This is a genomic window from Saccharospirillum alexandrii, assembly GCF_004000275.1.
Taxonomy (GTDB): Bacteria; Pseudomonadota; Gammaproteobacteria; order Pseudomonadales; family Natronospirillaceae; genus Saccharospirillum; species Saccharospirillum alexandrii.
Genome location: NZ_RCIP01000005.1, coordinates 1 through 113,240 on the forward strand (window position 1 = coordinate 1; position 113,240 = coordinate 113,240).

The window sequence follows — 113,240 nt, forward strand, 5'->3', positions numbered from 1 at the left end:
GCGGCATCGTCAAGTCTGGTGAAGAAGTGGAAATCATTGGTATCCACGACACCACCAAGACCGTTGTTACCGGTGTTGAAATGTTCCGCAAGCTGCTCGACGAAGGTCGTGCTGGTGAGAACATCGGTGCGCTGCTGCGTGGTACTAAGCGTGATGACGTTGAGCGTGGTCAGGTACTGGCCAAGCCGGGTTCAATCACCCCGCACACCAAGTTCGAAGCTGAAGTGTATGTCCTGAGCAAAGACGAAGGTGGCCGTCACACGCCGTTCTTCAAGGGCTACCGTCCGCAGTTCTACTTCCGCACCACCGACGTAACCGGTGCCTGTGAACTGCCGGAAGGCGTAGAAATGGTCATGCCGGGCGATAACGTCAAGATGGACGTTACCCTGATCGCCCCGATCGCGATGGACGAAGGTCTGCGTTTCGCGATTCGTGAAGNGCACACCAAGTTCGAAGCGGAAGTGTATGTCCTGAGCAAAGACGAAGGTGGCCGTCACACGCCGTTCTTCAAGGGCTACCGTCCGCAGTTCTACTTCCGCACCACCGACGTAACCGGTGCCTGTGAACTGCCGGAAGGCGTAGAAATGGTCATGCCGGGCGATAACGTCAAGATGGACGTTACCCTGATCGCCCCGATCGCGATGGACGAAGGTCTGCGTTTCGCGATTCGTGAAGGCGGCCGTACTGTTGGTGCGGGCGTTGTAGCGAAGATCATTGAGTAAAGGTCAGCTTTGAGCTGAGAGCTGCGAGCTGTTAGTAAGTGCTCGCAGCGCGAAGCTCGCAGCTAACAGCTCAAAAAAAAGAGGCGCCTAAGGGCGCCTCTTTTGCTTTAACCCCCTGATTTTTAACTGAAAACCCCGCCTACAACTCCTTTCCGAATCGCCGTTGACAGCCCTGCTCAAGATACATACAATACGCCTCCCCTGATTTTCCGGGGGTATATTGCTGTTTAACAATCTTGGAGCTTTGGTCACATGCAGAACCAAAAGATCAGAATACGCTTGAAAGCGTTCGATCATCGCCTGATCGATGCTTCGACTCAGGAGATCGTCGATACGGCTAAGCGTACTGGTGCACAGGTGCGGGGCCCGATCCCGTTGCCGACTCGCAGAGAACGCTACACCGTGCTGGTCTCTCCGCACGTGAACAAGGATGCGCGCGATCAGTACGAAATCCGTACTCACAAGCGCATGCTGGATATCGTTGAGCCAACTGAAAAGACCGTAGACGCGTTGATGAAGTTGGACTTGGCGGCAGGTGTGGACGTACAGATTAGCCTCGGCTAATCGCTGAGTCTCTAATGTAACAGCCCAAGCTGCAGTTGTTCCAAACATGGTTTCAGGCGCAGTAACTGGGCGGCCATAGCGGGTTTTAGCCCCGTACATAGAGGAAAGAAAGAAATGTCAATTGGTCTGATTGGTCGTAAGACTGGCATGACTCGCGTCTTCACAGAAGACGGCGTTTCCATTCCAGTGACCGTCGTAGAAGTCGAGCCCAACCGGGTCTCGCAAGTAAAGAGCGTGGAAACCGATGGCTACTATGCAGTCCAGCTTACCGCTGGTACTCGTCGTGCCAATCGCGTCACCAAGTCTCAGGCAGGACACTTCGCGAAAGCCAGTGTTGAAGCCGGTGTGTTCACTCGTGAATTCACTCTGAAAGAAGCAGCCGAATTGAAGGCTGGCGAAGAATTGACCGTTGTCCTGTTCGAAGCAGGTCAGCGTGTGGATGTGACCGGAACCTCCAAGGGTAAAGGCTTCGCTGGTGCGATCAAGCGCCACAACTTCAGCATGCAAGACGCAACTCACGGTAACTCACTGTCTCACCGCGCACCCGGCTCTATCGGCCAGTGCCAGACGCCAGGTCGTGTGTGGAAAGGCAAGAAGATGTCTGGCCACATGGGTGCTGAGCGCTCTACTGTGCAGTCACTTGAGATCGTTCGCGTCGACGCAGAGCGTAACTTGTTGTTGATCAAGGGCGCATTGCCCGGTGCAACAGGTTCTCACGTTGTTGTTCAACCCGCGGTTAAAGGCTAAGAGGTAAGCAATGGATATTAATATTGCAGGACAAGCCAGCGCCAAGGTTGAAGTTTCCGACGCGACGTTCGGCAAAGAATTCAATGAAGCTCTGGTTCATCAGGTCGTTAACGCCTTCCTGGCCGGTGGCCGTCAAGGCAGCCGCGCTCAGAAGAGCCGCTCTGATGTAGCCGGTGGCGGTAAAAAACCCTGGCGTCAAAAAGGCACAGGCCGTGCTCGTGCCGGTACCATTCGTTCACCCATCTGGGTTGGCGGCGGTAAAACCTTTGCAGCTCGTCCGCAGGACTGGTCACAAAAAGTTAACCGTAAAATGTACCGTGGTGCGATGAAATCAATCCTGTCAGAACTGGTTCGTCAGGACCGTCTGGTTGTGGTTGAAGGTCTGGGCATTGAACAGCCAAAGACCAAAGCATTTTTGTCCAAAATGAAAGAACTGGACGTTAGCAATGCTTTGATCGTGTCTGACGACGTTGATTCAAACCTGTACTTGTCTGCTCGCAACGTGCCGCACGTTGAAGTCAGTGATGTTGCTGGCATCAACCCGGTAAGCCTGGTGGCCTACGAAAAAGTGGTCATTACTGTTGCCGCGCTCAAGAAGCTTGAGGAGGTTTTGGCATGAACCAGGAACGCATCTATCAGGTCGTTTACGGTCCGCACATCTCCGAGAAAGCGACCATCGTAGCGGAAGGCACTGGCCAATACGTATTTCGTGTGGCCAAGGATGCAACTAAGCCGGAAATCAAGAAGGCCGTTGAGCAACTGTTCGAAGTTAAAGTTCAGTCTGTTCACACTCTGATCCAGAAGGGCAAGGTTAAGCGCACTCAGCGCGGCGTTGGTAAGCGTAACGACGTTAAGAAAGCCTATGTTCGTCTGGCTGAAGGCCAAGAAATTGATTTCCTGGCGGCAGAATAAGGTAGGGGTTGCGAACAATGGCTATTGTTAAAGCAAAGCCGACGTCAGCTGGACGTCGTCACGTTATCAAGACTTACAACGCCGAACTGCACACCGGTGCGCCTTATGCGCCTCTGGTTGAAAAGCAGTCCAAGAGCGGTGGCCGTAACAACATGGGTCGCATTACCACGCGTCACATTGGTGGTGGTCACAAGTCGCATTACCGCAAGGTGGATTTCAAGCGCAACAAAGATGGCATCAATGCCAAAGTTGAGCGTCTGGAATACGATCCGAACCGGACTGCGAACATCGCCCTGGTTCTGTACGCAGACGGTGAACGTCGTTACATCCTGGCGCCGGCCGGTTTGACGGCAGGTGATCAGATCGTATCCGGGGAGCACGCGCCAATTAAAGTGGGCAACACCATGCCACTGCGCAGCATTCCTCTGGGTTCGACGATTCACAACATTGAGATGAAGCCCGGCAAGGGTGGCCAGATGGTCCGCTCTGCAGGTAACTCAGCTCAGCTGGTCGCGCGCGAAGGCACTTATGCCACCTTGCGTTTGCGGTCCGGTGAAATGCGTAAAGTTCTGTCAGATTGCCGCGCCACCCTGGGTGAAGTGAGCAACTCTGAACATAGCCTGCGTGTATTGGGTAAAGCCGGTGCTACTCGCTGGCGTGGTGTCCGTCCAACGGTTCGTGGTGTTGTCATGAACCCGGTCGATCACCCGCATGGTGGTGGTGAAGGTAAAACCTCGGGTGGACGTCATCCGGTCACGCCTTGGGGTGTTCCCACCAAGGGATACAAAACTCGTAAGAACAAGCGCACGGACAAGTACATCGTTCGTCGTCGTTCTTCGAAGTAACTGAAATAAGAGGAAAAGGCTGTGCCACGTTCACTTAAGAAGGGTCCATTCGTCGACCTGCACTTGATGAAGAAGGTAGAGGCTGCACTGGAAAACGGTGACAAACGGCCCCTGAAAACCTGGTCGCGTCGCTCCACAATCTTCCCGGAATTCGTCGGGTTGACCTTTGCAGTCCATAATGGCCGTCAACATGTACCTGTTTATGTCACAGAGGACATGGTGGGTCATAAGTTGGGTGAATTCGCGCTGACTCGTACCTATAAGGGTCATGTAGCGGACAAGAAGGCTAAGCGGTAATAGAGGGTAGACATGATGGAAACACAAGCTGTATTACGCGGTGCTCGCTTGTCTGCTCAGAAAGGTCGTCTTGTAGCAGACATGATTCGAGGCAAGTCAGTGGCGGAAGCCCTGGATCTGCTGACATTCAGCCCTCAAAAAGGTGCTGCAATCGTCAAGAAGGTTCTGGAATCGGCCATTGCGAATGCAGAACACAATGACGGTGCAGACGTAGATGAGCTTTCAGTCGCCTCCATCTTTGTAGATGAAGGTATGACCATGAAGCGTATCCGTCCGCGTGCTAAAGGCCGTGCTGATCGTATCTTTAAGCGTACGAGCCACATTACGGTCAAGGTTGCCGAGAAATAAGGGGAGAATGACAGATGGGCCAGAAAGTACATCCCACCGGGATCCGGCTCGGCATCACTAAAGACCATAGTTCGGTCTGGTATGCCGACTCCAAGGACTACTCCAAGAAGCTGTTGAACGACATTCAGGTTCGCAGCTACCTGGAGAAGAAACTGGAAAAAGCGTCAGTAAGTAAAATCGTGATCGAGCGTCCTGCACAGAACGCCAAGATCACCATCCACACCGCTCGCCCTGGCATTGTCATCGGCAAGAAAGGTGAAGATGTAGAAGTGCTGCGCCAGGAAGTATCCGCCATGATGGGGATTCCGGTGCACATTAACATCGAAGAGATCCGCAAGCCTGATCTGGACTCCAAACTGGTTGCCCAGTCTGTAGCTGGCCAGCTCGAGCGTCGTGTCATGTTCCGCCGCGCCATGAAGCGTGTGATGCAGAACGCGATGCGCAATGGCGCAAAAGGTGTTCGGATTCAGGTCAGTGGCCGTTTGGGTGGTGCTGAGATTGCGCGGACCGAGTGGTATCTCGAAGGTCGCGTTCCCTTGCACACGCTGCGTGCTGACATCGACTACGCTACGGCCGAAGCACACACCACTTACGGTGTGATCGGTATCAAAGTGTGGATTTTCAAAGGCGAAATCCTGGGTGGTATCGAGCAAGTTCGTGCTCAAGCCAAGGCGCCCAAGAAAAAGGCTTCACGGTAAGGAGTACGTAGATGCTGCAACCTAAACGTACAAAGTTCCGCAAAATGCAAAAAGGCCGTAACCGCGGCCTGGCACTGCGCGGTAGCAAAGTGAGCTTCGGCGAGTACGCGCTGAAGGCAACAGGGCGCGGACGCATTACAGCTCGTCAAATCGAAGCTGCACGTCGCGCGATGACACGTCACATTAAACGTGGCGGCAAGATCTGGATCCGCGTTTTCCCGGACAAGCCCATTTCCAAGAAGCCCTTGGAAGTTCGGATGGGTAAAGGTAAGGGTAACGTAGAATACTGGGTAGCTCAGATTCAGCCCGGTAAAGTCTTGTACGAAATGGAAGGTGTTGGTGAAGACGTAGCTCTGGAGGCGTTCCGCCTTGCAGCTGCCAAATTGCCGATATCAACCGTTGTTGTTAAACGGCAGGTGATGTAATGAACGCTAGTGATCTTCGTGAAAAGTCCGTAGACGAGCTGAATAACACCCTGTTGGAGTTGCTTCGCGATCAGTTCAAATATCGCATGCAAAAAGCGACGGGTCAGTTGACTCAGACGCATCTGCTGAAGCAAGTCCGCAAGGACATCGCTCGTGTCAAAACAGTATTGACTCAGAAAGCAGGTGCTTGATATGTCTGAACAAACAGCCCGTACCGTGACCGGTCAGGTCGTCAGCAACAAGGCTGAAAAGACCGTTACCGTTAAGATAGAGCGTACGGTTACTCACCCGATTTACGGGAAAATCGTAAAGCGTTCTACCAAGATGCATGCGCACGATGAAAACAATGAGTGCCAGATCGGCGACTTCGTCACTATCGAAGAATGCCGTCCTTTGTCCAAGTCCAAGACTTGGCGTCTGGTTCGCGTTGAAGAACGTGCGACTACCGTTTAACAGCGCCTGGGAGTTTGAGAGATGATTCAAACAGAAACCGTTTTAGACGTTGCGGATAACAGCGGTGCCAAGCGCGTCCAGTGCATCAAGGTGTTGGGCGGTTCTCACCGTCGTTACGCCGGCATTGGTGACTTGATCAAGGTCTCCGTGAAGGAAGCAATTCCTCGCGGCAAGGTCAAAAAAGGTCAAGTGATGAACGCTGTTGTTGTGCGCACGCGTAAGGGTGTACGTCGCCCTGACGGATCCGTGATCCGTTTTGACACCAACTCTGCGGTGTTACTTAACACTCAGCACGCCCCGATCGGCACCCGGATCTTTGGCCCGGTGACCCGTGAACTGCGTACCGAGAAATTTATGAAAATCATTTCCCTGGCGCCGGAAGTACTGTAAGCCCTTTGGGCTTACGTTACTGGACGGTAGCAGGAAGTGGAGTAGCGAATGAACAAGTTTAAAAGTGGCGACGACGTTGTCGTAATTGCCGGGAAAGATAAAGGCAAGCGCGGCAAGATCACCAAGGTGATCAACGACGCCAAGAAAGGCCCGCGTTTTGTGGTATCTGGTGTGAATCTGATGAAGAAACACCAGAAGCCGAACCCGAACCTGGGAGTCCAGGGCGGGATCGTCGAGAAAGAGGCTCCGATTGCGGCCTCCAACGTAGCGATCTTCAATTCAGAAACCAACAAGGGCGACCGTGTTGGCTTTTTGATCAAAGAAGACGGTACCAAGGTCCGCATCTTCAAGTCCACGAAGAAAGAAATTGGTGTATAAGGGCGGGATACGACATGTCTAGACTCAAAGAGCTCTACAAAACTGACGCTGTCCCTGCACTCCAAGAAGAGTTCGGGTACAAGAACGTCATGGAAATCCCGCGCGTCACCAAGATCACCTTGAACATGGGCGTGGGCGAAGCTATCGGCGACAAAAAGCAGATGGATAACGCTGTTGCAAACCTTGAAGCGATCGCTGGCCAGAAGGTCATGGTCACCAAGGCACGCAAATCCATCGCGGGTTTTAAAGTTCGTGAAGACTGGCCGATTGGTTGTAAAGTCACACTGCGCGGTGAGCGTATGTGGGAATTTATGGATCGTCTGATCGACATTTCACTGCCGCGTATGCGTGACTTCCGGGGCATCAACCCCAAGTCATTCGACGGCCGTGGCAACTACAGCATGGGTGTGAAAGAGCAGATTATCTTCCCTGAAATCGAGTACGATAAGGTCGATAAGCTGCGTGGTCTGGACATTACAGTGACCACGACCGCTCGCACCAATGACGAAGGTCGCGCACTGCTGAAGGCGCTGGCCTTCCCATTCAAAGGTTAAGGGGAAAGGTCATGGCTAAAGTAAGTATGAAGGCGCGTGAAGCCAAGCGCATCAAGACCATCGCCAAGTATGCTGAGAAGCGTGCCAAACTCAAAGCGATCATCAAGGACTCCGGTAGTACTGATGAGCAGGTTTGGGAAGCACAGCAATCGCTGCAAAAGCTGCCAAGAGACGCAAGTCCTGTTAGACTGCAGCGCCGCTGTCAGTTGACCGGCCGTCCACATGCGGTTTACCGCAAGTTCGGTCTGTCACGTATCAAGCTGCGTGAACAAGCCATGTTGGGCAATGTTCCGGGTTTGAAAAAGTCAAGTTGGTAAGCAAAGTGGTCCGGACCGGGGCATGTCGCCCCGGTTACCGCACTCGCTGTACACTTAGAGGTAATATTGAATGAGCATGCAAGACACACTTGCGGATATGTTCACACGTATCCGTAATGCTCAGCAGTCCAGTCACGCCATTGTTACCCTGCCGTCTTCAAAGCAAAAGATCGCCGTTGCGACCGTGCTGAAGAACGAAGGGTTTGTCGATGACTTTTCTGTTGAGGGCGAAGGCAAAAAGGTAATGCACATCACCTTGCGTTACTTTGAAGGCAAGCCGGTGATTGAATCGATCAAGCGCGTTTCACGTCCAGGTCTGCGTCAATACCGCGCCTGCGACGAGCTGCCCAAGGTATCGGGTGGGCTGGGTATCGCCATCGTTTCAACATCCAAAGGCGTTATGACCGACCGCGCGGCCCGTGCTGCGGGTGTGGGCGGCGAAATCATCTGCGAAGTCTTCTAAAGGAGTTGAACGATGTCTCGAATAGCTAACGCTCCTATTACGGTTCCGGCAGGTGTGGAAGTCAAGCTCGCTAGCGACAAGATTTCTGTTAAGGGCGCCAATGCGGCTCTTGAAACCAATCTGCACGGTTCTGTAGAAATTAAGCAGGACGGCAATACGCTGACCTTTGCCCCCCGTGATGGAGGCAAGATCGCGCACGCCATGTCAGGCACCATGCGTGCTCTGGTTAATAACATGGTCGTCGGTGTCACCACCGGTTTTGAAAAGCGCCTGCAACTGAACGGTGTCGGGTATCGTGCGAAAGCATCCGGCAGTTCCGTCAATTTGACACTGGGCTTCTCCCATCCGATCGATTACACCCTGCCAGCAGGTGTGTCGGCCGAGACCCCAAGCAACACTGAGATCGTGCTGAAAAGCGCCGATAAGCAGCAGCTGGGTCAGGTCGCCGCAGAGATTCGCGCGTTCCGTCCGCCGGAACCGTACAAAGGCAAAGGTGTTCGGTACGCGGATGAATACGTCCGTCGTAAAGAAGCCAAGAAAAAATAAGGGCATAGGTCATGAACGAAAAGAAAGTATCCCGTTTACGCCGTGCTCGCCGCAGCCGCATCAAGATCCGCGAATTGGGCGTGCACCGTCTGTGTGTAAACCGGTCGAACCAGCATATTTACGCGCAAGTCATCGCTCCCAATGGCAGCGTTGTGGTTGCATCAGCGTCTACGCTGGACGAATCGCTGCGTAAAGACGCGACGAGTAACGTAGATGCCGCCGTCAAGGTTGGCGCTCTGATCGCAGAGCGGGCCAAGGCAGCCGGTATCGAACAGGTGGCTTTTGACCGGTCTGGTTTTAAATACCATGGCCGTGTGAAGGCTTTGGCAGACGCTGCCCGTGAAGGTGGCCTGAAATTCTAAGGTGCGAATGATGGCAAATAACGATCAAGCTCAAGCTGGCGGCGATCTGCAGGAAAAATTGGTCCAGGTAAACCGAGTCGCCAAGGTGGTGAAAGGTGGCCGGATCTTCGGTTTTACTGCACTGACAGTTGTTGGCGATGGCAATGGCAAAGTCGGCTTCGGCCGCGGCAAGGCGCGTGAAGTGCCTGTTGCGATCCAGAAGGCGATGGATGCGGCCCGCCGCAACATGATCCAGGTCCAGCTGACTGAAGGCACGTTGCAATACCCGGTAAACGCCCGTCATGGTGCGTCCAAGGTGTATATGCAGCCTGCTTCAGACGGTACTGGTGTGATTGCAGGCGGCGCGATGCGTGCTGTTCTGGAAGTCGCCGGTGTACAAAACGTACTGGCCAAGTGCTACGGCTCAACCAATCCGGTTAACGTCGTACGTGCAACCGTTAATGGTTTGGCCAAGATGCGTTCTCCTGAAGATGTGGCTGCCAAGCGTGGCAAGTCCGTCGAATACATTACGGAGTAACGGACATGGCTAAAGCAAAAACAGTAAAGGTTCAGCTGTTCCGCAGCCCCATCGCAACTCAGCCCAAGCACAAGTTGTGTGTACAGGGCCTGGGTTTGAAGAAGGTGGGCCAGGTCCGCGAACTGGAAGATACTCCTTCCGTTCGTGGCATGATCAACAAAGTGAACTATATGGTTCGCGTGGTTGAGGGTGAGTAACATGTTTCTGAATACATTGAGCCCCGCTGAGGGTTCTACCACCGCTCCCAAGCGGGTTGGCCGTGGTATCGGCTCTGGTCTGGGTAAGACCGGCGGTCGTGGTCACAAGGGTCAGAAGTCCCGTTCAGGCGGTTCCGTCAAGCCAGGTTTCGAAGGCGGTCAGATGCCTTTGCAGCGTCGCTTGCCGAAATTTGGTTTTACCTCCCGTCAGGCGCCTTTTGTCGCTGAGATTCGCCTGCACGAACTGGTCAAGGCCGGTGTCGAGGTTGTGGATCTCGCTGCGTTGAAAAAAGCCGATATCATCGGTGAAAAAATCAAGCGGGCGCGTGTCATCCTGTCCGGTGAAATCAGCCAGGCCGTTACGGTCAAGGGTCTGAAAGTCACCAAGGGTGCAAAGGCAGCCATTGAAGCTGCGGGCGGAAAGGTAGAGGAATAATTCTCCATGACCAGACAAGGACTACCGGCCGGGTCGCAAGGAGGGCTGGGCGAGCTTTGGACTCGCCTTCGCTTCCTCCTGTTAGCGCTCCTGGTCTACCGTATCGGTGCACACATTCCAGTTCCGGGTATTAACCCGGACAGCCTGTCTGCATTGTTCGAGCGTAACCGTGACACCATCCTGAGCATGTTCAACATGTTCTCCGGTGGTGCACTGGAACGTATGAGTATCTTCGCGCTCGGCATCATGCCGTACATTTCCGCGTCGATCATCATGCAGCTCCTGACGGTCGTGAGTCCCCATCTGGAACAGCTCAAGAAGGAAGGTGAAGCTGGCCGTCGCAAGATGAGCCAGTACACCCGGTACGGCACGCTGGTGCTGGCTATCATCCAGTCTTTCGCCCTATCGGCGGGTCTGGCCAGCCAGAACATAGCGTTCGACACTGGTCCGTCATTTTACTTTGTTGCTGTGGTCACACTGACTTGCGGCACCATGTTCATGATGTGGCTGGGTGAGCAGATCACCGAACGCGGTATTGGTAATGGTATCTCCATGCTGATTTTCGCGGGTATTGTAGCGGGCTTGCCCGGTGCAATCGGACAGAGCTTCGAGAGTGCCCGTCAGGGTGAGCTCAGCATTATCGCTCTGTTGTTGATCGGTCTGGTAGCGGTGGCTGTGGTGGCGTTCATTGTCTTTATTGAACGCGGCCAGCGTCGGATCACCATTAATTACGCCAAGCGTCAGCAAGGTCGTAAGGTGTTTCAGGCACAAAGCAGTCACTTGCCGCTGAAGATCAACATGGCCGGTGTGATTCCGCCCATCTTTGCGTCCAGTCTCTTGCTGTTCCCGGCTTCGCTGGGTAACTGGTTTGGCAGTGGTGATGGTATGGGTTGGATGCAGGACATTGCTCTGCTGCTCAGCCCGGGCCAGCCGCTGTACATTCTGCTGTTCGCATTCGCAGTCGTCTTCTTCTGCTATTTCTACACGGCAGTAACCTTCAATCCGAAGGATGTGGCTGAAAACCTGAAGCGTTCCGGTGCCTTTATACCGGGGATTCGCCCAGGTGAGCAGACGTCCCGTTATATCGACGGTGTCTCTGCGCGGCTGACCTTCTTTGGTGCGATGTACATTACCGCTGTGTCCTTGCTGCCCCAGGCCCTGGTGATAGCCGCCAACGTTCCGTTTTACTTTGGTGGCACCTCGCTGTTGATCGTGGTGGTGGTTGTGATGGACTTTATGGCTCAGGTGCAAAGTCACTTGATGTCCCACCAGTACTCGTCAGTGATGAAAAAGGCCAATCTGAAGTCGATTGGCAACAACTGAAGAGACTGAGTGATTACCAGTTATTGGAGTGAAGCATGAAAGTACGTGCGTCAGTCAAGAAAATCTGCCGTAACTGCAAGATTATCCGCCGTAACGGTGCTGTTCGTGTGATCTGCACGGATCCCAAGCACAAGCAGCGTCAGGGTTAATTGCAGTCGGTTGGTTAGTGCCCGGGCATTACGGGTTGATTTTGTAAAGCCCAGGCGCTATCATCTCGCGCCCCTTAAATAGGGGGTTCATTAATAGAGCCACAACGGCTCTATTAAACGTTTGATAACGGAGTAAGTTGAATGGCCCGTATAGCAGGCGTCAATATTCCTGACAACAAGCATGCGGTGATCTCGCTGACCTATATCTATGGTATTGGTCGCACCACTGCTTATGCCATCTGTACATCGGTTGGGGTTGAACCTACGGCTAAAGTGAAGGATTTGTCCGACGAGAAGCTGGACGAGATCCGTAATGAAGTCGGCAAGTACACTGTAGAAGGTGACTTGCGTCGTGAAATTCAGATGAACATCAAGCGGTTGATGGATCTGGGTTGCTACCGTGGTATCCGCCACCGTCGTAACCTGCCTTTGCGTGGCCAGCGTACGAAGACGAACGCCCGCACCCGTAAAGGTCCGAAGAAGCCGATCAAACGCTAACACCGTTTGAAGGTCGCTTGAATCAGGTCGTTTGACCAAAGTATTGATAACAGTTTTTGCATAGGAAATCGAAGATGGCAAAGCCAGGTACGAACCGGTCGCGCAAAAAGGTGAAAAAGCAGGTCGCTGATGGCATCGCGCACATCCATGCGTCCTTTAACAACACCATTGTGACCATTACGGACCGCCAAGGAAACGCCCTGAGCTGGGCAACTTCCGGTGGCTCCGGTTTCCGTGGATCTCGTAAGAGCACTCCTTTTGCAGCCCAGGTCGCCGCTGAGCGAGCCGGTGTTGCAGCCCAGGAATATGGTCTGAAGAATTTGGACGTCGAGGTGAAAGGCCCCGGTCCAGGTCGCGAATCTGCGGTACGAGCATTGAACGCGTGTGGCTATCGAATCAGCAACATTACCGATGTGACACCCATCCCTCACAACGGTTGCCGCCCGCCCAAGAAGCGCCGCGTGTAATAAAGGAGACAGAGTTTAATGGCACGTTATATTGGTCCTAAGTGTAAGCTGTCTCGTCGTGAAGGCACAGATCTGTTTCTGAAGAGCGGAGTTCGTTCACTCGACTCCAAATGTAAAGCAGAAACCGTTCCTGGTGTACACGGTGCACGCCGCGGTCGTTTGTCAGATTATGGCGTACAGCTGCGCGAGAAGCAGAAAGTCCGTCGCATGTACGGTGTACTCGAAAAGCAGTTCCGTAACTACTACAAAGCTGCTGCCCGTTTGAAGGGTGCAACCGGTGAAAACCTGCTGCAACTTCTGGAAACCCGTCTGGATAACGTTGTATACCGCATGGGCTTTGGTGCTACCCGCTCCGAGTCTCGTCAGCTGGTTGCACACAAAGCCATTCTGGTGAACGGCGAAACCGTCAACATTGCGTCCTACCAGGTACAACCGGGTGACGTCGTGGCGATCCGCGAAAAGAGCAAGACTCAGCTGCGTATTCAAAGCGCGCTGGATATCTCTGCTCAGCGTTCGCCTGTCTCCTGGGTTGAAGTTGATGCCAAGAAGATGGAAGGCAAGTTCGTGTCCAAACCCGAGCGTGCTGACCTGAGTCAGGAAATCAACGAAAACCTGATCGTGGAATTGTACTCCAAGTAATCTCACTGCAAATAGGGGCATCTATGCAGCGTTCAGCCAACGACTTTTTGACGCCACGTCATATCGATGTGCAGGAAATCAGCGCCAACCGGGCCAAGATCACGCTCGAGCCGCTTGAGCGCGGTTTCGGTCACACTCTGGGCAACGCGCTGCGTCGTATCCTGCTGTCGTCCATGCCTGGCGCCGCAATCACCGACGTTGAAATCGACGGTGTATTGCATGAGTACAGCACCATCGAAGGTGTGCAGGAAGACGTACAGGAAATCCTGCTTAACCTGAAAGACGTCGCCGTCAAACTGTTCGACCGCGAGGAAGTGACCCTGACGCTGAAGAAGAAAGGCGCAGGTAATCTGACCGCGGGCGATATCCAGTTGGATCATGGCGTTGAAGTCGCCAATCCGGATCACATTATTGCCCACCTGGGCAGCAATGCGGATGTCAGCATGACGCTGCGTGTGACCACTGGCCGTGGTTATGTCCCTGCGGAATCCCGCAGCAGTGGTGAAGACGAGAGTAAACCCATCGGTAGACTGCAGTTGGATGCTACCTACAGCCCGGTCGTTCGGGTTGCCTACAACGTCGATGCGGCGCGTGTAGAGCAACGTACAGACCTGGATAAGCTGGTGATTGAGCTGGAAACGAAGGGCACTCTGGATCCTGAAGAAGCGATTCGTCGTGCAGCCACCATCCTGCAACAGCAGGTTGCGGCCTTTGTAGACCTCGATCACCACGCTGAAAGCGAGCCGGAGAAGGAAGAAGACAAGATCGATCCTATCCTGCTGCGTCCGGTCGACGATCTGGAACTGACAGTGCGTTCGGCCAACTGTCTGAAAGCAGAAAACATCTACTACATTGGTGACCTGATCCAGCGCACCGAAGTAGAACTGCTGAAGACACCGAACCTCGGCAAGAAGTCTTTGACTGAAATCAAAGACGTTCTGGCATCCAAGGGTCTTTCTCTGGGCATGGTCCTCGAGAACTGGCCACCTGCAAGTTTGAAGAATGACGATAAGGTTCTTTCGTAACCTTATGTCCGGCTGGTAAGGAATGTAACAATGCGTCATCGTAAAATTGGTCGTCACTTTAACCGTACCAGTGCTCACCGCAAGGCCATGTTCCAAAACATGTGCAATTCGTTGTTTGAGCACGAAGTGATTAAAACGACCTTGCCGAAGGCAAAAGAGCTGCGTCGTTTCGCAGAGCCCCTGATTACACTGGCCAAGGAAGACTCCGTGGCCAACCGTCGTCTGGCGTTCGATCGTACTCGCTCTCCGGTAGCTGTAGGTAAGTTGTTTAATGAATTGGGTCCTCGCTACAAGGCTCGCCCGGGTGGTTACCTTCGTGTGCTGAAGTGTGGCTTCCGTGCCGGTGACAACGCCCCTATGGCGATTGTTGAACTGGTAGACCGTCCTGTAGACGGTGAAGTGGTCGACGAGGCTTCCTAAGCCTCGCTGTAAACCACGGAAAGACCCCAAAAACCGCCTTCGGGCGGTTTTTTTGTGGGTGCTGTAAAAGCAGAGTGGAAGCCCAGCAGAACAGTGCGTCGAACCAATCTGTGATCCGGGTTCATTGCCAAAGATGATAAAAGCAGTAGGCTCGACTCTTATAAAAACAACAGACTGAGCCATGCTATGACAGTGCTATTTACGCCTTCGGCCGAACAAAAAGTCAAATCCCAAATGGGTGCCTTTGCCGGTCAGTTAAAACACAAATACGCGATAGAGTTTGAAAACTACCAGGCGTTGCAACAGTGGTCGGTACAGAACCTGCCCACGTTCTGGCGCGAGCTGTGGGATTTTGCCGGGGTGCAGGGAACTCCAGGAGATACCGTACTCGACCAGCCGAACATGCCTGGCGCGCGCTGGTTTCCCGAGGCCCGTCTGAATTTCAGCACTAACCTGCTACAGTCTGGTCGCGATGCGGATACCGCTCTGGTAGCGGTTTCCGAGACCCGCCCGGAGCAGCGTTATAGTTATGCCGATTTACGCCAGGCAGTGGCTCGGCTGGCCGGTTTTCTGCAGCACGAATGTGGCGTTGAACCCGGTGACCGGGTGGCGGCTTACCTCGGTAATACGCCAGAGGCGATCATTGGAATGCTGGCAGCAAGCCGCATTGGGGCCGTCTGGACCTCGGCGTCGCCCGACTTCGGCTACGAGGGCGTACTGGACCGCTTTGGCCAGGTCGAACCCAAGGTGGTGATCGCCGGCAACGGGTATGGCTATGGCGGCAAGGCCATTGAGCGTACCTCTGTCGTAAAAAGCCTGCAGGCAGCGCTGCCAAGGGTGCGGCAGTGGGTACAGGTCGATGCGTTGCCCAGTGCCGACGTGATCGACGGTGCCTGGCAATGGGTCAACGTGGTCGGTCGCGACTGGCCTGAGGCTCCGGCACTAGAGCTGCCGTTCGATCACCCACTTTATATTCTGTATTCCTCTGGTACCACCGGTAAGCCCAAGTGCATCGTGCACGGGGCCGGGGGCACGCTGTTGCAGCATGCCAAAGAGCTGCGACTGCATGGCGATATCTCTCAGGACTCAGTGTTCTTCTACTTCACCACCACCGGCTGGATGATGTGGAACTGGCTGGCTTCGGGTCTGATGACCGGTGCGACGCTGGTTCTGTTCGACGGTAACCCCATGTACCCCCGGTCTGATGTGCTGTGGCAGCTGGCGGACAAGTTGGGCATCACCCACTTCGGCACCAGCGCGAAGTACCTCTCTGCCTGTCGCAAGCAGGACCTTAAGCCCGGCAAAACCTTCGACCTGAGTACATTGACCACGGTTTTTTCGACGGGTTCGCCATTGGCGCCAGAAGACTACGACTGGGTGTATTCAGCGTTGAAACCCGACGTGATGTTGCAGTCCATCTCGGGCGGTACCGATATCGTGTCCTGCTTTGTTGGCGGTAACCCCTGGTCGCCGGTCGTGCGCGGTAAGATTCAGGGCGCCAACCTGGGCATGGACGTGCAGGCCTGGAATGAGGCCGGTGAGAAGGTTGTTAACCAGCGCGGCGAGCTGGTGTGCACACAGCCCGCGCCATGTATGCCGATCGGTTTCTGGAATGACCCCAACGACGAGCGTTACCGGGCAGCCTACTTTGAACGTTTTGACGGCGTCTGGGCCCATGGAGACTTCATTGAGTTCGACGAAGCAGGCCAGGCGGTAATTCACGGTCGCAGTGACACCACCCTGAACCCCGGCGGCGTTCGTATAGGCACCGCGGAGATCTATCGTCAGGTAGAGACACTAACGGAGATTACAGACTCCCTGGTAGTAGGGCAGGCCGTCGAGGCTGACGTGAAGGTCATTCTGTTCGTGCAGCTGCCTGAAGGACAGCAGCTGGACAAGGCACTGACTGGCCGCATTCGCCAGCGCATCCGCGACAACACCACGCCAAGGCACGTCCCGGCCGACATTGTTCAGGTGCCCGCCATTCCCTACACCCGCTCAGGCAAGAAAGTCGAGCTCGCCGTCACCCAGATTCTACGTGGTGAAGAACCCGCAAACCTGACCGCGCTGGCTAATCCTGAATCCTTGCAGGCCTATCGGGATTACGTCACTGACTAATAGTCTCTAATTCATCCAAGTATTGGGACTGGATCAGAGTATGTTGTTCATTAGGCTGTAAGTAAGTATTCCAGCATGGCAGCCAAAATTAGTGTTGGCTGCCGGGTGAGCCTATCCAGGGTAGTCCGCAACATGGATGTTGCGGTCTAGGCCCCATGGACGGGTTCACGCCGACCCTGGATAGGCTCACTCGGTAGCCGGCACGGATTTCTGCCACTGTCGTTGCCCTAACGGCGAACTTTAAGTGGCCACCGCCTATAGCATCTGCCTCGATTAAACCCCCAATCGTCGCACTATACGACACCCTCAGTAGCATGAACCGCTACTTTGAACGTCGCGCTTTTCCTGCCCGTTATTCCGCTTATAGTGGCTTCCGTCAGCCGATGTAAGGCTGTTTAAGAAGTACAACAACAGCAAGACGACAATGCAGGGAGGGATTCACTGTGACTCAATCAGCCATTTCCACTGTTTTTGAATATATTAATACGCATCCGGGATATCGCGCGACCATGGGGGTCATTGTCTCGCACCAGGCCCAGCAAACCGTTTTGTGCTGGGGCGCGGTCAGTGACGACGATACCAGCTACGTACCCGACCTGACGTATTACCGGATTCGCTGGCCCGATGCTGACTGGATGCCCTTGTCTGAGCAGCAAGCGCAATTATTCGACCAGGCTTACGATCGACGTGATCACGACGCCTCGTCCCGGCCAACCGCCGGAACCTCTCGCTCCTGGGTGCAGTAACCCGCCGTACCAGGGGCATTCCCCGCAGTCCTCTCGCCGGTGGAGGTCATCACCGGTTAGCTATTCGACTGCTCGATGGGTCGGATGGCGGAGAACCCGTCTGGTTCTCTGAGTACTCCTCGACATTTGGCCCCGAAAGGGGCCCTTTTTTATTCCGTGTAGGGGTCGCATCGGCTCAGGAGCACCAGCGAGTGAGGCTTCAGCTCATAATCGCGACGAATGCGTTCTGTTTGTTCCGGTCTCATCCCTTCATTGCGCGCGGTATCGAACTCCACCTGCCAGCCCGAGTGCGGATTGGCCGGCAGCGTGAAGGTGCAATCGTGACCACCGCTGTTCAGCATCAGCAGATAATATTCCTCACACCGATGCAAATTGATGGCCGGGTTGCGGATGTCGGTAGACAGTAAAATGCCCAGGCAACGGGTATGTGGGTTTTGCCAGTCGCGGATTTCCATGGCGTAGCCGTCGTTGCGATACCAGTGCACGGCATCCGTCGTTACGGGTGCATTAGAATGCGCTGGCGCATCAAACACCAGGTTGCGAAACAGCGTGCTGGACTGGCGAATGCCAATGCACTGGGCAATAAAACGCTGGAAAGGTCCGTCTTTCTGGTCCCAGTGAACCCAACTGATCTCGTTGTCCTGGCAGTAGGCGTTGTTGTTGCCTTGCTGGGTGCGATTGAGCTCGTCACCGCCGAGCAGATGCACAGCCCCTTGTGACAACAACAAGGTAGCCAGCATGTTGCGCTTGATCTGCTGACGATGCGCCAGAATGTTGCCATCACCGGTGTCACCTTCGGTTCCCCAGTTAAAGCTCAGGTTGTTCCCATGACCATCGAGGTTGCGTTCCTGGTTGGCGGCGTTGTGCCGGTCGTTGTAGGACACCAGGTCGTGGAGGGTAAAACCGTCGTGATAGGTCACATAGTTCAGGCTGGTCGAGCTTGAATGCGCGCTCTTGTTGAGTACATCCCGCGAGCCCATCAGCACATTGGCCAGCTCTGGCATAACACCCATGTCAGCCCGCCAGAAGCGGCGCAGGGTATCGCGAAAGCGATCGTTGCATTCGTACCAGGTGGCGGGGAATTTGCCCAGTTGGTAGCCGCCCCGGCCGATGTCCCAGGGCTCGGCGATCAGTTTTGAATGGCGAATCACCGGGTCCTGGTTGCAGGCCATGAAAAAAGCGGCCCGGCTGGAAAAATCCCATTCCTCGCGGCCCAGTGCCGCGGCCAGATCAAAACGGAAACCATCGACCCGGTAGGTGTGCAACCAGTGGCGCAGGCTGTCCATCACCAGTTGCAACGTCACTTCCTCGTGCAGGTTCACGCTGTTGCCGCAGCCGGTATTGTCGATAAAGTGGCTGAAGTCGTCGTGCTGATGTCGGTAAAACCAGGGCCCGTGCAGGCCTTTCTGGCTGACGCAGGGGCCAAGCAAATCGGATTCGGCGGTGTGGTTGTAGACCACGTCCATGATGACTTCGATGCCAGCCTGGTGGAGGGCACGCACCAGCGTTTTGAACTCGGTAACCGCATCGTCGACGGCATAGCGCGGGTCAGGGGCAAAAAAAGACACCGGGTTGTAGCCCCAGTAATTGGTCAGCCCCAGGTTTGACAGTCGTGGTTCGCTCATGAAGGCGAAGCAGGGCATCAGCTGCACAGCGGTGACACCCAGCGATTGTAGATGGGCGACACTCGCCTCATGGGCAAAGCCGAGGTAAGTGCCGCGCAGGTGCTCAGGCACCGCCGGGTTCAACTGGCTGAAGCCTTTGACATGCGCTTCGTAGATGACGGTATCGGGCCAGGGTGTTTTCGGTGCCCGGCTGTTCTGCCAGTCAAAGTCGTCCGGTGCCGGGGTCAGGCCTTTCGGGACCTGGGCGGCGCTGTCCATGGGACAGGGTTTCAGGCATGTCAGGTCGCTGGCATCGTGGGCATAGAGGCTGCGATCGGGTTCAAACGGGCCTGACAGCGCCACTGCATAGGGGTCGAGCAGTAACTTGTTCGGGTTGAACAGGGCTCCCTGCCCTGGCTTGAACTCGCCTTCAGCACGATAGCCATAGCGTGTTTGGGGCGCTAGATCGGGAACACGGCCGTGCCAGATGTCTCCGGTGCGGTGTAATGGCAATGGCTCGCCCCGGGGTTGATCCTGATCATCAAAAAAGCACAGCAGCACCCGAGTTGCCTGGGGGCTGAAGACCGCAAAATTACAGCCGGTCTCTCCCGGGTGGGCGCCTAGTGGGAAGGGGTGCCCGGGTTCAAGCCGCAATTCGGCTGCGGATGTTGAGCTCGACATGAAAAACCTCGTTGTGAAGCGGACGTCTGCGGAACCGGGGCGTCAGTGGCGGCGACTACTCGGCCCTCCACGCTTCAGGCTTTTTCAGCCCGACGCACGCCCGCGAGAAAACAATGCCAGAGTATGCGCCAAACCACTCTGGACTGACATGATTAGCCTGGTGCGCAGGCCTGCCGTCACTCCGGCATCAGTTTCAGATACAGTGCACCCAGAGGCGGTAGGGTGAGCCGCAGATGCTGCGCCTGACCATCGGCCGGACCGGGCTCGGTCGACAAGCGGGTCGCTGTCGGGAAATTGCTACCACCGTAGTATTCCGAATCGCTGTTCAGCACCACCTCGTACCGGCCTGGCACCAGAGTGCCCAGTACATAGTCTTCGCGCGGCATGGGGGTGAAGTTGACGACAATCAGCATCAGGTCCTTGCCATCCAGCGACCGCCGGAACAGGCTGAGCACGCTGGCCTCGGCATCGCCAGCATTGATCCAGCCAAAGCCTTCGGCCTCGCAGTCGGTTTCATACAGCGCTGGCTCAGAGCGGTAGAGGTTGTTCAGGTCCCGGAACAGCGCCTGGATGCCGCGGTGACGCGGGTATTGCAGCAGGCCCCAGTCGAGCTGGGCCCGGTAATTCCACTCCAGCGTCTGGCCGAATTCATTGCCCATGAAGTTCAGTTTCTTGCCGGGGTGGGCAAACATATAGCTGTAATAGGCGCGCAGATTGGCGGCCTGTTGCCATTCATCGCCTGGCATTCGGGTCATTACCGTGCCTTTGCCGTGCACCACTTCATCGTGCGACAGCGGCAGTACGAAGTTTTCGTTGAAGGCATACACGCCCGAGAAGGTTAGGGCGTCGTGGTGGTATTTGCGGTACACCGGGTCCTGTTTCATGTAGCCGAGGGTGTCGTGCATCCAGCCCATGTTCCACTTGAACCCGAAGCCCAGGCCGCCGGCGAAGACCGGGCGGGAAACGCCATCGAAAGCCGTGGATTCCTCGGCAATGGTGTAGCAATTCGGAAAGCGGCCATAGACGGTTTCGTTGAAGCGGCGCACGAAGGCAATGGCTTCGTAGTTGTGATTGCCGCCGTCGACGTTGGGGGTCCATTCGCCTTCTTCGCGTGAATAGTCGAGATACAGCATGGAGGCGACGGCATCGACCCGCAGGCCGTCGATGTGAAACTCCTCGAGCCAGATCAGCGCCGACGACACCAGAAAATCACAGACGGTGTAGCGGCCAAAATCGTAGATGTAGGAATTCCAGTCCGGGTGCCAGCCGCGTTGGGGGTCGGCGTACTCATACAGAGGCGTCCCGTCAAATCGGGCCAAACCGTGTTCATCGGCCGGGAAGTGGGCTGGCACCCAGTCCACGATGACCGCAATGCCGTTCTGGTGGCATTTATCAACCAGGTATTTGAACTCATCCGGAGTACCAAAACGGCTGGTCGGCGCAAACAACCCGATTGGCTGGTAACCCCAACTGCCGTCGTAGGGGTATTCGGACACCGGCATCAGTTCGAGGTGGGTGAACTTCATGTCGAGCAGGTAGGGAATCAGTTCATCGGCCAACTCGTGGTAGTTGAGCGGCTGTCCATCCCGGGTTTTCCAGGAGCCGGCATGCAGCTCATAGATGCTCATCGGCTCGTGCCGTGGATCACTGGAGGAGCGTTTCTGCCAGGCCTGATCCTGCCATTCATAGGCGCGATGATCGATGACGATGGAATTGAAATCCGGGTACTGGGTGATGCCGAAGGCGTAGGGGTCGCACTTGTGCGGCAGCAGATGCTCGCGCGCGTCTTTAAGCTCGAATTTGTAGGCATCGCCAGCCTGAAGGTGGGGTACGAACAAGCGCCAGATGCCATCATGGTGGCTGGTCATCGGGTGTCGCCGGCCGTCCCAGTTGTTGAAATCCCCGATCACGCTGACGCTGCGTGCATTGGGTGCATAGACGGCAAAGCGAACCCCGGTCACCTCAATGCCATTCAGCTTGGTTGTACACAGCTGGGCGCCCATAGACTTGTACAGCGTCGATGAATCGCAGGGCATGTCTTCAAAGGTGCGTTCAACGCACTGATAGGCGTCGATGGCATCCCACTCGTGGCCACCCTTGCCCTGAACGTGTAACTGATAGGCAGGGCGTTTCTTTTGCTTGAGGGTCAGTTCAAAGACATCGCTGTTCGGCCAGCGACTGAAACGACCGAGGGATTTACCCGTTTTCAGATCACGGGCTTCGAGTTGCTCGGCATCGGGCTGATATACCCGGATCAGCCAGCCGGCGTCGGTTTCAAAGACGCCCAGATGATCAAAGGGGCGGGCTTCCAGTACATGCTGTAAACGGTCGACGAGTTCCCGGTCGGGTTGATTCATATTGGTTACACTGCCTTGTCGGTCTGGTCGAGTGGCCTGTCTGGTCGGCCTGTTCTGGCTGAAACAGGCGACCTCTGTTGTTATTGGGTCCGTACCTGATTCCCAGTGTAGACCGAAGCGATCTGCTTTGCAGCGCTAGCCACCCAGCGTTAGGCTCAGGGTGGGTACCCAGTCGCCTTGTTCTGGCCGGTAATACACCGATGCGGTTGGCACCAGTCGTAACCGGCTGTTGCGAAGTACATTGGACGGTGCGCTCAGTTGAACCCCATAGGCGCTGCGTTGTTCTTCACCACGGTATTGCACCCTGGCGTCGAACGCCAGGGTCAGGCTGCGCAGATAGAGCCATCGGCCAAGGGCGGCATCCACAGGCCCGAGACTGAACTGGTAATTGGCCCGGCTGGTGGCCATATCGCGTGTTATCGGGGCGGATTCGAATACCGGGGAGGTTGCTATGCGACTGCTGCCGGTAAAGTCCGGCTCACGCCGTTGCCATTGGCCCGAGATGCTGAAGTGATGGTTATCGGCGAGACCGGGAATGTGCACGGTGTTGCTCAGGGCGAGCTGGAAGCCGCCGGTGTCCAGTTGGGTGTCGAGCTGAACGGCCGGGGCGATGGCGATCGGAGCCTGGAGGTCGCGCGGTGCGGCCTGGTGTGCCCAATAGCCGGAGAGCCCGGCCTCAATGAAGCTGGCTTCGGCGGAGGCGTTCGAATCGATGGCGGTGGCGCTCAGGTGGGTGATGCCCAGGCTTGGCTCCAGGCCCACCCGGGCAACGCCCCGGGTTTGTTGCAGTGGTAAAGAGAGCGCCAGTCGGGTTTCGGTGTCGATCCGGTTCAAATCGGTACCGGGTTGCTGTTCCACGGAGAAAGAAACGACTGGCCAGTAACGACGCCAGTCAAGGGTCAGGGAACCGGTCGGGGTGTCTGCTTCCCAGTTGTAACCCAGGCTGATGGCGGTGCTCAGGGTGTTCATCAGATTGGTGTTATAGAGGTTTAGGGTGGCGGCCTGGTTATCGGCGCTCAGCAGCCAGCTGTTGGGCAGCCAGTCGCCGGGAGCGTAGTGAAACCGTTCGGCCGGGCCTGCGTTTACCTGTACCGGCTCGACCGGTTGGGCCAGCGGGGCGATGTAGGGCTCCTGGGGCGCGAAGTCTGCTTCGGCCACCCAGTGCGCTTGCGGCCCGGGCGCTGCCTGCCAGGGGTGTTCGACCAGGGCATGGCCATTGGCCTGGTAATCGGTGCTGAGCAGGCGCTGTTGCTCCTCATCCCAAACAATAAAGTAGTTACCGAAGGGCCGCTGACTGATGCGATAGCGCGCGCCGCTGGCAGGGTCCAGCGCCCAGAGACTGTCGATGCCGCCACGATCGCTCGTGTAAAGCACCCAGTCGCTGGCCTGCACCGGGGAGCGCCAGGTTTCGCCTTGCACGGGCCCGGCCAGGGTGCGCAGTTGGCCGGTATGGCTGGACCAGTGCATCAACTGAGTGCCCGCCTCGGTGAGCAGGGCAAATACCCAGTCACCCTCGTCGTTGGCCGACATATCAAAGGCCAGGCTCCGCTTCGGCAGCGGGATCTGGCGCAGGCTCTGGCCTTCCGGGCTGAGCAGGTCCAGTTGGCTGTTGCGGTCCATGCTGAAACGGTGGGCCAGCAGGTGCCCGGTTTTGGCCTGGCCAGCCGAGGTAACATCACCCAGCTCGGTCAAGCGGTACCGCTCTGCGTTTTGGATATCAAAGCAATACAGATCGCGGGTTACTTCGCGATTAAAGCGCGGGTGTTCCCGGCCTTCGGCCCAGCAGAAGCGGTCATTGGCGTAACTGACGGTTTTTTGCTTCGCGGTTCCGGTGTAGCCCGCAGCGACGGCCGCAGGCAAGGTGGCAACCCGGTATGTTTCATCCTGAGACAGAATAACCAGGTGGCTGCCCGTTTTTACATCCATTTCCACCGCCAGCACCCAGTCTTCGTCAATCGAGACCGGATAGAGGCTTCGCCAGTGGTCCGATGCAGGTTTCCAGAGCGGTGTGACCGGGGTGATCTCCAGGTCATCAACCGTAGCTTGCCAGCGCTGATGCAGGTCATCCCAGGCGGCGTGGTAGGCCTGGCTCAGGTTCTTGCCAGTCAGGGCGCGAATGCGACCGTCGAACGTGAAGCCAGCACCGGGTTCGGCCACGCCCGCGAGTGCCTGGTCCAAAATTAACGAACCGTGCTCGCGCCGCAGGTAGCTCGTCATCAGATACCCGAAATCGTAGGGGCTGACCCGGGGGTACTGTTCAAAGCCGGTGCCGAGCATCGCCCGGTCGTAGGAATAGCGTTGCCCGCTCAGTTCGTGAGTACGCAGCCACAAGTCAAACGAGGCCACTCGCCCGCGTCCCCCCTGAGTGAGCCGGGTCTCTTCGGCGACGGCATCGCCTTCGAGCAGCCAATTGGGGTAAAACAGCAGCACGATGGCCATGGTGCCGTTCTCGCCGGCCAGTACCCGGGCTACACGTCCGGTGGTGGTATCCAGCGGCTGGGCAAACTGCACCAGATGACGACCCTCATGCACAGTCAGCAGGTCGAGCCATTCCAGCCCGCCCAGTGGGGAAGGCTGATTGAAAAACACGGATTGAATGGGGTCGCTGCGTACAAAGCCGTTGGATGTCAGCGTAGCGGCGGACAGTACAATGGGAATGCGCCGGGGTGGGCGTTGAACGGGCATCGATTCGGTCAGTGCCGGCCAGTAAGTACCCAACCGGTTGGCGACATAGCGGGCCTCGGCTTCAAGACCTTCGGGGTAGACAATGTCGAAACCGGGCATCGCTATCTGATGCCAGACACGACCGGGTCGATTCTGGTCGTTGGCATAAACCGGCAATGTCAGATAGGCCAGCAGGGTGGTTACGGCCAGTGCAGCAGCACGAAAAGTCACGGCGGATTCCTTTCATAGAGCCCGGTTGGGTCAGAAAGGCGCAGTGTAAAAGATTATTGGGGAGGATGCCCGGGCTCTCGACACCATCCACGATCGGGGGGGGCGAGTGCCCGGGGTGATCAAGTTTCGAAGTCTGCCCAGTAGCCGCTGCGGTTCAAGACTTATCAGGCTGCCTGACGCAAGGCCGCGATGCGGTCATCCAGGCTGGGGTGGGAAGCAAACAGCTCCTTGCGTTTGCCTTTGATGCCAAAGGCGACCAGTTGGCCATCCAGCTGCGAGTCCTGCCCGGTTTTTAACCGTTCCAGCGCTGCTATCATCTTGGGCGCGCCGACCAGTGACGCCGAACCGGCATCGGCCCGGTATTCACGCTGGCGTGAGAACCACATGGCAATGATGCTGGCGAGCACGCCAAAGACCATTTCCATCACCATCACCACCGCCAGGTAGCTGAAGAAACCCAGGCCCTGGCCATTGTCGTTACCCCGTGCGACAGCGTTGTTGATGATTTGCGCCACAATGCGCGCGAAGAAAATTACAAAGGTGTTCAACACGCCCTGAACCAGCGCCATAGTCACCATGTCGCCGTTGGCAATGTGTGAAATCTCGTGCGCAAGTACGGCTTCGGCTTCGTCGCGGTTCATGGTGCGCATCAAACCGACCGATACGGCGACCAGTGAGTTGTTCTTGCTGGCGCCCGTGGCAAAGGCGTTGGCTTCCGGTGCCGGAAACACCGCCACTTCAGGCATGCCAATGTTGGCCTGCTTGGCCAGACGCGCAACGGTTTGCATCAGCCACTGTTCTTCGGCGTTGCGCGGTTTTTCAATCACTTGAGCTCCGGTCGCGCGTTTGGCCATCCATTTGGAGAGCATCAGCGATATAAAGCTGCCGCCCATACCAAAGGCAAAGGCCAGCACCAGATAGCCGCCGGTATTGCCCAGCTGAACCCCGAAAGCGGGCAGAATAACGTTCATAAAGACACCCAGCACCAGAATGATAGCCAGGTTCGTCCCGAGGAAAAGCATGATGCGCTGCATAACAACACCTATAAGAAATGGGTCTCGCTATTATGGGGCCACCAGCGCGGCTGGCAAGTAGGCCAAAGGTCAGCTTTGTATAAATCGAAGAGGTGTTGACCAGGCTCCCTAGCTGCTTAGCCCATGCTTCTTAATCAACTTGTGCACATCGGTCCGGTTGCGCCCGGCCAGTGCGGCGGCCTGGGTGACGTTGCCTTCGGTCATGCTCAGGGCGCGGATCAGGTATTGGCGTTCGAAGGCATCGCGGGCTTCGCTCAGGGTGGGCCAGTGGGGTTGCTGATCGGCCAGGGCCTGGCGCACCAGCGCTTCGTGAACCACCGTGCTGGGGCAGAGCGCCACGCATTGTTCGATGACATTGACCAGTTGGCGCACGTTGCCCGGCCAGGGCGCCGTCATCAGCAGGTGCATGGCCCTGTCTTCAATGCGGGTGACGCGGCTGTTGTGTTGCTCCGCTGCGCGGCGCAGTAAATACCGCGCCAGCAACGGGATGTCTTCGGCGCGTTCGCGCAGGCTGGGCAGCGTCAGGTTGACGACATTCAGCCGGTAATAAAGGTCTTCCCGGAATTCGCCTTGTTCCATGGCCCGGCTGAGATCACGGTGGGTGGCGGAGACGATGCGCACGTCGATTGGCAGGGTTTCGCTGCTGCCTACTGGGCGCACCTGACGCTCCTGCAGCACGCGCAGCAATTTCACTTGAAGCGGGGTGGGCATATCGCCGATCTCATCCAGAAACAAAGTGCCGCCCTCGGCGGCCCGGAACAGGCCGGCCTGTTCCCGAATGGCGCCGGTGAAAGCACCCTTCGCATGGCCGAACAGTTCCGATTCCAGCAAGTGCTCGGGCATGGCGCCACAGTTGAGTGCCACAAACGGACCCTTGGCGCGCGGGCTGGCGCGGTGAATCGCCTGGGCGAACAATTCCTTGCCGGTGCCACTGGCGCCGCTGATCAGCACACTGACGTCGCTGCGGGCGACCTGGCGTGTCTGGTCGAGCAGGCGGGTCATGGCCGGGCTGCGGGCGATGATGTCGCGGTCCCAGTCGTCGGCGCACTGCGGACCGCCCCGGTCCATCACCTGGTTCATCAGGTCGCGCAGTTTGTCATGATCCAGCGGTTTGGTTAGAAAACCGAGCACACCTCTTTGGGTTGCCTGCACTGCCTCGGGGATCGAGCCGTGCGCGGTCATCAGAATAACCGCCAGATCCGGATACCGCTCGGTGATGCGTTCAAACAGCTTCATGCCGTCCAGCCCCGGCATACGCAGATCGCTGATCACCAGGTTGACAGTGTGGCGTTCCAGGTACGCCAGCGCTGCGGCTCCATCGCTCACGGCTTCAACCTGCCAGCCATCGCTGACCAGGCGCAGCGATAAGAGGCGCAGCAGGCTGGCATCGTCATCGACCAGTAGCAACGCGGGTTTGGATGCAGTCTGCGTCATGGGGTGTCCTCCTGTGCGGGTCCGTTCTCGCGGGTATTCAACTGGGATTCGATGGCCGTCAGCGCATCGATTTGTGCCTGTTTTTGTTCCAGTGCCTGTTGCAGTGATGTGATTTGGCTTTCCAGTGCCTGGCGTTGCCGATCGCGTTGACGGTAGTCGAACAGCAGTGCGCGGGCCGCGCTTTGGTGCAGCTCGATCAGCGGTTGCAAGCTGGCGGGCAGGTTGGGTTTGAGCTGCTGCAATTGTCCGATGCCCAATTGCAGCAGAACCGGGTTCTGGCCGGGTTGGCTGAAGTACAGTGCCCAGGCAAACGCCAGGTCGTGGTCCGCCGGGTGTGCGGGCAAGGCGGCCCAATCGAGCAGAGTTGTCGTCTGGCTGAAGTCCAGCCAGTGCCAGGCACTGGATTCGGCATCGAACACATCGGGCAGCAAGGGGCGTTCGCATTGCCCTTGCAGCGTGCCTCGAGTGGTTGGCTCCGGTGGTTTGGGCGATAGCCCGGCGCAGCCGGATAGCAGGAACAGTAAAACCACTAGGATAACCGGGAGTAGGCGGCTTGCGGTTTGGTGCATCATGCGTTTGCCCCTCTTACCGGTAATTGAATGCGCACACAGACATCAAACCCGTTGCGCTCGGCCAGTCCGGCGCGGCCTTCGAGCAGCCGGGCACAGTCGGTCACGATAGACAGGCCGAGGCCGGAGCTTTGCAGGCTGTCCTGCCGGGGCGCGTCGCCGCGCTGAAAGGGTTCGAAAATACTCTGGTGCAGGTGAGCGGGGATGGCGGGCCCGGTGTTGGCTACTTCAAGAACGACCCAGGGTGACTGGTGTTCCAGCCGGATCTGAATCTGACCGGCGTCAGCCCCATAGGCCAGGGCATTGGTGATCAGGTTGTCGAGCATGCGCTGGAACAGAGTCGGGTCGGTGTGCAGGCGATCGACTGTGCACACAACCTGAACGTTCATGCCCCGCTGGTGCAAGGCCAGTTGGTGTTGACGGAGGGTATCGTTGATCAAAGCCGACGGGTTCAGGGTTTGTCGCCTGACCTCGGTTTGCTGCAACCACTGGTTGTAGTCGAGCAATTGCTCGGTCAGTTGCGCCAGGCGGTCGGTGCTGCCGCTGAGCAGGGCGACTACTTCGCGTTGTGGTCCGGTCAGTGGCCCGGTGATACCGTCTTCCAGCAAAGAGCAGCCCTCTTTAATGCTGGCCAGTGGCGTTTTTAATTCATGGGCAGCGTGGCGCAGCAGGGCCAGGCGCAATGCTTCGAGTTGTTGCAGCCGACCTGAAAGCCAGGTCAGCCGCTCACCCAGCTCGTTCAATTCGCGTGGCCCTTGAATGCCTTTGTGGTTGGGCGTGGCACCAGGTTGGCCAAGCGAGCGGATCATCCGGTCGAGCCGTTGTATCGGGGCCGCAATGCGCCGGCTTGAGCCGACGACCATGACAGCAGTCAGCAACACCAGGGTGAGCGTCTGCCAATACAGAGCTTGCTGCTCCTGTTGAATGATATCACCCTGCGCTTCCAGCCGCTGGTTCAACTGACGCCAGATAAGTTCAGTCAACTCGCTTTGGCGTTTTCTGAGCTGGGGTAAATCTGAGGTCAGGGTATTTGGGTTGGACGCTTCGTTTGAGGTGCCGAGTGCTGCTAATTGAGCGTCGATTAGTTGAAGGTGGCTGCCGCAGTGCGATGCGGTTTCGCCGCCCATAGTCAGGCACGCAGCGCTCACTGCCTGCCGGTAATCCTGCAAGGCTTGTTGCGATTGGGTAAGGGTGTTGTCGCTGGTTACCACGGCATGCTGGCGCAAGGCGCGTTCACTGTCGACGGCAAGCCGGTCGAGGTTTTCAACCTGGCGCGCTTCGCGCATGGCAGCCTGTGCCTCTGTTTGTGCCATAACGGTAATGCGCTGAAAAACGGTATGGCCCTGCCACAACAAAACGGCCAGTGGAATGAGTGCGATGGCAAAACTGACGATCAGGCGCTGTTGCAGAGACAACTGCTGCAACGATAGATGTTTAAGGGAAAAGTGTCGCCGTGAAGCGGTAGGCAAAGTCAAAGACGATGCATGTGACGTAGATTTCATGAAGTTGAGTCCGCAGACAGAGTAAAGGGGTGGCGCTGCGAACTTGTCACGGAAAAAGGGCTAACTCCTTTAGCCCATCAAAACGGTCATCGATGTCGATCTGAAAACGGGATTTCAGTCCGGCTTATTTGCCTTCAGTAGTCTCGCTTTCAGTGTAGAACGTTTCAAATTCTTCCATGCTCAGGTCACCAGAACCGTCGGCGTCCAGCATTTCAAATTGCTCGGCCAGCAACAGATCAACATTGGCTTCGTCCTGAGTCAGAACGCCATCGCCATTGGCATCGAGCTGGTTAAACGCATCTTCAGCGCCCATAGTTTCCGCAGCAGCACCCATTGAGGCAGAGGCTAACACCAGGGCAGTTAGAGTCAGTGCAGTTTTCATATTCCTTACTCCTGTTCTTGATGGATCTAACATTTACGTGAGTGATATCGCTGTGTGACACAGCGGCTTACTGCATGCGTTTATCAGCGAGGCTGATCAACGCGTTCACAGGAGGTATTGCAGTGGCTGTGCCAGGTTAAAAAAATTCTTTAAAAACAAAGAGTTAGGTTGTCTTTTAGGGTTTTTCCGAGAAAATGACGAGTTGAACTGTCTCCAATAGAAGACAGCTCTGAAGGTGTGATATAAAAAGTCTTTAGAATCAGGTAGTTAGAGTGTCTTTAAACACAGACAGGTTGAGGGCGTCTGTCTCTGGTCTGGCTATAAGCCAGCCAGGTGATGTTCAAGCCAGAGTGATAGCGCAGGCTCTACCGGGTGCAATGATTTGTAGTCACGTTCATCGGCAGAGAGCGCGGCCAGTGCGTTGTATAAATCGTTCAGCCAGGCCGGATTATCCAGAAAATCAGTGAAGGGTTTTATGTGCACTCGAATCGAAAATACCACCGCACCGGTCTGCGGCAGTCGTCTTAGTGTTTGACGTTCAGTACGAATGAAACAAAGCCGTGGTATATCGGCCGGGCGGGTAATCGGAACGGATTCCTCATCACCCGGTTGGTACAAACGGTCGCTGGTCACCACCGACCAGTTTCCACGCCAGACCGGCCGGTCGACTTTAATGTGCTGAAAAAAACGGTTGATCTTGCGACTGAGTTTTTCACCATAACCGGGAACCGGGGCATGAATACGGTCGAGTGGCTGGCCGATTTTTTCTAGCAAGCGCCAGTAGCTTGGGGCGCACAAGCTGGCGGCCGTCAGGCGGTAGTGGTCATCCTGTGGCTGCAGCAGGCAGAGGTCTTCCTGCACGCACCAGGAGGCTTTCAGTAAGGCGATATCCGGGTCGTCCCATTGGTAGGTCGTGTCATTGAAACGGCAAACCAGTCCGTCGGAGCAGGGCGCATACAGATCGGGGTAGTGTTCTGGCAGGTACTCGCCAAGCGCCCGAGCGACCTCCAGCTGGGCAGCGCGCGACTCGGGTAGCTGACTGTATACCCGTTCGCCAAGTTCCGACCAGAGCGATTGTTTAAGCGCCGTCTGCCCGGCCAGTTTTTCGTCCGGCAATAGCCATTCATCCGGCTTCAGACTGTGCAGCCCCATAGCCAGCAGATTCTTGTGTTCCTGAAACGCGTAATACGCCAGTGACATAATGATGTTTTTTACCTTTCCCAGAGGCAACGCGAACCGTGAATCGCAATCCGAAAGCCGGATTCAGAGCGGCCACACCCAAAGAATAACCGGAACTGAGATGGCAATAACCAAAATCGACATTGGCAACCCCAGCCGCCAATAATCACCGAATTTGTAACCACCGGGTTCCATAACCAGCGTATTCGACTGATGACCGATGGGCGTTAAAAAAGCACAGGAAGCAGAAATAGCCACAGCCATCAGCATCGGGTCGGGTGATACGTCCATTCCTGCAGCCAGCTTGATGGCAACCGGCGCCGCCAATACGGCTGCGGCCGCGTTGTTAATAATATTGGAGAGCAGCATGACTGACAGCATTAACACCAGCAGCGTGGCTGCAGGCGGGATCGACTGGCCCAGCGCGAGCAGACCGTCGGCGATTAACTGGGAACCGCCCGTAGTATCGAGTGCTTCCCCGATCGGAATCATCGCCGCCAGTAAAACAATGACGGGCAGGTCAACGCTGTCGTAAATCTCCCCGGGTGGTACCAGCCGGATGAGCACCATGACCAGCGCGGCGGTTACCAGGGCAACCGAGGCAGGCAGAATTTCAAAGGCAATGAGCGCCAGTGCAACGGCGAACAAACCACTGGCCATCCAGACTTTATCGGGCGTGAACAAACGCAAGCCGCGTGAGGCCAGCGGCAAACACCCCAGGTCATTCAGCGCGGGTTGTATGCGGTCTTTGTGGGCTTGTACCAGCAGAATATCACCACCGGCAAAGCGAATCTCGCCCAGGCGCTGGTTCAGTCGTTGACCTTGCCGGGCAACGGCCAGAATGTTCACGCTGTAGCGCTCACGCAAACCGAGCGCAGACGCCGAGCGATTGATCAGTGGTGACCGCTGGGTGACGATGGCTTCAGTGAGCGACAGGTCTTTATGTTTGTCTGAATGATCCGGCGGTCTCTCTTCAGTGTCGGATGCGGATGCCTCATCACTGGATGGGATGTTCTCGGTGTCTTGCTCGTTGTCGTCTGGCTCCTGAGCCAGGCTAAGCCCGGTGGCTTTGACCAGAGTTTTCAGGCTGTCTGAATCCGCCTCGACCAGCAGAATGTCATCAGCACGCAGCACTTTGTAGATGGATGGCATTTCAGTCAGTTCGTCGTCGCGAACCAGGCCAACAACCAGTACGTCGGCTTCATCCCGTACCGAATCGACCAGGTCATGCAGTGACCGGCCCACATAGTCGGTGCCTTCCGGCAAGGTCAGTTCGGTGAGGTAGGCACTGACTTCGAACAGCTCATCGGCACTGGAATTTTCTCGCTTGGGGGTAAATCGCCAGCCAATCAGGGCAATGAACAACACACCAATGACCGTGATGGACAGCCCGACGGGCAGAAAATCAAACATGCCAAAGGCATTGCCATCGATCTCCCGGCGATAGGTAGCGATGATGATATTGGGTGGCGTGCCGATCATGGTGAGTGTGCCGCCCAACAGTGAACCAAAGGCCAGCGGCATTAACAAATAGGAAGGCGACCGCTCACTCTGACGAGCCATCCAGATGGCCACCGGCATAAACAACGCCAGGGCGCCCACGTTATTCATGAACCCGGAGCACAACGCCACGATGCCCGTCAGCGTGGCCACCTGCACCCAGGGTTTGTCACCCACCTGCGTCAGCTTGCGGGCAATGGCATCCACCACGCCAGCGTTCAACAACCCCCGGCTGATCACCAGCACCGCTGCCACAGTGACCACCGCCGGATGCCCGAGCCCGGTGAACGCCGTCTCGGCGGGTATCAACCCGGACAGGGTTACCGTTAACAAAGCCGCCAGCGCCACCAGGTCATAACGCCAGCGGTTCCAGATAAAGAGGCCCAGGGTGGCAAACAGAACGGCAAAGATGATGCCTTGGTCCAGAGTCATTGACTGACCTTATTTAAGTAGGGCATTAACGGGCGATGCTGCCGTTTTTTAACGCTGGCGTCGATACAGCAGCATCGTCACTGGCCCGAAAATGGCCAGCAAAATGGCCGGTGCAATCAGCGCGATGGCGATTACCGGCAGTGTCGCACTGCCTTCCAGCACAGCACGCAAGGCCGTCACCAGATGCGCCACCGGGTTTACGCTGATCACAGATTGCAACCAGCCAGGCATGGTAGCCGGGTCGACAAAAATATTGGAGGCGAACGTAACGGGCATCAGAAACAGCCAGCTCAGTGTCATCACTGCGCCGGGGGTACGCATCAGCAAACCAATGGTGGTGAACACCCAACTGATGCCGAAGGCAAAGAGGTTCAGCAACAATACAGCCTGGATGATGCCGAACAGCCCGGCTTCGCTACGGTAACCCATGATCATGCCAATGAAGAACACGATGACCGCTGAGGCCGTGTAGCGAATCACGTCTCCGGCCATGGCGCCGACCAGAGGCGAAGGGTGCCAGACCGGCATCGATTTGAAGCGGTCGTATATGCCTTTGTGAATGTCGGTGTTCAGTGTCATGCCGGTATAAATGGTGGTGAACACGACCGTCTGCGCCAGAATGCCAGGTAGCAGAAAGTTCAGGTAGGCATCGGTTGAGCCTGCCAGTGCTCCACCAAAGAGGTAGGTGAACATGACGGTGAACATAATGGGCGTCACCAGCACATCGAATAGTTGCTCGGGCACGTGCTTTATCTTCAGCAGCGCCCGCCAGCCAAACGTCAGAATGTTTGACATCGGGCCGGGTAGGGTGGGCCGGGCACGATCAGCCATCAATTTGGCCAACGCATCACGTTGACGGTTGCCTGGTGTGGTGGCACTGCCCGGAGTTGGACTGGTATTCAGCGCGTCGGTCATGGGGTCAGCGCCTCCTCGGCGGGTTCGGTGTGGTGGCCGGTCAGCGCCAGGAAGACTTCATCCAGGCTCGGCTGGTCCATGGAGAAGCTGGCCAGGGCAATGCCGAGATTGCTCAGGCCGGAGAGTAGGCTGGCGGCGCGGCCGGTATCCGACAATTGTATCGACAGGCTGGTTGGTTCGGCTTCCAGCGTAACGGAGCTGCCCAGTTGTTGCTCCAGCCACTGATGAGCGGCCGGGCGATCGTCCGGGGTGACCAGGCGCAGGCGCAACACGCCGGAACCGACCGATCGTTTTAACTCAGCAGGCGTGCCTTCGGCAATGACTCTACCGTGGTCGATAACCGCGATGCGTTCTGCCAGTTGGTCGGCCTCTTCCAGATACTGGGTGGTCAGCAACACCGTGGTGCCTGCCTGGGCGAGGCTGCGCACAATGTCCCACACCTGATTGCGCGAGCGCGGGTCGAGGCCGGTGGTCGGTTCATCCAGAAACAGCAGTTCCGGTGGAACAATGAGCGATGAGGCAATGTCCAGACGCCGGCGCATGCCACCGGAGTAATCCTTCACTTGCTTGTCGGCGGCGTCGCTGAGGTCGAATGCATCGAGCAATTGCTGGGCGCGGGCTTTGCCCGAGCGACCATGAAAACCCAACAGCCGAGCCAGCAAACGCAAATTCTCACGCCCGGTCAGGTCTTCATCGACCGAGGCGAACTGGCCGGTCAGGCTGATGCGCTGGCGCACCTCGGCGGCCTGGGTAGCAACATCAAGCCCGAGCACATGGGCATTGCCGCTATCCGGCGGGATCAGCGTGGCGAGCATGCGCACCGTGGTGGTTTTACCGGCACCATTGGGGCCGAGCAGTCCGTAAACACTGCCCGCCCGAACGCGCAGATCAATGCCGTTCACCGCACGGGTTTTACCGAAATGTTTGGCCAGGCCGGTTACTTCTATGGCCAGTTGAGGGGCGTCCATCGTAATGCTGTTTCCCTGCAAGGCTGGAAATGCCCATCATACACTCACTGTGAGGTTGGAAAAGTATCCGGTCGTCACATAAACACGATGGTTATACCAGCACGCCGTACAGCATGCGCACCGCCGTGATAAACAGGAACACGGCAAACAGCTGGCGCAGCAAACGGGCGTTAATGGCGTGCGCTATTCGCGCGCCAATGGGGGCGGTCCATAGCGTCATTGGGACGATCAGCGCAAAACCGATCAGGTTCACATAGCCGAGAGAGAACGGTGGCCTCTCCGGCACGCCCCAGCCATTAATCAGAAACCCCAGCGCACCGGGTACACTGATGAAAATACCAATGGCGGCTGCTGTGCCGACGGCCCGGTGCATGGGCACTTGGCAGCGAGTGAGCACGGGCACACTGAGCGTGCCACCGCCAATTCCCATCAGTGTCGAGAACCCGCCGATGCCGGTTCCAATGCTGTGGCGAACCATGCCCTGAGGCAGGGTATCCGCTAGCGCAGAAGGTTCTTTGCTGATGGCCATATTGGCCGCGACCAGCAACCCGATAACCCCAAACACTAGCGAGAGCACCTGGCCTGACACCAGGCCACTGACCAGGGTACCTACCAGAACGCCGAACAGTAACGAGGGTGCCAATGACTTCAGCAGGGCTGAGTCCAGATTCCCTTTGTTGGCATGCGCCCGCGCCGAACGTAACGAGGTGGGAATAATCGTCGCCAGCGACGTGCCCACCGCCACATGCATCTTCACTGATTCATCAATGCCCAGCAGGGTAAACAGGTGATACAGCACCGGCACAATGACAATGCCACCCCCCACACCGAGCAAACCCGCCATTAACCCGGCAATCACCCCGGTAACCGACAACGCCACGACCAGCCCGATGATCCAGCTCAGGCTGTATTGATCCAGTAATTCCAATGGAAGTTCCTTGTATTAACAGTCAGTATTGCAGCCGGCTAAAACAGCCGGGCGGCACTCCGGGCGTTTATAGCAAGACTGGAACCAATTGGCGACTTTGGCTGAATGAAGGGTCACTTTGGCGTCATTTGTGACTGAATTCGCACCAGGGTTGTGCAGTTCGAACCATTTTGGTGCTGTTATTCGCGCGTGGTAAAGGCGCTTTCTACGGTCAGTGGACGCCCGCATTGCCAACCCAGCGAACGCTAACGATTGGCGAGATAGGGTGTAGTCAGGTAGATTGGTCAGCCTAGCGCCCGGCTCCGGCTGTAGGGGAGCCAACCCGCACCATACCCACTGCATTGCAGCCCTGATACCGCGTGTTGGTCATGATCAACGTGATGACCGCGAGCGCATACAGAAAATGGAAACCCTTATGAACACACCTCGAACGCTATGGACGCTGCTGATTACCCTTATGTTGACAGGGTGTGCTTCTCAGGGCTTTAACCAGCGGTATATTAACAACGAACTTGCCGTGGCCGGGCTGGAGCAGACCGAAGCGGATATTCAGCGCATCCTGGATCTGGAACCGGCGCTGGGGCGACCCTTTACGTTGGGTATCTATTTCGAAGATTACTATGGCATTCATGCCAAGAAGGCCAAAGGCATTGTGCTCGATGACCTTTCCCCGATGCTGCAGCAACTTAAGAGCGCTGGCATCATCGATGACTTTTTTGTGATCAACAACAGTACGGTCCGGGAAAACACGATTCAGGATGTGCGCATAGCGGCCGCGCGTCATCATGCCGACGCCGTGTTGATGATTGATAACTACCGGGGCTCAGACCGCTACATTAATCCGCTCGGGATTACGTATCTGACCGTTATTGCTGCCTACATTCTGCCAGGCACTGAGGTGGAAGCCATTGGCGCGGTATCCGCTACCCTGTGGGATACCCGCAACGAGTATCTTTACGCCACCTCCTACAACGATGAGCTGTACCACACACGAGGCGCCGCGTTTTTATTGAATGACGAAGAAATTGAATTGATGGCGCTGGAGAAGGCTACGCCCGGATTTGTGGCGGATCTGGGCTCCCGGCTTGTTGCCATGTTTAGTGAGCCGGGCAGTGCCCTTGAGCTGGACCTGAGCTATTTGGAAACACGGTCGGATACCAATAACTAAGGAAATCGTCAGCGATGCACTTGCGTCTTGCCATTGTGACCCGCGAACATAAATCCAACTACCCAAACCCGGTTTCATTTGAACCGGGCGACCGGTTAGACGTTGGCGCAGAAGATACCGAGTTTCCTGGCTGGGTACGTATCATCGATACAACCGGGAATGAGGGCTGGGCGCCCCTGGCATACATTCAGCTATCTGAACCTCATTCAACAGGCGTGGCGTTGAAAGCCTATTCGGCTAAAGAGTTGGATGTAAAGCCAGGTGATCGACTCATTGTTTACGACGAGCATTGCCAGTGGTGCTGGGTAGCGCATGCAGACAAAGGAGCGGGCTGGGTGCCGGAAGATTGTTTGAAGGCTGTAGATTGACCTTGAAGATTTGTATGAAATACCGGAAGACTGTTGAAGTACAAGAATAGGGTTGAGGGAGATCGAACCAGGGTGAATATCGACGTCAGGAAGGCAAAGGTGGGTGATGAAGTCCGCATGGCAGAGATCCTGGTTGCGGCCTGGCGGCACGCCTACTCGGGCATAATGTCGCCCGCACTGCTGGATGCACTCGACATAAACCAGAAGACGGCTATGTGGCGCACTGCGCTGGAGCGCGCCGGCAAAGGGTCCTACCTTGTTGCCGAGGTAAATGGTCGTGTGGAAGGCTTTGCTGTGTTCGGCCCGGCTCGTGACAAGGATCTTGATGGATCCGAGTCTGCTGAAATCGTTTCGATCAATATCGATCCGGATAAATGGGGAAGCGGATTGGGTCGTTCCCTGTTGAATTCTATGATCGAACGACTCAGCACCGATGGATTTGGATCCATATACCTTTGGGTTGTGGAACAAAATGAACGAGCCATGCGGCTTTATCAGCGGAATGGCTTTATCTGCGAAGGTCGTATCAAAACCGACCCCAAACACTCCGGCGTTCAAGAGCTCAGGCTGGTTAGAATCCTTGCCTAGGTGCCAGGCACTGGGCCTTTAGGGGCCGTTATCGAATGGCTCAACACACCCATGAAACCGATCCTACTATCTTGGATTCAGTACAAACGTAAAATTCGCTGGCTGACCGGCATCCGTGTTAGCCGTGTTGTGGCAGCCCAGGCAGGTGCCCTGTGGCTTGTCCTGAATAAAGCTTTCCAGCGTCACGTTTGACAGGTATCTGGGTACTTCACCAGTACCAAAGGGCGCTCCCCCAATGTTACCAACCCACTGTGTTCCGACCAGGCGGTAGTGTGCCAGGGCTGATCCCTGCAATGCCTGTTGCCACTGGCCATTGGTCGCTCGCGTGCCTTCAAAGATATCCCAGCAGCGCACGATGCGAGACGCCTGAATGGGCAAGCCGGAGCTATCACGAGCATAAGGGGCGCGGTCTCCCCAGAGCGCCTGGGCGTGGCCCGTATTAACCCTAGTGTCACTTTGAACATCAAAGAACAAGTGCGCGCGGCCAGCGGTGTCGGTTGGCGCCTGACATCCATCGGGGAACAATTCGGCAACCATGATGCTGTTGGGGCCTCTGGCATTCGTCGCCAGCGGGGCCGTATCAGTGTGCTCGAATGTGGACCATACCCATCGGTCACCATTGCCACTCGGGACGCGTTGAACCAAGTGCATACCCACCAGCCCAACCGTAACGCTCAAACATTTGGGCTGGCCGGTATGCGCATGCCTGGCGGCTACGGAAATGTGTGCTTCCTGCACCAGGAAGTCAGACGGATTATCCGCATCAGTCATTACTTTCCAGGCGAATTTCAGCATCTGAGCGCCGGGTCCGCCTGTGCTTTGCAACGGAAATTGAATCTCCTGGCCAGAATCAGAGTAACGTTTTCGCTCTTCCGTTGTCACCAGTCGCTGTTGGCGAATAAATGCCTCACTGGCCGGGTTAAGCCGGGTTTCGTAGAGAACAAAATTCCCGGCCGAATCCACCAGTGCCTCCCCGCTGGATTGACGAAATTGGCTGAGCAGTAAACCGGTCTGATTTGAGCAGGCTGTTTCCTGGTCGCTGGTGGCCAGCATGTCGTGCTGGTTGGTGTATGTTTTCCAGCGAGGTGTGCCATTGTTGGGGTTTAGAAAACCGTTGGAAATGGGCGTACCGGTTTCATCCAATGGCCACTGTGATGCGATAAACGCCTGCCAGGAAAACCGGTCGAAGGGCGCTTGCACGGAAGGTGCGATGAAGCGATAGTCGAAGCTGGAACTGAATTCTGGGATGTCTGTGGGTGTGACCGGGCAAAAGCTGGTTTGATCGTCTGAAAAACAAAAGTCGGGAGTGTCGGCTCTGACTGACGGCTGTGTAATAAGCAAGCCCAGTAGTAGAACGATGGTCTGGAGCGTTTGCCTTGGAAAAATGTCGTTGGAGGTCATCATGGATACCTCATCAGTAGGGTTATCCGTGGATCGGATTAGCTATCACGTCCGTTTGCGTCACCCGGACGCTCGACATTTTTTTGTCAGTATAGACAAGGAGTCCGTTTAAAAAAGGCAGGCTCTTTTTTGAAATGGCCTGCTCGGGTACGGGGCGTGCTTCGTGGCAGGGCCCTGTTATTCGGACAGGTGAAGCAGCCCCTGGTGTTCATCGACAGTGACTCGCATCGGATTGGTTATTTTTCCGATGAATTCACCGGTTGGGGAGTCGTGCATAAAGGCCATGAAAACGAGTTCATTGTTGTGGAGGGCGATCTTACCGGCATAACGGATTATCGGGTTATTACCGTCAAGGAAAGGGCCGGGCGCCACTCTCCAGGGGCCCCGAGGATGGCTGGCGATAAGGTAGTGAGTGCCACCGACCGGTTGCTGAGCGGTTGAGTCGGTGTACCGCTGTGACCAGTGCTCACGAGCCGTGCTGAACAGACAGTACCAGCGCTCGCGGTATTCAAAGACCTGGGGCACTTCCAATTGGCCGAAATACCCGGTGAACACGGGAGGCTGCAGTTGCCAGTGAGTGAGGTCATCCGACGTGGCGAGCCCGATGGCCCCGCCTTCGTTGGCTTCGCAGCGATCGGGCACCCTTGCCGTAAAATACATCAGCCACCCCTTGCCTTCGGGGTCTTTGATGACCCAGGGGTCACGCAGCGCCCGGTCATGCCAGTGTCCGGGAATATGCTCTTCATACACGGCCGGGTCCAGGTCCAGCGCGAGGCCCGTTCCGACCCGTTGCCAGTGATGTCCATCATGGCTGGTTGCGTGACCGATGCGCTGTTTGAGCCCTTGCTCGGTGTTGCTTGTTCCTGTGTAAAACAGATGCCAGAGACCGTCTTCGTCCCGCACGACCGAGCCAGTCCAGGTGGTGTTGTCATCCCAGGCCGGACTGGCAGCCGGCCGCAGGCAAGTACCCTTTATGTCCCATTGGCGCAGATCGGTGGAGGTGGCGTGTCCCTGGCTCACGTGCCAGTGGCGCAAGTCGGAGTCTCCGAGGTTTTTGTCGGCCTGCAAATAGTAGATGTGCCAGGTGTCATTGTCCCGGTATAGCCAGAAATCCCAGAGCCATTTGTCGTTGAGTGCGAGCATCGGGTTTACTCTGTGTATAAGGGTCAAGAACGGGCCTTGCCCGGTGCGCGGTTATGCTGTGAGTGTGTCTGCCATGTCTATGCCAAACTGCTGTATCCAGGTTGCCCACTCGTCTTTTTCCAGCAAGTCGAAGGCGTCGCCGACATTGATCTCACAGTGGAGTGCATCGTCATCAGTGCGGTATGGCGGTGGAATCAGGGCGATGTTGTGTTGCTGCATCCAGCGCTCGCCTTTGACCAGAAATGCCTCTGGCTGGCAGCGAATGCGCAGCCGAAACATGTTGGTGTGCGGAATTTTTGGCCAGGTGGAAACGCCGGGCAGCTGATTCAGGTGTTCGGCCAGCCAGCGCGCTTGCTGACGACGTTCCGGCAGTGCCTGCAGATGCCTGGCCAGGCCCTCGCGCGCGGCGATCACATATGGGTACAGCGCATACAGGGTGCCACCTACCCGGCGTTGCCAGACCTTGGCGCGGGCGATGAAGTCCGCATCGCCTACCAGCATGGCACCGGCAATGCCGCCCAGGTCTTTGTAGAAACTGACATAGACGGAATCGAACAGGGCGGCGATCTCTGCCAGCGATTTATCGTACGCCGCCGGGCATTGCCACAGGCGGGCGCCATCCATGTGCAGCTTGATGCCCTGTTCGCGAGCCCAATCGCTCTGGCGCACCAGCTCATCCCACTGCGGCAATTGGCCGCCGATTTCGCGCATGGGCAGTTCCAGAAGCACCGCGGCCAGTGGGTCGCGAGCGACGGCTTTCAGATCTTCCAGCAAGGGAACCCGATGTAATTCACCCAACTCGCAACCCTTCAACTGCCACAGAACCTGATAGCTGTTGTATTCGTGCAAGGCAACGTGGCTAGTGGCGTGCAAGGCCACGTAATCAGTGCGGGCAAGGTCGGCCCAGATGCGCAGCGCAATCGGCTGCGCCATGGTGCCGCTGGGCATGAAGAGGGCGGCCTCCTTGCCCAGTAAGGCAGCGACCTCTCGCTCGAACGATTCGATCAGCTCGCCACTGCCGTAGTTGTCGATCTGTTCATCGTCGCCAGTGGCATCCGCCAGCCGTTGCAAGGTGGTTTTGATCGACTCGGGTTTGTGGCGGCTGGCATTGATCGCACACGCCCGAAAGGTGGTTCTATAGTGGTCAACAGACATGCAGAGGTACCCAGTGTCATTAAAGACAGAAGTTTAGCGCTTTTGGGGTCATTGTTCAGGCCCGGAAATGTTCGGTAGTGGATGTTCCGGGCCTTTCACCATGGAACGCCATTTGCCGGGATAAAGTTGACGCTCAGGTTGATCTGGATCAAGCGAGTGGCAAAGCGTAAACGCAGGTCTGCCCAGAGTGAACTATAGTGCAGCGTCGGCTTGAGTGGTTCGGGTGGTTTCCGGGTGCAACGCCCAGCTCAGGCAATGAACATCAACAAGGAGCGCTCAGTCTACAATGATTCCAACCTGGCCAGAAATAATGACCAAAATTCCCCGGCTCGATGCAACGGACTGGGGTGCCATGGGGTTGGCAAAACGCTGGTTTGTGGCCACCCGTGCGGCCGTGTTTGTGATGACCCTGTTTTCCGCCGGCATCGGCATGTTACTGGCCATTCCGGCCGGTCAGTTTGATCTGGTCAATGCTGCGCTCGTGTGTTTGGGGCTGGTGCTGGCTCACGCCACCAACAACCTGCTGAACGACTGGACCGATTCGAAAAAGGGGGTGGATAAAGACAATTACTTTCGAACCCAATACGGTCCGCAGCCGCTGGAAAATGGTCTGCTGAGCGAGCGACAAATGATGGGCTACATCGGGCTCACCGGTGCCACGGCTCTGGCCATTGGCGCCGCATTGGTGGTGCGGACCGATCTCACTACGCTGTATTTCATGCTGGCGGGTGCCTTCTTTGTGCTGTTTTATACCTGGCCGCTGAAATACATCGGTCTGGGCGAGCCAGCGGTCTGGCTGGTATGGGGGCCGCTGATGGTGCTGGGTACAGTCTATGTGGTTTCCGCAGAACTGACGTTGTTCCAGTTTTGGATCGCGCTGGTTTATGGTCTTGGCCCAACCTCGGTGTTGCTGGGCAAACATACCGACAAACTGAATCAGGATCGTGCCAAAGGGGTGCACACGCTTCCGGTGATTCTAGGAGAGACCGGTAGCCGGAATTTAACGCTCGGGCTTTGGGTCGTGCAGTATCTGGTGCTGACGCTGGGCGTGCTGACTGGGGTACTGAGTATCTGGTTCTTACTGGTCTGGCTGGCTTTGCCTCGCTTTATCATCACCTTTAAACGGTTTCGCCAGCCCCGTCCGCTGGAGCGACCGGAGACAATACCGGAGGATGTATGGCCACTCTATCTGGTCGCCTTTGCATTCGACTACAACAAAGTGTTCAGCGCCATGCTGGTGCTGGCTATTGTGCTCAGTCTGCTGTTTGGCTGAGCCTCACCATCTGTGACAAAGGATATGGATCATGATTGGAATCTGGCTCCGGGAAGCGAGCATTGCTTCCTACCTCTTGACCGTGGCCCGAGTCTGGCTCGGTTATCAATGGCTGATGGCAGGCTGGCATAAAGTGGCCGGCGAGTTCAGCGCTGCTGGCTTTCTGCGCGGTGCCATTGCCAACGCTCAGGGCGAGCGCCCCCTGGTGCAAGCCTGGTGGGCATCGTTTCTGGAAAACTTTGCGCTGCCCAACGCGGCGCTGTTCGAGTTCATGGTCGCCTGGGGCGAAGTCCTGGTCGGGATTGGACTGATTGTCGGGGCCTTTAGCTTGGTTGCCATATTCTTTGGCATGGTCATGAACTTCTCATTTCTCTTGTCGGGCGCGATCAGTGTGAACCCGCAAATGATACTGGTTAGTTTTATTCTGTTGTCCGGAAGCCGAAACTCTGGGTTAATTGGCCTGGACCGGTGGATCATGCCGTACCTGAGGGCCCGCTTCACTGGGCGACATTAAGGTAAAAGAGAGCAGGCCAACGGCGTTCCCCAGCCCCCTTGTTGCTTACCCTAGTGAATATACTTACACTTTAATTAGTGTAATCACATCTGGGTGAACTCATGCGAATTAGCAAGAAACTACAACAGGCCGATGTCCTGGCTGAAGACTGCCCGTCGCGTGTGGTGCTTCAGCATATGACCAGTCGCTGGGGCATATTGGTGTTGATTGCACTGGAGTCCGGAACGCATCGTTTCAGCCAATTGCGGCGCAAAATTGGCGGTGTCAGCGAACGCATGCTGGCGCAAACACTGCAGAGTCTTGAAGGGGACGGCTTGGTGAATCGTGTTGCCTACGACGTGGTGCCTCCTCATGTTGAATACAGCCTTACACCACTGGGCGTCGAAGCGGCAGAGAAAGTACGCCACCTGACGGACTGGATCGAACAAAGCCTTCCGCGAATACTGAAAGTACAGCAGACCCGGCAGCGCAAGTCTGTACGGACCAAGGCAGCACTGGATTAGCAGCGACTCTCCTCGCTGGCGACCGTTATGCCCATTCAGCGAGGCCGTTCAAACAGGCGGATACGGGTCAGTCGACGGAGCATCAGCCCCCCACTTCATCTCTCGGACGTCATGAACCGTGGCGGGTACATTCCCGGTTTCGATTTACGATCAGCCCTGCTGTTTTCAGTTCGGGTCAACAGTCTGTTTTCTGTAATTCCCATACTTACCTTTTTGTAGGTACTTGTTATAAGTAAGTGATGTCATTAAATTCCTCTCGTGACTGGCGCCAAGCGCTGATGTCCTGAATTCATCTTAACCTGAACGAGAGAGCTTTCTTATGAGAAACCTGGTTTATTCACTATTGATCGCCAGCTTCACGCTGGTACCAGCCATGGCCGAAACGCCCGCCAATTATACCCCCGTCGTTGCAACGCCCAACGCCGATGCATTGTTCACCAGCGACGACCCCCAGTTGCATGAAAACAAACAGGTGGTGTATCACATCCTCAAAGACTTGTTGGAAGCTAACCAGTGGCATCTGGCCGATCAGTACATCGCTGACGATTACATTCAGCACAACCCGAACGCAGCCAATGGCCTGGAAAGCCTGGTCTATTTCTTTACGGACGTATTGCAGGTAGAGCCATCACCGATACCCGAGAAGCTCGGTACACCTGTTTCCGAAGTTATGGCTGAAGGTGATCTGGTTACCGTGATTTACCCGCGCCGGGTAGAAGGCCCTAACGGTTCGTACACAACGGCCTGGTTTGATACCTGGCGCATCGAGGATGGCAAGGCGACCGAGCACTGGGATCCTGCGTTATTGAATGAAGCCCCGGAACTGTCTGAATAATGTCGTAAAAGTAATTCCGGTCGTTAGATGGCGACCGGAATTCGCTCAGACATTCTGGCATCGAGACGTGATGGCCGACCTCCAGACATGGACTACTGGAAGAGAGACCGCCAACCACTAAGCGGCGGCAAGATCAGTTGATACTGGCATTGACGCCAAGGTGCTCCTGATACACCTGATCGATGAACCCGCTGGCTTTCAGTTCTTCAATGACACGATCGTATTGCGACATGAGCCGCGGCATATCGGGGTGAGTAGAGTTCTTCAGGAAGACGTTATAGTAAGGCCGGGTCGACAAGGGCTTGTCGAGAAACGTCAGGCGGCCTTCAACCTGGCGGTTTCGAATGAGATAGAGTGTTTCTGCAGCACTCATGGGCGCCATATCAATACGGCCTGATAACAGCATGTCAATCAACAGTCGGTGATCGGTCACCACCATTCGGTTCAGCGGCGCTGCCCAGAATTCCGGTGTATAGGCCCATGACTGCACGGCGCCAATGCGCCAGGTTTTCAGGTCATCCAGACTGGAGTAAGTAATGGTCCCGACGTCTTCTGTGCGAATGAAGAAGCGCCAGCTGAGCTGTTTGTACGAAGCGTTTGGGTAGTGCAAGGATTCAGCCCGCTCCTCACTGTAAGAAAGGCTCATGATGACGTCGATGTGCCCTGCCTCGGCCTCCCGTAACATCCGGCTGCCTGAATCGAGCAAGTGGAGCTCGTAGTCTATTTCAAGTGTCTCTAGCACCCGCCCCATGATCTGGGCATCTATTCCTATAACGCGATGTCCTTCGTACATTTTGAAGGGTGGCTCGGCGGTGCCTGCCACCACCAGAGGAGCGCTCTGCGCTGCCATGCTGAGCACGGTCAGAATCAGCAGTGTCATTCTCCGCAAAATCGGTTGAATCATAGGGGCCAGGTTGTCAGTGGTGGTGCCCAATAATATCTTCAAACGCAAGCGGCTGCGACAGCAAGGTGGCAGGACTGCAGCCCCTGGCCGTCTTGGTTTTGAACGTCAGCGGCGGCGTTATCCGAGCCAAATGCGAACGGGCAAACGGTAATTGGCTTGTAGGCTGAGGCAGAAGCCGCATGGGCCTTGTTGTGATATTGCAGTATCGTGGTCAAAGGAGCAATCTAGTGCGCTGGTGTATGACCGGTTTACGACCCTGGTGAATAGCGCCAGCAACATACCTGGGGGAGTCGTTCAGAGGCTCCCTGGATTAACGACAAGGAGATGACCATGAGTAAAGGTACAGGGCTGCCGTTGAAGGCGATCGGCATCGCATTACTGGTGCTGGGAGCGGGCCTGGCATTCTGGGGTTTCCAGCTGTCGGAATCGGTCGGCTCGCAAGTGACTGAGCTCGTTACCGGCTCGGAGACCGACCGAGTCATGATGTTCTACATAGGCGGTGCCGTAAGTTTTGCTGTCGGCCTCTATCTGTTTCTAAAAAAGTAGTCGAAAAGCGGTGTTGAGATTCATCGGTTAAATCACCGCAACTCTGACCGCATGGTCAACCTCTAAGGGTCCCGTAAACGTTCACGGGAACCCTGTTACTCACTTAACCTCTTGATTTGAAATGGTTGATTCAGCCCTGGCTGTTGACACCCAGTCACTCGCTCAGACTCCCCTGGCAATCCCACTTTCCATCCGCTAAAAGACGCGATTAAAAATATTTGCATTCGTATGCAAAAAGTCTATTGTAGCTCTATGTTCAGGTGTTTTGAGCCCTCTCAAGCCCGTGCCAATCCACAATTGCAGCCTCAGGAGCCGCCGCCATGACCAGCCCCAAAGCCGACAGCAACGACAGTCGATCTACTAAGTCGGAAGCCCGGAAAACCAGCACACCAACGCAACAGGATGCCGCTGTCCTGCAGTGCGAGCGTCTGGATTTTGTTGACCTGGTTCCCGAAGACCGCCCGCGTGTGCAGTCGATGAAAGGCTTTGATGATTGCTACACCGACATTGTCGATTACATCGTGCGCTGCACCCACAAGATATGGGATGAGCGGGATGTCGGGCTGATCTACACCCATTACACCCACAATTGCGTGCTCTACGGAACCATGGGCACGATGTACAACCGGGAAGACGTGGTGCGCGACACCATTCAGCGCCTGGTCAGTTTCCCCGAGCGTCGTGGTATGGCGACTCACGTTATCTGGAATGGCAACGACACCGATGGTTTCTACACCTCGCATCTGGTGACTGGTTCTGGAAGGCACAGCCAGAACGGGCATCTGGGTCCGGCGACTGGCCGGGTCTTTCATTCCCGTACCATTGCTGACTGCATGGTTTACGAAAACAAGATTTACCGTGAATGGGTTGTCGCAGACCAGATGGCCATTTTCAAACAGCTGGGTCTGGATCCTCATGCGTTTGCTGAAAAAATTGCCAGAGGCAAACTAGCCCAGGGTCTGACCAACCTGGATATTGGCGAAAACCGCCTAATGATTGGCCAGTACCCGCCCGCAGAAACAGCCGATCTCAGCATCGCCAATAACGCCCTGGAAGAGCGGACACTGCAATGGCTGCACGATGTCTGGAACCGGAAAATGTTTGGCACCATCAAAGATGTGTACGCGCCGACGGTCATGTACCACGGCCCGTTGATGAAAGAACTCTACGGTGTCGCCGCGGTTATGCACCAGGTCATCGGCCTGGTCGGTTCAATGCCCGATGCCGTTTTCCAACCGCAACACGTCAGTTCAGTCGAGTGTGTAGAAGGTGGCACCAAAGTGGCCGTTCGCTGGGTTCTTGAAGGGCATCACCTTGGTTACGGGGGCCTGGAATCGCTGGGCGATCCGACTGGAAAACGTCTGCAAGTCATGGGCATCTCTCACTTCCACTACAAGCACGACAAAATCGTCGATGAGTGGTGCGTGTACGATGAACTCTCGGTGCTGATGCAATTGAAAATGGCCCAGTTACAAGACCTTCAACCTAATGCGGAACCGACAGACGACTAACCGATAAACCCGAATTAACGCCCGGGAGAAAGCGTATTTTTCTCCCTTTCCAAAACAGAACGTCCAATAAAAGCAACTGTACGGAGAGTGTCATGAAGAAAGCTACAATCACAACGCTGGTCGGTGCGACACTGACCCTGTTCGCAGGCAGTGCCATTGCTGAGTGTAATATCAGCTCAGGCTCCGTCCGCATCCTGGGTAACGATTTTGATTCGATACGCACGGTGACGGATCAGGCCAGTGCCTGTGCCTCGTCAGGAACAACCGTTCGTGTGAACCTGACCACCGAGCACAAAAACATCCAGGTTCCCGCACTGACGATCACCCCGGCGGAGTACACCGTCGCGTTGATTGCCAACAACTCAATCAGCCCGCTGTTGTCTGCGGATCTGGTTCGCCCGTTGAACGACCTGGTCGAAAAATACGGACAAGACCTGTTGCCAAACCAGCTGATCCGAACTGGCGACGACATCGTTGCCATTGCGTTCATGGGTAACGCCCAGCACTTGTTTATGCGCGGCGATATTCTGGATGACCTTGGTGTGGAACCACCGGCAACCTATGAAGAGATTATTGACGTCGCGGAAATGATTCGCAGTGAAGGCATCATGGAATACCCGCTTGCCGCCACCTACGAGGCCGGCTGGTACCTGGCTGCCGAGTTCGTCAACATGCATCTGGGTATGGGTGGCCAGTTTTTTGAAGCCGGGTCGGCACAGCCAGCACTGAACAACGAGGCGGGGGTCCGTACGCTGGAAATGATGAAAACGCTGACCGAGTACATGTCACCCGAATACCTGACCGTGACCGCCGATGAAATGAAGCAAATGTACCTGGCAGGCGAAGTGGCGATCATGAACCAGTGGGGTTCCATGGTCGCAGGTCATTTGGGCGAAGACAGTGGTAATCAGCAAATTTCCGAGGCCACTATTCTCGCACCGGCACCTACCGCACACGGTAACAATACACCGGCTGCGGCGCTCTGGTGGGATGGCTTTACCATTGCCAAGAACATCAGTGACGAAGACGCTGAGGCATCCTTCCAGGCCATGATGTACGGCATTCGTCCTGACATGGCGCAGCAGAACCCCAACGCTGCTACCTGGCTGATCAAAGATTTTGATGCGCCAGACACGGCTCAGGGCGTACTGCAAACCGCCCGTCTGGGTGCCCGAGGCTATCCAATGAGTCCGTTCATGGGGTACATGCACGCAGCCCTGGGTACTGAATTGTCTGATTTCATGCAAGGCCGTGAAAGTGCCGAACAGGCACTGATGGATGTAGAAGCAAGTTACCTTGCCTCGGTCAGAGAGGCCGGTCTGGCTAATTGATCAGAGCATGGGAGCTGCCACTGTAAATGGCAGCACCCACTTCCAGGCGCATGGAGCTCCAACATGACTCATAAAACATTCTTTGCGTTCATCTTCCCCTCTCTGCTTGCGATGATCCTGTTCATCGCCTTACCCATAGGGTCGATCGTTGTGCAATCGTTGCACGTAGAGCACCCCAGGGTTCTGGTGGAGGTTGAAAATTGCGGTCCATTTGGCTGTGAACGTGAAACCCGGGTAGATACCGCCGCCACTCAGGCCCTGCAGGAAGCGCAGCCTATGGGGCAGTTCAACGGGTTGGGAACCTATTTTGACCGCCGGCACCTGGCCACAGAAGAAGTCAGTCGCATATTCAGTGACAATGAGGGCGTGGCGGATATAGCCCGGCAAATGTATAACCTCCCTTTCTACAAGGCGTTGTCGTTTACCCTGGTCTACACCTTTATTGTTACTCCGCTGGGAATGGCACTGGGTTTCTCGATCGCGCTTGCGGTCAACTCCATTCCGAGATTTCTTAAAGGCCCCATCATCTTCTTCTCGTTGTTACCGATGATTGTGACGCCACTGGTAGGGTCGCTGATCTTATTCTGGATGATCAACACCCAGGGTGTTATCGGGTCGAATTTGCAATTGTTGTTTGACGATCCGGACCTGTCTTTGCGCGCCTCCCCGTTACTGACCTGGGTGACGCTGATTGTCTACGGGGTCTGGAGCATGGCGCCGTTCTCGTTTGTGGTGTTCTATGCCGGGTTGCAAACCGTACCGTCGGATACGCTGGAGTCAGCAAAAATCGACGGCGCCAGCCGGTGGGAGCGTATCCGTTATGTGGTCATTCCCCATCTGATTCCTCTGGCTACCTTCGTTGCGCTGGTTCAACTGATGGATAATTTCCGGGTGTTTGAACCCATCGTTGGTTTCAGTGCTGAAGCCAACGCTACGTCTTTATCCTGGAACATATTCAACGACCTGCGCGGGCAAGTCGATCAGCAATACAGTTCAGCCGCTGCTACTTCAGTGCTTACCGTATTCGGTGTTGTTGTACTGCTGATGCCTGTGCTGGTCCGGCTCTGGCGTGACTTTAATCGCAAGGCGTAGAGAGGTTTTCGATATGGAACAAACAACCGTTAATCGTCGGCCGCTGCTGCTGTCGACCACCTCGAGCCTGTTTCTGGTGTTGTGGTTAATCGTAGCGGCCTTCCCGTTTCTCTGGACGGTCTGGGGTTCGTTCAAGGTCGAGGCCGATTTCTTTTCCCGCGAGAACTGGCAATTGGCCATCACCGGCCTGAACACCATCGGGCAAACAGGCAGTGCGTTCACCGGTGACGGCTATCAGGGTGCCTGGATAGAGCGTGATTTCTGGAAGGCAGCCTGGAATACCGTCATTGTCACGGTATCGGTTACTGCCATTTCTCTGGTGCTGGGAACACTCGGCGGTTATGCACTCGCCCGGTCAGCCCGGCGCTATACGCTGTGGATTCTGATCACGGCTCTGGTATTTCGCGCCATGCCTCACATTACGCTGGTGTCTGGCTACATGCTGCCGTTTTTCGAATGGAACGTCTGGGGCGCTTTACCGACGGCCATCATTGTTCTGGTCGCGATCAACCAGCCGTTTGCCTTGTGGATGCTGCACAGTTTTTTCCTGTCCATTCCCAAAGACCTGGACGAAAGCGCCATGGTCGATGGCTGTACCCGCTTTCAGGCGTTTCGCCAGGTGGTTATTCCGGTCATGTGGCCAGGGGTGATCACCACCGGGTTGTTCAGCTTTTTGCTGGCCTATAACGACTTCGCGGTAACCGCCATGCTGTTGAATCAGGATAACCAGACCATGGTCCCCAAAATTGCAAGTTTCCTCGGCACCGTGCAAACGGAAGGTGCTGTGATGTATGCCGTCGCAGCGGTGGTGTCGGCAACCGTGCCGCTGTTTATGTTGGTGATGTTTTTTCAAAGACAGATCGTCAGCGGTCTGACCGCTGGCGCAGTGAAGGGGTAACAAGATGGCTGAGATCCGCCTGAACAACGTCTGTAAACGCTGGGGCAAAGTGTCCGGTGTCGACAACTTTGATCTTCACATTAAAGACGAGGAATTCCTGGTATTACTGGGGCCATCGGGCTGTGGTAAATCGACCACCATGCGAATGATCGCCGGCCTTGAGGATGTCTCTTCCGGAGAGATCTGGCTGGGCGACCGGATGGTCAACAAGCTTGAACCCAAAGACCGGGATGTCTCCATGGTGTTTCAGAGCTATGGCCTGTATCCGAATATGACGGTGTATGAAAACATTCGCTTTCCGATCAAGGTTCGCAAAGTCCCCAAAGAGCTGCATCACGAACAGGTGATGAAGGCCGCGGAGATGGTTGACCTGGTGGACTTTCTGCATCGTAAGCCGGCCGAATTGTCGGGTGGGCAGCGTCAGCGTGTTGCGCTCGGCCGAGCCATTGTGCGCAAGCCCACGGTGTTCCTGATGGATGAACCGCTGTCGAACCTGGATGCCAAATTGCGGGTATCGACACGGGCAGAGATCAAGAACCTGCAGTTCCGGCTGAAGACCACCACCATCTATGTCACCCACGATCAGATCGAAGCAATGACGCTGGCTGATCGCGTTGTCGTCATGAACCTTGGCCGCATTCAGCAAATTGCCACGCCTACCGAAATTTACGATAACCCGGCCAATACCTTTGTGGCCGGCTTTATTGGGAACCCGGCGATGAACCTGATCAAGGGCACGATTGAGTCCGGCGTTTTTAGCGCAGAGAACATTCGCATTGAAGGCCTGCCAAGCCAGCATTCGGGCCCAATCACCCTCGGCTTTCGCGCCGAGGACGCTGAACTGAAAGAGGTGCAAAACGCGATCAATGCACCGGTGTATGCCATGGAGTTGCTGGGTGATTCATCAATGATCGCGCTGATGGTCGGCGGGGAGCTGATCAACATTAAAGCACCCAAGGATTTTCGGGCCGAAATCGGTTCGCAGGTCAGTATCGGGATTAACCCCAGTCACTGCCACCTGTTCGATGCTGAAAGCGGTGACCGGCTATCCCAGGACATTTAATAAAACAGAATAAACGCAACACAGGACTCGATCCCATGAGCATAGAGTATTTAAAGAAAAACAAACCCGGTAATGAACGCAGTGCCGATGATCAGAAAGTACGCGATATTGTTGAGAAAACACTGACTGAAATCGAGCAGGGCGGCGACAATGCCGTTAAAACGTTGTCTGAAAAATTCGACAACTACAGCCCGGCGTCTTTTCGTCTGAGCCAGTCAGAGATCGATGAGCTGATTCAACAGGTATCGCCGCAGGACCTTGACGACATCAAATTCGCTCAAACCCAGGTGCGGAACTTTGCCCAGGCGCAGCGTGATTCAATGACCGACATTGAAGTCGAAACCTTGCCCGGCGTGATACTGGGCCACAAGAACATTCCAGTGCAGTCGGTCGGCTGTTACATTCCCGGGGGCAAGTTTCCCATGGTGGCATCGGCCCATATGTCGGTTGTGACCGCCGCAGTGGCGGGTGTACCACGCATCATCGCGGCGACACCGCCGTTTCATGGCAAACCCAACCCGGCCGTTATTGCCGCCATGCATCTGGGCGGTGCTCATGAAATCTATGTGCTCGGTGGTATTCAGGCCGTTGGTGCCATGGCCATTGGTACCGAAAGCATCGCACCGGTGGATATGCTGGTTGGCCCTGGCAACGCCTTTGTTGCCGAAGCCAAACGGCAGTTGTTTGGCCGGGTAGGCATCGACCTGTTCGCCGGCCCGACGGAAACCATGGTCATCGCCGATGATACCGTCGATGCCGAACTGTGCGCGACGGATCTGATGGGCCAGGCAGAGCACGGCTATAACTCTCCTGCGGCATTGCTGACTACCTCCCGTGAACTGGCCGAGGCGACACTCAAAGAAGTTGACCGCTTGCTGGAAATCCTGCCAACCGCAGAAACCGCCCGTAAAAGCTGGGAAGATTACGGCGACGTTATCCTCTGCTCGACCCATGAAGAAATGCTCGATCTGGCCAATGAGATGGCGTACGAACACGTACAGATCATGACCGACCGGGACGACTGGTATCTGGAGCATATGCACAGCTACGGTGCTCTGTTTCTGGGGCCGAGAACCAACGTCTCTAACGGCGATAAGGTGATCGGCACCAACCACACGCTGCCCACCAAAAAAGCGGGTCGGTATACGGGCGGGCTTTGGGTGGGCAAGTATCTGAAAACCCACAGTTATCAGCGCATCACCACCGATGAAGCGGCGGCCGACATAGGTGCCCGTTGTTCCAGACTGTGTATACTCGAAGGTTTCGTAGGCCATGCCGAACAAGCCAATGTCAGAGTTCGTCGCTATGGCAACCGACACGTTGAGTATGGGACCGCTGCGCAATGACACTTCCCCAAACACCGTCTTTTCAATTAACCGGTAAGACGGCGCTGGTTACCGGCGCCTCGTCGGGCATTGGCCAGGCCTGTGCTGCCGCGCTGGCCGGCACGGGTGCCCGGGTTTATCTGGCGGCCCGTTCGCTGGATAAACTGCAAGCAACCGTTGCTGAGCTCGAACAACGCGGCCAGGCCGCCGAAGCCGTTCGGCTGGACATCACCGACATTGAAGCAACCGCTCACTGGATTGATCAGCACGGCCCGTTCGATGTTCTGGTTAACAGCGCCGGTATAGGCCGTCATGGCCCAGCGGTTGATACCACACCCGAGGCTTTTGATCAGGCCATGAACCTGAACGTGCGTGCCGCCTATTTTCTGACACAGGCGGTTGCGCGTGGCTTGTTAAATGCTGGCAAGCCCGGCTCGCTGATTAACATCTCTTCGCAGATGGGCACCGTCGGCGGGGTTGATCGTTCCGTGTATTGCGCCACTAAACACGCCGTTGAAGGTTTTACCAAAGCCATGGCAATTGAGTGGGGCAAGGCGGGCGTTCGGGTGAATACGGTGTGCCCGACCTTCATTCGCACACCGCTGACCGAATCGACTTTTGCCGATCCCGAACGGATGCAGTGGCTGCAGAACAATATCGTGCTGGATCGGGTTGGAGAAGTTGAAGACATCATGGGGGCGGTGCTTTACCTGGCTTCAGACGCTTCGAGCCTGGTTACCGGCAGTGCCTTAAGTGTCGATGGCGGCTGGAGGGCGCATTGATGAACAACACCAAGATAACCTCACACGATGTGGCGCGCCATGCCGGTGTCAGCCAGTCCGCCGTGTCGCGTTACTTCACGCCTGGTGGGTCGGTCTCCAAAAAGAAAGCCGCATTGATTCAGGCGGCGGCCGATGAGCTGGGTTACCGGCCCAATGTGCTGGCCCGTTCAATGATCACTGGTCGAAGCAAAATTGTCGGTCTGGTCGTCGCCTATTTTGAAAACCAGTTTTATCCGGAAGTGATTGAGTTGTTGTCGGTTGGCTTGCAGGCCAAGGGCTATCACGTCCTGGTGTTCATGGCCTCCCGAACCGTGGGCGATGTCGAACCCATTGTTCAGGAAATGCTGGATTATCAGGTCGATGGCATTCTGATGCTGTCGGTATCGATGTCTTCAACGTTGGCGGAGCAATGCGCGTCGCAGGGCATTCCGGTCATGTTGTTCAACCGGGATCAGGCCGACGACCGGCTCAGTTCAGTCACCAGTGAGAATGGGGCCGGCGGTGAGCTAGCCGCAGAATTGCTGGTAAAGGGTGGCTATGAACGCATCGCTTATCTGGCCGGGTTTGAAGGCGCGTCCACCCAGATTCTGCGCGAGCAGGGGTTCCTGAAAGGGCTGAAAGCCGCGGGCAAATCCCTATACGCACGCGAAGTCGGCGATTTTCACTACGACCAGGCAGCGGCAGCCGCACGTCGGTTGTTCAACATGGACACTAAGCCGGATGCGGTGTTTGTCGGCAACGATCACATGGCGTTTGCCGCCATGGATGTCATACGCCATGAGTTTCATCTGTCGATTCCCGACGATGTGGCCGTGGTCGGGTTTGACGATGTACCCATTGCCGCCTGGCCGTCGTTTAATCTCACGACCATTCGTCAGGATGTCGACACCATGGTCGACGAAACGGTGAACCGGTTGCTGGATATGGTTGAAGGCCGGGCGACGGAACCGAGCAAGGTGAGAATACCGGTCTCCCTGGTTGAGCGCGGGTCTACCCGCACCCTCTCAAAAGGTTAATTCAAACATTGCTGAAGCGAGTGATTGACGATCATGGTTACGCAAAAAGACATGGAGACACGTACGGTTCGGTACGGTGAATTACAGCCTTGTCGCAGTGCCTTCATCGATGCCCATACACCGGGCTCAAACCAGAAAGAAAACTTCACCATCATCGGGGGCGGTGTCTCCGAAAGTGCCGATCAGCATGTACACATCACTGAAACCCCCGGCTTCAATATCGGGGCTGCCGGCCAACCGCCGCATTGCCGCAACAGTCTGCACACCCACCGAACGGCCGAAGTGTTTTTCGTGTTGAAAGGCCGCTGGCGGTTTTTCTGGGGCCGCTGGGGCGATGCCGGTGAAGTCGTGCTGGAAGAGGGCGATGTGTTCAACATACCCACCGGCATTTTTCGCGGTTTCGAAAACATCGGTACCGACTATGGCATGATCATGGCCATCCTCGGCGGCGACGATGCCGGTGGCGGCGTGGTCTGGGCGCCGCAGGTAATTACCGACGCCAAAGACTACGGGCTGATTCTCGGTGACGACGGCAAACTGTACGATCAGAAGAAAGGCCAGTCGTTACCAGCGGGTGTTAAGCCCATGCCGTTATTGACCGACGAGGAATTGAAGCAGTTTCCCGAGCCCGCAGCGTCTGATGTGGTTCCGCACTTTGTCGCCCGCTACTGGGACATGATGGCGATGGCCGACAGCGCCCCATTAAAGGTGATCTCGGAGCAGGGTTTGTTGAAAGACCGCCCTGGCTTCGAACTGGAATTTATCAATCGTGCATCCAGTAACGACGCGCCCATCGAATCGGACCGGCATTCGGTGCTGATGGTGATGCGCGGCCACTGGAAGCTGAGTTGGGCTGACGGTGAGATAACCCTGGCACCGGGTGATACCTGCGCCGTGCCGCCAGCTCTGACTCACCAGTTGGTGCCTGCCATGAGCGGCGAAGCCAGCCTGTTCCGGGTGCGCAATACGGACGATCCAGCCGGCCTGACTCGGCAGGTTTGAATACCATGAATATGCCTCTGGTTTTGCTGCCCGGCATGATGTGTGATGCACGGCTGTTCACGCCACAGATAGATTACTTCTCGGCCGAGCGTGCCGTGCAGGTGGCGTGCCTGACCCGGCACAACCGGGTTGAGGACATGGCTCGCGCGGTACTGGCGACCGCACCGGAACGCTTTGCACTGGCCGGCCTGTCGATGGGTGGCATTGTCGCCATGGAAGTGGTGCGCCAGGCGCCGGACCGCGTGGTGGGTCTGGCCTTGCTGGATACCAACCCGCTGGCCGAAGACGACCGCGTTAAGGCAGGTCGGGGCCCGCAAATGCAAACAGCCCGGGAGGGTGGGTTGCTGGATATGCTGGTGGACAAGGCGTTTCCCAATTATCTAGCGGCTGAGACAACTCAGGCGCCCATTCTGGCCACTTGTTTTGCTATGGCGGAATCGCTGGGTGCCGATGTTTTTATCCGGCAATCCGAAGCATTGATGCACCGGCCGGACCAGACAGAAACACTTCGTCAGTACCGCAGCCCGGCGATGATTCTCTGCGGCGAACAGGACCGGCTGTGCCCGGTTTCACGCCATACCTTAATGAGTGAACTGATGCCGCATGCCAGCCTGGATGTTATTCCGGCGGCAGGGCATCTTGTCACTCTGGAAAAACCGATCGAAACCAACAAGGCCATGGCTCAATGGCTGGAGGCATTATGACAGCAGGCACGCTAACGCCCGATTTGCTGAAACGACTGCAAACCGTCGATACGCCCACCGTATGCAATGCCATCGAAGTGGCCCAGGGGCAGCGCGGCTTTGCCAACTATACCCGGCAAACGCTGCTGGCATCAGACCCGAACGCTGGCGCCCTGGTTGGCTACGCCCGAACCGCAACAATAGCCGCCCTGGTACCCTCCACGGAAGATCCGGCCGTGATTCGTCAGCGCCGGATGGATTACTACCGCTACATGGCGGAGTCGACCGGCCCGTCGCTGGTCGTGATTGAAGACCTCGATGGTGACGACGCCGTCGGCGCTTATTGGGGTGAGATCAACACCACCGTGCACAAGGGCTTTGGCCTGGCGGGTGTGGTCACTAATGGCGTGATGCGGGATCTGGGTGATTTGCCAACTGACTTTCCGGTACTGGCCGGTCGCATCGGGCCGAGCCATGCGTTTGTGCGGGTTGAAGCCTTCGATACGCCGGTAACGGTGTTCGGCATGGAGGTAGCCCCGGGCGATCTGATTCATGCTGATCGCCATGGCGCGCTGGTCATTCCCGAAGCCGTGATTCCCGTGCTGGCCGACGCCATTGAACGTCTGCTCGCTACTGAAAAACTGGTGCTCGAACCCGCTCGCTCGGCGTCATTTGATTTTGCCGCCTTTGAACAAGCCTGGGCGGCGTTTGAAGCCACAAGGACCTGAGCATGGCAGCACAACACAGTACCGGTGACGAACTCACTGCGGAGGTTTTCAGCCGACTGTTGACGGAACAGGGCCTGACCATCACCCCGGATGATCAGGCGGCCGCGTTGCCGGCGGCACAGGCCCTACTGAAGCAGGCCGAGCGCGTGTGCGCAGCAATGCGGGCCGTGGAGGCTGACCATGACTCACCCCTGTGACCTGAGCATCGCGGAAGCGGGGCAGGCATTGCGCAATGGGAGGTTCACCGCCGTCGAGCTGGCTCAGGCCTATCTGGATCGGATCGAGCAACAGAACGACCGCCTGTATGCTTTTATTGATGTGGATCCGGAGGCGGTGCTTAACCAGGCACGGCTGGCGGATGCCCGATTGGCGGAGGGGGAGTGCGATCACCTGCCCCTGCTCGGTATCCCCATCGCCCTGAAAGATGTATTTGATGTTGCCGGTAGTGTAACGAGCTGTGGATCCCACGTGCAGGATGGCCAGACTGCGACAGACGATGCGGTGCTGGTACAGCGACTGCAGGCAGCGGGTGCAGTGCTGCTCGGCAAAGTGGCGACCTACGAGTTCGCACTGACTGGCCCAGCGTTCGACCAACCCAACCCACCGCCGCGCAACCCCTGGAACCCGGATCACATCACCGGCGGCTCATCCTCAGGTTCAGCCGCGGCAGTCGCCGGTGGCCTGGTTCGGTGTGCCCTGGGTACCGACACCGGTGGCTCGGTGCGCAGCCCGGCGTCGTATTGCGGCATCGTCGGGCTTAAACCAACGTACGAACGATTGTCCCGACAGGGTGTGTTTCCCCTGTCGGACAGTTTGGACCATATCGGCCCACTGGCGGCTTGCGTGGCGGATGCGGCACTGTGCTTCGATGCCTTTGCCGAACCTGCTGACGCCCCCGCTGCTAGCCAGTTGCTTGGGCAGAGCCTGGCCGGCTTGCGGCTGGGGTATGGCCGCGACTGGTTCGCTGATGACCCGGCAGTCGATCCGCAGGCGGTGACCGCCATGGATGCGGCCGCCTCCCAGCTCAGCCTGCTGGAAGCCCGTATTGAGCCGGTCGATTTGCCGGATTACGATCTGTTTGAAGCGGTGGGTACGGTTATATTGCAGGCCGAAGCACTGGCGGTGCACAAGAAAACGCTGGGCACCCTGCCCGAACGCTATGGCCGGGCGGCGCTGAGAAACCTGATCACCGGCGCCGTATTATCGCCAGAGCATCTAGCAGCAGCGCGAGCCATGCAACAGCGCCTGAGCGACCAGATGGATGAAGTGCTAAACCGCGTTGATGCCCTGATTACCCTCACCACGCTGACGCCCGCGCCGGCGTTTGCCGCCTTTACCGACGGCCAGCCGGTCTGGACACCCATGCGCACCTTTCCGTTCAACCTGACCGGTCACCCGGCCCTGACGGTTCCCATAGGGTTCTCCAACGGCCTGCCGCTCGGGATGCAGATCATCGGCAAGCGCAACGACGAAGCCAGGCTCTGCCAGATTGGCCATGCGTTTGAACAAAGCACCGACCACTCCGTAGTAAAACCCAATCTATAAAAAAAGGGCCGACACCCGTTTGGATGCCGACCCTAAAAAGTCTTGTGTCTTCATATATATAACGATTCTGTCGAGAGGCGAGCGTTGGGTGCCGGGTTTGCTCCTGTGGGGTAGTCCGCAACATGGACTAAAACGCCGGGAGCGTTTTAGCATGAGCGCAGCGAGCCCGAAGGGTGAATCCCATGGAGGGGATTCATATCATGCGGTCTAGGCCCCATGGACGGGTTCACGCCGACCCCACAGGAGCAAACCCGGTAGCCGACGCGGGTTAATGCCCCTCTGCCAAATCCGAGCACCCGCCAGGGTGCTCCATCATCCTGCTTTACTGACCCATCCGGTCCACGCGAATCTGAGCTGCACGGCGATGACCTTCCAGGCCTTCGCTGTTGCTCTGGCGGGTGGCGGAAGGGGCCACCTGTTTTACGCCTTCTTCGGTCAGCCACTGGTGGGTTGCGGTCTTGATGTAGGTGCCCACCCAGAGCCCGCCAGTGTACTTGCCGGCGCCCATGGTGGGCAGAGTGTGGTTGGTGCCGGAGCATTTGTCTGAATACACCACGCTGGCCAGTTCGCCGATAAACAATGACCCGTAATTGTTCAGTTGTTTGGCAGTGGCGTGGGGGTCGGCCGTGTGCAACTGCAAGTGCTCGGCCGCAACGTCCTCGGAATAGGCCAGCATGTCGGCTTCGGACTCGCAGAACACCACTTCGCCGTAGTCGCGCCAGGACTGGGCCGCGGTTTCTGCCGTCGACAACGTTTGCAGTTGGCGGTCGACTTCCTTAACCACCGCCTCGGCCAGTGCTTTGTCGGTCGTGATCAGGCCGACCCGGGTGCGTACATCGTGCTCGGCCTGGCCCAGCAAATCGGTCGCGATCAGTTCGGCATCGCCGGTGTGGTCGGCCAGTACGAAGATTTCCGAGGGGCCGGCCAACTGGTCGATTCCGATGGGGCCGAATACCTGGCGTTTGGCCTCGTTCACAAAGGCATTGCCCGGGCCGACGATCTTGTTAACGGCCGGCACGGATTCGGTGCCCATCGCCATGGCGGCAATCGCCTGGGCGCCACCGATTCGGAAAATACGATCCGCCCCTGAGAGGTGGCAACCCGCGATCATGGCCTCGTGCGCATTGGGTGGCAGGCAGGCAATCACCTCGCCTACGCCGGCTATTTTGGCGGGGACAATGGTCATGATGGGCGCGGACAACAGCGGGTAGCGGCCACCGGGGACGTAGCAGCCCACGCGGTCCAGCGGGATGTTGCGGTGGCCCATGTGTACGCCGGGCAAGATCTCGACATTGATTTCCGACAGCGAGCCCAATTGCGCTTTGGCAAAGGCTGAAACGTTGTCGATCGCAAACTGTGTATCGGCCCGGGTTTGCGGGTCGAGGCGTTCTACAGCCAGCTCGCGGTCTGCCATGGAGACCTCGAACGCATCCAGACGGACCTTGTCGAACTGTTCGGAATAATCCCGAACGGCGTCATCGCCGCGCTCGCGGACCGATCGAATGATGTCGGCAACCAGCCCTTCAACTGACGTACTGTCGCTCTGGGCATTGCGCTCGGGTGCTTTAACGAACGTTAGCGCATCTTTGTTCAGGGTTTTGCTACTCGCCATGGTTTTCTCCTGGGCCAATCACGGTGGGCTGTCGTTGTTTTATATCTTGATATTACTCTTTTTGCATACGAATGCAAAAAAGATTAAACGAACCGAAAACAGCGCTGTGAGAGGTTTGGTGAGGGCGGGTTTGGAACTGCTAAACCATGGGCAATAGGGGCTGTAAACGGAGTAGGCTGAGCCTACGCGCCTGGTGATGCTTCTGCATTGGGGTCAAGCGGGAGTGGGGCGATGTAGGCTAGGTCAGGCAATGGCGGAATACAGTTCAGCCAGCTTCCTGACGCAATTTCTCCCTAACATTCATGAGCACAGTCCCATAGGCATTCTCGCCACGCTGATCGCGACCCGTGCCCCAGAAATAGTCGTACAGGGCATTCTCCCGGATCGGTTGCTCGCCGGTCGCCAGCAGGCCCCGGGCAAAATCGGGGTGGGTGTGTGCCTGGGTGTAAAGCGCCCGCGTCATCACTCGGGTACGAAGAGCGGGCCAGCCTTCCCGCGTGCGTTTTAGCCAGCCGCGGCCGTGTTTTCGGGCTTCTTCGGCGGTTGGGGCATTGCGGATGTCGTCAAAGCGGGGTTTTCCCGGGTATTTCATGGCCTGGTAGTAATGTTCGGCCGTCAGCCAGCGATGGCCATCCAGTTCAAATGGGCGCTCAATGGCACAGCCGAGCACCTCTTCGGTGTCCAGCCGGTTGATCAGGAGCGCATGGTCCACTGTCTGGTGTTCAAACAAACTCATGATACGACGGTTCCTGAAGAGGGGGTAAGAGAGTGTACCTCAACACGGGGTCTGGCCAGTAACGGCAACCAGCCCCGAGTCAGTTGGGCAGGCCAGGCTCAGTCCAGGTCGCTGGCGTCATGCCGTTCCGGTTGCTGTTCGTCCGGCTCGCCCCAGGTGCGGTTCACTTTCACACCGCGCTTCACCGCAGGCCGTTCAGCAATGGCGTTGGCCCAGCGAACGACGTTGGTGTAGCCATCTGCCTCCAGGAATTCGGCGGCCTCGTAGACCTTGTTTTGAACCAGCCAGCCGTACCAGGGCCAAACGGCCATGTCGGCGATGCTGTAGCTATCGCCACAGAGGTAGGTGTTGTCAGCCAGGTGGCGGTCAAGTACATCCAGCTGGCGTTTTACTTCCATGGTGTACCGGTTGATGGGGTATTCGTATTTTTCCGGTGCGTAGGCGTAGAAATGGCCAAAGCCACCGCCCAGAATCGGGGCGCTGCCCATTTGCCAGAACAGCCAGTTGAAGCATTCTGTGCGCCCAGCCGGGGTGTCGGGAATGAAGGCGTTAAATTTTTCAGCCAGGTACATCAGGATGGAGCCGGATTCAAACACCCGCTGTGGCGGGGTGACGCTGTGGTCCATTAAGGCGGGTATCTTGGAGTTGGGGTTGGCTTCCACAAAGCCAGAGCCAAACTGATCCCCTTCCATTATGTTGATCAGCCAGGCGTCGTATTCGGCACCGGTAATGCCCGCGGCCAACAGTTCTTCCAGCATGATGGTCACTTTAACGCCATTCGGCGTGGCCAGTGAATGCAGTTGCAGCGGGTGTTTGCCAACCGGCAACGGTTTATCGTGAGTGGGGCCAGCGATGGGCCGATTGATGTTGGCAAACCGGCCACCGTTGCCCGGTTCCCAGGTCCATACCTTGGGAGGTGTGTAGCTGTTATCACTCATGGTGTGTCCTTGAATCTGATTGCGGTGAGTTGGAATTCCTATGCGAATAGTACGGGAGGTGAGGGCAGTCGGGTCAAAAGCAACGGCGTGGGCATCAGCCGCTTGTCGTTAAACACTTGAGAACGGTGGTCGGGACTGAAAGAATGAAGCATCTCCTTTCCTGCCACTGAAAAAGGAAACCCCTGTGGAACGTCAACTCATCACCGACCAGTTTACCAATCGGATGGCCCTGGATATGGGTCTGGCAATTATCGAGCTGGCCCGCAAGCGGGACGCCCGAATCGGCGTGTCGATCCGCCGGTTGAACCAAACCGTTTTCGAATTCATCGACAATGACTTGTCGGCCGACAAAGCCAACTGGATTCGCCGGAAAGTGAATACAACGCTGAATTTTGCGGAAAGTTCACTGGCGGTCCGGCTCGATCTGGAGCAAAAAGGGAAAACACTGGCGGCGGATTTTGGCCTGAGCGATGATGATTACATTGCCAAAGGCGGCTGTATCCCGATCGTCGTGACCGGTGCGGGCTTGATTGGGACCATTACGGTCACCGGGCTAAAAGACGTGGATGACCATCAGATCATTGTGGATGCCTTGCCTGACTTCACGTTCGTCTGATGACCGTTCAGAAAGATCTGCCGCGTTTACCAAACAGGAGGGCGAGTTCATGACCATTGAATACCGCATAAATGCACCGCTCAGTGCAGATCAGTTCATCGATCTGCTGCAGCGTTCGACCCTGGCGGAACGCCGACCCGTGGATGACCGCGCCTGTATCGAAGGCATGCTGGCCAACGCCAGCCTGACCATCAGTGCCTGGGACGGTGACCTGCTGGTGGGCATTGCCCGCAGTGTCACCGATTTTCACTATGCCTGTTATTTGTCGGATCTGGCGGTCGATGCCAGTGTGCAGAAGTCGGGCATCGGTAAGCGGCTGCAAGCGGTCACGCAGCAACAGCTTGGCCCACAGTGCAAACTGATTCTGCTCGCAGCACCGTCGGCCAACGCCTATTACGAACCCCTGGGGTACCAGAACAATGAACGGTGTTGGGTGCTTGACCGGGATGTTCCCATTAACGAAGGCCACTGACCGCTAAGCCATCGACGCGAAAAACAGGACTTTCGTTACTGTTTGAGATAGGTGCATCGGCCTATGCTGACGTCTGACATCGCCTATAAGGACGTGAGCCATGCGCCGCCGTTTAATCACTCTGCCATTGCTGGTCTGTGCCAGCTTGCCTGCGATCGCTGAACAAACCGGTTTTCAACGGTATTACCAGCAAAACGAGTTTTCACTGACGTCGCCGGGTGCGATGAAATTCGGGTTGTACGGCTACGATAACCCGGCCGGGTTGCATTACCTGACCGAAGGCGATGTCACCGTTAACTGGACCAGCGACGACGTTTTGTACGACGACCAGCGTTGGAACGCCACACTCGCCGCGCCGGGCGTGAGCTTCAGCTTCGGTCGGGATAACCGGGGTGCTGACGCCATTCGCGAATACAAACTGGCGTTTGGCGGCGGCACCGACGCCAGCGCCGGCGGGTTCTCCATCGGCTGGTACGGTGGCGATACCGAAAGCCAGGATCTGCGCACCCATTTCACGCTGGGCTCGATCAATCGCCCCAATCGCTATACCTCCATTGGCCTGACCGGCACGCTCGCCACCGATACGCAATACTATCAGGGCGTGGTGGACGTGGCCGTGCGCCCCTTCGGCAATGAAACCCTGACGGTGTTTGCCGACTACGCCCTGGGGAACGACGAAGACTTTGAGGACGGCCATTGGTCGGCCGGGGCGGCCACCGAAGTCATGCCGGGCATTCGCCTGACCGGCCGCTATTTTGATACCGGAACCGTGACGGCGGGCCTGCAAGTGAGCCTCGGTCATGTTGGTTTCAGCGCCCAGTCACACCATGTGGATGAGGGCGATAACTATCAATCGTACTCGCTGCGTGCCGGCGGCTGGGACCGCAATGTGTTCGATGCCTGGTCGACCCGGGGTGACGACGTTCTTGAACTGAGCCTGAACGACGAGATGGCTTACCAGACCTTCGGCTTGTTCGACCGCCGCCGTTCGTTGCTCGATACCCTGCGCTACATCGACGCCGCCCGTTTGGATGACAACGTTGGCAGCATTGTTGTTAACACCACGCGCATGCAAGTTCCCGCCGCCATGGCCTGGGAAATCAAAACCGCGCTGGATGAATTCCGCGACTCCGGTAAAACCGTGTTGCTGTACATCGAAGACGGCGGCATGACTGAGCTGTTGCTTTCATCCGCCGCCGACGAAGTCATTCTGGACCCGATGGGCACACTGACAGTGCCAGGCTTTGTCTCCGGCAGTACCTACCTCGGAGAGTTACTGGCCCACTGGGGCATTGGCGTCGACGAATTCCGCAACCTCGAATACAAAACCGCCTTCGAGAGCCTGTCGCGCAGCGACATGTCGGCTGCCGACCGGGTACAACGCCAGGCGATGATCGACAGTTTCTACGAACTCTGGCAAAGCAGCATGGCCGATGGTCGTAACCTGTCGCCCGATGCGTTCAATCAACTGATCGACCGTGGCCTGTCACTGACCGCGGAAGACTTGCTGGACATGGGCGTGGTGGACCGACTGGCGCGTTATTCCGAACTGGATGACGTGCTGGAAACCGTGACCGGTACCGAACCTCGCCGGGTAGCGCCCGACGGGTTGCAAGTGCTGCGCGAGCCCCGCGACAACCAATGGGGCCCCGCTCACCGCATTGCGGTGGTGTATGCCACCGGCATGACCGCGACCGACAGCGGCATGCGCACCCGTGAACTGGCGGAATCGCTTCGGGAACTGCGCGAAGACGACGAGATTAAAGCCGTGGTGTTGCGTGTTGATTCACCGGGAGGGTTGATACTGGCGGCCGATCTGCTGGGCCAGGAAGTGAAACTGACCCAGGCTGAAAAACCCGTCGTGGTATCGATGGGCTCGCTGGCGACATCCGGAGGCTACTGGGTATCGATGCACGCGGGTACACTGGTGGCCTCACCCAACACCATCACCGGCAGCATTGGCGTGACCGGCGTGCGCCTGTGGGACGACGGCCTGGGCGACCGGTTGCGCCTGAACAGCGATTCCGTTAGCCGGGGTGCCTCTTCCGATGCAACCGCAGGCATCGGCCTACCGATTGCCGGGTTGACACTGCCAAGCCGGGACCTGACACCGGCCGAGCGCGCGGGCATCATGCGCCGCCTCGACAGTTACTACGATGCCTTCGTGACCCAGGCTGCAGAAGCCAGAGGCATCACCGTTGCCGAAATGCGAGCACTGGCGGCGGGCCGGGTCTACAGCGGCCGAGATGCCCATAGCGCAGGCCTGGTTGATGAACTGGGCAGTTTGACCCACGCCATTGACCTTGCCCGCAAACAAGCAGGCATCGCGGATCGCGATAAAGTGTTCCTGGTCGAAAGCCCGCGCCCCAGCGTGTCATCCTTGCAAGACTTGCGGTACCTGATCGATGTAGAAGGGGCGGATGCACTGGTGTTCAATCGGGATCTGTATCGGCAGCAGTATTTGCAAGATCTGGTCGAGTACCGCGGCCAACCGATGGTGTTGTTGCCGTATCATTATTTTGAGGGGTCTTTGGGGCGGTAGGGCAAGTAAGCTGCGACAATTTAGTTAACATCGGGTGGGCTAAGGGTTTGCCCGGTGTTACCGCATCGATTTTGCGACGAAGCTGACCCTTTGCTGAATCTGCCTACTTCTCATGGCGAGCTTGGCCAGCTAAAGCTGCACTCCTCTGCGCATACTGCGAAGAGCTTTTTTGAGTAGAAGCGCAGCGCCTAGTTAGTTTTTAAAATTTTTTTCGTGAACCAAAGCAATTTGCTCAATTATTGTAGCCTCTGCCACTTTTCGAGAACCTTCCATAAACCAGCATTTTCGACCAGGTATCGCATGTTGCGTATGGTATTTCGACATTTCATCGGAGAACAGAATCCACATGTAGGCCCTGCCTGACTCTGGTACGCATTCGTTTTCCTCGGATATTACACTACCATCTTCATTTAGAAATTCAGGCCAGATACCGTAAATTCCTTCTACGTTTATATCCTCACCCTCATAGTGAAGGTCTGATCTATACCCCTGAAATGGAGTTGATTGTCTACCGCCTTCCTCTGGGGTAAAAAATCGATACTCAACCAGAAAATCCGGGAGCTTTCCATTTCTCTCTTGATAGGGTTTCCACATCTCGACACCTCAGGGGAATCTGACACATTTTTTTTAGCGGTACCCTGAAAAGGGCGTCCGGTACAGGGCCGTGGGCCCGGAACGAATTGCAACTACTGGTTATGCTCTCTTATAGGTAGTATTTCGAAATCTTATTTTTTACCCGAGACATATCCTTGCCGCTAGCCTCTGCAAAATCGATCAAGTCATCCTCAATAATACTGCCAGGACACCCTCAATAACAGTTTCAAACTTAACTAAACTAGGGCCAAGTAGGGTGTCCTATTAGCTCGCTTTCACGCGAGCCTAACGCTTACTCAACACGAACTGAGGCGGGTTCGCTGACTTCCAATAAATTTTCTGGAATGGATAGGTACGATTGATAAAAATCTTCATCCATCGTATTGCCTGAAAACTTATCCACAATTTTTGTATCACCTTGATAAACGCTAAGTGACACGCCGTTGCCCATACCGCTCGATTCTACGACTACATATTGGTAGTTGCCGCGCGTAAAAGAAAAGTAGTCTTCACCCACTCGACCTACTTGGTTGTGGTAGGTTTTAAAGGGCGCATCAGCCGTGGCAACACTTTCGAGTTCAATGCTGTTTTCTTCACCATAACGGTAAATTAATGCATCGTTATTGGCAGATAAACACAGTGATACCAGTTTGGATGTTGGCACGAGCTTGTAGAGGGTATTGGCATCCGGATTTAACACCACATTTTGCATTTTTGCAGTAAGGTAAATGGTTTCACCACCAAGGCATAAATGGGCTATGGGCGCTTCTGGAATAGGGGCGCTGACGTTTGTCGTCGGTGTTCCGGGTACCGTAGGTATTTCAGGTGCCGGAGCGGGCTCCGTAACTGGCATTGTAACAGGCTCCGCTTTCGGTACAGATGCTTCTGTTTTTGATGATTCTTGTTGGCAGGCGGCTAAACTCACCATTGCCGCCAACATCATACTTTTTGTAACAACATTCATTTGGATTCTCTATTTTTTTGAAGTCCGGATGCTGCCCGGACACCCACAATAACACTTGACCCTCAGACATCCAACCAGTGGTTTATACAGCATCGCTGGAAAGCGTGGACACCCATCAATATTAATAGCTTCAAGCTATGAACTGAATGACCATGATAGCCGACTATTCTGTGTGTCTAATTAGTCCTGCCCATATATGAGTGTGTACCCGGTTGAGCCACTAAACCAAGAGCGCACTTTAGCTAGGCTGTTTTCGAAGTTTTGACGGCGTTGATAAATACCCGAAGTGCCGATGCAATGTGCCTGTTGCCAGGGAGATAGAGAAACGCATTCGGCAATTCGGGGCACCAGTCGTCAAGTAAGTTAATGAGGCGTCGAGACTTTAATTCGTCATGCACCGAACTTTTAAATACGTAAGCGATACCCAGCCCAGCGAGTGCAGCTTCAATCATGAGTCCTTCCTGATTCAGAATCAGTGTGCCTGGCGTCTCAATCTTTAAGGGTTGGCCGCCTTTTTCAAATTCCCACGCTAGAATTTTTCCATTTGGAAGCCGGATGCGGATGCATTCGTGTGAATGGAGGTCATCGGGGCTTTTTGGGGTGGTGCGCTGCGACAGATACTCCGGGGAAGCGACAGCAATACAACGCGTTGGTCTACCCAATTGAACCGCAATCATGTCTTGGGGAATGGTGCCTCCCAGTCGTATGCCGGCGTCAAAACCGTCTTTGACTATGTCCACCAGACGGCCTTCAGTCACTATGTCGAGTTCTATATCTGGGTAGTTTTTTTGAAAGGCGGGAATGACCTCTCGTAGCAGAAGCCTAACGCCTTGCTCAGGTGCGTTGATGCGAACTCGACCCGTTGGTTTATCCCGGAATCCGTCAATTTCGCCAAGCGCTGTGCGTACTTCGGCCAAAGCCGGTTGCAGGCGCGCAAGCAGTTTCTCCCCTGCTTGTGTTGGGGCCACACTGCGAGTTGTGCGATGGAGCAATCGTACGCCCGTTCGCTGTTCGAGGCGGCGTATTATGTGACTGACGGTCGATGGTGACAGTTCTAGAACGTCCGCTGCCTTTCGAAAGGAGCGCAATTTGGCAACCTCGACAAAGGTATTCAGCTCCGTCAAGTCTGGGGTGGTCATAGGCATACTTCCGACTGTGATTCATGGCGTTTTGACATGATGACATACTAAATGCTGCGATTGTTTAACTATTTGTTCGGGCGTCTAATCACACCTTGCCCCGATGATCCGCCTGATAAACGGACGCACCGTCGGTGGCAATCCAAGGCGGCTTTGCATCAAATAGGAGAGGGTAGGCATGTCATTTTTCTCAATGTTCAGATCAAAAGGGCCGACGGGTTATGGTTATGGCTCAACGGCCGAAGACGTCACTGAGGGGCTCTCACTTGCAGGCAAGACGATCCTGGTAACCGGTTGTAACTCAGGTATCGGGCAAGAGGCCTGCAGGGTTCTATCTCTGCGCGGAGCGTTGGTTTTGGGCACTGCGCGTACCAAAGAAAAAGCTTCGGCTGCATGCGCCAAGTTTCCAGGCCATGCGATCGGCTATGCCTGTGAACTTGCAGACCCAGCGTCGGTTCGAGACTGTGTATCTTCAATCATTGCTGATGGGCACGAGCTCGACGCCATTATTTGTAATGCGGGCATAATGATGCTTCCCAAACTTGAGAAGGCACACGGATATGAGCTGCAGTTTTTTACCAATCATATTGGTCATTTCATGCTGGTGACAGGCTTGCTTGGGCAACTGACAGACAAAGGCCGAGTGGTGATGCTGAGTAGTGAGGGGCACCGGAGTTCACCCGCGCAGGGGATTGATTTTGACAACCTTTCAGGCGACAAGGGCTACCAGCCTTTGATGGCCTACGGCCAATCAAAAATGGCGAATTTGCTCTTCGCTAAAGAGTTGCAGCGTCGTTTTACTGGTACCGATAGAACCGCCTATGCAGTGCACCCAGGCGTTGTTGATACCAACCTATCACGTAACCTGGGGCCTGCACTGCGCAGAGTATTGGCTGTCGTTGCGCCCCTGTTTTTGAAAACCGTGGGTGAAGGCGCTGCAACGGAAGTCTTTGCCGCTGTTAACCCTAAGGCACTTTCTTTGGCTGGGCATTACCTCGCGGATTCAAACGTGAAAAACTCTCGCGCTGACGCCGATAATAAAACGCTTGCCGCCAAACTGTGGGAGGAATCCGAATTGATCGTCAAATCGATCTAGTGACCAGGCTTGGCTTGTAAAGCACAGGGGATAAAAATGCCGCCGGATGCCGCCGGGACATCCACAATAAGACTTGACCCTCAGGCAGTCAACCAGTGTTTTGTACAGCATTGCTAAAGACCAAGGTGGACATCCATATTAACACTTGACGCAAATAGCGCGCTGCAGAGACACCCATTGCTCGCTTATAAATATAGCCTATTGAAAACTCGTTCTTGATAGCCACCTAATGTGGGTGTCACTACAGTATGGGTGTCGTGTTGTTGCCGTATTATTATTTTGAGGGGGCGTTGGAGCAGTAGGGCAACGGTTAGTCCTTGGCTTGTTGATTGAGATCGGGCAGCCTATAGCTGCCCGATGATTCTGTATTGATCTTACGAAGGGGCTGACTCCTGTTTGCTTGCCTACTTCATGGGTAACTTGGCTGCCTAATGCCAGCCATCCGCGGCGCCCTGACGAGGGCCTCCGGTGGAGTGCTGAAGACCCAGAACAGGCTCGATGGCTTTATAAGAGTTTTATCTTCGGGTCTCTTTGACATAGATGTCATGAACTTTGCTGCTACCAGACTGCCGCCTATCAATTTGGAAAAGTCCAATGGCTTCAATAAGCTTTGTCAGAGTCGGGTAGCCGTATGTTCTGGAGTCAAAGTCCGGATATTGACGTTTTATAAGTCCACCACACGGGCCAAGTGGAGCCCAAGCGTCGTCATCAGCATATTCAGAGATCGCATTTCTAAGAATGTTTAGAAGGCGTGTGTCACTCCGAAGCCTTCTTTCCTCCGGGCTCGTTCCGACGGGGTTCGCTACCTTGGCTGCAGTTGTGTTTGGTTCAGAGTCTTGATCTGTATCTAGATCCCTCAGCACCTCAGTGGATATGAAGTCATCACATGCATTTCTGAATGCAATAGGGGTTTTCTTCTCTCCAACACCAAAAACGTAAATCTGAGACTCTTTTAGTCTAGAAGCGAGCTTCGTGAAATCACTGTCACTTGATATTAGCGCGAATGCATCGAACTTATTTGAATACAGCAAATCCATTGCATCTATAATCATTGCTGCGTCTGATGAGTTCTTGCCCTGCGTATAAGAAAATTGCTGAACTGGATTAATTGCTAATTCGTTTAATGGCTGTTTCCAGTTACGCAAGTGATTAGAGCTCCAATCACCATATGCCTTTTTAACAATAATGTGACCATGCTTAGATAGCTCAGCTAAAACAGCTCCCAAAACCGAATATTGAGCATTTTCTGCATCAATAAGTACTGCAATCTTTTTTTCTGAATCTAAATCTTTCATCAAGACTCCATTTATAGGCGGATAACTTTTAGGGCACGGGTCAAGTTCACAGTTTAAGCATTCGGTCTAGTTAGAAGCTTCTTCCAATGCAACCTCCCGTAACCTCTTTGGCAGTAAAAATCGAGCAAAGAATGCCTCCAAAAAATGCATCTCCATAATTATCTGGAGACGCCTTATACCGTCTCTGACTTTTCCTACGATTTCACCAGCTTCACTTAAATGAACGTCATAGTCTCCTTGCGATCCGATAGTTTCTGGGAAATACGACTTATTGAATAACCACTGATGGGTGTCCGAATTATCATCGCCAGTCGATGTGGGCTCCCAGTAGGGAACCTGAATATATTCTCGTAATTTACTATAGTTTCGTACTATTTGTTCAACTTCCTTAAGATAGTGCGCTTTTAAAGGACCAGAAAAGCGAACCAAGTCTGATTCATCCTTCCATTGAGTTTTAAGATCATCCAGAGGGTAAAAGTTGGAGATAAGTATGGCTCGTGCTTGGTAAACATCAAAGTCCATAGCCTTCATATGCTCTTCCGAAACAAGCTCAAGAATCTTTTCAGCTCTCTTCCTGTCTCGATCAAATTTAGATTCTAAAACTGGACGGAACAGAGCTAACAGACCTGCGATAGAACCTACTAGAAAAAAATAGTCCTTTATGTCAGATATACTCATTAACTCTCCTTGATATTTAGCGCTTAAGTTCAGCGGCGTTTGAGGCGACGCGTGCTTTTTCGGCAGCAAAAGTACGTGGCGGGTCAAACGTCCGCTACAATGAATTGTTAGGCCCGTGCTGGGTTGAACAAGAACTCGACTGCGTCTTCACCAAAGCCATCCCACCAGTATTCAGTTTTCTCGGTATCCACGAAACCATATCTCGCCTTGAATTCAGCGATGCCACCAGCATCTTGCTGGTAGTCTACAAATTTCACGTTATCCTTGAGCGTATCCAGAACACGCTCGTCCCACCACGAGTCCTGATAATTTGTAATCAGTTGATAGAGGGCGATGCGCAGATATTCATCGTGATCTGGTAGTGAGAACCCAATCACAGAGACACCTAGATTCATGTCTCCTGATCGGCCTAACCCGTGCCAAAAGTCGAGCAGTGGCGTTGCATAGACGATCTTGTAGTGCGACGGAGAAAGTATTACGGGTGTCTCAAGCGGCTCTGCCTTTGAGTAGAAGTCGTCGGTGCCGCGAATTCGGAAAACGTGATTCAGCGGATCATCTGGGCTTCTCGGCCCATCTACAATTGGTGTGGCGGAAAATCGGGTTTCGTCGTTAAATATGGCATTGTGGGGAAGGCCATCGAAGCCTTGAACCCGCCAATCTTCAATGGACCTCAGGTATTGCCGATTACTAAACCAGTCCAGAGATCCATGTAGCTTCAGGATGACGACCTCATCCACTGAGCTATCTACTGTATTGCTCCAACGACCAATTTCGGAGTAGCGAAAAGGGAACAGTCGATACGGCTTGCCAACATGCTCCAACGCGCGTTCTAGCACGTTATCGTAATTCAGCGTAAGAACGACATCGTGTGTCGAAAGGCGCCTAGCAAATTCGTAGTAACAGTCAGGAAGGCTGTCCCCTTCGGGAGTGTGATCGTGTATAAATTGGCCAAGAAAACGCTTCACCATAACTTGGCTTTCATTTCCATCATCGCTCCACGTGCCACTGCCCCTTAGTCCAAGAAAGTGTTCAATATCCAGGAAAGACAGGAAAGCTTCTAAATCGATGTCGTCTTCCGAGATGGTTTCGTCGAAGCACCTTTTTCGATATTCGATGTAGTTTTCAATATCGACTTGGAACTTGGTCTCAACACCGTGGATAGCTTCAACCCGCCGTTTTATGGATTGAAACAAGCCAGCAGCCAGCGGCAGTCCTGCCGGCACCGAAAAGCCTGCGCCGAGGACGAAGATTCGGAGCCCGGGATGTTGTGAAACTTGATTCATAGGGCCTAACGCCAACAGCAGGAGCGCCGCTTTTTGGCGTCGCGCTGCCTGTGATTGTTAGGCCTTGTACGGGCCGATATTTCCTGAGAATACCCATGTATCACCATACAGATTCAATTTCCCCTTAACACGACAGCGTACCTTTTAGGCGGTTTGAACGACCTCGTCAAACTGAATGCTGGCTAAATCTTGGCTTACGTATTTCGGATAAACAAGGCGGAGATTCGAAGCGATGAACGCTCCGTGCTCAGTTCGCTTCGCCACATCTTCGACCCTGAAATCACCCTATTCATCAGATCCAGAAAGCATGAACGCGACTTCACCATCTCTCACGATAAGCCTATCCGCATCAAGAACGAATTCCCCATCTTATACTTCCAACTCTCCAGAATAAGCTTTCATCCGTTCTCTCTACTTTTAGCCTAACAGATTATTCATATCAAAAATGAAAATGATCCAGGGCCAATACAAGCACTGTATTTATAACCAACCGACTACAACCCCTACCACAGAGCTCCAAACCCAAATCTCAGCTTTTCCGACCACGCGAATATCAACCCGTAAAAACCTATAAATCTGTCAACTATCCAGAATAGTTCAACACATTTGTAACATATCCACGGAGATATTCTGGATGCGTTACCTTTTAGCCACCTGATAGTGCTTTGCCATAGCACTCCCGTAAGTCAGCAGCGACTTCAAGTACGCAGCTAAAAGTACACAACCAACCAAATCAATCAGAAGGGGTTTGGTGGCTGGCATTCACAGCAAATCAACGGATATAAGTCGACCAGACTCGTTACCGCCCGGCCGGTTACATGGCACACCAAGGCAAAATATTTTGTGTTTTCACCTTCTCACTCGGTGACAGGGTTGGCAAGAACTTATTTCAAGGGGGTGTCAGACGTGTCCGCTCGTCAGAGAGATAGGGATGGGGGGGAGGGTTCTGTGGTCAGTTTGCTTCCTGTCGCGCAGGGGACTGCCCTCCCACGGTGTGGTGATGATGGAGTAGTGAGGGCGTGGGTGGTTTTGCAGAGTGGAAAAGTCTTCGCGCATAATAGAAGGCCGGATGCCCTTGCAGGGCATCCGGCCTTGGTCTTAACAGTACAGGCTATTACGCCAGATCAAACCGATCAGCATCCATCACCTTGGTCCAGGCAGCCACGAAGTCTTTCACGAACTTCTCTTTCGAGTCGTTCTGGGCGTAGACCTCAGCAATGGCGCGCAACTGGGAGTTGGAGCCAAAGATCAGGTCGACACGAGTACCCGTCCACTTCACCTCGCCGCTCTTGCGGTCCTTACCTTCGAACACGTCGGCTTCAGACGATACCGGCGCCCACTCGGTGTTGATGTCGGTCAGGTTCACGAAGAAGTCGTTAGTGAGTTTTCCCGGTGTTTTGGTCAGCACGCCGTGTTTGGCCTGCTTGTAGTTGGCGTTCAACACGCGCATACCTCCGACCAGTACCGTCATTTCCGGTGCACTCAGGCCTAGCAACTGAGCTTTGTCGACCAGCATTTCTTCGTCGGAGACGGTGAATGCCGCGCGACGGTAGTTGCGGAAGCCGTCGGCTTCGGGTTTCAGCCAGTCGAACGCTTCCACGTCGGTCTGGTCGTCGGTGGCGTCGGTGCGGCCCGGTGTGAACGGCACGTCTACCGAGTGGCCTGCGTCTTTCGCGGCTTTTTCAACGGCCGCAACGCCACCGAGTACGATCAGGTCGGCCAGCGAGACTTTCTTGCTGCCGGACTGGTCGTTGAAGGCTTTCTGCACGCCTTCCAGCGCTTTGAGCACCTTGGCCAGCTGATCTGGCTGGTTCACTTCCCAGTCTTTCTGGGGCGCCAGACGAATGCGGGCACCGTTGGCACCACCGCGCATGTCGGAACCGCGGAAGGTGGAGGCGGATGACCAGGCGGTGTAGACCAGTTCGGAAACCGACAGACCGGTTGCCAGAATCTTGCCTTTCAGGTCGGCAATGTCGCTGGCGTTGACCAGTTCGTGATCGACCGCGGGCACCGGGTCTTGCCAGATCAGGTCTTCAGCCGGAACTTCCGGGCCCAAATAGCGGGCTTTCGGGCCCATGTCGCGGTGGGTCAGCTTGAACCAGGCGCGAGCGAAGGCGTCGGCGAATTCTTCCGGGTTTTTATGGAAGTGCTGGGAAATCTTCCTGTATTCCGGGTCTTCGCGCATGGCCATGTCGGCAGTAGACATCATAATGCCGACTTTGGTGGACGGATCTTCCGGGTCCGGCGCCATGTCGCTGTCTTTCAGGCCTTTCGGAGCCCACTGCTGCGCACCGGCCGGGCTCTTGGTCAGTTCCCATTCGTAGCCGAACAACACGTCGAAGTAGCTCATGTCCCACTGGGTCGGGGTCGGCGTCCAGGCACCTTCCAGGCCACTGGTGGTGGTGTCGCGGCCTTTGCCTTTACCGTGGCTGTTTTTCCAGCCGAAGCCCATGGCTTCAATGGGTGCACCTTCGGGCTCGACCCCGACTTTCTCAGGGTCACCTGCACCGTGGGTCTTGCCGAAGGTGTGGCCACCGGCGGTCAGGGCGACGGTTTCATAGTCGTTCATTGCCATGCGGGCGAAGGTTTCGCGAATATCGCGGGCCGAGGCCAGTGGGTCCGGTTTGCCATCGGGGCCTTCCGGGTTCACGTAGATCAGGCCCATCTGCACGGCTGCCAGGGGGTTTTCCAGTTCCCGGTCACCGGTGTAGCGGCTGTTGTCTTTGTCGCTGGTGGCCAGCCATTCTTTCTCGGCGCCCCAGTAGATGTCTTCTTCCGGCTGGAAGATGTCGGCGCGGCCACCGGCGAAGCCAAAGGTTTTAAAGCCCATGGATTCCAGTGCGACGTTGCCGGTCAAAATAAACAGGTCGGCCCAGGAAAGCTTGTTGCCGTACTTCTGTTTGATCGGCCAAATCAGTCGGCGGGCCTTGTCGAGGTTGCCGTTATCGGGCCAGCTGTTGAGCGGCGCAAAGCGCTGGTTGCCGGTGCCCGCACCGCCACGGCCATCGCCGGTACGGTAGGTGCCGGCGGCGTGCCAGGCCATGCGGATCATGAAGGGGCCATAGTGGCCGTAGTCGGCGGGCCACCAGTCCTGCGAGTCTTTCAGCAAGGCTTCGATGTCTTTCTTGACCGCGGGCAAGTCGAGTGATTTGAAGGCTTCCGCGTAATCGAAGTCGTCGCCCAAGGGGTTAGATTTTGGCGCGTGCTGGTGCAGGATCGCCAGGTTCAGCTGATTCGGCCACCAGTCCATGTTGGCGGGGCCGGTGGTCATTTTGGTCCGTGAACCGTGCATCACCGGGCATTTGCCGGCTGCTTCTGTTTGATTCGTGGTCATAACTCTCTCCGTCTGTGACTGTTGGGTTGCGTTATTCTGGTTATAGGGTCGTGTAACGTTAGTCGGGACTCGGTGAACTGGCCACTCAACCCGACGACTTTACAGCCTGTCTGCCGGGAGCCAGCACCGGTCTGAGCCATGTCAGTCAATATCAGGGGATGCGGATAAGTCATGGCTTCCTTACCGCCTTACTACTCACACTAGTTATAGCAGTGGTCAGTCATTGCCATAAGTTTGTTTTAACGACCGGTGCAATAGCTTTTGTATATCGGCTGTGTGTCAGTGCCCGGTATGGGTTAACATCGGGCCTGATGTAGAAAAACTCAGGATCACTATGCACAACAATAAGAAAAAAACGGCCGTGGCAGCGGGTGGCTCGCCGCTGCGCCGGCTGGCCATTGGTTTGTTGCGACTGGCGGGCTGGTATGTGGAACCCTTTCCGGACCTTCCCAAGGCCATTGTCGTAGGCGGGCCACATACCTCGAACTGGGATGGCGTATTGGGCATTACCGCGGGCATCGCGCTGGCGCTGCACGCCCGGTTTATGATCAAGAATTCCCTGTTCAGGTGGCCCTTTGGCTGGATGCTGAAGAAGCTGGGCGGTATTCCGGTCGACCGCTCCAAAGCCGGCGGTGTGGTGGGGCAGACCGTGGCCGAATTGAGCCGCCATGACCGCATCATCATTGTGATGACGCCGGAGGGTACCCGCAGCAACGCCGATACATGGAAAACCGGGTTTCACCATATCGCCCGCCAGGCGGGTGTACCCATTGTGCTGGCAACGGCCGATTACCGCAGAAAGCAGGTCACCTTTCCGCTGATTCTGGAGCCGAGTGAAGACCTCGAAGCGGATATGCAACGCATCTATGAATGTTTTTCTGATGTCACGCCGCAGCATCCAGAGAAATTGTCTCGTCCGGTGAAAGTGCTGTTTGATCAAAAGCAGGCGGATGCTCAGTCGGGGCAACGTTGAAACAAACTGTAAACGACCATTAAGTCCCGAAGGGTCTGGCCGATGCAGTAGGCTCATACTCAATCGACGAGCCGCAGATGAACCTTGGATCCATCAGTTCGGTGGCCGCTTACTCCACGGCCCAGGCCACCAACGAAGCCAAAGGCGAGGCCGGTCTGAAAGTCCTGAAGCAGGCGACGGACCTACAGGCGGATCTTGCCCTGCAACTGATACAAAGCATCAACCCCGGGCAGGCGGCCGACCCCATCGGCAACCTCGGTCAGAACGTCAGCGTTCGGGTCTGAACCCACCCACAGAAGCCGCCGCCAGGGCGGCTTTTTTAGTTGCTTTACTGACCGGCCGGGCTTCCCTGCCGGGCCAGGGCATTACCCAGCGCCTGAAAATACCGGTTAAACGCCTCGTTAATGCGGGCTCTCTGAGCCGCTTGCGGGTAGAGGCCCTGTTTCGCCTCGGGCGATTCCAGGGTGCCTTTCACCAGAAAGTGATTCTTTAGCGGGGCATCCTGAACAAAGGCTTCAAATGACCGGGCAGCCAGTTCCTCCGGCAGGCTGTAATACAGGCCGCCCTGACTGCGGTCGGCCTCGACCGAGCGTTTGAACAGCTCGCTCGTTCCGGTACCCGCCTCGTTCAGTAAGATGGCCTGGTAGCAATCGAACAGCAGCTGGTTCAGTGGGTGCCCGATGGCCGGGCTGTCGGCGAGCCAGGCCGACGAGGCGAAGCGACCGGCCGTGGCGGTTTTAAAGGCCTTGTCCGCAAGGTAGTGATCGAGGGCGTGAAACCACTCATGGGCAATGCTGCCCGGCCCGGCGTTTTTGGCCAGGGCCAGGGTGCGTGAGGCCGGTTCATAGTGGGCGGCTACGCCCGGCTGGCCCCCGCGGCCGTAGGTGAGCGACAGGGTGCCGCGCAACGACAGCAGGTCGGCTGTGCCGTGCAGAATGGTCTGCAAGTCGGCGAGCGCATCGTAAAAGTGATTGGCGGTGCTGGCCTGCTCGGCTTTGGTGACCCAGCGGCCAATGGTGACGGTGCGCAACCCGAAACGGCGTTTGACGTCACCAAAGCCGACCTCGCGATCCCCCCGATGGTTGGGGCCGTTGCGGTAGAAGTCGCGGTCGAGCAGTCGCTGGGTGGGCGTGCGCTGAATGGGGTGTCTCCTGCGTGCCGGGTTGGGTAGTAAGGTTAACAGACATGCATTTTAACGGGTGTTGATTCAAACTGTCGCCCTGCTGTTGAAACGACAAGGTAATGAACAATGCCCCGAGTGGTCATGATCGATAATCACGACTCCTTCACCTATAACCTGGTGCACTACCTGCAAGAGCTCGGCGCCGATGTCGTTGTGGTGCAGAGCGATGCCACCACACTGACTGATCTGGATGCCCTGGCACCGGATGCCCTGATGATTTCACCGGGGCCCTGTACGCCCAACGAAGCCGGCATTTCAATGGCGGCGGTGCAGCATTTTTCCGGTAAAACGCCGGTGTTGGGGGTGTGTCTGGGTCATCAGTGCATTGGCCAGGTCTTTGGCGCAACTGTCTTGCGGGCCGGGCGGGTGATGCATGGCAAGACGTCGCTGGTGCATCACACCGGGCAAGGGGTCTTTACCGGCCTTGAAAACCCCTTTCAGGTTACCCGCTACCATTCGCTGGTGATCGATCAAGCCACTTTGCCGGAATGCCTGGAAGTTACGGCCTGGACGGAAACGCCGGATGGCGCCGTCGAGGAAATCATGGGCGTTCGGCACCGTTCGCTGGCGGTGGAGGGGGTGCAGTTTCACCCGGAATCGATTCTGACTCACCATGGCCATGCGCTGCTGGCGCGGTTTCTGGAGGTTCCCCTGCCTGCGGCGCTATCGGCCGCTCCGGGGCCTGATCAGCCTGCCGCAATCTGATATAGTGTTGCGAAACTTAACCACCCCCCTTCTACCCTGACCCGCAGGAGCGAGCATGGATATCAAGTACGCCTTGAAGCGCATTTCCGAACACGGCCACTTCAGCCAGGAGGACATGCAATTGGTCATGCGCCAGATCATGACCGGAGAATGCACCGACGCCCAGATCGGTGCCTTCCTGATGGGCCTGCGTATGAAGGGGGAAACCATCGAGGAAATCACCGGCGCGGCCATGGTGATGCGTGAACTGGCCGCCAGCGTGAATGTGAACGTTGATCACCTGGTCGATACCTGCGGCACCGGCGGTGATGGTCAGGATTTGTTCAACGTCTCAACCGCCGCCGCCTTTGTTGTCGCCGCTGCCGGTGGCCGGGTGGCCAAACACGGTAACCGGGGCGTGTCGTCCAATTCCGGCAGTGCCGATTTACTCGAAGCGGCAGGCATCAACATCAACCTGACGCCGGATCAAACCGCCCGGGCGGTTGAATCGGTCGGTGTTGGTTTTATGTTTGCACCTGGCCACCACAGCGCCATGAAGTACGCCATTGGCCCGCGCAAGGAACTGGGCATGCGCACCATTTTCAACATCATTGGCCCGCTGACCAACCCGGCTGGCGTGAAACGCCAGGTCATCGGGGTATTCACTGAAAACCTGTGTGAACCCCTGGCGCATGTGATGAAACGCCTGGGCAGTGAACACGTGATGGTCGTGCACTCCAAAGACGGGCTCGATGAATTCAGCATCGGCGGCAGCAACTTTGTGGCTGAACTGAAAGACGGTGAAGTCCGCAGTTACAAAGTGCGCCCGGAAGACGTAGGGCTGGCGACCCAGGGGCTGTCTGGTCTGGCGGTGCAGAATTCCCAACAGAGTTTCGAACTGATCAAAAACGCCCTGACTGGAGCGAGCGATGAGATCTCCGCCCGGGCCGCCGACATTATTGCGTTGAATGCCGGCGCAGCGATTTACGTATCGGGCGTGGCCAGCGATCTGGAACAGGGTATTGCCATGGCGCAGGATGCCATCTCGACCGGTCTGGCATTTGAGAAAATGAAAGAACTGGCGGCGTTCTCCGACGCCCTGACCGGAGCCTGACCGTGACCGACACACCGACCATTCTGAAAAAAATCAACGATCGCAAGCGCGAAGAAATCGCTGAACGCTCGCGGCGCGTCAGTGCGCTGGACCTTGAGCGTGAATTCGAACGGCACCCGGCACCGCGTGGCTTCGCCCGGGCGCTGAACGCCAAAATTGAAGCCGGCAAGGCCGCGGTCATCGCCGAAATCAAAAAAGCATCGCCCAGTAAAGGCGTACTGCGCGACCCCTTCGTGCCCGTTGAAATTGCACAGAGTTACGAGCGCGCCGGTGCCGCCTGTTTGTCGGTGCTCACCGACAGGGATTTTTTTCAGGGTCATGAAGACTACCTGGTTGCTGTGCGCGACGGCTGCGCGTTGCCGGTGATCCGCAAAGACTTCCTGATCGACCCCTATCAGATCACCGAAGCCCGAGCCCTCGGCGCCGACTGCGTGCTGTTGATTGTTGCCTCGCTCGAAGCCGCTCAACTGACCAACTTGCACGACCAGGCCCGGGAACTCGGCATGGATGTGCTGGTTGAAGTGCACGATGCCGCTGAAATGGAGCTGGCACTGCGCCTGGAGACGCCATTGATAGGAATCAATAACCGGAATCTGCACACCTTTGAGGTCACCCTGGATACGACATTGGCGCTGAAAGACGCCGTCGACGAAGGGCGCACCCTGATCACCGAAAGCGGCATTCTGACACCGGCCGACGTTGAATTAATGCGCAATAACCGCATCAATGCCTTTCTGGTCGGTGAGGCTTTCATGCGCGCCGACGACCCCGGTACACGAATGAACGAATTGTTTGGAGATCTCTGATGCCACCTATTGTGACGATTCTGGTTGTACTGGCACTGGTGATGTTGGTGGTGATTAAAATCACCTCGGCCAAGGGCTCGGAAGTCAGTGAAGAGCAGGCGGCGAAGTATTCGAAGTGGATTCGGATTCTGGTGCCTCTGGTGCTGATTGGGGCGGCGATTAAGTATTTTATTGGGTAAGGGCGAGCTGAGAGTTTCGAGCTTCGAGCTGCGAGTTTTTAGTGAAAATAGTCGGAGCTTGCAGTCAGCTTAGTGTCAGGTGCCGGGTGTTCCCTATCTGGGGAAGTCTGAGGCATGGATGCCGAAGCCTAGGCCCCATGGATGGGTGAGTGGGCGGCATCCCGCCCGACCCCAGATGGCCCCACCCGGTGCCTGACACGGACTCGTACCACTAAAGCAAACCCAAACTCCGAAACAAAAAAAGCGACCCGAAGGTCGCTTTTTTTATGAGCGCAAAACCAGAGTATTAATCAGCTTTGCGGGGTTTGCGTGGCTTGCGGTCGCCGGCGGGTTTGCGCCGTGCCGGTGCGCCGACCGGGCTGTCTTCCCAGGCACGCAGGGCCATGGGGCGACCTTTGACGCGGGTCTTTTTCAGCTGTTCCAGAATTTCCTTGGGCATGCCGGTAGGCAGGTCGACCAGGGTGTACTGTTCCTGAATGCTGATGTTGTTGATGAAACGGCCTTCGATGCCGGCTTCATTGGCAATGGCACCGACAATGTGGCCCGGCTCAACGCCGTCTTTACGGCCGACGTCGAGACGGTATTTCTGGGCGTCGTAATCCAGCGGGCGGTCACGCTTGGCGCCGCGTTCCGGACGGGGTTTTCCATCACGGCCCGGGCGGTCATCGCGGTCGCGAGTCGGGCGCGGCTTCGGATCTTCCGGTATCTGCAGCGGCTTGTCTTCCTGCGCCATCATCGCCAGCGCAGCGGCCAGATCGCGTGCATCGACCGGATTTTCGGTGTTCTCGACCCAGCCATCGATCATGGCGCGGAAGAAGGTTAAATCGGCGCTTTCAATGCGCTCCAGCACATCGGCCTTGAACTGGCCGGCGCGGTGGTCGCTCAACTGGGCAGCGCTTGGCAGCGGGTAAGGCTTCAGTTGCTGCTTGGTGACGCGTTCGATATCGCGCAGCAAGCGACGCTCGCGCGGCTTGACGAACATGATCGCCTTGCCACTGCGACCGGCACGGCCGGTACGGCCGATGCGGTGGGTGTAGGTCTGTACATCGCCGGGAATGTCCCAGTTGATGACGTGGCTGATGCGTTCAACGTCGAGGCCACGGGCGGCCACGTCGGTAGCAATCACCAGGTCGAGCTTACCGCTCTTGAACTGGTTGATGATGTCTTCACGCTGCTTCTGGGCAACGTCGCCGCTAAGAGCGGTACAGGCATGGCCACGGGCGGCCAGCTTGTCGGCCAGAAACTGGCTTTCAACCTTGGTGCGCACGAACAGAATCGCCGCGTTCCACTCTTCCACTTCCAGAATTCGGGTCAGGGCTTCGAGCTTGTCGATGCCGCCGACGTGCCAGACGAACTGCTCGATCTTCTCAAGGGCGGCCTGGCTGGCCTGAATTTCAATGCGTATCGGGTCTTTCAGGTACTGCTGGGTCAGGCGTTTGACCTGCTGAATCATGGTGGCTGAGAACAGGGCAACCTGCTTGTCGGCCGGGGTGTGTTCCAGAATCCAGTCGATGTCTTCAACAAAGCCCATGCGCAGCATTTCGTCGGCTTCGTCGAGCACCAGGTGCTTGAGGTTGGTCAGGTCGAGCGAATTGCGACGCAAGTGGTCCATGACACGGCCCGGCGTACCGACGATGACCTGAGGGTTCTGTTTCAGGCCGCGCAGCTGGTTGCGCATGTCCGCACCGCCGTAAATCGGCAGCACGTTAAAGCCAGCAGAGCCTTTGGCATACGACTGGAACGCCTCGGCCACCTGAATGGCCAGTTCGCGGGTCGGACACAGCACCAGGGTTTGGGGCGCCTGGACTTTGCTGTCCATGATGCTCAGCAGCGGCAAAGCAAAGGCGGCGGTCTTACCGGTGCCGGTCTGGGCCAGGCCCAGTACGTCTTTACCCGCCACGATGGCAGGAATGGCCTGCTGTTGAATCGGCGTCGGGGTTTCGTAGCCAAGCTTGGTCAGGTTTTCAAGTACATTGGGCGCCAGGCCCAGTTGGTCAAAACGGGGGGTATCAGTCATTCAGAACACATCCTCGAGGGGTCGCACCACGCGTACCCGGGCTTCAAGAAGGAGCCGCTTTCGAGTCGTACCGGTAATCCGGCGTATTCCCAGACAAGGCAGGAATCGGTCAAATAGGCTCCCTTCAGGCCAAACGGTTTCGTTCAGCTTATGGTAAAAACGGGGCGCGGAGTATACACAATAGTGGCCTGTTTGTCTGCTACTAATACGATGGCGCAGTGTCGGGCTTATGCGGCGCTCAGCGGCCCGCCATGGTTTCCCGGCCTTCCTCGACTAACCAGTCGACAAACTCCAGTACCAGGGGTGCAACGGCGCGGTTGGTCGGGAAGACAATGTGGTACCCATTGAGCGATTGCAGTGGTGTCTCTGTCAGGGCGACCAGGGCGCCGCTATCGAGCATGGGTTCGATAAAAGGGGACCAGCCAATGGCAACGCCCTGACCGGACAGCGCGGCCTGCAGCAACAAGGTGTAGTTGTTGAACATCAACTCGGGTTCGCGCGGCGCTGATCCGATGTTGAGTCTTGAGAACAGTTCAGGCCAGTCGAACCAGCGGGCATTGTGGTCTGCTTCTAACTGCAGCAATGGCAGCTCGGTGAGCCGGGCAGAGCCTGAACCCGCGGGGTACCGCTCCAGCAATGCCGGGCTGCACACCGGGATGACCTGCTCGGTAAAGAGCGGGCGTGTGGGCGCCGAGATGTCGTGGCCGTTGCCAAACAACAGGGCAATGTCGACATCGGCCTGGTCGGGTGTCACCGACTGTTGCGACGTGACCAGTCGGACGTCCACATTGGGGTGTCTGGTTCGAAAATGCCGCAGCCGCGGCAGAATCCAGTAACTGCCCAGCGCATAGTCGGTGGCGACGTTGATGACGTCATGGTGCGCCTGTTTCCGTGTTTGCTGCACCCCTTTGAGCAGTTGTGTCAGCCCCTGAGCGACGGGCGTATAGAGCTGATCGCCCGCCCGGGTCAGCTGCACCCCGCGATGCGTACGCTGAAACAGGGGGCTGCCAATCTCAACTTCCAGCCGTTTCACATGCTGGCTGATCGCCGACTGGGTACTGCCCAGTTCCTGTGCCGCGGCGGTAAAGGAATGCAGCCGGGCCGCGGCTTCAAACGCCATTAGCAAGGTCAGTGGTGGCAGGCTGTTTGAGTTTGGCATTAGTTATTCTTATGTCTGGTATTAGTAAGCAGTCAGTTTACAGAGCACTTTTGGCGGAGCAACATGCATTTGGACATTAATTGAATTGATGGGCGAGCTTTGCAACAGGCCCCCCTGATTCTGACGCCTGGAGTGACCATGAACCCAACTCAACCCAACATTCTGTTCATCATGGCGGATCAGATCACCGCATCGGCGTTGCCGGTGTACGGTAATCGGACGGTGAAAGCGCCTCATCTGGAGAGCCTCGCTAAACAGGGCGTGGTGTTCGATTCCGCCTACTGCAACAGCCCCTTGTGCGCGCCCTCCCGCTTTGTGCTGATGACCGGGCGCTTGCCGGCCAAAATCGGGGCTTACGACAATGCCGCGGAACTGCCGGCCGATGTGCCCACCTATGCGCATTACTTGCGCAACGCCGGTTATAAGACGGCGCTGTCCGGCAAAATGCATTTTTGCGGGCCGGATCAGCTGCACGGGTTTGAAGAACGCTTTACCAGCGACATTTACCCGGCTGACTTTGGCTGGGCGGTCAACTGGGATGAGCCGGAAAAGCGGCCTACCTGGTATCACGACATGTCATCGGTGACTCAGGCAGGCCCTTGTGTGCGGTCGAACCAGCTCGATTACGACGATGAAGTCGGCTTTCATGCGCGTCGTTACCTGTATGACCAGGCTCGCAGTACCGATAAACGCCCCTTCTGCCTGACTGTGTCGATGACCCACCCGCACGACCCCTACGCCATTCCCGAGGAATACTGGAACCGGTACCGGGATGAAGACATCGATCTGCCCAAAGTCCGTCTCGAAGAATCGCAACGGGATCCGCATTCCAGGCGGTTGCGCGCGCTCTACCAGGCCGACACCACAGAATGTGATGATAACCAGATCCGTAATGCTCGCCGGGCCTACTACGGTGCAATCAGTTACGTTGATGATCAGGTCGGTGCCTTGCTCAAAACACTTAAGGAAACCGGGCTGGACAAAAACACTCTGATCGTCTTTTCCGGCGATCATGGTGACATGCTGGGTGAGCGCGACCTCTGGTACAAAATGAGCTGGTTTGAAGGCTCGGCCCGGGTGCCGCTCATTGTCTGCGCACCGGATCGTTACCAGCCCGCGCGCGTTAACGCCAGTGTCTCGACGCTCGACCTGCTGCCCACCCTGGTTGAAATGGCCACGGGTGCAGCGCCCCGGCTGGCCACGGATATCGAAGGTCGCAGCCTGGTGCCGCATTTGACCGCTGATGGCGGGCATGATGAAGTCATCGGTGAATACATGGGCGAAGGCACGGTCGCCCCGGTGATGATGATTCGCCGGGGGGACTGGAAATACATTTACTGCCCGGCCGACCCGGACCAGCTCTATAACCTGGCCAGCGATCCGGATGAACTCAGCAATCTCGCAACCGATCCGGAATTTTCGAGTGTCTTGCTCTCGTTTCGTGAAGAAGCCGCCAAGCGCTGGGACATGGAAAAGATTCAGCAGGAAGTTCTGGACAGCCAGCGTCGCCGTCGCCTGGTGGCCGAAGCCCTGTCAAAAGGGCGCGTCACCTCCTGGGATTACCAGCCCTGGTTTGATGCGAGCCAACAATACATGCGCAACACCGTCGATTTGGGTGACCTGGAGCGGCAAGCTCGATTGCCCGTGGTGCCCGGGGCGTAATCAGTCGCCCAAGTAAACCCATGAAGGAGACCCGGGAGCCCAACCCCGCGTCAATCATCGAGCATTAAACAGAGGATCTAGCATGAAGATGCGCAACACCTTACGTCTTGGAACGGGCCTTGTTGCCCTGTGTGCCCTCGGGGCGACGGTTCAGGCCGATGTGGCTGAAAGCTGTCGTTCGGTTCATTTCAGTGACCCGGGCTGGACTGACATTAATGTCACCAACGCCGTGGCAACCACGCTGCTTGAAGGCCTGGGGTATGAGACCGATGTCGATTTGCTGGCTGTCCCGATCGGGTTTGAATCGTTGCAGGCCAACGACATCGATGTGTTTTTGGGCAACTGGATGCCGGCTCAACAGGCCTTTGCCGACAAGTACGCCGATGGCTATGAGCGGGTGCGCGCCAACCTGGAAGGGGCCAAGTTCACCTTGGCCGTGCCGGCGTATGTGCATGAAGCCGGTGTCGAGTCTTTTGCTGATCTGGCCGACCACGCAGACGCCTTTGACCGTCGCATCTACGGGATTGACCCCGGCGCACCGGCCAACAGCCTGATCCAGAGCATGATCGATGCCGGTGATTTCGGACTGAGTGGCTGGGAACTGGTTGAATCCAGTGAGCAGGGCATGCTCAGTCAGGTGGATCGGGCGGCACGACGTGATGAATTCGTGGTGTTTCTGGCCTGGGAGCCGCACCCGATGAATCTGCACCATGATCTGGTCTACCTGACTGGTGGTGACGACTACTTCGGGCCGAATCTCGGCGGTGCTACGATCTACACCCTGACTCGAAACGGCTACCGCGATGAGTGCCAGAACGCCGGACGCTTGCTGACCAACCTGGTGTTCACGCTGGAAATGGAAAACCAGATCATGAGCGCCATTCTGGATGATGGCGAAACACCGGAAGCCGCCGCCAGCACCTGGCTGGCCAACAACACCGATGTACTGCCTGCCTGGCTAAACGGTGTGACTACCGTCGATGGCGACCCCGGTCTGGCGGCTGTTGAGCAGGCACTGAGTCGCTGAATACCGCCTTACCAGAGTGACGCTTCATCTACCCAGCGCTGCAACCGCAGCGCCCGGTCTTCAATCAGCCGGCCGACCTTGGGTCGGTCGGCTATGTGCTCAATTCTGAAGTCACCGTAGTCATCACCTTGCTTTAACCGGTGTGCGGCGTATAGCCACTTGCTGGAAAAATAGCGCAGGATTTCTCGTGGGTGATCAACCAGGTTGTTGATGCCGACGATGTCGCAGGGGTGGTCACCCGCCAGCCCATACCAGCCATCGAAACCCGGTGTTCCCAGGCTGCTGACGCGCCAAATCGACACAAAGGGTACCTTGGCCCAATAGGGGTCCGGGTCGATGGGGCCAATAACAATGCTCCGGCTTTCAAAATAACCCAGTAGGTCGCGCTTGCGTTCACGCAGCCACAGCCCGCGGTTAAAGCGGTTACGGTAGTCGGGCAGGGAAGGTTTGGGCTTGGGCATCGTCGGGCTCAAAATACAGGGTTGAGTCAGAGGATTTCCATTGAACTCAGTTTCCAGCCTGGCGTCAACGTCGTTCCCTTAGGGAATTGTTCAGAAGCTCCCTAGCTTTCCAGCCCGCGGATGATGCCTTCGATCTGATCCCGGGAGGCCACCAGGGTTTCCATGATGTCGTCCACCTCATCCGGTTTGATGTGCAAGTGCTGGTAGACTGACGGGTCGATCGGCTGGTTGTCGCCGGGCAGTAGACCGTATTGTTGGAGCAGGTTGTTGGCCAGATAAACCATCTGGGCGTGGTCGGAGCCGGTGCCCAGGTAGTCGGGTTCCGCCTGGTAGCGTATGCCGAGGCAGACTTCGCTCGGCATTTGCCAGCTTTTCATCAGGTAGGCGGCTATCTGGTCGCCGGAAATGCCGAGCAGGTGTTGTTCGACAAACTGGTGGGGCAGGTGGCGGTTGGCTTCACGCATGCGGCAGACCGCTGAAAAATGCGGCCGGAAAGCGTGCGAAAGCACCAAATAGCCAAAGTTGTGCAGCAGGCCAGTGAGGTACACCAGGCCGAAGCCAGGCCTGAATTCGCGTGGAATCAATGAAAGCAGGGCGCCACTGGCGGCGGCGACGTAAACGGCTTTGGTCCAGAAGGGCGCAAAGCCTTCGGCGTTGTCGCTGGGCAGATCGAGTGTTTTGCCGAGCGCAAGGCCGAGCGACAGGTTCATCACCAGGTCGTAACCCAGCACCCGGACAATCGCATCCTGAACCGACTTGATTGACCCCGGTGCGGCGTAATAGGACGAACTGGCCCAACTGACGACCTGGGCGGCGAGGCTTGGGTCATTTTCAACAATGCGGCTGAGCTTGCTGATGTCGGCATCCGGGTCGACGCGCAATTTAATGATGGCCTGGGCCGTCGCAGGCAGCGGTGGAATCTCCAGTGTCTCTTCGATGCGCTGGCGTATGCGCAGGGCGGTGAAGCTGTTCAGTGAGCGGTGTATGAGCTCGCGATCCTGTTCGAATAGATCGATGCCCTGGTCCGGGCTGATGTCGGGCAAGGGTTCGCATAAATCGGCAACGCGGGTGGTGTCTTTGTGTTTCAGCAGTTGGGCATTGGCCAGGCGAATCAGACCGTGACGGCTGCCGCTGTAGACGAACACTTCATCAAGCTGATAGAGCCGCTCATCAATCAGGGTTTCCGCTTCCATTAAATCATCGAAGGCAGGCAACGTACTCACTGAGAGTTTCAGCTTGATCTTGTTGATTTCCGGCAGGGCCAGCGGTTGCAGCTGCCGCCCGGTCAGGCGCTTGACCTTCTCAAGATCGAGCAGGGTGTCTGAGCAAAAGAAGATCTGAACCAGTCCGAAGGTGTCCCTTAATAGCGCCACTTCAGCGCGGATGCCCCTATGGCCGTCTGCGTCGAGTTCATGAGCGATACTGTGCTTGCGCAAATGCTGTTTGACCAGAAATGGGAGGTCTTTGTTGTTGGGCTCGGCCATGGGACTCGCCATTGAGTATGAATCCTTCGATTTGGTTTCTGGAGTTTAGATCATTATTCGTAATGGGGTGCCATTCCGGGTCAATAACGGTGAGGGCATCACTGTAAAAGCGACGTGCGTCACACTTGGGCATAGCGGTCTGCGTTAAATAACCATCGCTCAACCAGAGGTGAGATGTGGCTTGGGTATTCGGTTTGTAACCGGTGGGCGAGCTCTGGCACCACGGTCAACCAGTTGCGATCACGTTCGAGGTCTGCGACCCGAAAGGCCATGGCCCCGGTCTGGCGTGTGCCCAGCACTTCACCCGGGCCGCGCAATTTCAAATCTTCCTCGGCAATCACGAACCCATCGCTGGTTGAGCGCATCACGTCGAGGCGTTGCTTGCCCTGTTCCGATAGCGGGCTGCCAAACATCAGCAGGCAGTGACTGTCGATGGTCCCTCGTCCGACCCGGCCACGCAATTGATGCAGTTGCGCCAACCCCAGTCGTTCCGGGTTTTCGATGATCATCACTGAGGCATTGGGCACATCGACACCCACTTCGATGACGGTCGTGGCCACCAGAATGTCCAGTTGACGGTCTTTGAAGGCGGCCATCAGCCGAGTCTTGTCGGCTGGTTTCATTCGGCCGTGTAGCAACCCGACGCGTCTAGCCGGTAAGCAGCGTTGCAGCACATCGGCGGTTTCTTCGGCGGCCTCGGCCTGGAGTTCTTCCGATTCCTCAATCAGCGTACACACCCAATAGACTTGCCGGCCGGATTCGCAGGCTGCATCGACCCGGCGGATCACCGCATCACGCCGCTCCTGGCTGATCACCGTGGTGGTAACGGGGGTGCGCCCGGGGGGCAGTTCGTCGATGATGGAGACATCCAGGTCGGCATAAGCGGTCATTGCCAGGGTGCGGGGAATGGGCGTGGCGGTCATGGTGAGCTGATGCGGCAAGCCATCGCGGGCTTTTTCTTTTAGTGCCAGGCGCTGATGCACGCCAAAGCGGTGCTGTTCGTCAATGATCACCAACCCCAGGCGATGGTATTCGACCCCCGCCTGAAACAGGGCGTGGGTGCCGATCATCAACTCAGTGGTGCCGTCGGCCAGCTCAGCCAGTATGGCTTCACGCTGGCGTTTGCCCTGTTTGCCGAGCAGCAGTGAGCAGCGCACACCAAGCGGCTCGGCCCATTGTTGCAGGGTGCGAAAATGCTGCTCGGCAAGCAGTTCGGTCGGTGCCATCAACGCGACCTGAAACCCAGCCTCAATCGCTTGCAGTGCAGCGACCATAGCGACCAGGGTTTTACCGGAGCCGACATCACCCTGCACCAGTCGCAGCATGGGCAGACTAAGCCCCATGTCTTTCTGGATTTCGCCGGCAACCCGTTGCTGGGCACCGGTCAGTTGAAAGGGGAGCTGGCGCAACAAGCCGGTCACCAGTGTGTTGCTGGGCGGTATGGCCGGTGCACCGTTGGCCTGGGTTTTTTGTCGAATCAGCATCAGGCTCAGGTGGTGCGCCAGCAACTCTTCAAGCGCCAGCCGCTGTTGCGCCGGGTGCAGGCCATCGAGCAGGGCCTGGGTATCACTGCTGGAGTGGGGGTGGTGCAGGGTGAGCAGTGCCTCGGTCAACGACGGCAAGCCCCAGCCGGCCAGCCAGTCGGGTGGCACCCATTCGGCCAGGCCACCCTGGCGCTTCAGCGCCGTGATGGCCTGTTCAACCAGAGCGCGCAGCCGGTTCTGGTTCAGGCCTTCGCTGCTGGGGTAGAGCGGGGTCAGGGTGTTGTCGAGCGGTCGGAACTGGTCGTCGTCACGCGCGACGTATTCCGGGTGCATCATCTCCAGCCCGGTGGAGCCCATGCGCACTTCACCGTAAAGGCGCAGGTGGGTGCCTTCGCTCAACCGCATTTGCTGTGCTTTGGTGAAATGAAACAGGCGCATGCTGATCAGCCCGGTGCCGTCCGATAGCCGGCAGATCAGGCTGCGGCGCCGGCCAAACAACACCTGGGAGCCGAGCACCTGCCCCTGGACCACCACGGCCATACCCAACTGCAGCTTGCCAATGGGCGTGATTCGGGTCCGGTCCTGATACTTGTAGGGCAAATGAAACAGCAAATCGCCGATGCTGTTAAGCCCGATCGACTCGCACTTTTCAGCCAGCTTCGGGCCAACGCCGGTTAACCGGCTGATCGGATCTTCAAGCTGCATTGGAGCCGATGTTGCACTGGCGCACGCAAGTTTCCAGCAAATCGATCGCCTTGGGCCGCGGGAAGCTGGCGCGCCAGGCCAGAGCGACTGTGCGCCGGGGCACGTGGTTGGCAAAGGGGCGCACCGACACCAGTTCGTCGTTGTACAAACGCGAGCCCGTCGCCGACTGCGGCAAAATGGTAATGCCCAGGTTAGACGCGACCATATGCCGCAGGGTTTCCAGTGAACTGCCATCGGCCATGGTGCGGATGCGACCTTTCGGGTCGCGCGAGGCCGAGGCGATGTTCGGGCAGGCCGTGAAAATGGTATCGCGGAAGCAGTGGCCTTCACCGAGCAGCAGCAGCGGCTCTTTGATCAGTTCCTCGGCCGGTATGGCCTTGCGTTTGGTCAACGGGTGACCAGTGGGCAGCAGGATCTCGAAGTCTTCATCAAACATCGGCTTAGTCAGTACATCCGGCTCGTTGAACGGCAGGGCGATGATGATGGCATCGAGCAGGCCGTCGCGCAGCCGGTGGCGCAAGTTGGACGTGAAATTTTCTTCAATCTCCAGGGGCATTTCCGGCGCGAGCTGGCGCAATTGCGGTATGATGTGCGGCAGCAAGTAGGGCCCGACGGTATAAATAACGCCGAGTTTCAGCGGGCTCGACAGCTGGTTCTTTCCAGCATGCGCCAGATCTTCGATCTTGTGGCTCTCTTCCAGTACGCGCTGGGCCTGTTCTACGATGCGCTGCCCGACCGGAGTGACCTGAACGCCCGATTTGCCACGTTCGAAAACCGCGACGCCGAGCCGGTCTTCCAGTTTCTTGATCGCGACACTCAGCGTGGGCTGGGCTACGAAACAGCGTTCCGCCGCCTTGCCAAAATGACGTTCCTGGGCCAGTGCGACGATGTAGCGCAATTCTGTAAGCGTCATGAAGGCGTATCCTGGTGAGTGTTAAGACGATGAGTGCAAATCAACAACGCCGGTACCTGAATGCGGCCCGGGTATGGTTGGCTACCTATTTGCTATAAGCTATCGAAAACTCATTTTCGATACAAGAGGGTAATGATATGCCAGGTCGGTTCTTGCTTGCCGGAGTGGGGGATTTGAATCGCCGGGTTGCCCGGCGACTGCTGGACGGTGGTGCGACCGTGACCGGGTTTCGCCGTTCGGCTGCGGACCCGGCGTTGGGGTTCGAGCAACGCAGCGTTGATTTGGCCATAGAGCCCTGGCCGGATGTTCGTGCCGAGGTGGTGATCATCGCCCTGTCGGCAGCGCAGCGGGATGCTGAAGGCTACCGCCGTGGCTATGTGCAGCCTGTGCAGCAACTCGGGCGGAGTTTGCAGCACTGGCGTACGCCTCCGGAGCGGGTCATTGTGGTCGGGTCGTCCCGGGTGTACGGCGCCAACGACGGTCGAGAACTGACGGAAGAGAGCCCGATTCACCCCGGTGACTGGGGTGGCGATTGTCTGGCCGAAATGGAAGCGGCGGTCGACCGGCTGCCGGTTGAGACAACGGTTGCCAGACTGAGTGGCATTTATGGCCCGGGTCGCGATTGGTTGCGACGCATGGCCCTGAAAGCCGACACGGCGCCACCGCAGACCAATCACTGGACCAACCGGATTCATATTGAAGACGCTGCCGCTGCCCTGGTACATCTTGCCTTTACATCGACGCTGAGTAGCCGCTATCTGGTGACGGATCGCCAGTCAACACCGCTCTACGAGGTGTTGAATTACCTGCGCGAACAACAGGGGTACCCCACGCTGCGCGGCGTGCCCGAGGTAGCGGGCGGAAAGCGGTTGCTCAGTGATCGTTTGGCCGCGACGGGTTTCGAGTGGCAGTACCCGACGTACCGGTCCGGGGGTTACGGGACGCTGTAAACGACTCCTGCCACCGGTCGGCGACAACCTGATTTCGGCCTGACTCCTTGGCCTGATACAGGGCCTGGTCGGCGCGACGGAAGGCGCCAGAGACGCTGCCCGTCGGGCCGACATCGGCCCAACCGATGCTGACCGTAATGTGTTTGCCTTGCAGTTCCGGAATCTCAAGCGCGGCGATGGTCTGACGCAAGCGTTGCAGGCGTTGGTCAAACTCTCGTTCGCGCTCCCCATAGCTGATCATTGAAAACTCCTCGCCACCGACCCGACCCACAAGCCTTGCCTCGGTGGGTGTATCAATACACTCGGCGCTGAGTAAATTGGCCAGTTGATTCAGCACCACATCGCCAACGTCGTGGCCCAGGGTGTCGTTGACGGTCTTGAAGTAGTCCAGATCCATGATGGCAACCCGCAGCGGCTTACCGGTTTCGATACTGAGCCGCTTGGCGGTGTCGCCAAAGTTATCGAGGTGGCGTCTATTGGGCAGCCCGGTTAACGGGTCGGTCAGGGCTAGCTGGTTCAGTCGGCGGTTGCTTTCGGTCAGTTCTGCCGTGCGTCGATCTACCTCTCGTTTCAGCTCTGCCGCCTGCTCGGTTTTAAAACGCAGCGTCTCCTGCTCCAAACGCTGGCGCTTCAGAATGGACTCGCGCAAATAGAGGGTAATGATGGTTGCGAACAAGACGGTACTGAGCACGACCCCCAGCAACACGAGCGATATCAGGCGCTGCGAATAGGGTACCCAGCCAAAGGCACTGCCGGCCAGCAACAGCAGCGCCACGATCATCGGCGACCAGGCAATGGAAAAACGCAACGCCCGGCGCGAGCCGTGGCGAAGTTCAACGATGAGCATCAGCGTCAGAATGATCACCGCACCCAGGCTCCAGATGACGGGCCAGGCCATCAGCAGTGGTCGGGTCGACAGTACCAGAAACACCAGCCCCAGGCCGACCAGCCCACCCAGTGCCCAGTTCATTGACTGGCTCAGCCACGCCGGCTGATGACGATTGCCAATCATCTGAGGCGCCATCCAGGCAAAAAAGCCAATCATGGCATAGAGCGAGATAGCCGCCATGGGCGCGCTGAGGCCTGGCCACTGGGGCCAGAGAAAACGCTGTGCATAGCCGAACAACAGGCTCAGGCAGAGAGTCAGGAACAGGGAGAACAGGCTGAATGCGAGATAGGCTTTAACTCGTGTCGCGGTGTAAAACAACAGGGTAAAGAGGGTCAGTGCCAGCATCATGCCGAAGAAAAGCATGTCTCTGAATCCGGAAATCTGGCTTTTGGCCATCAGGGCCTCGGGTTGCCAGAGCGTCAGGGGCAAGCTGATCAGGGTGCCGGTTCCTTCGCCTTCAATGGTCTTGATCTCTCCGGGCGCAAAGTTCACGACAAAGCCGTAACCATTCAAGGCCAGAGGCCGTCTGCTGAATGGCAGTGATTCGCCGACCTGGAAACGGGTGTTGTCGTAACGCAGTGTCAGGGTGTTGAGGATGGGGTCGTCTACATAGAGCCAGAGTGTTTGCGGGTCTGGGGTGGCGTTTTGCACCGCCAGTTTGAATTGGAGCAAGGTGCCTGTTGCCTGGTATCCACTCAGCGGCAGGGTGTTTATCGGTTCGAAAGCGGGGCCGGAATCGGCAGCCGTGCGGGTGGTGACCAGGCGGGCAGACAAGCCTCCGGTCAGGTCCAGTTGGGCCTCGCCAGACCATTGAACCGGCGGTAGCTCAGCCGCTGAGGCCAGGCAGGTCAGCACCAGGCCCACGGCCAGAAGCCACCGCTGAGTGCGCATCAGACGGCCCCCGGCGAATGGCTGGTTTGCTGTGACTGGCTGGCTCACCACGTTGTTCAGGCCCTTATCGTGCTCGCGGGTTTCCTGAACAGCCTAGTCGTTTTTTTCGTGGGTGTTTTGCGGTTTACAGCAATCTGACCCCTCCTGAGGCCAGGAACTCAGGCCGTTTGTTTTTTCCCGATAACGTAGCACGGAATGTACTCTGTGCCCGGCAACTTCATCCGGTGCTGTTTAACGAAGGCTTCGAGCAGGTTGTCGAGCGGCTCCAGGATGTCCGGGTCGCCGTTGATTTCATAGGGGCCGTGCTGCTCAATCAGGCGAATGCCCTGCTCTTTAACGTTACCGGCCACAATACCGCTGAAGGCCCGGCGCAGGTTGGCTGCCAGCAGGTGCACCGGCATGTCTTTGCGCAATTCAAGCTTGGCCATGTTGGCATGGGTGGGCTCGAACGGGCGCTGGTATTCGTGGTCGATGTGCATCTGCCAGTTGAAGTGATAGGCGTCGGCCTTGGTGCGACGGAAGACACGCACCTGCTCAATGCCCAGCACCATTTCACGCGCCGCCTGGGCATGGTCGCCGATGATGATCTTGTAGCGTTGCTGAGCGGCATAACCCAGGGTGCGGGCGATGAACTCGTGCAACTGCTGAAAGTAGGGCTCGGCCGATTTCGGGCCGGTCAGAATCAGCGGGAAAGGCAGGTCCGCGTTTGACGGATGCAGCAGAATGCCGAGCAGATACAGCAACTCTTCCGCCGTACCGGCGCCGCCGGGGAAGATCAGGATGCCGTGGCCGACCCGCACAAAGGCTTCGAGGCGCTTTTCAATGTCGGGCAGAATCACCAGCTCATTGACGATCGGGTTGGGGGCTTCGGCGGCAATGATGCCCGGCTCGGTCAGGCCCAGATAGCGACCCTGGCGAATGCGCTGCTTGGCATGGGCGATGGCGGCGCCTTTCATCGGCCCCTTCATCACGCCGGGCCCACAGCCGGTGCAGATGTCCATGCCGCGCAGCCCCAGTTCGTGACCGACTTCCTTGGTGTATTCGTACTCTTCATGGCCAATGGAGTGGCCTCCCCAGCAAACCACCATCCGCGGCTCTTCACCGGCGTGCAGCGACTGGGCGTTGCGCAGTAAGTGGAAAACGTAGTCGCTGATGCCGTCGCTGGACTCGAAATCGACCCGTTTGCTTTCCAGCTCACTGGCGGTGTAAACAATATCGCGCAGTGCCGAAAACAGCATCTCCCGGGTTGAGGCAATCATTTCGCCGTCGACAAACGCATCGGCCGGGGCATGGCGCAGGTTCAGGCGTATGCCTCTGTCCTGCTGCACAATTTCGATCTCGAAATCCGGATAGGTTTCGAGGATGGTTTTCGCATTGTCGCTGGTCGAGCCGGTATTCAAAATGGCCAGGGCGCAGCGGCGGAACAATTCATAGAGGCCATTCTCACCGGCCGACTTCAATTTTTGCACTTCCCGCTGAGACAGCACTTCCAGGCTGCCTTTGGGCGTGACGGAGGCATTTACGGTGTTTCGTTTCATTCACAGGTCCTATCGGGGTTTACCCCCGGTTCATTAATGGCCGGGCCTTCCAGGGCGTCGGCGATACAGACGCAGCCGCCGGTAAACCGACGCTGCGGCGCTGTGGATTCTGCGTTCCGGTTCGTTCGGAACAGTATAGTGGGTTACAGCCCGGCCAGCGGGTTCTGGAGCAACTGGCTGACGATGCGTTTCATCTGGTGCGGGTCTTTCTGGGTGACATTACCCGTGCCTGAGTGGGCACGCAGCGCCAGCTCCCTGCTTAACCAGAAGCGGGTGGCGGCTTGAATCGTAAGGTCTGGTATGGCTGCGCGCTCTGCGGGTTTCAAGGGGCGGGTCTGATCATAGTGGTTAATGAAGTTAGCCACCTTGGCGGTATCTGGCAGGCCCTGATCATCGAGGCACCAGTCGATCAGGCAGGTGGCGATATCCAGTGCATAGAGGTCGATACCGGCAAAATACCAGTCAATGATGCCCGCCAGGCCGTCTTCATCAAACAGCGCGTTGTCGTGAAACAGGTCGGCATGGATGACGCCTTGCGGCAGGCTCCGGTCGATGGCTTCAAGCCGAACCAGAGCGCCCGCCAGCAAGGCCGCGTCGTCTGCGCCAAGCTCTGGGCCGAGGTCTTGCTGCTGAGCCCGAATCCAGCTGATGCCATGGCTGTGCGCGCGATTGCCGGAAAACAGGCCGGTACTCTGGTGTATTTTACCCAGGGCCTCCGCCACCGTCGCTGCATGCGCCAGGCTGGGTTGCTGGTGCTGGCCCGCAACCCGTTCGAACAACACCGCCGGCTTGCCGTACACCTGAACCATAAACTCACCTTCGGCGGTGCGGAACGGCTGCGGCACGGCACAGTGGGCATCGTGCAGGTGCTCGCCCAGAGCCAGAAAGAACGGCAGTTCTTCGGGCTGATGCTTCTCAAACACGGTCAGCACGAACTGGCCGAGATCGGTATCGACAAAGTAGTTGGTGTTCTCGGTGCCCGCACTGATGCCCTGATGGTCTGCATAGTGACCCAGGGTATAAGCGTCGAGCAGGGTTTCGATGTCTTCCCGGCTGAGTTCAGTAAATACAGACATACTGGCACTGCGTTGCGTTATGGAGGCGGGAGTATAAACCGACTGTACAGCCAAGCCCACCGTGAAAAAGATGAGTTGTCGCTGCCTTTTGGGCAGCAGAGGCTGGGTCAACTAAGGGGGCACGAGTCCGTACCGGCTACCGGGTAGGCCTCTGCGGGGGCGGCGTAAACCCATCCATGGGGCCTAGACCGCAGCATCCCTGCTGCGGACTACCCCGCAGAGGCCTACCCGGCAGCCGTCACTCGGCATGTGGTTTACTCTCACTCACTGTGTTGTGAAGTTCCAAAATTCAGGTGGTAAGATGCAGCTAGAATTTTAAAGAAGAGACTTCCATGGTTACGAATCCCAGCGCGCCGATTGTCCTGGTGGACGGTTCCTCCTATCTGTTTCGGGCTTTTTTTGCCATTCAGAACCTCTCGACCAGTGACGGCACCCCGACTAACGCCATTCGTGGGGTGATCTCCATGGTGCGCAAGCTGGTCAGCGATTACCCGGACAGTCGCATTGCCGTGGTGTTCGACGCCAAGGGGCCGACCTTCCGCAACGACCTCTACGAAGACTACAAGGCCAACCGGCCGCCGATGCCGGATGAACTGCGGGTACAGATCGACCCGATTCACACCATTATCCGGGCCATGGGCTTGCCCTTGCTGTGTGTGCCGGGCGTTGAAGCCGATGACGTGATTGGCACACTGGCCTACCAGGCCACCCACAGCGGCTGCGAGTGCGTGGTGAGTACCGGCGACAAAGACATGGCGCAACTGGTCAGCGAGCATGTGACCCTGCTCGATACCATGAAGAACGAAAAGCTGGACGTCGCCAGCATGACCGAGAAATACGGTTTCGGGCCTGAACTGATGATCGACTACCTGGCGCTGATGGGCGACAAGGTCGACAACATTCCCGGTGTGCCGGGCGTGGGCCCGAAAACCGCGCTTGGACTGATTCAGGGGTTGGGTGGGCTTGATGACATCTATGCCAATCTCGATAAAATCGCCACGCTTGATTTTCGTGGCGCCAAGACCATGTCGAAAAAGCTGGAAGCGCATAAAGACCAGGCCTACCTGAGCTATGAACTGGCGACGATCAAGCTCGACTGCGAACTCGATGTCCGCCTGGAAGAGCTGGTGCCAACGGAGCCGGATAACGACGCGTTGCTTGCCCTGTTTCAGCAATATGAATTCAAGACCTGGGTGCGTGAATTAAGTGGTGAAGAAGCCCCGGCCCGTTCTGGTAAAACGCCGGAAAAGGCTTCCGCCTCAGCGTCGGGAAAAACCAAAGCCTCCAAATCGGCTGCTGCAGGTAGTGCGCCTGACATTGAAGAGCCCGAAAGCCTCGACTATCACTTGCTGGACTCCAAAGACAAGCTGGCCGATTTTTTAAAGCAGGCCGAAGCGGATCAGTCGCTGACCGTACTGCCGGTTCGGGAGCTGGGGCACTATCACCAGTCGGCCCTGGTCGGGTTTGCCTTGGCGGTTAAGCCGGGCATGGGTGGTTACGTGCCAATACTGGCGGAACAGGGCGATACGCTGAGCGAAGACGATGTATTTGAATTGTTATCACCGGTGCTCGCGACCTATGCGGTTCGTAAATGCGGTTATGATTTTAAAGCCTTCTGGCATGTCCTAATGCCGCGCTCCATTGGGGCGGCAAATCTGGCACTCGATGTTCAACTGATGGCTTTTGTTTACGACAGTACGGTGCGTCGCAACAGTGACCTGAGCAATCACTTCTCGCCCATCTCGCTGGATAATCTGTTTCGCACCTACCTTGATAAACAGCCGAAAACCATTGAGGATTTCCTGGGCAAGTTTGGCAAGCGCCAGCTACCCCTGCAAAGTGCCGACCCGGCCGAGATCGGCCCCTGGTTTGCCGAGCGGGCGGACTTTACAGCGCGTCTGGCACACTGGCTGGACCTGGCGCTGGCCAGCCGGTCGATTACCGGTGTTTACGAGCACATCGAAAAACCCTTGTCGAAAGTGCTGGCCGAAGTGGAAAACAACGGCACCCTGCTCGATACGGCCTACATTCGGAAACTCAGTCACGATTTCAAAGAACGACTGGATGCACTGCAAACCCAGTGTCACGAACTGGTCGGCACCGAGTTCAACCTGGACTCGCCCAAGCAACTGGGCGAAGTGCTGTTTACCAAAATGGCATTGCCAGTGGTGGCGAAAACCGCCAGTGGTGCACCCAGCACCAATGAAGAGGTATTGAGCGAGTTAGCCGCTCAGGGGTACGAACTGCCGCAACTGATTTTGCAGTATCGCCATTTGCGTAAACTGGTGGGCACTTACACCGATCCACTGCCCGAATTAGTAGAAAGCAACGGTCGCCTGCACACCAGTTACAATCAGACCGGTGCCCAGACCGGGCGGTTGTCGTCGACCGACCCGAACCTGCAAAACATCCCGATTCGCTCCGATGAAGGTCGTTCAATCCGGCGCGGTTTCGTCGCACCCAAGGGGTATAAAATCGTCGCGGCCGACTACTCGCAAATTGAATTGCGCATCATGACGCACCTGTCACAGGATGCGAACCTGATTCAGGCATTCCGGGAAGGGCGAGACATTCACCGTGCCACGGCCGCTGAAATCATGGGGCTGGAAGAGTCGGAGGTCACCTCCGAGCAACGGCGTTCGGCCAAGGCGATTAACTTTGGGCTGATCTATGGCATGTCGGCCTTTGGGTTGGCTAAACAACTGGGCATCAGCCGGGGCGATGCCAAGCTGTATGTCGATACCTATTTCGAACGCTACCCCGGTGTGCGCAAGTACATGGAACAAACCCGGGCCGAAGCCGCCGAAACCGGTTACGTGGAAACCGTCTTCGGTCGCCGCCTCTATCTGCCGGACATCAATTCCAGCAAACAGATGCTCAAGCGAGCCGCCGAACGCACCGCCATTAACGCGCCAATGCAGGGCACCGCGGCTGACATCATCAAGATGGCTATGGTCGATGTCGCCAACTGGCTGCATAAAAGTCGCTACAAGGCGAAAATGGTGATGCAGGTGCACGATGAACTCGTGTTCGAAGTGCCCGAGTCGGAACTGGATGCGGTGATTGATGGCGTAAGGGTGCGCATGCAGCATTGTGCCAGTCTGGATGTGCCGTTGATCGTTGATATTGGTATTGGGGATTCCTGGGAAGAGGCGCACTGACACAGCGGTTGTAAAAACTTGCGCAATTTAAGCCGGGTTAACACCTCAATAAAGGTGGCCGCTTTTCCAATTAAGAGGAGGCACCATGAAACTGAATTGTGATCTGGGTGAAAGCTTCGGTGTCTGGACCATGGGGATGGATGCCGAGGTAATGCCGCTGATTGATCTGGCAAATGTCGCTTGTGGTTTTCATGCATCCGACCCGCTGATTATGGCCAATACGGTGAAGCTGGCCTGTGAACACCAGGTGCAGATCGGTGCCCACCCGGCCTACCCCGATCTGGTCGGCTTCGGGCGTCGCTCTATGGCCTGTTCATCGGATGAGCTGCATGCTTTGCTGCTTTACCAGATCGGTGCGCTGGACGGTTTGTGCCGGGCACAGGGAACGAAAGTCCGCTATATGAAACCACACGGCGCTTTGTATAACGACATGATGCGGGACCCGGCCATTCTCGAAACCGTTTTGAAAGCCGGACGGGATTACGGCGATTTGCCGGTGATGATTGCGGCCAATGCGCAGCGGGCAGCACATGAACGGCTGGCTGCGTCCCTGGGTGTCGACCTGATGTTTGAGGTCTTCGCTGATCGGGCCTATGACAGCTCTGGCAACCTGGTGCCGCGTTCTGTTGCGGGCAGTGTTTTACATGACGCCGGGGCCATCGTGGCTCAGGCAGTTTCCTTCGCCCGGGACCGGGGCGTTACCACCCAAGGCGGAGCCTGGCTTGAGCTCGACGCCGATACCATTTGCATTCATGGTGATAACGCCGACTCAGTGGCGGCTGCAAGGTCTGTACGTGATGCCCTGAGTGCACTTTAATGCGTGTTCATGCCGTTTCTGAACAGGCGGTGCAGGTTGAGTTCGGTCGTGACATAGATGAAGCCCTCATTCCTGTTATTGCTCGGGCGGTTGAGGCGATTCGCGCTGAGCTGGGTGCGGTGGTCATTGATCTGATACCCTCCTACACCACCTTGCTGTGTTTCTACGACTATAACCAGGTCGATAGCCAATGGATGGTGCGGGAGATTGCCCGGATACTGAGCGCGATTGATACTGACGAATCGGGTTCCATTGCCATTGATGGCCGTCTGGTTGAGATACCGGTTTGGTACGACCTGAGTGTTGGTTACGATCTCGATGCGCTGGCACAGCAAAAATCGTTAACGATTGCTGAGATTGTTCAGCTTCATTCCGCCCGCGACTATCAGGTATTTGCCATTGGTTTTAACCCGGGCTTCGGATTTCTTGGTGCCTTGGACGATCGTCTTGTGACACCCCGTCACAGCACACCGCGGCGCCGGGTGCCTCAGGGCAGTGTTGGTATTGCAGATGCCCAGACAGCGGTGTATCCGATGGCATCGCCGGGTGGCTGGAACATCATCGGTCGCACTCCCAGGGTGATGTTCGACTCATCCGGGCTCGCTGGCCAGGCTGCATTGCTGAACGTTGGCGACCGGGTCCGTTTTGTTCCGATCAGTCGGTCTGAGTTTATTGAGCGCGGGGGGCAGCTGGATGACTGAGCTGGTTGTGCTTCAGCCGGGTTGGCAATCGACCATTCAGGATGCGGGTCGATCCGGTTATTTTCGCCAGGGGCTCTCCGAAGGGGGGGCGTTGGATGAGCATGCGTTTCGTTGGGCCAACAAGCTGCTGAACAATGAGCCAAATGCAGCCTGCATTGAAATACTATTGGGCAAGTTTGAAGCCGAATTTAAGGCCAACGCTGTGATTGCCATCACCGGTGCGGATATGGAAGCTTCAATAAATGGTGAGGTGTTGCGCAACTGGCGCACTCACAGCGTGCAGCAGGGTGACGTCATACGGTTTGGCCAGGCTCGCTCTGGCTTGCGCACTTACCTTGGCATCGCTGGTGGCTGGCAAACACCTCGCCAGTTTGGCAGTCGCACGGTGGTGATGCGTGAGAAGCTGGGCGGGTTGGATGGCGGGCCCTTGAAGCAGGGCGACCGGCTTGCCTTTCAGCCCCGGAATAGTCCAGCACTGCGCGTCGTGCCTGAGGCGCTCAGGCCAGACTATCAGGCACCACTGACGGTTTACGTGATGCCGGGTTATCAGTATGAACAGTTTAGTGTCATAGCCCGCCGCACCTTTGAAACCGCCGAATACATCGTCAGCAACGACATCAGTCGTATGGGGTACAAGCTCACTGGCCCGCCCGTGTCTGCTGACACCCGTAAGCTGGCTTCAGAAGGCATTGCCTACGGTGCGATTCAGATACCGCCGGATGGCCAACCTATTATTTTGCTCAAAGACCGGCAAACCATCGGTGGGTATCCCAAAATCGGGTGTGTTGCGAGTCTTGATTGCGCGCGATTGAGTCAGCGCAGCCCCGGTAGCCCGATTCGTTTCGAGTTCACAGACGTCGACCGGGTTCAGGCCGAACGCCGCCTGTTTGACCGTTTTTTTAATCACAGTTACTGGGTTGATGATTCGCGCCAGATTGCCTGGCCTTGAGTGCGTTTGACGTTGTTCTGGGATTTGAAAAGGCACTGAGTATGCCAATGCGGCACACCACACAGCCCGGTACCTGGACGAACGCGATATTGATGCCTACGAGTAAAGTCAACTTTGAAAGCGCATGACCATGGTATCCAGTTCCCTGGCCATAGCGCTGAGCTGATGGCTGGTGTCACTTGATGTTTTCGCAGCAGTTTCAGCCCGACGAGCATTGTGCGAAACCTGATCAACCTGAGTTCGAATGGCGACGGTGCTGTGTTCCTGGTGTCGGGCGATGTCGGATACCTGGTCACTGAGTTCCTGGATCCGGTTAATGCGATTTTTAAATTCGTTAATGGCGGTATCGGCCTGGGTCGACACCCGGCAGCTGGTATCAATCTTAGTGCGACCTTGCCGAATCGAACTGGACAAAGCCTCGAAGGCGGCGATTAAACCGTCGATGGTCTTTCTTATTTCTGCGGTTGATTCTGAGGTACGGCTGGCCAGCATTCTTACTTCATCGGCTACAACGGCAAAGCCCCGTCCCTGATCGCCGGCCCGTGCCGCTTCGATAGCGGCATTCAGCGCGAGCAGATTGGTCTGTTCAGCGATGCCCTCGATGGTGGTTGAGATGACTTCAACGCCCTTCATGTCATTGTTGAGCTGCGCAATGGTCTCGGTGGCTTCACTGAAAGTCTGCTGCAGAGCCGTCATCGCCAGGGTATTCTCACGAATTTCAAGCGCTGTGGCATGTAATTCACTGTGTGCTGTTACCGCGACTTGCTGGCCTTGCTCCGACAGCGAGACAACCTGTTGAACGGCTTCTTCCATGTTGTGAACCGCCGTGAGAATGCGTTCGGTTTCCGCCGCCTGTTCCTGGGATGCGGAGCCGACTGATTTGCTGAGCTGTTGGCTCTGCTGGGCCGAATCGGTAATGGCATGTGACTTGACTTTAAGGTCGGTAATTATGTCGCTCAGGCCGAGTCGAACGGCTTCAACTGCCGTGATCAGGTCGCCCATTTCATCGCGGTGGTTCGACTCTACGCTTCGGGTCAGGTCGCCCGCGGCCAGTGCTTTGAGCGCTGACTTCAAGGTAGTCAGTGGGCTGCGAATGCTGATGATGATCAGCCACAGCACCACCGTTACGGTAAGGAAGATGGCTGCCAGACCAAAGAGACTAAAATGCGTGCTACGCGCCAGACTTGCATTGACACTGCTGGCGACATCGGTCGCAAAAGCCTGCGAAAAAGCGCTCAGGGTCGATAACGTGTCCTGAATACTGCGCTGCGCGGATTGCACCGACTCTGCCTGGCGCGAAGCGGTATGGCGATAGTCCAGCAACGCTGACTGACTTGCGATTAACCCCGGTTGAAGGGCCTGGGAGTCGGCGAGGGTTTCTCCACGGGCGAGACTTTGAATCTGGGCGGTGATGCGTTGTGCCGATTGCATAAAGGGGCGCGACCTAGGGTAGTTCATCGCCAGTGTTGTAAAACTGAAAAATTGATTTTGGTGGCGCTGATCCCATTGGTCAAACTGGGCAGTGAGTTGGTCAAGTTCCTGAGCATTCGCGGCCAGGCTGATGTCTTTTAGCAGCAGCAAACCATTGAGAAAAGAGGCGTAGAATTCGTAAGCGACTGCCAGGGCATAGTCGTCGTCCAGCGACAGTGAAAACTCGTCAAAGGCAGGTGCCAGTTCATTGCGGATCGATGCGGATTCAGCGACAAGGTCGTTGTACCGCGTTTCAAAACCGAGGCTGATCGCCTTGTCATCCACCCGTTGGCGCGCCAGGGTCATCACCTCGGCGAGTTGATCCCGCAGTCTGGCCAGTGCCTCGTTCTCATCAGCCGTGTCGGGCAAGGTGTCAAGTCGTTTCTGCAAGGTCTCCAGTTCAGTAGCCAGCCTGGTTTCGTGCTCTGCCAACCGGTCGTTGAGCACGGAGAGATCGGCAACGGACTCAACATTGATGGCAGCCTGAAAGTCTTCAGCCAGGCGGGCGGTCAGCAGGTCAATACGCTGGGTGATCTGAGCGATGGGGGTTGCTGATTCCGTCAATAGAGTCAGTTGGTCAATGGTGGTCGAGGCATTGCGAATACTGAGGCCTGATGTCGCGGCGACAAACACCAGAACGACAGCAAAACCCAGAATAATGCGGCCAACAATACTCAGAAAAGGCGGTGATGCAGTCATGGAAGCACCTGAACGGTAAGCTGCTTTGTTAGCAAGCGGTTATTGTTATTGCGCGAAGTAAGGGTAGGGCTTGAGGGTTGCCAGAGCCTGTATAAAACCCGCAGGTTTCAATACTCTTTTGCTTTTTGATGGGCCACCTGACTCCGCCCCGGGCCACAGCGACAGAGGTGGATGGCGTTCCTGCTTGTTCTATCGAGCCGGAGGCAGTACCCTGTTCGGGTCTTGTCGGAGTGCCGGGGTAACCACCCCCTGGCTGAGATCGCACTAGCGGGATCCGTTGAACCTGATCGAGTTCGTACTCGCGAAGGAAACAAGGGGAATACCAGTCTTGGGGCCGCGCCCTGAAGGCAATGAGCCCACCGGGTTCCGGTATTTCCAGTTCAAACCGGGCTTGCCGGGTTTGAAGGCTTGTTCGGGTGTGTGTTGGCAGACAGCAGACCCGGGCGTCTGTTGTTTTAATAGTTTGCCGTCACCTTGTTCGCACCCCCAGCTCCCCTGCGTTCGCTCCGTCGCTTTTGCGAGGAACGATCGAAATGACCTTATCCATACCTGCCAATAAAAAACCAGTCAAACCAACACCTGGCGACCCATTGGGCGAGCGTGTTGAGCAATTAAACGCCGACGCCATTACCCCTTTTCCCAACTCAGAGCGGTTCTATATTGCCGGTTCCCGAGCGAATATCCGGGTCGGTATGCGCGCTATTCATCTCTCGGATACCCGGGTGGGCGGCACGGCAGCCTCGCCCGAGTGGCGCGCTAATGAACCGGTGATTGTTTACGATACTTCGGGCCCCTATACCGACCCCGATGCGCAGATCGATTTGCGACGCGGGCTGGAAGCATTGCGGGAACCCTGGATTGAAGCACGCGACGACACCGAATGGCAGGGTGCGCCAGGTTCCGATTACGCGCGCCAGCGCGCCAATGATCCGGCACTGACTGCGTTGAGGTTCACTCGCAGCCGCCTGGCGCGTAAGGCCAAAGCCGGTCGCAATGTCACGCAAATGCATTATGCCCGCCAGGGCATTGTTACCCCGGAAATGGAATACATCGCGATTCGGGAAAACCTCGGTCGCGAACGCCTGCAAGACAAGACGCTGGCACGTCAGCATCGGGGTGAAGCGTTTGGCGCGGCTATTCCGGCGCAGATCACCCCGGAATTTGTGCGTGACGAGGTTGCCCGGGGCCGGGCGATCATCCCTTGCAACATCAATCACCCGGAAGCCGAGCCGATGATCATTGGCCGTAACTTCCTGGTGAAAGTGAACGCCAATATCGGCAATTCGGCGGTCACCTCCGGCATCGAAGAAGAAGTCGACAAGCTGGTCTGGGCTACCCGCTGGGGCGCCGATACCGTGATGGACTTGTCGACTGGCGCCAACATTCATGAAACCCGGGAGTGGATACTGCGTAATTCGCCGGTACCGATTGGCACCGTACCGTTGTATCAAGCGCTGGAGAAAGTCGGGGGTGTTGCCGAAGACCTGACCTGGGAGATTTATCGGGACACCCTGATCGAACAGGCCGAGCAGGGCGTCGATTACTTCACCATTCACGCTGGCCTGCGTTTGCATCACATACCGATGACCGTGGACCGGGTGACTGGCATTGTCAGCCGCGGTGGTTCGATCATGGCCAAGTGGTGTCTGGCGCATCATAAGGAAAGCTTTCTCTACACCCACTTTGAAGACATCTGCGCCATCATGAAGGCGTACGATGTGTCGTTTTCACTGGGCGATGGCCTGCGCCCGGGTTCCATTGCCGACGCCAACGACGAGGCCCAGTTCGCCGAGCTGGAAACCCTGGGCGAGCTGACGCAGATCGCCTGGGAGCACGACGTTCAGACGTTGATCGAAGGGCCGGGCCATGTGCCTATGCATCTGATCAAAGAGAACATGGATAAGCAGCTGGAGTGCTGCGACGAAGCGCCGTTTTACACTCTGGGCCCGTTGACCACGGATATTTCGCCGGGTTACGACCATTTCTCCTCAGGCATTGGTGCAGCTATGATCGGCTGGTACGGCTGCGCCATGCTGTGCTACGTGACACCCAAAGAGCACCTCGGCCTGCCGGACCGGAATGACGTCAAGCAGGGGCTGATCACCTACAAAATTGCGGCCCACGCGGCCGACCTGGCCAAGGGCCACCCCGGCGCACAGATTCGCGACAATGCCATGAGCCGGGCGCGGTTCGAGTTCCGGTGGGAAGACCAGTTCAACCTGGCACTCGATCCGGATACCGCTCGTCAGTTTCATGACCAGACTCTGCCCAAGGAAGGCCACAAAGTGGCGCATTTCTGTTCCATGTGCGGCCCCAAATTCTGCTCGATGAAAATCAGCCAGGAAGTGCGTGATACCGTGGCAGCGGAAAAAGCTGGCGCCGACCGGATTCCACTCCAGGCCGAGCTGGACAGCGCCATGGCACAGAAGTCGGCCGAATTTCGCGATCAGGGCGCGCGGCTCTATTCGCCGGCGCAAGGAGGTGAGCATGAGTGAGCCGCGTCCCATTGTCTGGAGCATTGCCGGCAGCGATAGTGGCGGGGGGGCAGGCATCCAAGCTGATAGCCTGACCATCACGGCTCTGGGCGGCCATGCCGCCACGGCAATCACCTCGGTGACGGCGCAGAACAGCCAGGGTCTGATCATGGCTGAACCGGTGTCGCTGGCGATGTTTCAGGCACAATTGACCGCACTGGCCGATGATCTGCCACCAGCGGCCATCAAGATCGGACTGCTGGCCAGTATCGCGCAGATCGATTACCTGGTTCAGGCCTTGCCCGCCTGGCGCGAGCGCTGGCCAGGGCTGGCGGTCGTGCTCGACCCGGTCGCGGTCGCCACCAGTGGTGATGCGCTGACGGAGCCGGCGGTTCACGCCGCCCTGCACCGGCTGCTGCCACTGGTGGATCTGGTCACCCCCAATCAGCCCGAACTGAGCTGGCTGACCGGGTGCGATGCTCATCCACATGCGCAACAGGAAGCAGCCCGGCGTTTGCACCATGACGCTGGTGTGAGTGTCTTGCTGAAAGGCGGTCATGCTCCCCGGGAACCACAGATCACCGACCAGTGTTTCGACTCCAGCGGGCACTGGTGCCTGCAGCAGCCCCGACTCAGTACGCTGCACACCCACGGCACTGGCTGCACACTCAGCAGCGCCTGGGCGACTAGCCGAGCGCTGGGCTATGACCCGATTGACGCCGTCGCCCTGGCCAATGCTTTTGTGCACCGTGGTTTGCAACAGGCTTACGCCACCGGGCAGGGGGCGGGCACGCTGACACGCCAAGCCGTTGAAAGCCGGTCGGCGATGCCGTTTGCCAACATCCGGCAGAACGGGGATGACCCGTTACCGGGCAAGGCGTTTGCGGAACTGAACCGGGCACCGGGCGTTTATCCGGTGGTTGGCGATGTTGCTCTGCTCGAAACCTTGCTGGCGGCTGGAGCCAGCACAATTCAGTTACGCCTGAAAACTCTGGATACCGAACGCCTGGCGGCTCAGATCCACCGTGCCGTCGAGCTGGGTGAGCGTTACCAGGCGCAGGTGTTTATCAATGATCACTGGGCCCTGGCGTTGGAATTCGGTGCCTTTGGCGTGCATCTGGGGCAGGAAGATCTGGCCAGTGCGGACTTGCCGGCCATACAGCGGGCGGGATTGCGCCTGGGTATTTCCACGCATGGCTACGCCGAGCTGTGTCGTGCCCGGCGGTTGCAGCCGAGCTACATCGCTCTGGGTCATGTGTTCGCAACCACCACCAAGGTCATGCCCAGCCAACCACAGGGCCTGGACCGTCTGGCGGAATATCAGGCGTTGCTTGGCGCTGCTTGTCCGACCGTTGCCATTGGTGGCATTAAGGAAACACATCTGGAAGCGGTGGCAGCCTGCGGCGTATCCGGGGTCGCGATGGTGACCGCCATCACCGACGCCGAGTCACCGCCCCTCGCCTGGCGCGACCTGGATCGCCAGTGGCAACGTCTGACCGGAGGTGCAGCATGATGATTTTTTGCAACAGTGAAGGTATTGAGGTGGCCGCTGACGCAACACTGGCTGACGCCCTTGCGTCTTACCTGGAAGCGAGTGAAGGACCCACACCCAAGGGTCTGGCGGTGGCCTGCAATGGCGAAGTGGTTCCCCATCCGCTCTGGTCGCAGCGGCACCTGGCCGAGGGTGACCGACTCGATCTGTTTTCAGCGGTGGCAGGAGGCTGATGATGTTAACCATTGCCAATACGTCATTTTCATCGCGCCTGCTGACCGGAACCGGCAAGTTCAGCACGCCCGCTACCATGCTGGATGCGCTTGCCAGCAGTGGCACCGAACTGGTGACGCTGGCGCTGCGTCGCCTCGACCGGCGTGACCGGGATGCTATTTTTGAGCCCCTGCAGGCAGCCGGGTACCGCCTATTGCCCAATACCTCCGGTGCGCGCACAGCCGAAGAGGCCATTCAGGCGGCGCAACTGACCCGCGAGGCTATGGGCACCCCCTGGCTCAAGCTGGAGATTCACCCGGACCCGCGCTATCTGCTGCCCGACCCGGTGGAAACCCTGAAGGCGGCGGAGCGCCTGGTACAGCTGGGTTTTATCGTGTTGCCTTATGTGCATGCCGACCCCGTGTTGTGCAAACGACTGGAAGAGGTTGGCTGTGCGGCGGTGATGCCCCTGGCGGCGCCCATTGGCTCCAACCAGGGGCTGGTCACCGCACCTTTTATCGACATCATCATCGAACAATCCAGAGTGCCGGTGATTGTCGACGCGGGCCTCGGTGCGCCGTCCCAGGCTGCCGACGCCATGGAGCGCGGTGCCGATGCGGTGCTGGTCAATACGGCCATCGCCACCGCAACCCACCCGGTAGCGATGGCCGCGGCTTTCAAAGCCGCGGTTGAAGCGGGCTTTCAGGCGCGCCAGGCCGGGTTGGCCACACCGGGTCTGCGAGCTGCAGCATCCAGTCCGTTGACGGCTTTTCTGGAGACCGGGGGGGATTCCGATGTTGGCTGATTACGATTTCCAACCGCCCGATTGGCAGGCTTCCGGGTTGTCGCTCTACGCCAAAACGGCCGCTGATGTGGAGCGCGCACTGGCGCGTTCCCAGCGCACCACGGATGACCTGATGGCACTGCTCAGCCCGGCCGCACGGCCGTATCTGGAAACCATGGCGCAGCTCAGTCACCAACTGACGGTGCAGCGATTCGGCCGCACACAACAGCTCTTTGCCCCGCTCTACGTCAGTAATGCCTGTGCCAATGAGTGCGACTATTGCGGTTTTTCGATGAGCAACCGGGTCCGCCGCAAGGTGCTGACGGCAGCCGAATTGGCCATGGAGGCGGCCTTTTTGAAGCGTCAGGGGTTTGAGCACCTGCTGTTAGTGGCCGGCGAAGCGCCGCGGGTGGCAGGGGTCGACTACTTCGAGCGGGCATTGCAGCAACTGGGCCCTGAGGTTGCGCAGATCAGCCTGGAGGTTCAGCCCATGTCGACTGACGACTACCGCCGCCTGCACCGGGCCGGGCTGCATGCGGTACTGGTGTACCAGGAAACCTATCATCGGCCGACCTACCATCAGCACCATACCCGCGGCAACAAGGCCGACTACGACCACCGTCTGGCGGCACTGGCGCGGGCGGGCGCTGCCGGTATACACCGTCTGGGTATGGGCGTGTTGCTCGGGCTGGCCGATTGGCGACTGGACAGCCTGATGGCAGCCCATCATTTGCGGTATCTGGAGCGTCGCTGCTGGCGCAGCCGGTTCTCGATGTCGTTTCCCCGGTTGAGGCCGGCTGAAGGGGGGTTTATAGCGCCGCATCCGCTGTCGGATGCCGACCTGGTGCAACTGATCTGCGCCTGGCGTCTGTTTAGCCCCAATCTGGAACTGAGTCTATCGACCCGGGAGCCCGCCGCGTTGCGCGAGCATTTGCTTCCTCTGGGAGTGACCAGCTTGAGCGCCGGGTCTTCCACCCGGCCCGGTGGCTATGTCGTAGAGCCGGATTTAGCGCTGGAACAGTTCAGTATTGACGACAATCGCGCCCTGAAGGATGTTGTTGCTGCTGTTCAAAGGTTAGACTATCAGCCTGTCTGGAAAGACTGGGACCCGCACTTGCATGTGTCAGAATGAGATAAAGGTCCGATTTCCGGTTTGCCAGAGTGGCGTTTCTTGCCTTTACTCACAGGGTGGATTGCCCGAAATACCGGGCGATTGCAACTGAGTGATAGCGTCTGCGCATTCAAAGATGTCAATTTGCATGATGGAGTAACCATGTCGACACCCGTCCTGATCTGTGACGATTCAAGTTTTGCCCGCAAACAGGTGCAGCGAGCACTGCCTCCAGGTTGGGATATAGACGTTACCTTTGCCGGTAATGGCGAGGAAGGGTTAACCGCGATCAGAGCGGGTAAAGGCGATGTGGTGTTTCTCGACCTGACCATGCCGGTGATGGATGGCTTTGAAGTGCTGGAGGCCATCAAAAAGCAGGACCTGCCCTGTCTGGTGATTGTGATCTCCGGCGATATTCAGCCCGAAGCCATGGCACGTGTGAAAAAATTGGGAGCGGTCGATTTTATCAAAAAACCAGTGGATGCCCAGCGGTTGCAGCAAGTGCTAACCGACTTCGGCATCTATGCGGGGTGACCGGATGAGCGCTGAGCATCTCGATGAAGAAATGCGCGACGTATTCCAGGAAATCGCCAACGTGGCCATGGGCCGCGCCGCCGACTTGCTGGCCAGGTTACTGAACAATTACGTGGTTTTGCCGATTCCGGTGGTCAATTTGCTGGAACGCAACGAACTGAAAATGGCGCTATCGTCGCTTAAATCGGTCGATTCCGTCAGTGCCGTCTGCCAGGGGTTTGTCGGTTCCCGCATTTCCGGCGAAGCCCTGCTGATTTTCAACGACACCAGCTTTCAGGACATCGCCGAATTGACGGAGTTCAAGGGCGATATCACGCCGGACATCGAACTTGAGTTGCTGATGGACATCGCCAACATTCTGATCGGTGCGTGTCTGAAAGGGCTGACTGAACAATTGGATGTGTCTTTCAGCCAGGGTCAGCCGGTGTTGCTCGGCCAGCATCTGCACCTTCAGGACCTGGTGAATAACCAGACTGGCAACTGGAAACGGGCGCTGACCATTGAAATTCCGTATCGCCTTGAGAGCCGCAATGTCGATTGCGATCTGCTACTGCTGTTTACCGAAGACAGCCTGGCGGTGCTCGAAAGCAAAGTCCGTTTCATGCTGGAGTGATCATGTCGCCACCGCGCAATTCAGTAAATGATTTCCACTGGTTAATTGAAGTACTGCAAACCATCGACGTTGGGATGCTGGTGGTCGATTTGGACTATAAGGTGATGGCCTGGAACGGCTTTATGGAAAACCACAGCGGCATTTCTCCACAGGATGCCCTGGGGAAGAACCTGTTCGCCGTGTTTCCCGACATTCCCCGGCACTGGTTCGAGCACAAGGCGAGAACCGTGATTGAGTTGCGCAACCGGGCGTTTACTACCTGGGAGCAACGACCCTATGTGTTTCGGTTCAAGAACAACCGGCCCATTACCGGTACGTCCGAGTTTATGTACCAGAACTGCACCTTTATTCCGGTGGCCGACACCAGGGGGGAGGTAAACAGTCTGTGTATCATCGTCTACGACGTTAGCGACGTAGC

The 113,240-nt window shown here is 56.7% G+C and carries 114 protein-coding genes, 2 pseudogenes and 1 riboswitch (1 of these 117 running past the window's edge); of the genes and pseudogenes, 78 read left to right on the plus strand and 38 right to left on the minus strand.

All coding sequences use genetic code 11. The features are described from left to right. The 32 genes and pseudogenes from EP166_RS21800 to EP166_RS17850 form a co-directional block, all read left to right on the plus strand. Positions 1–437 (plus strand): annotated as a pseudogene (locus tag EP166_RS21800) (EF-Tu C-terminal domain-related protein); the annotation flags it as partial. 3 nt (positions 438–440) lie between these two features. Further along, a pseudogene (locus tag EP166_RS21805) lies at positions 441–722 on the plus strand (EF-Tu C-terminal domain-related protein); the annotation flags it as partial. A gap of 252 nt (positions 723–974) precedes the next feature. Then, positions 975–1,286 (plus strand): 30S ribosomal protein S10, encoded by a 312-nt coding sequence (gene rpsJ, locus EP166_RS17705; RefSeq protein ID WP_028671296.1) that lies wholly within the window; start codon positions 975–977, stop codon positions 1,284–1,286. A gap of 114 nt (positions 1,287–1,400) precedes the next feature. Then, the gene (rplC, locus tag EP166_RS17710; protein WP_127559584.1) at positions 1,401–2,033 is read left to right on the plus strand and encodes a 50S ribosomal protein L3; all 633 of its coding nucleotides are present in this window, start codon (positions 1,401–1,403) and stop codon (positions 2,031–2,033) included. A gap of 10 nt (positions 2,034–2,043) precedes the next feature. Further along, entirely contained in the window at positions 2,044–2,652 is a 609-nt protein-coding gene (rplD, locus tag EP166_RS17715; protein ID WP_127559586.1) for a 50S ribosomal protein L4, read from the plus strand. Then, on the plus strand, positions 2,649–2,945 hold the full coding sequence (rplW, locus tag EP166_RS17720; protein ID WP_028671293.1) for a 50S ribosomal protein L23: 297 nt from the start codon (positions 2,649–2,651) through the stop codon (positions 2,943–2,945). The genes rplD and rplW overlap by 4 nt, the downstream gene beginning before the upstream one ends. A gap of 17 nt (positions 2,946–2,962) precedes the next feature. After that, positions 2,963–3,790: a 50S ribosomal protein L2 gene (gene rplB, locus EP166_RS17725; RefSeq protein ID WP_028671292.1), complete on the plus strand. Its 828-nt coding sequence runs from the start codon at positions 2,963–2,965 to the stop codon at positions 3,788–3,790. A 21-nt stretch (positions 3,791–3,811) separates the two neighbouring features. After that, on the plus strand, positions 3,812–4,087 hold the full coding sequence (rpsS, locus tag EP166_RS17730) for a 30S ribosomal protein S19 (protein WP_028671291.1): 276 nt from the start codon (positions 3,812–3,814) through the stop codon (positions 4,085–4,087). 15 nt (positions 4,088–4,102) lie between these two features. Further along, entirely contained in the window at positions 4,103–4,435 is a 333-nt protein-coding gene (gene rplV / locus EP166_RS17735; RefSeq protein WP_028671290.1) for a 50S ribosomal protein L22, read from the plus strand. A gap of 14 nt (positions 4,436–4,449) precedes the next feature. After that, on the plus strand, positions 4,450–5,133 hold the full coding sequence (gene rpsC, locus EP166_RS17740; RefSeq protein ID WP_028671289.1) for a 30S ribosomal protein S3: 684 nt from the start codon (positions 4,450–4,452) through the stop codon (positions 5,131–5,133). Between the two features lie 11 nt (positions 5,134–5,144). Beyond that, the gene (rplP, locus tag EP166_RS17745; protein WP_127559588.1) at positions 5,145–5,558 is read left to right on the plus strand and encodes a 50S ribosomal protein L16; all 414 of its coding nucleotides are present in this window, start codon (positions 5,145–5,147) and stop codon (positions 5,556–5,558) included. After that, positions 5,558–5,749, plus strand: coding sequence for a 50S ribosomal protein L29 (gene rpmC / locus EP166_RS17750; protein WP_028671287.1), 192 nt, complete (start codon positions 5,558–5,560; stop codon positions 5,747–5,749). The genes rplP and rpmC overlap by 1 nt, the downstream gene beginning before the upstream one ends. A gap of 1 nt (position 5,750) precedes the next feature. Further along, entirely contained in the window at positions 5,751–6,011 is a 261-nt protein-coding gene (gene rpsQ / locus EP166_RS17755) for a 30S ribosomal protein S17 (RefSeq protein WP_127559589.1), read from the plus strand. Between the two features lie 21 nt (positions 6,012–6,032). Then, a complete protein-coding gene (rplN, locus tag EP166_RS17760) occupies positions 6,033–6,401 on the plus strand; it encodes a 50S ribosomal protein L14 (protein ID WP_127559591.1) in 369 nt (122 codons plus the stop codon). A 48-nt stretch (positions 6,402–6,449) separates the two neighbouring features. Then, positions 6,450–6,779 (plus strand): 50S ribosomal protein L24, encoded by a 330-nt coding sequence (gene rplX / locus EP166_RS17765; RefSeq protein ID WP_127559593.1) that lies wholly within the window; start codon positions 6,450–6,452, stop codon positions 6,777–6,779. Between the two features lie 14 nt (positions 6,780–6,793). After that, positions 6,794–7,333, plus strand: coding sequence for a 50S ribosomal protein L5 (rplE, locus tag EP166_RS17770; RefSeq protein ID WP_127559594.1), 540 nt, complete (start codon positions 6,794–6,796; stop codon positions 7,331–7,333). An 11-nt stretch (positions 7,334–7,344) separates the two neighbouring features. Then, on the plus strand, positions 7,345–7,650 hold the full coding sequence (rpsN, locus tag EP166_RS17775; protein ID WP_127559596.1) for a 30S ribosomal protein S14: 306 nt from the start codon (positions 7,345–7,347) through the stop codon (positions 7,648–7,650). 70 nt (positions 7,651–7,720) lie between these two features. Then, the gene (gene rpsH, locus EP166_RS17780) at positions 7,721–8,113 is read left to right on the plus strand and encodes a 30S ribosomal protein S8 (RefSeq protein ID WP_127559598.1); all 393 of its coding nucleotides are present in this window, start codon (positions 7,721–7,723) and stop codon (positions 8,111–8,113) included. Positions 8,114–8,125: 12 nt separating this feature from the next. Next, positions 8,126–8,659, plus strand: coding sequence for a 50S ribosomal protein L6 (gene rplF, locus EP166_RS17785; protein WP_127559600.1), 534 nt, complete (start codon positions 8,126–8,128; stop codon positions 8,657–8,659). 11 nt (positions 8,660–8,670) lie between these two features. Next, complete coding sequence (gene rplR, locus EP166_RS17790) at positions 8,671–9,021, plus strand: 50S ribosomal protein L18 (protein WP_127559602.1); 351 nt, start codon at positions 8,671–8,673, stop codon at positions 9,019–9,021. 10 nt (positions 9,022–9,031) lie between these two features. Continuing rightward, positions 9,032–9,538, plus strand: a complete 507-nt coding sequence (gene rpsE / locus EP166_RS17795) for a 30S ribosomal protein S5 (protein ID WP_028671278.1) — start codon at positions 9,032–9,034, stop codon at positions 9,536–9,538. Positions 9,539–9,543: 5 nt separating this feature from the next. Then, a complete protein-coding gene (rpmD, locus tag EP166_RS17800) occupies positions 9,544–9,735 on the plus strand; it encodes a 50S ribosomal protein L30 (RefSeq protein ID WP_127559604.1) in 192 nt (63 codons plus the stop codon). A 1-nt stretch (position 9,736) separates the two neighbouring features. After that, a complete protein-coding gene (rplO, locus tag EP166_RS17805) occupies positions 9,737–10,171 on the plus strand; it encodes a 50S ribosomal protein L15 (RefSeq protein ID WP_028671276.1) in 435 nt (144 codons plus the stop codon). 6 nt (positions 10,172–10,177) lie between these two features. Beyond that, positions 10,178–11,494: a preprotein translocase subunit SecY gene (secY, locus tag EP166_RS17810; RefSeq protein WP_028671275.1), complete on the plus strand. Its 1,317-nt coding sequence runs from the start codon at positions 10,178–10,180 to the stop codon at positions 11,492–11,494. Between the two features lie 35 nt (positions 11,495–11,529). Continuing rightward, positions 11,530–11,643, plus strand: a complete 114-nt coding sequence (rpmJ, locus tag EP166_RS17815; protein ID WP_084649374.1) for a 50S ribosomal protein L36 — start codon at positions 11,530–11,532, stop codon at positions 11,641–11,643. Positions 11,644–11,784: 141 nt separating this feature from the next. After that, positions 11,785–12,141, plus strand: a complete 357-nt coding sequence (gene rpsM / locus EP166_RS17820; RefSeq protein WP_028671274.1) for a 30S ribosomal protein S13 — start codon at positions 11,785–11,787, stop codon at positions 12,139–12,141. Positions 12,142–12,215: 74 nt separating this feature from the next. Beyond that, complete coding sequence (rpsK, locus tag EP166_RS17825; RefSeq protein WP_028671273.1) at positions 12,216–12,608, plus strand: 30S ribosomal protein S11; 393 nt, start codon at positions 12,216–12,218, stop codon at positions 12,606–12,608. 18 nt (positions 12,609–12,626) lie between these two features. Continuing rightward, a complete protein-coding gene (rpsD, locus tag EP166_RS17830) occupies positions 12,627–13,247 on the plus strand; it encodes a 30S ribosomal protein S4 (protein ID WP_127559606.1) in 621 nt (206 codons plus the stop codon). Between the two features lie 23 nt (positions 13,248–13,270). Continuing rightward, positions 13,271–14,272 (plus strand): DNA-directed RNA polymerase subunit alpha, encoded by a 1,002-nt coding sequence (locus tag EP166_RS17835; protein WP_028671271.1) that lies wholly within the window; start codon positions 13,271–13,273, stop codon positions 14,270–14,272. Between the two features lie 30 nt (positions 14,273–14,302). Continuing rightward, complete coding sequence (gene rplQ / locus EP166_RS17840; protein ID WP_127559608.1) at positions 14,303–14,692, plus strand: 50S ribosomal protein L17; 390 nt, start codon at positions 14,303–14,305, stop codon at positions 14,690–14,692. A gap of 186 nt (positions 14,693–14,878) precedes the next feature. Then, a complete protein-coding gene (locus tag EP166_RS17845; RefSeq protein ID WP_127559610.1) occupies positions 14,879–16,810 on the plus strand; it encodes an acetoacetate--CoA ligase in 1,932 nt (643 codons plus the stop codon). A 509-nt stretch (positions 16,811–17,319) separates the two neighbouring features. Further along, complete coding sequence (locus tag EP166_RS17850) at positions 17,320–17,556, plus strand: hypothetical protein (protein ID WP_127559612.1); 237 nt, start codon at positions 17,320–17,322, stop codon at positions 17,554–17,556. Between the two features lie 149 nt (positions 17,557–17,705). On the opposite strand, the gene glgX is transcribed toward EP166_RS17850, so the two are convergent. The 13 genes from glgX to EP166_RS17915 all read right to left on the minus strand — a co-directional run bounded on the left by glgX (position 17,706) and on the right by EP166_RS17915 (position 35,936). After that, entirely contained in the window at positions 17,706–19,841 is a 2,136-nt protein-coding gene (gene glgX, locus EP166_RS17855; protein WP_127559614.1) for a glycogen debranching protein GlgX, read from the minus strand. Between the two features lie 176 nt (positions 19,842–20,017). Continuing rightward, positions 20,018–22,198, minus strand: a complete 2,181-nt coding sequence (glgB, locus tag EP166_RS17860; RefSeq protein WP_127559616.1) for a 1,4-alpha-glucan branching protein GlgB — start codon at positions 22,196–22,198, stop codon at positions 20,018–20,020. Between the two features lie 135 nt (positions 22,199–22,333). Continuing rightward, positions 22,334–25,093, minus strand: a complete 2,760-nt coding sequence (locus EP166_RS17865; RefSeq protein WP_127559618.1) for a TolB-like translocation protein — start codon at positions 25,091–25,093, stop codon at positions 22,334–22,336. 164 nt (positions 25,094–25,257) lie between these two features. After that, positions 25,258–26,127: a protease HtpX gene (gene htpX, locus EP166_RS17870; RefSeq protein WP_127559620.1), complete on the minus strand. Its 870-nt coding sequence runs from the start codon at positions 26,125–26,127 to the stop codon at positions 25,258–25,260. Between the two features lie 108 nt (positions 26,128–26,235). Further along, a complete protein-coding gene (locus EP166_RS17875) occupies positions 26,236–27,561 on the minus strand; it encodes a sigma 54-interacting transcriptional regulator (protein WP_127559622.1) in 1,326 nt (441 codons plus the stop codon). Then, on the minus strand, positions 27,558–28,133 hold the full coding sequence (locus EP166_RS17880) for a hypothetical protein (protein ID WP_127559624.1): 576 nt from the start codon (positions 28,131–28,133) through the stop codon (positions 27,558–27,560). The genes EP166_RS17875 and EP166_RS17880 overlap by 4 nt, the downstream gene beginning before the upstream one ends. Continuing rightward, entirely contained in the window at positions 28,130–29,632 is a 1,503-nt protein-coding gene (locus tag EP166_RS17885) for a sensor histidine kinase (RefSeq protein ID WP_127559626.1), read from the minus strand. Before EP166_RS17885 ends, EP166_RS17880 begins: the two co-directional genes overlap by 4 nt. A gap of 124 nt (positions 29,633–29,756) precedes the next feature. Beyond that, the gene (locus EP166_RS17890; RefSeq protein WP_127559628.1) at positions 29,757–30,014 is read right to left on the minus strand and encodes an EF-hand domain-containing protein; all 258 of its coding nucleotides are present in this window, start codon (positions 30,012–30,014) and stop codon (positions 29,757–29,759) included. Positions 30,015–30,332: 318 nt separating this feature from the next. Next, positions 30,333–31,214, minus strand: coding sequence for a heme-dependent oxidative N-demethylase family protein (locus EP166_RS17895; RefSeq protein ID WP_127559630.1), 882 nt, complete (start codon positions 31,212–31,214; stop codon positions 30,333–30,335). Positions 31,215–31,277: 63 nt separating this feature from the next. Then, entirely contained in the window at positions 31,278–33,125 is a 1,848-nt protein-coding gene (locus EP166_RS17900) for an SLC13 family permease (protein ID WP_127559632.1), read from the minus strand. A gap of 48 nt (positions 33,126–33,173) precedes the next feature. Continuing rightward, the gene (locus EP166_RS17905; protein WP_127559634.1) at positions 33,174–34,040 is read right to left on the minus strand and encodes an ABC transporter permease; all 867 of its coding nucleotides are present in this window, start codon (positions 34,038–34,040) and stop codon (positions 33,174–33,176) included. Then, complete coding sequence (locus EP166_RS17910; protein WP_127559636.1) at positions 34,037–35,008, minus strand: ATP-binding cassette domain-containing protein; 972 nt, start codon at positions 35,006–35,008, stop codon at positions 34,037–34,039. Before EP166_RS17910 ends, EP166_RS17905 begins: the two co-directional genes overlap by 4 nt. 91 nt (positions 35,009–35,099) lie before the next feature. Then, positions 35,100–35,936 (minus strand): sulfite exporter TauE/SafE family protein, encoded by an 837-nt coding sequence (locus tag EP166_RS17915; protein ID WP_127559638.1) that lies wholly within the window; start codon positions 35,934–35,936, stop codon positions 35,100–35,102. A 415-nt stretch (positions 35,937–36,351) separates the two neighbouring features. Between EP166_RS17915 and EP166_RS17920 the strand changes: the two genes are divergently transcribed. The 3 genes from EP166_RS17920 (at position 36,352) to EP166_RS17930 (ending at position 38,060) form a co-directional block, all read left to right on the plus strand. Beyond that, the gene (locus tag EP166_RS17920) at positions 36,352–37,104 is read left to right on the plus strand and encodes a hypothetical protein (RefSeq protein ID WP_127559640.1); all 753 of its coding nucleotides are present in this window, start codon (positions 36,352–36,354) and stop codon (positions 37,102–37,104) included. A gap of 14 nt (positions 37,105–37,118) precedes the next feature. Continuing rightward, a complete protein-coding gene (locus tag EP166_RS17925) occupies positions 37,119–37,472 on the plus strand; it encodes an SH3 domain-containing protein (RefSeq protein WP_127559642.1) in 354 nt (117 codons plus the stop codon). Between the two features lie 72 nt (positions 37,473–37,544). Next, the gene (locus EP166_RS17930) at positions 37,545–38,060 is read left to right on the plus strand and encodes a GNAT family N-acetyltransferase (RefSeq protein ID WP_127559644.1); all 516 of its coding nucleotides are present in this window, start codon (positions 37,545–37,547) and stop codon (positions 38,058–38,060) included. A 66-nt stretch (positions 38,061–38,126) separates the two neighbouring features. Here EP166_RS17930 and EP166_RS17935 read toward each other — a convergent pair whose 3' ends face one another. The 3 genes from EP166_RS17935 to EP166_RS17945 form a co-directional block, all read right to left on the minus strand. Next, on the minus strand, positions 38,127–39,464 hold the full coding sequence (locus tag EP166_RS17935) for a hypothetical protein (RefSeq protein ID WP_127559646.1): 1,338 nt from the start codon (positions 39,462–39,464) through the stop codon (positions 38,127–38,129). A gap of 174 nt (positions 39,465–39,638) precedes the next feature. Beyond that, complete coding sequence (locus EP166_RS17940; RefSeq protein WP_127559648.1) at positions 39,639–40,604, minus strand: glycoside hydrolase family protein; 966 nt, start codon at positions 40,602–40,604, stop codon at positions 39,639–39,641. Between the two features lie 51 nt (positions 40,605–40,655). After that, the gene (locus EP166_RS17945) at positions 40,656–41,759 is read right to left on the minus strand and encodes a threonine aldolase family protein (RefSeq protein ID WP_127559650.1); all 1,104 of its coding nucleotides are present in this window, start codon (positions 41,757–41,759) and stop codon (positions 40,656–40,658) included. A gap of 310 nt (positions 41,760–42,069) precedes the next feature. On the opposite strand from EP166_RS17945, the gene EP166_RS17950 reads away from it, so the two are divergent. The 4 genes from EP166_RS17950 (at position 42,070) to EP166_RS17965 (ending at position 44,884) form a co-directional block, all read left to right on the plus strand. Next, entirely contained in the window at positions 42,070–43,032 is a 963-nt protein-coding gene (locus EP166_RS17950) for a prenyltransferase (RefSeq protein ID WP_246026342.1), read from the plus strand. Positions 43,033–43,063: 31 nt separating this feature from the next. After that, on the plus strand, positions 43,064–43,546 hold the full coding sequence (locus tag EP166_RS17955; protein WP_127559654.1) for a DoxX family membrane protein: 483 nt from the start codon (positions 43,064–43,066) through the stop codon (positions 43,544–43,546). A gap of 101 nt (positions 43,547–43,647) precedes the next feature. Continuing rightward, positions 43,648–44,049: a winged helix-turn-helix transcriptional regulator gene (locus tag EP166_RS17960; RefSeq protein WP_127559656.1), complete on the plus strand. Its 402-nt coding sequence runs from the start codon at positions 43,648–43,650 to the stop codon at positions 44,047–44,049. 319 nt (positions 44,050–44,368) lie between these two features. Beyond that, on the plus strand, positions 44,369–44,884 hold the full coding sequence (locus EP166_RS17965; RefSeq protein ID WP_220432629.1) for a nuclear transport factor 2 family protein: 516 nt from the start codon (positions 44,369–44,371) through the stop codon (positions 44,882–44,884). A 133-nt stretch (positions 44,885–45,017) separates the two neighbouring features. Here EP166_RS17965 and EP166_RS17970 read toward each other — a convergent pair whose 3' ends face one another. Beyond that, a complete protein-coding gene (locus EP166_RS17970; RefSeq protein WP_164744004.1) occupies positions 45,018–45,764 on the minus strand; it encodes a substrate-binding periplasmic protein in 747 nt (248 codons plus the stop codon). Between the two features lie 354 nt (positions 45,765–46,118). Here EP166_RS17970 and EP166_RS17975 point away from each other — a divergent pair, with 354 nt between their 5' ends. The 14 genes from EP166_RS17975 to EP166_RS18040 all read left to right on the plus strand — a co-directional run bounded on the left by EP166_RS17975 (position 46,119) and on the right by EP166_RS18040 (position 59,310). Further along, the gene (locus tag EP166_RS17975; protein ID WP_127559659.1) at positions 46,119–46,334 is read left to right on the plus strand and encodes a DUF3185 family protein; all 216 of its coding nucleotides are present in this window, start codon (positions 46,119–46,121) and stop codon (positions 46,332–46,334) included. Positions 46,335–46,654: 320 nt separating this feature from the next. Beyond that, a complete protein-coding gene (locus EP166_RS17980) occupies positions 46,655–47,845 on the plus strand; it encodes a nuclear transport factor 2 family protein (RefSeq protein ID WP_127559660.1) in 1,191 nt (396 codons plus the stop codon). Between the two features lie 92 nt (positions 47,846–47,937). Then, complete coding sequence (locus EP166_RS17985) at positions 47,938–49,176, plus strand: ABC transporter substrate-binding protein (RefSeq protein WP_127559661.1); 1,239 nt, start codon at positions 47,938–47,940, stop codon at positions 49,174–49,176. A 63-nt stretch (positions 49,177–49,239) separates the two neighbouring features. Beyond that, positions 49,240–50,268, plus strand: a complete 1,029-nt coding sequence (locus EP166_RS17990) for a carbohydrate ABC transporter permease (protein ID WP_127559663.1) — start codon at positions 49,240–49,242, stop codon at positions 50,266–50,268. Positions 50,269–50,281: 13 nt separating this feature from the next. After that, the gene (locus tag EP166_RS17995; protein ID WP_127559665.1) at positions 50,282–51,166 is read left to right on the plus strand and encodes a carbohydrate ABC transporter permease; all 885 of its coding nucleotides are present in this window, start codon (positions 50,282–50,284) and stop codon (positions 51,164–51,166) included. 4 nt (positions 51,167–51,170) lie between these two features. Next, positions 51,171–52,229 (plus strand): ABC transporter ATP-binding protein, encoded by a 1,059-nt coding sequence (locus EP166_RS18000; RefSeq protein ID WP_127559667.1) that lies wholly within the window; start codon positions 51,171–51,173, stop codon positions 52,227–52,229. A gap of 35 nt (positions 52,230–52,264) precedes the next feature. Further along, complete coding sequence (gene hisD / locus EP166_RS18005) at positions 52,265–53,575, plus strand: histidinol dehydrogenase (protein ID WP_127559669.1); 1,311 nt, start codon at positions 52,265–52,267, stop codon at positions 53,573–53,575. Further along, positions 53,572–54,336: an SDR family NAD(P)-dependent oxidoreductase gene (locus tag EP166_RS18010; protein ID WP_127559671.1), complete on the plus strand. Its 765-nt coding sequence runs from the start codon at positions 53,572–53,574 to the stop codon at positions 54,334–54,336. The genes hisD (EP166_RS18005) and EP166_RS18010 overlap by 4 nt, the downstream gene beginning before the upstream one ends. After that, positions 54,336–55,352 (plus strand): LacI family DNA-binding transcriptional regulator, encoded by a 1,017-nt coding sequence (locus EP166_RS18015; RefSeq protein WP_127559673.1) that lies wholly within the window; start codon positions 54,336–54,338, stop codon positions 55,350–55,352. The genes EP166_RS18010 and EP166_RS18015 overlap by 1 nt, the downstream gene beginning before the upstream one ends. Before the next feature lie 33 nt (positions 55,353–55,385). Next, positions 55,386–56,354: a cupin domain-containing protein gene (locus EP166_RS18020; protein WP_220432630.1), complete on the plus strand. Its 969-nt coding sequence runs from the start codon at positions 55,386–55,388 to the stop codon at positions 56,352–56,354. Positions 56,355–56,359: 5 nt separating this feature from the next. Beyond that, positions 56,360–57,058 carry an alpha/beta fold hydrolase gene (locus EP166_RS18025; RefSeq protein ID WP_127559675.1) on the plus strand — a complete coding sequence of 233 codons (699 nt, stop codon included), beginning with the start codon at positions 56,360–56,362 and terminating at the stop codon, positions 57,056–57,058. Continuing rightward, positions 57,055–57,765, plus strand: a complete 711-nt coding sequence (locus EP166_RS18030; RefSeq protein WP_127559677.1) for an RraA family protein — start codon at positions 57,055–57,057, stop codon at positions 57,763–57,765. Before EP166_RS18025 ends, EP166_RS18030 begins: the two co-directional genes overlap by 4 nt. A gap of 2 nt (positions 57,766–57,767) precedes the next feature. Continuing rightward, positions 57,768–57,962 carry a hypothetical protein gene (locus EP166_RS18035; protein WP_127559679.1) on the plus strand — a complete coding sequence of 65 codons (195 nt, stop codon included), beginning with the start codon at positions 57,768–57,770 and terminating at the stop codon, positions 57,960–57,962. Next, positions 57,946–59,310: an amidase gene (locus EP166_RS18040; protein ID WP_127559681.1), complete on the plus strand. Its 1,365-nt coding sequence runs from the start codon at positions 57,946–57,948 to the stop codon at positions 59,308–59,310. Before EP166_RS18035 ends, EP166_RS18040 begins: the two co-directional genes overlap by 17 nt. Before the next feature lie 322 nt (positions 59,311–59,632). Here the strand turns inward: EP166_RS18040 and hisD (EP166_RS18045) are convergent, their stop codons facing one another. From hisD (EP166_RS18045) to yghU, 3 genes are all read right to left on the minus strand, one after another. Beyond that, on the minus strand, positions 59,633–60,922 hold the full coding sequence (gene hisD, locus EP166_RS18045) for a histidinol dehydrogenase (RefSeq protein WP_127559683.1): 1,290 nt from the start codon (positions 60,920–60,922) through the stop codon (positions 59,633–59,635). 265 nt (positions 60,923–61,187) lie between these two features. Then, a complete protein-coding gene (locus tag EP166_RS18050; RefSeq protein WP_127559685.1) occupies positions 61,188–61,658 on the minus strand; it encodes a riboflavin biosynthesis intermediates N-glycosidase in 471 nt (156 codons plus the stop codon). Positions 61,659–61,756: 98 nt separating this feature from the next. Next, the gene (gene yghU, locus EP166_RS18055) at positions 61,757–62,596 is read right to left on the minus strand and encodes a glutathione-dependent disulfide-bond oxidoreductase (protein WP_127559687.1); all 840 of its coding nucleotides are present in this window, start codon (positions 62,594–62,596) and stop codon (positions 61,757–61,759) included. A gap of 184 nt (positions 62,597–62,780) precedes the next feature. Here yghU and EP166_RS18060 point away from each other — a divergent pair, with 184 nt between their 5' ends. The 3 genes from EP166_RS18060 (at position 62,781) to EP166_RS18070 (ending at position 66,226) form a co-directional block, all read left to right on the plus strand. Then, the gene (locus EP166_RS18060; RefSeq protein WP_127559689.1) at positions 62,781–63,212 is read left to right on the plus strand and encodes a heme-degrading domain-containing protein; all 432 of its coding nucleotides are present in this window, start codon (positions 62,781–62,783) and stop codon (positions 63,210–63,212) included. A 49-nt stretch (positions 63,213–63,261) separates the two neighbouring features. Further along, positions 63,262–63,684: a GNAT family N-acetyltransferase gene (locus tag EP166_RS18065; RefSeq protein ID WP_127559691.1), complete on the plus strand. Its 423-nt coding sequence runs from the start codon at positions 63,262–63,264 to the stop codon at positions 63,682–63,684. Positions 63,685–63,784: 100 nt separating this feature from the next. Beyond that, complete coding sequence (locus EP166_RS18070; protein ID WP_127559693.1) at positions 63,785–66,226, plus strand: S49 family peptidase; 2,442 nt, start codon at positions 63,785–63,787, stop codon at positions 66,224–66,226. Between the two features lie 192 nt (positions 66,227–66,418). Here EP166_RS18070 and EP166_RS18075 read toward each other — a convergent pair whose 3' ends face one another. From EP166_RS18075 to EP166_RS18085, 3 genes are all read right to left on the minus strand, one after another. Then, positions 66,419–66,820: a hypothetical protein gene (locus EP166_RS18075; RefSeq protein WP_127559695.1), complete on the minus strand. Its 402-nt coding sequence runs from the start codon at positions 66,818–66,820 to the stop codon at positions 66,419–66,421. 292 nt (positions 66,821–67,112) lie between these two features. Then, the gene (locus EP166_RS18080; RefSeq protein WP_127559697.1) at positions 67,113–67,784 is read right to left on the minus strand and encodes a hypothetical protein; all 672 of its coding nucleotides are present in this window, start codon (positions 67,782–67,784) and stop codon (positions 67,113–67,115) included. 242 nt (positions 67,785–68,026) lie between these two features. Next, positions 68,027–68,923, minus strand: coding sequence for a LysR family transcriptional regulator (locus EP166_RS18085; protein WP_127559699.1), 897 nt, complete (start codon positions 68,921–68,923; stop codon positions 68,027–68,029). Between the two features lie 178 nt (positions 68,924–69,101). Between EP166_RS18085 and EP166_RS18090 the strand changes: the two genes are divergently transcribed. Next, complete coding sequence (locus EP166_RS18090) at positions 69,102–70,019, plus strand: SDR family NAD(P)-dependent oxidoreductase (protein ID WP_127559701.1); 918 nt, start codon at positions 69,102–69,104, stop codon at positions 70,017–70,019. A 515-nt stretch (positions 70,020–70,534) separates the two neighbouring features. On the opposite strand, the gene EP166_RS18095 is transcribed toward EP166_RS18090, so the two are convergent. The 4 genes from EP166_RS18095 to katG all read right to left on the minus strand — a co-directional run bounded on the left by EP166_RS18095 (position 70,535) and on the right by katG (position 76,609). After that, positions 70,535–71,314, minus strand: coding sequence for an NYN domain-containing protein (locus EP166_RS18095; protein ID WP_127559703.1), 780 nt, complete (start codon positions 71,312–71,314; stop codon positions 70,535–70,537). A 66-nt stretch (positions 71,315–71,380) separates the two neighbouring features. Then, positions 71,381–71,992 (minus strand): hypothetical protein, encoded by a 612-nt coding sequence (locus EP166_RS18100; RefSeq protein ID WP_127559705.1) that lies wholly within the window; start codon positions 71,990–71,992, stop codon positions 71,381–71,383. Positions 71,993–72,099: 107 nt separating this feature from the next. Next, a complete protein-coding gene (locus EP166_RS18105; protein ID WP_127559707.1) occupies positions 72,100–73,275 on the minus strand; it encodes an SIR2 family protein in 1,176 nt (391 codons plus the stop codon). 1,114 nt (positions 73,276–74,389) lie between these two features. After that, positions 74,390–76,609 carry a catalase/peroxidase HPI gene (gene katG / locus EP166_RS18110; RefSeq protein ID WP_127559709.1) on the minus strand — a complete coding sequence of 740 codons (2,220 nt, stop codon included), beginning with the start codon at positions 76,607–76,609 and terminating at the stop codon, positions 74,390–74,392. Positions 76,610–76,943: 334 nt separating this feature from the next. On the opposite strand from katG, the gene EP166_RS18115 reads away from it, so the two are divergent. Next, complete coding sequence (locus EP166_RS18115; protein ID WP_127559711.1) at positions 76,944–77,582, plus strand: lysophospholipid acyltransferase family protein; 639 nt, start codon at positions 76,944–76,946, stop codon at positions 77,580–77,582. A 77-nt stretch (positions 77,583–77,659) separates the two neighbouring features. Then, positions 77,660–77,866, plus strand: a complete 207-nt coding sequence (locus tag EP166_RS18120; protein ID WP_127559713.1) for a YjfB family protein — start codon at positions 77,660–77,662, stop codon at positions 77,864–77,866. A gap of 44 nt (positions 77,867–77,910) precedes the next feature. Here EP166_RS18120 and EP166_RS18125 read toward each other — a convergent pair whose 3' ends face one another. Next, positions 77,911–78,765 carry a CLCA_X family protein gene (locus EP166_RS18125; RefSeq protein ID WP_425470065.1) on the minus strand — a complete coding sequence of 285 codons (855 nt, stop codon included), beginning with the start codon at positions 78,763–78,765 and terminating at the stop codon, positions 77,911–77,913. Positions 78,766–78,846: 81 nt separating this feature from the next. On the opposite strand from EP166_RS18125, the gene EP166_RS18130 reads away from it, so the two are divergent. Genes EP166_RS18130 through EP166_RS18145 form a run of 4 tightly spaced genes read left to right on the plus strand, consistent with a single transcriptional unit; the run spans position 78,847 to position 81,548 of the window. Beyond that, on the plus strand, positions 78,847–79,470 hold the full coding sequence (locus EP166_RS18130) for an anthranilate synthase component II (RefSeq protein ID WP_127559717.1): 624 nt from the start codon (positions 78,847–78,849) through the stop codon (positions 79,468–79,470). Positions 79,471–79,525: 55 nt separating this feature from the next. Further along, a complete protein-coding gene (trpD, locus tag EP166_RS18135) occupies positions 79,526–80,563 on the plus strand; it encodes an anthranilate phosphoribosyltransferase (protein ID WP_127559719.1) in 1,038 nt (345 codons plus the stop codon). After that, the gene (gene trpC / locus EP166_RS18140; protein WP_127559721.1) at positions 80,560–81,369 is read left to right on the plus strand and encodes an indole-3-glycerol phosphate synthase TrpC; all 810 of its coding nucleotides are present in this window, start codon (positions 80,560–80,562) and stop codon (positions 81,367–81,369) included. The genes trpD and trpC overlap by 4 nt, the downstream gene beginning before the upstream one ends. Then, complete coding sequence (locus tag EP166_RS18145; RefSeq protein WP_127559723.1) at positions 81,369–81,548, plus strand: hypothetical protein; 180 nt, start codon at positions 81,369–81,371, stop codon at positions 81,546–81,548. Before trpC ends, EP166_RS18145 begins: the two co-directional genes overlap by 1 nt. Before the next feature lie 286 nt (positions 81,549–81,834). On the opposite strand, the gene EP166_RS18150 is transcribed toward EP166_RS18145, so the two are convergent. Together EP166_RS18150 and EP166_RS18155 are read right to left on the minus strand one after the other, a co-directional pair. After that, entirely contained in the window at positions 81,835–83,565 is a 1,731-nt protein-coding gene (locus tag EP166_RS18150) for a DEAD/DEAH box helicase (protein WP_127559725.1), read from the minus strand. 238 nt (positions 83,566–83,803) lie between these two features. Beyond that, positions 83,804–84,724 carry a choline sulfate utilization transcriptional regulator gene (locus tag EP166_RS18155; protein ID WP_220432632.1) on the minus strand — a complete coding sequence of 307 codons (921 nt, stop codon included), beginning with the start codon at positions 84,722–84,724 and terminating at the stop codon, positions 83,804–83,806. Between the two features lie 138 nt (positions 84,725–84,862). Here EP166_RS18155 and betC point away from each other — a divergent pair, with 138 nt between their 5' ends. Beyond that, positions 84,863–86,386 carry a choline-sulfatase gene (betC, locus tag EP166_RS18160; RefSeq protein WP_127559727.1) on the plus strand — a complete coding sequence of 508 codons (1,524 nt, stop codon included), beginning with the start codon at positions 84,863–84,865 and terminating at the stop codon, positions 86,384–86,386. Between the two features lie 82 nt (positions 86,387–86,468). After that, positions 86,469–87,413 (plus strand): choline ABC transporter substrate-binding protein, encoded by a 945-nt coding sequence (choX, locus tag EP166_RS18165; protein WP_246026343.1) that lies wholly within the window; start codon positions 86,469–86,471, stop codon positions 87,411–87,413. 8 nt (positions 87,414–87,421) lie between these two features. On the opposite strand, the gene EP166_RS18170 is transcribed toward choX, so the two are convergent. From EP166_RS18170 to EP166_RS18185, 4 genes are all read right to left on the minus strand, one after another. Continuing rightward, positions 87,422–87,874 carry a DUF4826 family protein gene (locus EP166_RS18170; RefSeq protein WP_127559729.1) on the minus strand — a complete coding sequence of 151 codons (453 nt, stop codon included), beginning with the start codon at positions 87,872–87,874 and terminating at the stop codon, positions 87,422–87,424. 101 nt (positions 87,875–87,975) lie between these two features. Then, positions 87,976–89,370, minus strand: a complete 1,395-nt coding sequence (locus EP166_RS18175; protein WP_127559731.1) for an aminoacyl-tRNA deacylase and HDOD domain-containing protein — start codon at positions 89,368–89,370, stop codon at positions 87,976–87,978. Positions 89,371–89,477: 107 nt separating this feature from the next. Next, on the minus strand, positions 89,478–91,547 hold the full coding sequence (gene recG, locus EP166_RS18180) for an ATP-dependent DNA helicase RecG (RefSeq protein WP_127559733.1): 2,070 nt from the start codon (positions 91,545–91,547) through the stop codon (positions 89,478–89,480). Further along, positions 91,537–92,460 carry a hydrogen peroxide-inducible genes activator gene (locus EP166_RS18185; protein WP_127559735.1) on the minus strand — a complete coding sequence of 308 codons (924 nt, stop codon included), beginning with the start codon at positions 92,458–92,460 and terminating at the stop codon, positions 91,537–91,539. Before EP166_RS18185 ends, recG begins: the two co-directional genes overlap by 11 nt. Before the next feature lie 137 nt (positions 92,461–92,597). On the opposite strand from EP166_RS18185, the gene EP166_RS18190 reads away from it, so the two are divergent. After that, complete coding sequence (locus EP166_RS18190; protein ID WP_127559737.1) at positions 92,598–93,410, plus strand: Rossmann-fold NAD(P)-binding domain-containing protein; 813 nt, start codon at positions 92,598–92,600, stop codon at positions 93,408–93,410. Here EP166_RS18190 and EP166_RS18195 read toward each other — a convergent pair. The 3 genes from EP166_RS18195 to EP166_RS18205 form a co-directional block, all read right to left on the minus strand. Then, on the minus strand, positions 93,334–95,190 hold the full coding sequence (locus EP166_RS18195; RefSeq protein ID WP_127559738.1) for a sensor domain-containing diguanylate cyclase: 1,857 nt from the start codon (positions 95,188–95,190) through the stop codon (positions 93,334–93,336). The two genes, EP166_RS18190 and EP166_RS18195, sit on opposite strands and share 77 nt — an antisense overlap. Positions 95,191–95,348: 158 nt before the next feature. After that, the gene (ppnN, locus tag EP166_RS18200) at positions 95,349–96,728 is read right to left on the minus strand and encodes a nucleotide 5'-monophosphate nucleosidase PpnN (RefSeq protein WP_127559740.1); all 1,380 of its coding nucleotides are present in this window, start codon (positions 96,726–96,728) and stop codon (positions 95,349–95,351) included. A gap of 143 nt (positions 96,729–96,871) precedes the next feature. After that, entirely contained in the window at positions 96,872–97,804 is a 933-nt protein-coding gene (locus EP166_RS18205) for a homoserine kinase (RefSeq protein ID WP_127559742.1), read from the minus strand. Between the two features lie 332 nt (positions 97,805–98,136). Between EP166_RS18205 and polA the strand changes: the two genes are divergently transcribed. The 4 genes from polA (at position 98,137) to EP166_RS18225 (ending at position 103,432) form a co-directional block, all read left to right on the plus strand. After that, on the plus strand, positions 98,137–100,965 hold the full coding sequence (gene polA / locus EP166_RS18210) for a DNA polymerase I (protein WP_127559744.1): 2,829 nt from the start codon (positions 98,137–98,139) through the stop codon (positions 100,963–100,965). 85 nt (positions 100,966–101,050) lie between these two features. Then, positions 101,051–101,782 (plus strand): 5-oxoprolinase subunit PxpA, encoded by a 732-nt coding sequence (locus EP166_RS18215; protein WP_127559746.1) that lies wholly within the window; start codon positions 101,051–101,053, stop codon positions 101,780–101,782. Then, a complete protein-coding gene (gene pxpB, locus EP166_RS18220) occupies positions 101,782–102,483 on the plus strand; it encodes a 5-oxoprolinase subunit PxpB (protein ID WP_127559748.1) in 702 nt (233 codons plus the stop codon). Before EP166_RS18215 ends, pxpB begins: the two co-directional genes overlap by 1 nt. Continuing rightward, positions 102,476–103,432 carry a 5-oxoprolinase subunit C family protein gene (locus tag EP166_RS18225; protein WP_127559750.1) on the plus strand — a complete coding sequence of 319 codons (957 nt, stop codon included), beginning with the start codon at positions 102,476–102,478 and terminating at the stop codon, positions 103,430–103,432. Before pxpB ends, EP166_RS18225 begins: the two co-directional genes overlap by 8 nt. A gap of 108 nt (positions 103,433–103,540) precedes the next feature. On the opposite strand, the gene EP166_RS18230 is transcribed toward EP166_RS18225, so the two are convergent. Beyond that, entirely contained in the window at positions 103,541–105,601 is a 2,061-nt protein-coding gene (locus tag EP166_RS18230; RefSeq protein WP_127559752.1) for a HAMP domain-containing methyl-accepting chemotaxis protein, read from the minus strand. A 216-nt stretch (positions 105,602–105,817) separates the two neighbouring features. After that, positions 105,818–105,928: riboswitch (TPP riboswitch) on the plus strand. A 206-nt stretch (positions 105,929–106,134) separates the two neighbouring features. On the opposite strand from EP166_RS18230, the gene thiC reads away from it, so the two are divergent. The 8 genes from thiC to EP166_RS18265 form a co-directional block, all read left to right on the plus strand. After that, on the plus strand, positions 106,135–108,096 hold the full coding sequence (gene thiC / locus EP166_RS18235; RefSeq protein ID WP_127559753.1) for a phosphomethylpyrimidine synthase ThiC: 1,962 nt from the start codon (positions 106,135–106,137) through the stop codon (positions 108,094–108,096). Next, a complete protein-coding gene (gene thiE, locus EP166_RS18240) occupies positions 108,089–109,588 on the plus strand; it encodes a thiamine phosphate synthase (protein WP_127559756.1) in 1,500 nt (499 codons plus the stop codon). The genes thiC and thiE overlap by 8 nt, the downstream gene beginning before the upstream one ends. After that, on the plus strand, positions 109,585–109,800 hold the full coding sequence (gene thiS, locus EP166_RS18245) for a sulfur carrier protein ThiS (protein ID WP_181952733.1): 216 nt from the start codon (positions 109,585–109,587) through the stop codon (positions 109,798–109,800). The genes thiE and thiS overlap by 4 nt, the downstream gene beginning before the upstream one ends. Beyond that, positions 109,800–110,585 carry a thiazole synthase gene (locus EP166_RS18250; RefSeq protein WP_281276811.1) on the plus strand — a complete coding sequence of 262 codons (786 nt, stop codon included), beginning with the start codon at positions 109,800–109,802 and terminating at the stop codon, positions 110,583–110,585. The genes thiS and EP166_RS18250 overlap by 1 nt, the downstream gene beginning before the upstream one ends. Continuing rightward, on the plus strand, positions 110,575–111,696 hold the full coding sequence (gene thiH, locus EP166_RS18255; RefSeq protein WP_127559758.1) for a 2-iminoacetate synthase ThiH: 1,122 nt from the start codon (positions 110,575–110,577) through the stop codon (positions 111,694–111,696). The genes EP166_RS18250 and thiH overlap by 11 nt, the downstream gene beginning before the upstream one ends. A 141-nt stretch (positions 111,697–111,837) precedes the next feature. Beyond that, positions 111,838–112,209, plus strand: coding sequence for a response regulator (locus tag EP166_RS21565; RefSeq protein WP_164744005.1), 372 nt, complete (start codon positions 111,838–111,840; stop codon positions 112,207–112,209). 4 nt (positions 112,210–112,213) lie between these two features. Next, positions 112,214–112,822, plus strand: a complete 609-nt coding sequence (locus tag EP166_RS21570; protein WP_164744006.1) for a histidine kinase — start codon at positions 112,214–112,216, stop codon at positions 112,820–112,822. Positions 112,823–112,824: 2 nt separating this feature from the next. Then, on the plus strand, positions 112,825–113,240 hold the beginning of the coding sequence (locus tag EP166_RS18265) for a GGDEF domain-containing protein (RefSeq protein ID WP_127559760.1). Its footprint extends 538 nt past the window's final position; 416 of the gene's 954 nt are visible here — the first part of the coding sequence; its start codon is at positions 112,825–112,827; its stop codon lies beyond the right edge, outside the window.

Bases quoted from the DNA above. Each gene is read 5' to 3' on its own strand.
- EP166_RS18215 (WP_127559746.1), top strand. From the start codon at position 101,051: ATGAAACTGAATTGTGATCTGGGTGAAAGCTTCGGTGTCTGGACCATG.
- secY (WP_028671275.1), top strand. From the start codon at position 10,178: ATGACCAGACAAGGACTACCGGCCGGGTCGCAAGGAGGGCTGGGCGAG.
- rplP (WP_127559588.1), top strand. From the start codon at position 5,145: ATGCTGCAACCTAAACGTACAAAGTTCCGCAAAATGCAAAAAGGCCGT.
- EP166_RS17885 (WP_127559626.1), bottom strand. From the start codon at position 29,632: ATGAAATCTACGTCACATGCATCGTCTTTGACTTTGCCTACCGCTTCA.
- EP166_RS18115 (WP_127559711.1), top strand. From the start codon at position 76,944: ATGCACAACAATAAGAAAAAAACGGCCGTGGCAGCGGGTGGCTCGCCG.
- rpmJ (WP_084649374.1), top strand. From the start codon at position 11,530: ATGAAAGTACGTGCGTCAGTCAAGAAAATCTGCCGTAACTGCAAGATT.
- EP166_RS18015 (WP_127559673.1), top strand. From the start codon at position 54,336: ATGAACAACACCAAGATAACCTCACACGATGTGGCGCGCCATGCCGGT.
- EP166_RS17935 (WP_127559646.1), bottom strand. From the start codon at position 39,464: ATGATGACCTCCAACGACATTTTTCCAAGGCAAACGCTCCAGACCATC.
- EP166_RS18195 (WP_127559738.1), bottom strand. From the start codon at position 95,190: ATGCGCACTCAGCGGTGGCTTCTGGCCGTGGGCCTGGTGCTGACCTGC.
- thiC (WP_127559753.1), top strand. From the start codon at position 106,135: ATGACCTTATCCATACCTGCCAATAAAAAACCAGTCAAACCAACACCT.
- rpsJ (WP_028671296.1), top strand. From the start codon at position 975: ATGCAGAACCAAAAGATCAGAATACGCTTGAAAGCGTTCGATCATCGC.
- EP166_RS17925 (WP_127559642.1), top strand. From the start codon at position 37,119: ATGCACTTGCGTCTTGCCATTGTGACCCGCGAACATAAATCCAACTAC.
- EP166_RS18250 (WP_281276811.1), top strand. From the start codon at position 109,800: ATGATGTTAACCATTGCCAATACGTCATTTTCATCGCGCCTGCTGACC.
- EP166_RS18070 (WP_127559693.1), top strand. From the start codon at position 63,785: ATGCGCCGCCGTTTAATCACTCTGCCATTGCTGGTCTGTGCCAGCTTG.
- EP166_RS18120 (WP_127559713.1), top strand. From the start codon at position 77,660: ATGAACCTTGGATCCATCAGTTCGGTGGCCGCTTACTCCACGGCCCAG.
- rplB (WP_028671292.1), top strand. From the start codon at position 2,963: ATGGCTATTGTTAAAGCAAAGCCGACGTCAGCTGGACGTCGTCACGTT.
- EP166_RS18010 (WP_127559671.1), top strand. From the start codon at position 53,572: ATGACACTTCCCCAAACACCGTCTTTTCAATTAACCGGTAAGACGGCG.
- choX (WP_246026343.1), top strand. From the start codon at position 86,469: ATGAAGATGCGCAACACCTTACGTCTTGGAACGGGCCTTGTTGCCCTG.
- hisD (WP_127559669.1), top strand. From the start codon at position 52,265: ATGAGCATAGAGTATTTAAAGAAAAACAAACCCGGTAATGAACGCAGT.
- EP166_RS18085 (WP_127559699.1), bottom strand. From the start codon at position 68,923: ATGACCACCCCAGACTTGACGGAGCTGAATACCTTTGTCGAGGTTGCC.
- rpsM (WP_028671274.1), top strand. From the start codon at position 11,785: ATGGCCCGTATAGCAGGCGTCAATATTCCTGACAACAAGCATGCGGTG.
- EP166_RS17875 (WP_127559622.1), bottom strand. From the start codon at position 27,561: ATGACGCAGACTGCATCCAAACCCGCGTTGCTACTGGTCGATGACGAT.
- EP166_RS17950 (WP_246026342.1), top strand. From the start codon at position 42,070: ATGACCAAAATTCCCCGGCTCGATGCAACGGACTGGGGTGCCATGGGG.
- rplD (WP_127559586.1), top strand. From the start codon at position 2,044: ATGGATATTAATATTGCAGGACAAGCCAGCGCCAAGGTTGAAGTTTCC.
- EP166_RS18080 (WP_127559697.1), bottom strand. From the start codon at position 67,784: ATGAATGTTGTTACAAAAAGTATGATGTTGGCGGCAATGGTGAGTTTA.
- rplF (WP_127559600.1), top strand. From the start codon at position 8,126: ATGTCTCGAATAGCTAACGCTCCTATTACGGTTCCGGCAGGTGTGGAA.
- rpsQ (WP_127559589.1), top strand. From the start codon at position 5,751: ATGTCTGAACAAACAGCCCGTACCGTGACCGGTCAGGTCGTCAGCAAC.
- rpsN (WP_127559596.1), top strand. From the start codon at position 7,345: ATGGCTAAAGTAAGTATGAAGGCGCGTGAAGCCAAGCGCATCAAGACC.
- EP166_RS18035 (WP_127559679.1), top strand. From the start codon at position 57,768: ATGGCAGCACAACACAGTACCGGTGACGAACTCACTGCGGAGGTTTTC.
- EP166_RS18065 (WP_127559691.1), top strand. From the start codon at position 63,262: ATGACCATTGAATACCGCATAAATGCACCGCTCAGTGCAGATCAGTTC.
- EP166_RS17895 (WP_127559630.1), bottom strand. From the start codon at position 31,214: ATGTCACTGGCGTATTACGCGTTTCAGGAACACAAGAATCTGCTGGCT.
- EP166_RS18205 (WP_127559742.1), bottom strand. From the start codon at position 97,804: ATGTCTGTATTTACTGAACTCAGCCGGGAAGACATCGAAACCCTGCTC.
- ppnN (WP_127559740.1), bottom strand. From the start codon at position 96,728: ATGAAACGAAACACCGTAAATGCCTCCGTCACGCCCAAAGGCAGCCTG.
- rplO (WP_028671276.1), top strand. From the start codon at position 9,737: ATGTTTCTGAATACATTGAGCCCCGCTGAGGGTTCTACCACCGCTCCC.
- thiS (WP_181952733.1), top strand. From the start codon at position 109,585: ATGATGATTTTTTGCAACAGTGAAGGTATTGAGGTGGCCGCTGACGCA.
- rpsK (WP_028671273.1), top strand. From the start codon at position 12,216: ATGGCAAAGCCAGGTACGAACCGGTCGCGCAAAAAGGTGAAAAAGCAG.
- EP166_RS18075 (WP_127559695.1), bottom strand. From the start codon at position 66,820: ATGTGGAAACCCTATCAAGAGAGAAATGGAAAGCTCCCGGATTTTCTG.
- katG (WP_127559709.1), bottom strand. From the start codon at position 76,609: ATGACCACGAATCAAACAGAAGCAGCCGGCAAATGCCCGGTGATGCAC.
- htpX (WP_127559620.1), bottom strand. From the start codon at position 26,127: ATGCAGCGCATCATGCTTTTCCTCGGGACGAACCTGGCTATCATTCTG.
- EP166_RS18025 (WP_127559675.1), top strand. From the start codon at position 56,360: ATGAATATGCCTCTGGTTTTGCTGCCCGGCATGATGTGTGATGCACGG.
- pxpB (WP_127559748.1), top strand. From the start codon at position 101,782: ATGCGTGTTCATGCCGTTTCTGAACAGGCGGTGCAGGTTGAGTTCGGT.
- thiH (WP_127559758.1), top strand. From the start codon at position 110,575: ATGTTGGCTGATTACGATTTCCAACCGCCCGATTGGCAGGCTTCCGGG.
- EP166_RS18155 (WP_220432632.1), bottom strand. From the start codon at position 84,724: ATGCCAAACTCAAACAGCCTGCCACCACTGACCTTGCTAATGGCGTTT.
- EP166_RS18030 (WP_127559677.1), top strand. From the start codon at position 57,055: ATGACAGCAGGCACGCTAACGCCCGATTTGCTGAAACGACTGCAAACC.
- EP166_RS18185 (WP_127559735.1), bottom strand. From the start codon at position 92,460: ATGACGCTTACAGAATTGCGCTACATCGTCGCACTGGCCCAGGAACGT.
- EP166_RS18095 (WP_127559703.1), bottom strand. From the start codon at position 71,314: ATGAAAGATTTAGATTCAGAAAAAAAGATTGCAGTACTTATTGATGCA.
- EP166_RS18190 (WP_127559737.1), top strand. From the start codon at position 92,598: ATGCCAGGTCGGTTCTTGCTTGCCGGAGTGGGGGATTTGAATCGCCGG.
- rpsC (WP_028671289.1), top strand. From the start codon at position 4,450: ATGGGCCAGAAAGTACATCCCACCGGGATCCGGCTCGGCATCACTAAA.
- EP166_RS17980 (WP_127559660.1), top strand. From the start codon at position 46,655: ATGACCAGCCCCAAAGCCGACAGCAACGACAGTCGATCTACTAAGTCG.
- trpD (WP_127559719.1), top strand. From the start codon at position 79,526: ATGGATATCAAGTACGCCTTGAAGCGCATTTCCGAACACGGCCACTTC.
- EP166_RS21570 (WP_164744006.1), top strand. From the start codon at position 112,214: ATGAGCGCTGAGCATCTCGATGAAGAAATGCGCGACGTATTCCAGGAA.
- hisD (WP_127559683.1), bottom strand. From the start codon at position 60,922: ATGGCGAGTAGCAAAACCCTGAACAAAGATGCGCTAACGTTCGTTAAA.
- rplN (WP_127559591.1), top strand. From the start codon at position 6,033: ATGATTCAAACAGAAACCGTTTTAGACGTTGCGGATAACAGCGGTGCC.
- EP166_RS17920 (WP_127559640.1), top strand. From the start codon at position 36,352: ATGAACACACCTCGAACGCTATGGACGCTGCTGATTACCCTTATGTTG.
- rpsH (WP_127559598.1), top strand. From the start codon at position 7,721: ATGAGCATGCAAGACACACTTGCGGATATGTTCACACGTATCCGTAAT.
- glgB (WP_127559616.1), bottom strand. From the start codon at position 22,198: ATGAATCAACCCGACCGGGAACTCGTCGACCGTTTACAGCATGTACTG.
- EP166_RS17845 (WP_127559610.1), top strand. From the start codon at position 14,879: ATGACAGTGCTATTTACGCCTTCGGCCGAACAAAAAGTCAAATCCCAA.
- EP166_RS17890 (WP_127559628.1), bottom strand. From the start codon at position 30,014: ATGAAAACTGCACTGACTCTAACTGCCCTGGTGTTAGCCTCTGCCTCA.
- EP166_RS17850 (WP_127559612.1), top strand. From the start codon at position 17,320: ATGGGGGTCATTGTCTCGCACCAGGCCCAGCAAACCGTTTTGTGCTGG.
- EP166_RS17985 (WP_127559661.1), top strand. From the start codon at position 47,938: ATGAAGAAAGCTACAATCACAACGCTGGTCGGTGCGACACTGACCCTG.
- EP166_RS18100 (WP_127559705.1), bottom strand. From the start codon at position 71,992: ATGAGTATATCTGACATAAAGGACTATTTTTTTCTAGTAGGTTCTATC.
- rpmD (WP_127559604.1), top strand. From the start codon at position 9,544: ATGGCTAAAGCAAAAACAGTAAAGGTTCAGCTGTTCCGCAGCCCCATC.
- EP166_RS18105 (WP_127559707.1), bottom strand. From the start codon at position 73,275: ATGAATCAAGTTTCACAACATCCCGGGCTCCGAATCTTCGTCCTCGGC.
- EP166_RS18230 (WP_127559752.1), bottom strand. From the start codon at position 105,601: ATGACTGCATCACCGCCTTTTCTGAGTATTGTTGGCCGCATTATTCTG.
- EP166_RS17905 (WP_127559634.1), bottom strand. From the start codon at position 34,040: ATGACCGACGCGCTGAATACCAGTCCAACTCCGGGCAGTGCCACCACA.
- EP166_RS17900 (WP_127559632.1), bottom strand. From the start codon at position 33,125: ATGACTCTGGACCAAGGCATCATCTTTGCCGTTCTGTTTGCCACCCTG.
- EP166_RS18040 (WP_127559681.1), top strand. From the start codon at position 57,946: ATGACTCACCCCTGTGACCTGAGCATCGCGGAAGCGGGGCAGGCATTG.
- EP166_RS17940 (WP_127559648.1), bottom strand. From the start codon at position 40,604: ATGCTCGCACTCAACGACAAATGGCTCTGGGATTTCTGGCTATACCGG.
- betC (WP_127559727.1), top strand. From the start codon at position 84,863: ATGAACCCAACTCAACCCAACATTCTGTTCATCATGGCGGATCAGATC.
- rplR (WP_127559602.1), top strand. From the start codon at position 8,671: ATGAACGAAAAGAAAGTATCCCGTTTACGCCGTGCTCGCCGCAGCCGC.
- EP166_RS17945 (WP_127559650.1), bottom strand. From the start codon at position 41,759: ATGTCTGTTGACCACTATAGAACCACCTTTCGGGCGTGTGCGATCAAT.
- yghU (WP_127559687.1), bottom strand. From the start codon at position 62,596: ATGAGTGATAACAGCTACACACCTCCCAAGGTATGGACCTGGGAACCG.
- EP166_RS18130 (WP_127559717.1), top strand. From the start codon at position 78,847: ATGATCGATAATCACGACTCCTTCACCTATAACCTGGTGCACTACCTG.
- EP166_RS17880 (WP_127559624.1), bottom strand. From the start codon at position 28,133: ATGATGCACCAAACCGCAAGCCGCCTACTCCCGGTTATCCTAGTGGTT.
- EP166_RS18145 (WP_127559723.1), top strand. From the start codon at position 81,369: ATGCCACCTATTGTGACGATTCTGGTTGTACTGGCACTGGTGATGTTG.
- EP166_RS17835 (WP_028671271.1), top strand. From the start codon at position 13,271: ATGCAGCGTTCAGCCAACGACTTTTTGACGCCACGTCATATCGATGTG.
- recG (WP_127559733.1), bottom strand. From the start codon at position 91,547: ATGCAGCTTGAAGATCCGATCAGCCGGTTAACCGGCGTTGGCCCGAAG.
- EP166_RS18175 (WP_127559731.1), bottom strand. From the start codon at position 89,370: ATGGCGAGTCCCATGGCCGAGCCCAACAACAAAGACCTCCCATTTCTG.
- EP166_RS17965 (WP_220432629.1), top strand. From the start codon at position 44,369: ATGAGAAACCTGGTTTATTCACTATTGATCGCCAGCTTCACGCTGGTA.
- polA (WP_127559744.1), top strand. From the start codon at position 98,137: ATGGTTACGAATCCCAGCGCGCCGATTGTCCTGGTGGACGGTTCCTCC.
- rplC (WP_127559584.1), top strand. From the start codon at position 1,401: ATGTCAATTGGTCTGATTGGTCGTAAGACTGGCATGACTCGCGTCTTC.
- EP166_RS18225 (WP_127559750.1), top strand. From the start codon at position 102,476: ATGACTGAGCTGGTTGTGCTTCAGCCGGGTTGGCAATCGACCATTCAG.
- rplQ (WP_127559608.1), top strand. From the start codon at position 14,303: ATGCGTCATCGTAAAATTGGTCGTCACTTTAACCGTACCAGTGCTCAC.
- rplX (WP_127559593.1), top strand. From the start codon at position 6,450: ATGAACAAGTTTAAAAGTGGCGACGACGTTGTCGTAATTGCCGGGAAA.
- EP166_RS18090 (WP_127559701.1), top strand. From the start codon at position 69,102: ATGTCATTTTTCTCAATGTTCAGATCAAAAGGGCCGACGGGTTATGGT.
- glgX (WP_127559614.1), bottom strand. From the start codon at position 19,841: ATGTCGAGCTCAACATCCGCAGCCGAATTGCGGCTTGAACCCGGGCAC.
- EP166_RS17975 (WP_127559659.1), top strand. From the start codon at position 46,119: ATGAGTAAAGGTACAGGGCTGCCGTTGAAGGCGATCGGCATCGCATTA.
- rplW (WP_028671293.1), top strand. From the start codon at position 2,649: ATGAACCAGGAACGCATCTATCAGGTCGTTTACGGTCCGCACATCTCC.
- rplV (WP_028671290.1), top strand. From the start codon at position 4,103: ATGGAAACACAAGCTGTATTACGCGGTGCTCGCTTGTCTGCTCAGAAA.
- rpsE (WP_028671278.1), top strand. From the start codon at position 9,032: ATGGCAAATAACGATCAAGCTCAAGCTGGCGGCGATCTGCAGGAAAAA.
- EP166_RS18020 (WP_220432630.1), top strand. From the start codon at position 55,386: ATGGTTACGCAAAAAGACATGGAGACACGTACGGTTCGGTACGGTGAA.
- EP166_RS18170 (WP_127559729.1), bottom strand. From the start codon at position 87,874: ATGCCCAAGCCCAAACCTTCCCTGCCCGACTACCGTAACCGCTTTAAC.
- thiE (WP_127559756.1), top strand. From the start codon at position 108,089: ATGAGTGAGCCGCGTCCCATTGTCTGGAGCATTGCCGGCAGCGATAGT.
- EP166_RS17995 (WP_127559665.1), top strand. From the start codon at position 50,282: ATGGAACAAACAACCGTTAATCGTCGGCCGCTGCTGCTGTCGACCACC.
- EP166_RS17910 (WP_127559636.1), bottom strand. From the start codon at position 35,008: ATGGACGCCCCTCAACTGGCCATAGAAGTAACCGGCCTGGCCAAACAT.
- EP166_RS18000 (WP_127559667.1), top strand. From the start codon at position 51,171: ATGGCTGAGATCCGCCTGAACAACGTCTGTAAACGCTGGGGCAAAGTG.
- EP166_RS18150 (WP_127559725.1), bottom strand. From the start codon at position 83,565: ATGACTGATACCCCCCGTTTTGACCAACTGGGCCTGGCGCCCAATGTA.
- EP166_RS17990 (WP_127559663.1), top strand. From the start codon at position 49,240: ATGACTCATAAAACATTCTTTGCGTTCATCTTCCCCTCTCTGCTTGCG.
- EP166_RS17960 (WP_127559656.1), top strand. From the start codon at position 43,648: ATGCGAATTAGCAAGAAACTACAACAGGCCGATGTCCTGGCTGAAGAC.
- EP166_RS18050 (WP_127559685.1), bottom strand. From the start codon at position 61,658: ATGAGTTTGTTTGAACACCAGACAGTGGACCATGCGCTCCTGATCAAC.
- rplE (WP_127559594.1), top strand. From the start codon at position 6,794: ATGTCTAGACTCAAAGAGCTCTACAAAACTGACGCTGTCCCTGCACTC.
- EP166_RS21565 (WP_164744005.1), top strand. From the start codon at position 111,838: ATGTCGACACCCGTCCTGATCTGTGACGATTCAAGTTTTGCCCGCAAA.
- rpsD (WP_127559606.1), top strand. From the start codon at position 12,627: ATGGCACGTTATATTGGTCCTAAGTGTAAGCTGTCTCGTCGTGAAGGC.
- rpmC (WP_028671287.1), top strand. From the start codon at position 5,558: ATGAACGCTAGTGATCTTCGTGAAAAGTCCGTAGACGAGCTGAATAAC.
- EP166_RS17970 (WP_164744004.1), bottom strand. From the start codon at position 45,764: ATGACACTGCTGATTCTGACCGTGCTCAGCATGGCAGCGCAGAGCGCT.
- EP166_RS17955 (WP_127559654.1), top strand. From the start codon at position 43,064: ATGATTGGAATCTGGCTCCGGGAAGCGAGCATTGCTTCCTACCTCTTG.